The 115,343-nt window shown below is 56.3% G+C and carries 99 protein-coding genes and 1 tRNA gene (2 of these 100 cut by a window edge); 59 read left to right on the top strand and 41 right to left on the bottom strand.

The window, feature by feature from the left end:
- On the top strand, positions 1–127 hold the final stretch of the coding sequence (gene yfcD, locus G6Q29_RS12755; protein WP_006811396.1) for an NUDIX hydrolase YfcD. Its footprint begins 440 nt before the window's first position; 127 of the gene's 567 nt are visible here — the last part of the coding sequence; its start codon lies beyond the left edge, outside the window; the stop codon is at positions 125–127.
- 3 nt (positions 128–130) lie between these two features.
- Here the strand turns inward: yfcD and G6Q29_RS12750 are convergent, their stop codons facing one another.
- Positions 131–1,150 carry a LacI family DNA-binding transcriptional regulator gene (locus tag G6Q29_RS12750; RefSeq protein WP_165465877.1) on the bottom strand — a complete coding sequence of 340 codons (1,020 nt, stop codon included), beginning with the start codon at positions 1,148–1,150 and terminating at the stop codon, positions 131–133.
- Positions 1,151–1,386: 236 nt separating this feature from the next.
- On the opposite strand from G6Q29_RS12750, the gene G6Q29_RS12745 reads away from it, so the two are divergent.
- The 5 genes from G6Q29_RS12745 (at position 1,387) to G6Q29_RS12725 (ending at position 5,368) form a co-directional block, all read left to right on the top strand.
- Entirely contained in the window at positions 1,387–1,830 is a 444-nt protein-coding gene (locus G6Q29_RS12745) for a PTS sugar transporter subunit IIA (protein ID WP_165465876.1), read from the top strand.
- 79 nt (positions 1,831–1,909) lie between these two features.
- On the top strand, positions 1,910–2,182 hold the full coding sequence (locus G6Q29_RS12740; RefSeq protein WP_003861447.1) for a PTS sugar transporter subunit IIB: 273 nt from the start codon (positions 1,910–1,912) through the stop codon (positions 2,180–2,182).
- A 21-nt stretch (positions 2,183–2,203) separates the two neighbouring features.
- The gene (locus tag G6Q29_RS12735; protein WP_165465875.1) at positions 2,204–3,595 is read left to right on the top strand and encodes a PTS ascorbate transporter subunit IIC; all 1,392 of its coding nucleotides are present in this window, start codon (positions 2,204–2,206) and stop codon (positions 3,593–3,595) included.
- Positions 3,592–4,422, top strand: a complete 831-nt coding sequence (locus G6Q29_RS12730) for a transketolase (protein ID WP_165465873.1) — start codon at positions 3,592–3,594, stop codon at positions 4,420–4,422. Before G6Q29_RS12735 ends, G6Q29_RS12730 begins: the two co-directional genes overlap by 4 nt.
- Positions 4,415–5,368 (top strand): transketolase family protein, encoded by a 954-nt coding sequence (locus G6Q29_RS12725; protein WP_165465872.1) that lies wholly within the window; start codon positions 4,415–4,417, stop codon positions 5,366–5,368. The genes G6Q29_RS12730 and G6Q29_RS12725 overlap by 8 nt, the downstream gene beginning before the upstream one ends.
- Positions 5,369–5,476: 108 nt before the next feature.
- Here the strand turns inward: G6Q29_RS12725 and pta are convergent, their stop codons facing one another.
- Complete coding sequence (gene pta, locus G6Q29_RS12720) at positions 5,477–7,618, bottom strand: phosphate acetyltransferase (protein WP_165465870.1); 2,142 nt, start codon at positions 7,616–7,618, stop codon at positions 5,477–5,479.
- Positions 7,619–7,694: 76 nt separating this feature from the next.
- Entirely contained in the window at positions 7,695–8,897 is a 1,203-nt protein-coding gene (gene ackA, locus G6Q29_RS12715; protein ID WP_165465869.1) for an acetate kinase, read from the bottom strand.
- Positions 8,898–9,233: 336 nt separating this feature from the next.
- Between ackA and yfbV the strand changes: the two genes are divergently transcribed.
- From yfbV to G6Q29_RS12695, 4 genes are all read left to right on the top strand, one after another.
- Entirely contained in the window at positions 9,234–9,689 is a 456-nt protein-coding gene (yfbV, locus tag G6Q29_RS12710) for a terminus macrodomain insulation protein YfbV (protein ID WP_006811387.1), read from the top strand.
- 92 nt (positions 9,690–9,781) lie between these two features.
- Positions 9,782–10,276, top strand: coding sequence for a YfbU family protein (locus G6Q29_RS12705; protein ID WP_008502874.1), 495 nt, complete (start codon positions 9,782–9,784; stop codon positions 10,274–10,276).
- Positions 10,277–10,287: 11 nt separating this feature from the next.
- On the top strand, positions 10,288–10,947 hold the full coding sequence (locus G6Q29_RS12700; protein WP_165465868.1) for a sugar phosphatase: 660 nt from the start codon (positions 10,288–10,290) through the stop codon (positions 10,945–10,947).
- 75 nt (positions 10,948–11,022) lie between these two features.
- Entirely contained in the window at positions 11,023–12,855 is a 1,833-nt protein-coding gene (locus tag G6Q29_RS12695; RefSeq protein ID WP_165465866.1) for an SLC13 family permease, read from the top strand.
- Between the two features lie 88 nt (positions 12,856–12,943).
- On the opposite strand, the gene yfbR is transcribed toward G6Q29_RS12695, so the two are convergent.
- Both yfbR and alaA read right to left on the bottom strand, forming a co-directional pair.
- The gene (gene yfbR / locus G6Q29_RS12690) at positions 12,944–13,543 is read right to left on the bottom strand and encodes a 5'-deoxynucleotidase (protein WP_165465864.1); all 600 of its coding nucleotides are present in this window, start codon (positions 13,541–13,543) and stop codon (positions 12,944–12,946) included.
- 117 nt (positions 13,544–13,660) lie between these two features.
- On the bottom strand, positions 13,661–14,875 hold the full coding sequence (alaA, locus tag G6Q29_RS12685) for an alanine transaminase AlaA (protein ID WP_003861471.1): 1,215 nt from the start codon (positions 14,873–14,875) through the stop codon (positions 13,661–13,663).
- A gap of 937 nt (positions 14,876–15,812) precedes the next feature.
- Here alaA and lrhA point away from each other — a divergent pair.
- The 14 genes from lrhA to nuoN all read left to right on the top strand — a co-directional run bounded on the left by lrhA (position 15,813) and on the right by nuoN (position 32,324).
- Complete coding sequence (lrhA, locus tag G6Q29_RS12680) at positions 15,813–16,751, top strand: transcriptional regulator LrhA (RefSeq protein ID WP_165465863.1); 939 nt, start codon at positions 15,813–15,815, stop codon at positions 16,749–16,751.
- 631 nt (positions 16,752–17,382) lie between these two features.
- Positions 17,383–17,823 (top strand): NADH-quinone oxidoreductase subunit NuoA, encoded by a 441-nt coding sequence (gene nuoA, locus G6Q29_RS12675; RefSeq protein WP_003861475.1) that lies wholly within the window; start codon positions 17,383–17,385, stop codon positions 17,821–17,823.
- Between the two features lie 15 nt (positions 17,824–17,838).
- The gene (gene nuoB / locus G6Q29_RS12670; RefSeq protein WP_003861482.1) at positions 17,839–18,513 is read left to right on the top strand and encodes an NADH-quinone oxidoreductase subunit NuoB; all 675 of its coding nucleotides are present in this window, start codon (positions 17,839–17,841) and stop codon (positions 18,511–18,513) included.
- Positions 18,514–18,603: 90 nt separating this feature from the next.
- A complete protein-coding gene (gene nuoC, locus G6Q29_RS12665) occupies positions 18,604–20,406 on the top strand; it encodes an NADH-quinone oxidoreductase subunit C/D (protein ID WP_003861484.1) in 1,803 nt (600 codons plus the stop codon).
- A gap of 2 nt (positions 20,407–20,408) precedes the next feature.
- On the top strand, positions 20,409–20,909 hold the full coding sequence (gene nuoE / locus G6Q29_RS12660; protein ID WP_003861486.1) for an NADH-quinone oxidoreductase subunit NuoE: 501 nt from the start codon (positions 20,409–20,411) through the stop codon (positions 20,907–20,909).
- Positions 20,906–22,243: an NADH-quinone oxidoreductase subunit NuoF gene (nuoF, locus tag G6Q29_RS12655; RefSeq protein ID WP_003861487.1), complete on the top strand. Its 1,338-nt coding sequence runs from the start codon at positions 20,906–20,908 to the stop codon at positions 22,241–22,243. The genes nuoE and nuoF overlap by 4 nt, the downstream gene beginning before the upstream one ends.
- Positions 22,244–22,297: 54 nt before the next feature.
- The gene (gene nuoG, locus G6Q29_RS12650) at positions 22,298–25,021 is read left to right on the top strand and encodes an NADH-quinone oxidoreductase subunit NuoG (RefSeq protein WP_165465862.1); all 2,724 of its coding nucleotides are present in this window, start codon (positions 22,298–22,300) and stop codon (positions 25,019–25,021) included.
- Positions 25,018–25,995, top strand: a complete 978-nt coding sequence (gene nuoH / locus G6Q29_RS12645; protein WP_003861490.1) for an NADH-quinone oxidoreductase subunit NuoH — start codon at positions 25,018–25,020, stop codon at positions 25,993–25,995. The genes nuoG and nuoH overlap by 4 nt, the downstream gene beginning before the upstream one ends.
- 14 nt (positions 25,996–26,009) lie before the next feature.
- Positions 26,010–26,552 carry an NADH-quinone oxidoreductase subunit NuoI gene (gene nuoI, locus G6Q29_RS12640; RefSeq protein ID WP_003861491.1) on the top strand — a complete coding sequence of 181 codons (543 nt, stop codon included), beginning with the start codon at positions 26,010–26,012 and terminating at the stop codon, positions 26,550–26,552.
- Positions 26,553–26,562: 10 nt separating this feature from the next.
- A complete protein-coding gene (nuoJ, locus tag G6Q29_RS12635; protein WP_165465861.1) occupies positions 26,563–27,117 on the top strand; it encodes an NADH-quinone oxidoreductase subunit J in 555 nt (184 codons plus the stop codon).
- Positions 27,114–27,416, top strand: a complete 303-nt coding sequence (gene nuoK, locus G6Q29_RS12630; protein WP_003861496.1) for an NADH-quinone oxidoreductase subunit NuoK — start codon at positions 27,114–27,116, stop codon at positions 27,414–27,416. The genes nuoJ and nuoK overlap by 4 nt, the downstream gene beginning before the upstream one ends.
- Complete coding sequence (nuoL, locus tag G6Q29_RS12625) at positions 27,413–29,254, top strand: NADH-quinone oxidoreductase subunit L (RefSeq protein WP_003861497.1); 1,842 nt, start codon at positions 27,413–27,415, stop codon at positions 29,252–29,254. The genes nuoK and nuoL overlap by 4 nt, the downstream gene beginning before the upstream one ends.
- A gap of 76 nt (positions 29,255–29,330) precedes the next feature.
- A complete protein-coding gene (nuoM, locus tag G6Q29_RS12620; RefSeq protein ID WP_165465860.1) occupies positions 29,331–30,860 on the top strand; it encodes an NADH-quinone oxidoreductase subunit M in 1,530 nt (509 codons plus the stop codon).
- A gap of 6 nt (positions 30,861–30,866) precedes the next feature.
- The gene (gene nuoN, locus G6Q29_RS12615) at positions 30,867–32,324 is read left to right on the top strand and encodes an NADH-quinone oxidoreductase subunit NuoN (protein WP_165465859.1); all 1,458 of its coding nucleotides are present in this window, start codon (positions 30,867–30,869) and stop codon (positions 32,322–32,324) included.
- 170 nt (positions 32,325–32,494) lie between these two features.
- Here nuoN and G6Q29_RS12610 read toward each other — a convergent pair whose 3' ends face one another.
- On the bottom strand, positions 32,495–33,499 hold the full coding sequence (locus tag G6Q29_RS12610; RefSeq protein WP_165465858.1) for a chemotaxis protein: 1,005 nt from the start codon (positions 33,497–33,499) through the stop codon (positions 32,495–32,497).
- 64 nt (positions 33,500–33,563) lie between these two features.
- The gene (gene rbn, locus G6Q29_RS12605; RefSeq protein ID WP_165465857.1) at positions 33,564–34,481 is read right to left on the bottom strand and encodes a ribonuclease BN; all 918 of its coding nucleotides are present in this window, start codon (positions 34,479–34,481) and stop codon (positions 33,564–33,566) included.
- Between the two features lie 71 nt (positions 34,482–34,552).
- On the opposite strand from rbn, the gene G6Q29_RS12600 reads away from it, so the two are divergent.
- The 8 genes from G6Q29_RS12600 (at position 34,553) to menE (ending at position 42,464) form a co-directional block, all read left to right on the top strand.
- On the top strand, positions 34,553–35,017 hold the full coding sequence (locus tag G6Q29_RS12600; RefSeq protein WP_165465856.1) for a GNAT family N-acetyltransferase: 465 nt from the start codon (positions 34,553–34,555) through the stop codon (positions 35,015–35,017).
- A 50-nt stretch (positions 35,018–35,067) separates the two neighbouring features.
- Positions 35,068–35,373 carry a stress response protein ElaB gene (gene elaB / locus G6Q29_RS12595; RefSeq protein ID WP_017693006.1) on the top strand — a complete coding sequence of 102 codons (306 nt, stop codon included), beginning with the start codon at positions 35,068–35,070 and terminating at the stop codon, positions 35,371–35,373.
- Positions 35,374–35,459: 86 nt separating this feature from the next.
- The gene (gene menF / locus G6Q29_RS12590) at positions 35,460–36,755 is read left to right on the top strand and encodes an isochorismate synthase MenF (protein ID WP_165465855.1); all 1,296 of its coding nucleotides are present in this window, start codon (positions 35,460–35,462) and stop codon (positions 36,753–36,755) included.
- A gap of 88 nt (positions 36,756–36,843) precedes the next feature.
- A complete protein-coding gene (menD, locus tag G6Q29_RS12585; RefSeq protein ID WP_165465854.1) occupies positions 36,844–38,514 on the top strand; it encodes a 2-succinyl-5-enolpyruvyl-6-hydroxy-3-cyclohexene-1-carboxylic-acid synthase in 1,671 nt (556 codons plus the stop codon).
- The gene (gene menH / locus G6Q29_RS12580; RefSeq protein ID WP_165465853.1) at positions 38,511–39,287 is read left to right on the top strand and encodes a 2-succinyl-6-hydroxy-2,4-cyclohexadiene-1-carboxylate synthase; all 777 of its coding nucleotides are present in this window, start codon (positions 38,511–38,513) and stop codon (positions 39,285–39,287) included. The genes menD and menH overlap by 4 nt, the downstream gene beginning before the upstream one ends.
- Positions 39,284–40,141, top strand: coding sequence for a 1,4-dihydroxy-2-naphthoyl-CoA synthase (gene menB / locus G6Q29_RS12575; RefSeq protein ID WP_045614643.1), 858 nt, complete (start codon positions 39,284–39,286; stop codon positions 40,139–40,141). Before menH ends, menB begins: the two co-directional genes overlap by 4 nt.
- The gene (menC, locus tag G6Q29_RS12570; RefSeq protein ID WP_165465852.1) at positions 40,141–41,106 is read left to right on the top strand and encodes an o-succinylbenzoate synthase; all 966 of its coding nucleotides are present in this window, start codon (positions 40,141–40,143) and stop codon (positions 41,104–41,106) included. The genes menB and menC overlap by 1 nt, the downstream gene beginning before the upstream one ends.
- Positions 41,103–42,464: an o-succinylbenzoate--CoA ligase gene (menE, locus tag G6Q29_RS12565; protein WP_165465851.1), complete on the top strand. Its 1,362-nt coding sequence runs from the start codon at positions 41,103–41,105 to the stop codon at positions 42,462–42,464. Before menC ends, menE begins: the two co-directional genes overlap by 4 nt.
- Here menE and G6Q29_RS12560 read toward each other — a convergent pair whose 3' ends face one another.
- From G6Q29_RS12560 to G6Q29_RS12550, 3 genes are read right to left on the bottom strand one after another with little or no spacing between them, the layout of a single operon-like run.
- Positions 42,465–43,979, bottom strand: coding sequence for a tripartite tricarboxylate transporter permease (locus G6Q29_RS12560; protein WP_045141709.1), 1,515 nt, complete (start codon positions 43,977–43,979; stop codon positions 42,465–42,467).
- 11 nt (positions 43,980–43,990) lie between these two features.
- Positions 43,991–44,422 carry a tripartite tricarboxylate transporter TctB family protein gene (locus G6Q29_RS12555; protein ID WP_003859443.1) on the bottom strand — a complete coding sequence of 144 codons (432 nt, stop codon included), beginning with the start codon at positions 44,420–44,422 and terminating at the stop codon, positions 43,991–43,993.
- Between the two features lie 11 nt (positions 44,423–44,433).
- The gene (locus G6Q29_RS12550) at positions 44,434–45,414 is read right to left on the bottom strand and encodes a Bug family tripartite tricarboxylate transporter substrate binding protein (protein WP_165465850.1); all 981 of its coding nucleotides are present in this window, start codon (positions 45,412–45,414) and stop codon (positions 44,434–44,436) included.
- Positions 45,415–45,566: 152 nt separating this feature from the next.
- Here G6Q29_RS12550 and tctD point away from each other — a divergent pair, with 152 nt between their 5' ends.
- The 4 genes from tctD (at position 45,567) to G6Q29_RS12530 (ending at position 49,600) form a co-directional block, all read left to right on the top strand.
- Positions 45,567–46,241 (top strand): transcriptional regulator TctD, encoded by a 675-nt coding sequence (gene tctD, locus G6Q29_RS12545; protein ID WP_017693014.1) that lies wholly within the window; start codon positions 45,567–45,569, stop codon positions 46,239–46,241.
- On the top strand, positions 46,228–47,637 hold the full coding sequence (locus tag G6Q29_RS12540) for a sensor histidine kinase (RefSeq protein ID WP_165465849.1): 1,410 nt from the start codon (positions 46,228–46,230) through the stop codon (positions 47,635–47,637). The genes tctD and G6Q29_RS12540 overlap by 14 nt, the downstream gene beginning before the upstream one ends.
- Before the next feature lie 129 nt (positions 47,638–47,766).
- A complete protein-coding gene (locus tag G6Q29_RS12535) occupies positions 47,767–48,306 on the top strand; it encodes a YfaZ family outer membrane protein (RefSeq protein ID WP_165465848.1) in 540 nt (179 codons plus the stop codon).
- 94 nt (positions 48,307–48,400) lie between these two features.
- Complete coding sequence (locus tag G6Q29_RS12530) at positions 48,401–49,600, top strand: nicotinamide mononucleotide deamidase-related protein YfaY (protein ID WP_165465847.1); 1,200 nt, start codon at positions 48,401–48,403, stop codon at positions 49,598–49,600.
- Between the two features lie 31 nt (positions 49,601–49,631).
- Here G6Q29_RS12530 and glpC read toward each other — a convergent pair whose 3' ends face one another.
- From glpC to glpA, 3 genes are read right to left on the bottom strand one after another with little or no spacing between them, the layout of a single operon-like run.
- Positions 49,632–50,822, bottom strand: coding sequence for an anaerobic glycerol-3-phosphate dehydrogenase subunit GlpC (gene glpC / locus G6Q29_RS12525; RefSeq protein ID WP_165465846.1), 1,191 nt, complete (start codon positions 50,820–50,822; stop codon positions 49,632–49,634).
- Complete coding sequence (glpB, locus tag G6Q29_RS12520; protein WP_165465845.1) at positions 50,819–52,036, bottom strand: glycerol-3-phosphate dehydrogenase subunit GlpB; 1,218 nt, start codon at positions 52,034–52,036, stop codon at positions 50,819–50,821. Before glpB ends, glpC begins: the two co-directional genes overlap by 4 nt.
- Positions 52,026–53,654 carry an anaerobic glycerol-3-phosphate dehydrogenase subunit A gene (gene glpA, locus G6Q29_RS12515; protein WP_165465844.1) on the bottom strand — a complete coding sequence of 543 codons (1,629 nt, stop codon included), beginning with the start codon at positions 53,652–53,654 and terminating at the stop codon, positions 52,026–52,028. The genes glpB and glpA overlap by 11 nt, the downstream gene beginning before the upstream one ends.
- Positions 53,655–53,904: 250 nt before the next feature.
- On the opposite strand from glpA, the gene glpT reads away from it, so the two are divergent.
- Together glpT and glpQ are read left to right on the top strand one after the other, a co-directional pair.
- A complete protein-coding gene (gene glpT / locus G6Q29_RS12510; RefSeq protein WP_165465843.1) occupies positions 53,905–55,257 on the top strand; it encodes a glycerol-3-phosphate transporter in 1,353 nt (450 codons plus the stop codon).
- A gap of 11 nt (positions 55,258–55,268) precedes the next feature.
- Positions 55,269–56,327, top strand: coding sequence for a glycerophosphodiester phosphodiesterase (glpQ, locus tag G6Q29_RS12505; protein WP_165465842.1), 1,059 nt, complete (start codon positions 55,269–55,271; stop codon positions 56,325–56,327).
- A gap of 103 nt (positions 56,328–56,430) precedes the next feature.
- Here glpQ and yfaE read toward each other — a convergent pair whose 3' ends face one another.
- From yfaE to ubiG, 4 genes are all read right to left on the bottom strand, one after another.
- The gene (gene yfaE / locus G6Q29_RS12500) at positions 56,431–56,685 is read right to left on the bottom strand and encodes a class I ribonucleotide reductase maintenance protein YfaE (protein ID WP_003859419.1); all 255 of its coding nucleotides are present in this window, start codon (positions 56,683–56,685) and stop codon (positions 56,431–56,433) included.
- The gene (nrdB, locus tag G6Q29_RS12495; RefSeq protein WP_006811347.1) at positions 56,685–57,815 is read right to left on the bottom strand and encodes a class Ia ribonucleoside-diphosphate reductase subunit beta; all 1,131 of its coding nucleotides are present in this window, start codon (positions 57,813–57,815) and stop codon (positions 56,685–56,687) included. Before nrdB ends, yfaE begins: the two co-directional genes overlap by 1 nt.
- A gap of 108 nt (positions 57,816–57,923) precedes the next feature.
- Positions 57,924–60,209, bottom strand: coding sequence for a class 1a ribonucleoside-diphosphate reductase subunit alpha (gene nrdA, locus G6Q29_RS12490; protein ID WP_165465841.1), 2,286 nt, complete (start codon positions 60,207–60,209; stop codon positions 57,924–57,926).
- A 350-nt stretch (positions 60,210–60,559) separates the two neighbouring features.
- Positions 60,560–61,288, bottom strand: coding sequence for a bifunctional 2-polyprenyl-6-hydroxyphenol methylase/3-demethylubiquinol 3-O-methyltransferase UbiG (ubiG, locus tag G6Q29_RS12485; RefSeq protein ID WP_165465840.1), 729 nt, complete (start codon positions 61,286–61,288; stop codon positions 60,560–60,562).
- A gap of 146 nt (positions 61,289–61,434) precedes the next feature.
- On the opposite strand from ubiG, the gene gyrA reads away from it, so the two are divergent.
- Positions 61,435–64,071, top strand: a complete 2,637-nt coding sequence (gene gyrA, locus G6Q29_RS12480) for a DNA topoisomerase (ATP-hydrolyzing) subunit A (protein WP_126514584.1) — start codon at positions 61,435–61,437, stop codon at positions 64,069–64,071.
- Between the two features lie 134 nt (positions 64,072–64,205).
- Positions 64,206–67,052: a two-component system sensor histidine kinase RcsC gene (rcsC, locus tag G6Q29_RS12475; RefSeq protein ID WP_165465839.1), complete on the top strand. Its 2,847-nt coding sequence runs from the start codon at positions 64,206–64,208 to the stop codon at positions 67,050–67,052.
- Positions 67,053–67,163: 111 nt separating this feature from the next.
- Here rcsC and rcsB read toward each other — a convergent pair whose 3' ends face one another.
- Positions 67,164–67,814 carry a response regulator transcription factor RcsB gene (rcsB, locus tag G6Q29_RS12470; protein WP_003859405.1) on the bottom strand — a complete coding sequence of 217 codons (651 nt, stop codon included), beginning with the start codon at positions 67,812–67,814 and terminating at the stop codon, positions 67,164–67,166.
- A gap of 16 nt (positions 67,815–67,830) precedes the next feature.
- Positions 67,831–70,503, bottom strand: coding sequence for a phosphotransferase RcsD (gene rcsD, locus G6Q29_RS12465; protein WP_165465838.1), 2,673 nt, complete (start codon positions 70,501–70,503; stop codon positions 67,831–67,833).
- Between the two features lie 743 nt (positions 70,504–71,246).
- On the opposite strand from rcsD, the gene G6Q29_RS12460 reads away from it, so the two are divergent.
- From G6Q29_RS12460 to mgtE, 6 genes are all read left to right on the top strand, one after another.
- The gene (locus G6Q29_RS12460) at positions 71,247–72,341 is read left to right on the top strand and encodes a porin OmpC (RefSeq protein WP_165465837.1); all 1,095 of its coding nucleotides are present in this window, start codon (positions 71,247–71,249) and stop codon (positions 72,339–72,341) included.
- A gap of 114 nt (positions 72,342–72,455) precedes the next feature.
- Positions 72,456–73,511 carry an FAD:protein FMN transferase ApbE gene (apbE, locus tag G6Q29_RS12455; RefSeq protein WP_165465836.1) on the top strand — a complete coding sequence of 352 codons (1,056 nt, stop codon included), beginning with the start codon at positions 72,456–72,458 and terminating at the stop codon, positions 73,509–73,511.
- A gap of 72 nt (positions 73,512–73,583) precedes the next feature.
- Positions 73,584–74,642: a bifunctional DNA-binding transcriptional regulator/O6-methylguanine-DNA methyltransferase Ada gene (ada, locus tag G6Q29_RS12450; RefSeq protein ID WP_165466044.1), complete on the top strand. Its 1,059-nt coding sequence runs from the start codon at positions 73,584–73,586 to the stop codon at positions 74,640–74,642.
- The gene (gene alkB / locus G6Q29_RS12445; RefSeq protein WP_165465835.1) at positions 74,642–75,292 is read left to right on the top strand and encodes a DNA oxidative demethylase AlkB; all 651 of its coding nucleotides are present in this window, start codon (positions 74,642–74,644) and stop codon (positions 75,290–75,292) included. The genes ada and alkB overlap by 1 nt, the downstream gene beginning before the upstream one ends.
- Positions 75,293–75,368: 76 nt before the next feature.
- On the top strand, positions 75,369–77,012 hold the full coding sequence (locus G6Q29_RS12440) for a multidrug ABC transporter permease/ATP-binding protein (RefSeq protein ID WP_165465834.1): 1,644 nt from the start codon (positions 75,369–75,371) through the stop codon (positions 77,010–77,012).
- Positions 77,013–77,150: 138 nt separating this feature from the next.
- Positions 77,151–78,587 (top strand): magnesium transporter, encoded by a 1,437-nt coding sequence (gene mgtE / locus G6Q29_RS12435; RefSeq protein WP_165465833.1) that lies wholly within the window; start codon positions 77,151–77,153, stop codon positions 78,585–78,587.
- Here the strand turns inward: mgtE and G6Q29_RS12430 are convergent.
- A complete protein-coding gene (locus G6Q29_RS12430) occupies positions 78,550–79,791 on the bottom strand; it encodes a SulP family inorganic anion transporter (RefSeq protein ID WP_165465832.1) in 1,242 nt (413 codons plus the stop codon). The two genes, mgtE and G6Q29_RS12430, sit on opposite strands and share 38 nt — an antisense overlap.
- A 241-nt stretch (positions 79,792–80,032) precedes the next feature.
- Here G6Q29_RS12430 and mqo point away from each other — a divergent pair, with 241 nt between their 5' ends.
- Positions 80,033–81,676 (top strand): malate dehydrogenase (quinone), encoded by a 1,644-nt coding sequence (mqo, locus tag G6Q29_RS12425; RefSeq protein WP_165465831.1) that lies wholly within the window; start codon positions 80,033–80,035, stop codon positions 81,674–81,676.
- Between the two features lie 136 nt (positions 81,677–81,812).
- Here the strand turns inward: mqo and eco are convergent, their stop codons facing one another.
- Entirely contained in the window at positions 81,813–82,322 is a 510-nt protein-coding gene (eco, locus tag G6Q29_RS12420) for a serine protease inhibitor ecotin (protein ID WP_032609713.1), read from the bottom strand.
- Positions 82,323–82,524: 202 nt separating this feature from the next.
- Here eco and G6Q29_RS12415 point away from each other — a divergent pair, with 202 nt between their 5' ends.
- Positions 82,525–82,785, top strand: a complete 261-nt coding sequence (locus G6Q29_RS12415) for a DUF2534 family protein (protein WP_006811332.1) — start codon at positions 82,525–82,527, stop codon at positions 82,783–82,785.
- 66 nt (positions 82,786–82,851) lie between these two features.
- On the opposite strand, the gene G6Q29_RS12410 is transcribed toward G6Q29_RS12415, so the two are convergent.
- The 3 genes from G6Q29_RS12410 to G6Q29_RS12400 all read right to left on the bottom strand — a co-directional run bounded on the left by G6Q29_RS12410 (position 82,852) and on the right by G6Q29_RS12400 (position 85,009).
- A tRNA-Pro gene (locus tag G6Q29_RS12410) sits at positions 82,852–82,928 on the bottom strand.
- A 73-nt stretch (positions 82,929–83,001) separates the two neighbouring features.
- On the bottom strand, positions 83,002–84,762 hold the full coding sequence (yejM, locus tag G6Q29_RS12405) for an LPS biosynthesis-modulating metalloenzyme YejM (RefSeq protein ID WP_165465830.1): 1,761 nt from the start codon (positions 84,760–84,762) through the stop codon (positions 83,002–83,004).
- 19 nt (positions 84,763–84,781) lie between these two features.
- Positions 84,782–85,009, bottom strand: coding sequence for a YejL family protein (locus tag G6Q29_RS12400; RefSeq protein WP_001135586.1), 228 nt, complete (start codon positions 85,007–85,009; stop codon positions 84,782–84,784).
- 134 nt (positions 85,010–85,143) lie between these two features.
- Between G6Q29_RS12400 and yejK the strand changes: the two genes are divergently transcribed.
- Positions 85,144–86,151, top strand: a complete 1,008-nt coding sequence (gene yejK, locus G6Q29_RS12395; RefSeq protein ID WP_165465829.1) for a nucleoid-associated protein YejK — start codon at positions 85,144–85,146, stop codon at positions 86,149–86,151.
- Positions 86,152–86,202: 51 nt separating this feature from the next.
- On the opposite strand, the gene rplY is transcribed toward yejK, so the two are convergent.
- On the bottom strand, positions 86,203–86,487 hold the full coding sequence (gene rplY, locus G6Q29_RS12390) for a 50S ribosomal protein L25 (RefSeq protein ID WP_003859376.1): 285 nt from the start codon (positions 86,485–86,487) through the stop codon (positions 86,203–86,205).
- Positions 86,488–86,612: 125 nt separating this feature from the next.
- Positions 86,613–88,373 carry a DEAD/DEAH box helicase gene (locus G6Q29_RS12385; protein ID WP_165465828.1) on the bottom strand — a complete coding sequence of 587 codons (1,761 nt, stop codon included), beginning with the start codon at positions 88,371–88,373 and terminating at the stop codon, positions 86,613–86,615.
- A gap of 151 nt (positions 88,374–88,524) precedes the next feature.
- Between G6Q29_RS12385 and rsuA the strand changes: the two genes are divergently transcribed.
- The 3 genes from rsuA to G6Q29_RS12370 all read left to right on the top strand — a co-directional run bounded on the left by rsuA (position 88,525) and on the right by G6Q29_RS12370 (position 91,068).
- The gene (gene rsuA, locus G6Q29_RS12380) at positions 88,525–89,232 is read left to right on the top strand and encodes a 16S rRNA pseudouridine(516) synthase RsuA (RefSeq protein ID WP_165465827.1); all 708 of its coding nucleotides are present in this window, start codon (positions 88,525–88,527) and stop codon (positions 89,230–89,232) included.
- A 15-nt stretch (positions 89,233–89,247) separates the two neighbouring features.
- Positions 89,248–90,447: a Bcr/CflA family multidrug efflux MFS transporter gene (locus tag G6Q29_RS12375; protein WP_165465826.1), complete on the top strand. Its 1,200-nt coding sequence runs from the start codon at positions 89,248–89,250 to the stop codon at positions 90,445–90,447.
- A gap of 276 nt (positions 90,448–90,723) precedes the next feature.
- Complete coding sequence (locus G6Q29_RS12370) at positions 90,724–91,068, top strand: YejG family protein (RefSeq protein WP_003859372.1); 345 nt, start codon at positions 90,724–90,726, stop codon at positions 91,066–91,068.
- A 3-nt stretch (positions 91,069–91,071) separates the two neighbouring features.
- On the opposite strand, the gene yejF is transcribed toward G6Q29_RS12370, so the two are convergent.
- From yejF to G6Q29_RS12325, 9 genes are all read right to left on the bottom strand, one after another.
- Positions 91,072–92,661 (bottom strand): microcin C ABC transporter ATP-binding protein YejF, encoded by a 1,590-nt coding sequence (gene yejF, locus G6Q29_RS12365; RefSeq protein WP_165465825.1) that lies wholly within the window; start codon positions 92,659–92,661, stop codon positions 91,072–91,074.
- A gap of 1 nt (position 92,662) precedes the next feature.
- On the bottom strand, positions 92,663–93,688 hold the full coding sequence (locus G6Q29_RS12360; RefSeq protein ID WP_165466043.1) for an ABC transporter permease: 1,026 nt from the start codon (positions 93,686–93,688) through the stop codon (positions 92,663–92,665).
- 2 nt (positions 93,689–93,690) lie between these two features.
- Complete coding sequence (locus G6Q29_RS12355) at positions 93,691–94,785, bottom strand: microcin C ABC transporter permease YejB (protein ID WP_165465824.1); 1,095 nt, start codon at positions 94,783–94,785, stop codon at positions 93,691–93,693.
- 9 nt (positions 94,786–94,794) lie between these two features.
- Complete coding sequence (locus tag G6Q29_RS12350) at positions 94,795–96,600, bottom strand: extracellular solute-binding protein (RefSeq protein WP_165465823.1); 1,806 nt, start codon at positions 96,598–96,600, stop codon at positions 94,795–94,797.
- 75 nt (positions 96,601–96,675) lie between these two features.
- Complete coding sequence (locus G6Q29_RS12345) at positions 96,676–98,229, bottom strand: cyclic di-GMP phosphodiesterase (RefSeq protein ID WP_165465822.1); 1,554 nt, start codon at positions 98,227–98,229, stop codon at positions 96,676–96,678.
- A gap of 127 nt (positions 98,230–98,356) precedes the next feature.
- Positions 98,357–98,926: a bifunctional murein DD-endopeptidase/murein LD-carboxypeptidase gene (gene mepS / locus G6Q29_RS12340; RefSeq protein ID WP_003859364.1), complete on the bottom strand. Its 570-nt coding sequence runs from the start codon at positions 98,924–98,926 to the stop codon at positions 98,357–98,359.
- 415 nt (positions 98,927–99,341) lie between these two features.
- Positions 99,342–100,055 carry a phosphatase PAP2 family protein gene (locus G6Q29_RS12335; RefSeq protein WP_165465821.1) on the bottom strand — a complete coding sequence of 238 codons (714 nt, stop codon included), beginning with the start codon at positions 100,053–100,055 and terminating at the stop codon, positions 99,342–99,344.
- Positions 100,056–100,088: 33 nt separating this feature from the next.
- Positions 100,089–101,075 carry a CobW family GTP-binding protein gene (locus G6Q29_RS12330; protein WP_165465820.1) on the bottom strand — a complete coding sequence of 329 codons (987 nt, stop codon included), beginning with the start codon at positions 101,073–101,075 and terminating at the stop codon, positions 100,089–100,091.
- Positions 101,076–101,198: 123 nt separating this feature from the next.
- Positions 101,199–102,665: a mannitol dehydrogenase family protein gene (locus G6Q29_RS12325; protein ID WP_165465819.1), complete on the bottom strand. Its 1,467-nt coding sequence runs from the start codon at positions 102,663–102,665 to the stop codon at positions 101,199–101,201.
- Between the two features lie 205 nt (positions 102,666–102,870).
- On the opposite strand from G6Q29_RS12325, the gene uxuA reads away from it, so the two are divergent.
- Positions 102,871–104,061 carry a mannonate dehydratase gene (uxuA, locus tag G6Q29_RS12320; protein ID WP_165465818.1) on the top strand — a complete coding sequence of 397 codons (1,191 nt, stop codon included), beginning with the start codon at positions 102,871–102,873 and terminating at the stop codon, positions 104,059–104,061.
- A 116-nt stretch (positions 104,062–104,177) separates the two neighbouring features.
- On the opposite strand, the gene yeiP is transcribed toward uxuA, so the two are convergent.
- Positions 104,178–104,750, bottom strand: coding sequence for an elongation factor P-like protein YeiP (gene yeiP, locus G6Q29_RS12315; RefSeq protein WP_003859355.1), 573 nt, complete (start codon positions 104,748–104,750; stop codon positions 104,178–104,180).
- A gap of 160 nt (positions 104,751–104,910) precedes the next feature.
- On the opposite strand from yeiP, the gene G6Q29_RS12310 reads away from it, so the two are divergent.
- Complete coding sequence (locus G6Q29_RS12310; protein ID WP_165465817.1) at positions 104,911–105,165, top strand: YkgJ family cysteine cluster protein; 255 nt, start codon at positions 104,911–104,913, stop codon at positions 105,163–105,165.
- Here G6Q29_RS12310 and setB read toward each other — a convergent pair.
- Together setB and G6Q29_RS12300 are read right to left on the bottom strand one after the other, a co-directional pair.
- Positions 105,162–106,343, bottom strand: coding sequence for a sugar efflux transporter SetB (setB, locus tag G6Q29_RS12305; RefSeq protein ID WP_015572310.1), 1,182 nt, complete (start codon positions 106,341–106,343; stop codon positions 105,162–105,164). The two genes, G6Q29_RS12310 and setB, sit on opposite strands and share 4 nt — an antisense overlap.
- A gap of 103 nt (positions 106,344–106,446) precedes the next feature.
- The gene (locus G6Q29_RS12300; RefSeq protein ID WP_165465816.1) at positions 106,447–106,626 is read right to left on the bottom strand and encodes a hypothetical protein; all 180 of its coding nucleotides are present in this window, start codon (positions 106,624–106,626) and stop codon (positions 106,447–106,449) included.
- Between the two features lie 75 nt (positions 106,627–106,701).
- On the opposite strand from G6Q29_RS12300, the gene fruB reads away from it, so the two are divergent.
- From fruB to fruA, 3 genes are read left to right on the top strand one after another with little or no spacing between them, the layout of a single operon-like run.
- Positions 106,702–107,832 (top strand): fused PTS fructose transporter subunit IIA/HPr protein, encoded by a 1,131-nt coding sequence (gene fruB, locus G6Q29_RS12295; protein WP_165465815.1) that lies wholly within the window; start codon positions 106,702–106,704, stop codon positions 107,830–107,832.
- Positions 107,832–108,770, top strand: a complete 939-nt coding sequence (gene fruK / locus G6Q29_RS12290; protein WP_006811313.1) for a 1-phosphofructokinase — start codon at positions 107,832–107,834, stop codon at positions 108,768–108,770. Before fruB ends, fruK begins: the two co-directional genes overlap by 1 nt.
- Positions 108,771–108,786: 16 nt before the next feature.
- Positions 108,787–110,466 carry a PTS fructose transporter subunit IIBC gene (gene fruA, locus G6Q29_RS12285; protein ID WP_165465814.1) on the top strand — a complete coding sequence of 560 codons (1,680 nt, stop codon included), beginning with the start codon at positions 108,787–108,789 and terminating at the stop codon, positions 110,464–110,466.
- Between the two features lie 76 nt (positions 110,467–110,542).
- On the opposite strand, the gene nfo is transcribed toward fruA, so the two are convergent.
- Complete coding sequence (nfo, locus tag G6Q29_RS12280; RefSeq protein WP_165465813.1) at positions 110,543–111,400, bottom strand: deoxyribonuclease IV; 858 nt, start codon at positions 111,398–111,400, stop codon at positions 110,543–110,545.
- Positions 111,401–111,464: 64 nt separating this feature from the next.
- The gene (locus tag G6Q29_RS12275; RefSeq protein WP_165465812.1) at positions 111,465–112,511 is read right to left on the bottom strand and encodes a YeiH family protein; all 1,047 of its coding nucleotides are present in this window, start codon (positions 112,509–112,511) and stop codon (positions 111,465–111,467) included.
- A gap of 97 nt (positions 112,512–112,608) precedes the next feature.
- Here G6Q29_RS12275 and yieE point away from each other — a divergent pair, with 97 nt between their 5' ends.
- Both yieE and G6Q29_RS12265 read left to right on the top strand, forming a co-directional pair.
- Complete coding sequence (gene yieE / locus G6Q29_RS12270) at positions 112,609–113,475, top strand: DNA-binding transcriptional regulator YeiE (RefSeq protein WP_017383387.1); 867 nt, start codon at positions 112,609–112,611, stop codon at positions 113,473–113,475.
- Positions 113,476–113,655: 180 nt separating this feature from the next.
- Complete coding sequence (locus G6Q29_RS12265) at positions 113,656–115,125, top strand: amino acid permease (RefSeq protein WP_165465811.1); 1,470 nt, start codon at positions 113,656–113,658, stop codon at positions 115,123–115,125.
- Between the two features lie 54 nt (positions 115,126–115,179).
- On the opposite strand, the gene G6Q29_RS12260 is transcribed toward G6Q29_RS12265, so the two are convergent.
- A protein-coding gene (locus tag G6Q29_RS12260; protein WP_165465810.1) for a ligand-gated channel protein crosses the window boundary here: on the bottom strand, positions 115,180–115,343 show its 3' portion. 1,822 nt of this gene lie beyond the right edge of the window; 164 of the gene's 1,986 nt are visible here — the last part of the coding sequence; the start codon falls outside the window, past its right edge — the gene reads right to left on this strand; its stop codon occupies positions 115,180–115,182.

Genomic DNA, 115,343 nt, shown 5'->3' with positions numbered 1-115,343 from the left:
CACCGCGCGTTGCGACGAGTTTACGCCGGATTCCCTTAAAGCACTGGCGCTGTGGATGACCCGCAACGCCAAAAACGAATCCGCTAAACCGGAAAATAAAGCCGAAAAAGAGGAAGAAGCTGAGTAAGCTTTAACAGCTTTCCCGCAGGCACAGGCTGGACGCGATGGGTGTATGGTCGCGCCAGCCCCCGTCATTCAGACGTTCCAGTAACGCTTTCCCGGCTTCAATGCCAATCTTGCGATGCGGCACCGCCATCGTCGTCAGCGGCGGCTGACAGACGCGGCTGACGTCGCTGTCGCCAAAGCCCACTACTGCTAAATCGTCCGGCACTTTGATGCGCCGACGCTGGCACTCATACAGCGCGCCGCAGGCCAGCTCATCTGAAACACACACCAGCGCGTCCAGCTCTGGCCACGCCAGCAGAAACTCAGGCAGCTGTGCCGCGCCCGTCGAAAAGCTCGGCGGCATGGCCGCGTTGATCACCCGGTTCGGCGACAGATGGTGGCGCAGCATCGCTTTGTACCAGCCCTGCAAATGCTGCTGGAAAATCCACTGCTCCTGGTTAGCGCACAGCAGGCCGATATTCTGATAGCCGCGCTGAATCACCATTTCGGTGAGTTCATACATGGCGGCGACGTTATCAATCCCGATATTCATATCAATCGGGTCGGCGCGCATGGCACCCATTTCCATCACCGGGATCGAGGCATTTTTTAACCAGTGGCGAACGGTATCAGTGTGCTCGACGCTGAGTAAAATCGCCGCGGCGATATTCGATGCCAGCAGCGTTTCGAGCAGTTTCTCTTCCTGTTCAAGTCGATGCTGTGATTCCGCCAACATGATCTGATATCCCGCTGGCTGGAGCACCTGCTGTAGCCCGGCGAACATCTCGGAACAGCCAGCTTCAGAAAGATTGGGAACTACCATGGCAATCGTCCATGACGACGCCGATGCCAGCGCGCTGGCGGCAAGATTGGGCATATAACCCAGCTCCTGCACCGCGGCTTCAATTTTTTCACGCAGTTTATCGGAAACCTGTTCGGGCGTGCGGAGGGCACGGGAAACAGTCATCGTGCCTACGCCGGCAAGCTGTGCGACATCCGCGAGCGTTACTTTTCCGGTACTGCGCCGTTTTCGGGTTAAAGACATACATCTTCCTGCTGACAGGACGCGATTCAGTTTCATCCTTCATTTTACGTGACAGGCAGTATACGCCTTAAATCCCTTTTTTTGCTGTGATTTCGCACCATGATAGCAATTTGATAGCGCTATCACAGTTCTGCATGTTAGTCGTTGGTAGCGCTATCTTTGTGATCCCGATCGCAGTCATTGATTGATGGGTTGAATAGAGTTTGCCCATGTGTGGTCGTTAGCGGGAGTGAAAAGTGCTCAATAAGTGGATATATGATACAACCATCATCCTCCGGGATAGCGTTGAAAACTGGCCCCAGGCGCTGGAACTGTGCGCGAAACCGCTGCTGGATTTGCAGGTCATTACGCCGGAATATGTCACGGCGATTATCCACCAGCACCACACGTTAGGTCCCTACTATGTGTTGGCTCCCGGGCTGGCAATGCCGCATGCGCGACCGGAAGAAGGGGCGAAAGGACTTGGCCTGTCATTATTAAAACTGAAACAGGGCGTCTCATTTGGTGCCGGTGAGTTTGACCCCGTCGATGTGATTGTGATGCTGGCGGCGCCGGACAAGCATAGCCATATCGAAATGATCTCAGCCCTGGCGGAATTATTTTCCAGCGACGAAGATATGGCTGATTTACATCGGGCGAATACGCTGGAGGAGATAAAAACCATCATCGATCGCTTCTGATTTAATTATTTAATCCGATTCATCTCAACATTACGCGTCAGCGTGATGGGGCGTACTCTACTCAAAAAAGGGGATAACAATGAAAATCATGGCTATTTGCGGCTCCGGCCTGGGCAGCAGTTTTATGGTCGAAATGAATATTAAAAAGGTGCTTAAAAAACTGGAGATCGAGGCCGAGGTAGAACACTCCGATCTCTCCTCGGCCACGCCGGGCGCGGCGGACCTGTTTGTAATGGCGAAAGACATTGCCGCCAGCGCCAGCGTGCCGGAAAGCCAGCTGGTGGTAATTAACAATATCATCGATATCAACGAACTCGAAGCGCAATTGCGCGCCTGGTTCGAAAGACAATAATCCTGATTAGGCGAGGTGGATATGTTTATCCTTGAAACGCTGAATTTCGTTGTTGATATTTTAAAAGTCCCTTCAGTCCTGGTCGGGTTAATTGCCCTGATTGGTCTGGTGGCGCAGAAAAAAGCTTTTTCTGATGTGGTAAAAGGCACGATTAAAACCATTCTTGGCTTTATTGTTCTGGGCGGTGGCGCCACCGTACTGGTAGGCTCTTTAAATCCTCTGGGCGGTATGTTTGAGCACGCTTTTAATATTCAGGGAATTATTCCCAATAATGAAGCTATTGTATCCATTGCCCTGGAAAAATACGGTGCCTCTACCGCACTGATTATGGCCTTCGGTATGGTGGCGAATATTATCGTCGCACGCTTTACCCGCCTGAAGTACATCTTTCTGACCGGGCACCACACTTTCTACATGGCGTGCATGATTGGCGTGATCCTGACGGTCGCAGGCTTCGAGGGAGTAGGGCTGGTCTTTACCGGTTCATTGATCCTCGGCCTGATTATGGCCTTCTTCCCGGCGATTGCGCAGCGCTATATGAAGCGTATTACCGGTAACGATGAGATCGCCTTCGGTCATTTCGGCACGCTGGGCTACGTGCTGTCCGGCTGGATCGGCAGCAAAGTCGGCAGAGGCTCGCGCTCCACCGAAGAGATGAACCTGCCGAAGAACCTGAGCTTCCTGCGCGACAGTTCAATCTCCATCTCGCTGACCATGATGATTATTTACCTGATCATGGCGGTGAGCGCCGGACGTGATTACGTGGAGGCCACCTTCAGCGGCGGCCAGAACTACCTGGTGTACGCCATCATTATGGCCATCACCTTCGCGGCAGGCGTGTTCATCATCTTGCAGGGCGTGCGCCTGATTCTTGCGGAAATCGTCCCGGCCTTTACCGGCTTCTCGGAAAAACTGGTGCCCAATGCGCGGCCTGCGCTGGACTGTCCGGTGGTCTACCCGTATGCGCCAAACGCGGTGCTGATTGGCTTCCTGTTCAGCTTCCTCGGCGGGATTGTGGGCTTGTTCATCTGCGGCCAGTTCAGCTGGGTGCTGATCCTCCCGGGCGTAGTGCCGCATTTCTTCACTGGTGCCACGGCGGGCGTATTTGGTAACGCCACCGGCGGACGTCGCGGGGCGATGATTGGCGCGTTTGCTAACGGCCTGCTGATCACCTTCCTGCCGGTCCTGCTGCTGCCAGTGCTGGGCGCGATTGGCTTTGCAAATACGACCTTCTCGGACGCTGACTTCGGTGCGGTCGGGATTGTGCTCGGCAATCTGGCGCGCTTCCTGTCACCGCTTGCCATTACCGGACTGGTTGTCGTGTTGTTTGCGCTGCTGGTGGCCTACAACGTCTTCGCTAAAAACAAACCTGCGGGCGGTAACGCGCAGGAAAACCCCGGAGCCAAATCATGAATGAGAATGAGATAACCGAACTGGCGCGTCAGATCCGCCTTGAGACCCTTAAGTCCCTGACGCAGCTGGGCTTTGGCCACTACGGCGGCAGCATGTCAGTCGTTGAAACGCTGGCGGTGCTGTACGGCGCGGTGATGAAAATTGACCCGGCCGATCCGGACTGGCCAGAGCGCGACTATTTTGTCCTGTCAAAGGGCCATGCGGGACCGGCGTTATACAGCACGCTGGCGATTAAGGGCTACTTCCCGGTTGAAGAGCTGAGCACGCTGAACCAGAACGGAACGCGTCTGCCCAGCCACCCGGATCGCCTGAAAACCCGCGGCGTAGATGCCACCACCGGTTCGCTGGGGCAGGGGATCTCCATCGCTGGCGGCATGGCGCTGTCGCACAAGCTGGCAGGAAGGCCAAACCGGGTGTTCTGCATCGTCGGTGACGGGGAACTGAACGAAGGCCAGTGCTGGGAAGCTTTCCAGTTTATCGCTCACCATCGTCTGAACAACCTGACCGTGTTCGTGGACTGGAACAAACAGCAGCTCGACGGCGAGCTGGACGAAATCATCAGCGCCTTCGACCTGGAAGGCAAATTCCGCGCCTTTGGCTTTGACGTGGTGACGGTCAAAGGGGACGACATTCCGGCACTGCTGGAGGTGACCGCGCCGATCCCTGCGGCCGATGCGCGTCCGCGGGTGGTGATCCTCGACAGCATCAAAGGGCAGGGGGTGCCATACCTGGAACAGCTCAGCAACTCGCATCACCTGCGATTAACCGAGGAGAGCAAAGCGGCGCTCAACGAGACGATTCGCCAACTGGAGGCTTCACATGATTAAGCTTGCACCGGCAGGACAAAAAGATACCGTTGAGATGCGTAAGGTCTACGCGGGTTTTGTGGCAAAACAGATTGAGGCCGGGAGCGAGATTATTGCGCTCGAAGCGGATCTGATGAGTTCGATGGCGATGGACGGCGTAGCGCGTGATTATCCACAGCACGTCATCAACTGCGGCATTATGGAGGCCAACGTGATTGGGACGGCCGCCGGGCTGTCGCTCACCGGACGGAAGCCGTTCGTCCATACCTTTACCGCCTTTGCCAGCCGTCGCTGCTTCGACCAGCTGTTTATGTCCCTGGACTACCAGCGCAATAACGTGAAGGTGATTGCCTCGGATGCGGGCGTGACGGCCTGCCACAACGGCGGGACGCATATGTCGTTTGAAGATATGGGCATCGTGCGCGGTCTGGCGCATTCGGTCGTGCTGGAGGTGACCGATGCGGTGATGTTCGAAGATGTGCTGCGTCAGCTTATCGACCTGGAAGGCTTTTACTGGGTGCGCACCATCCGTAAGCAGGCGCCGAGCGTGTATGCGCCAGGCTCAACCTTCGCTATCGGCAAGGGCAACGTGCTGCGCGAGGGAACCGATATTACCCTGATTGCTAACGGCATTATGGTGGCGGAAGCGCTGGAGGCGGCGCGCCAGCTTGAACAGGAGGGGGTAAGCGCAGCGGTCATCGACATGTTTACTCTGAAGCCCATCGACCGGATGCTGGTGAAAAACTATGCCGAGAAAACCGGGCGCATCGTGACCTGTGAAAACCACAGCATTCACAACGGGCTGGGGTCGGCGGTAGCGGAAGTGCTCGTGGAAACCTGTCCGGTGCCGATGCGTCGGGTAGGGGTCAAGGAGCGTTACGGCCAGGTGGGGACGCAGGACTTCCTGCAGAAGGAGTATGGCCTGACGGCACATGACATTGTGTCGGCGGCGCGAGAGTTGCTGTAATAAGAAAGGCGACCCTTTGTGGTCGCCTTTTTGTTGCCCGGTGGCGCTAGCGCTTACCGGGCCTGCGGTCCTGTAGGCCGGATAAGCGAAGCGCCATCCGGCAAAGCATTATTGCTGCTGCGAAGACTGGATCGCCGTCAGCGCGATGGTGTAGACGATATCGTCAACCAGCGCACCACGGGACAGGTCGTTCACAGGTTTGCGCATGCCTTGTAGCATTGGCCCGATGGAGATCAGGTCTGCTGAACGCTGTACCGCTTTATAGGTGGTGTTACCGGTGTTCAGATCCGGGAAGATGAACACGGTAGCGCGACCTGCAACCGGCGAGTTCGGCGCTTTGGATTTCGCCACGTCAGCCATGACGGCGGCATCGTACTGGAGCGGGCCGTCGATCATCAGGTCAGGACGTTTTTCCTGGGCAATACGGGTCGCTTCACGCACTTTCTCAACGTCGCTGCCAGCACCAGAGGTACCGGTGGAGTAGGAGAGCATCGCTACGCGCGGCTCGATGCCGAAGGCAGTCGCGGAGTCTGCGGACTGGATTGCGATTTCTGCCAGCTGCTCTGCGGTTGGATCCGGGTTGATCGCGCAGTCGCCGTAAACGTAAACCTGTTCAGGCAGCAGCATGAAGAACACGGAGGAGACCAGAGAGCTGCCCGGTGCGGTTTTGATCAGCTGCAACGGTGGACGGATGGTGTTCGCGGTGGTGTGAACCGCACCGGAAACCAGACCGTCTACTTCGTCCTGCTCCAGCATCAGCGTGCCCAGCACCACGTTGTCTTCCAGCTGCTCGCGCGCAACGGCTTCGGTCATGCCTTTGTTCTTACGCAGCTCAACCAGACGGGCAACGTAGCTTTCGCGAACGACTTCTGGGTCAACGATTTCGATGCCAGCGCCCAGCTCAACGCCCTGCGACGCCGCAACGCGGTTGATTTCATCCGGGTTACCCAGCAGCACACAGGTCGCGATACCGCGCTCTGCACAGATGGCCGCCGCTTTAACGGTACGTGGTTCGTCGCCTTCTGGCAGAACCACGCGTTTGCCCGCTTTACGCGCCAGCTCGGTCAGCTGGTAGCGGAAGGCCGGAGGAGACAGACGACGGCTGCGCTCGGAGGTCGCGGTCAGGGATTCGATCCAGTCTGCGTTGATGTAGCCCGCAACGTATTCCTGAACTTTCTCGATACGCTCGTGGTCATCAACCGGCACTTCGAGGTTGAAGCTTTGCAGGCTCAGGGAGGTCTGCCAGGTGTTGGTGTTCACCATGAAGACTGGCAGGCCAGTGGCGAACGCACGTTCGCACAGCTTGCTGATACGCGCGTCCATTTCGTAGCCGCCGGTAAGCAGAATCGCACCGATCTCCACGCCGTTCATCGCCGCCAGGCAGGCAGCAACCAGCACGTCCGGACGGTCTGCGGAGGTCACCAGCAGGGAACCTGCGCGGAAGTGCTCCAGCATGTGCGGAATGCTGCGCGCACAGAAGGTAACGGACTTCACGCGGCGGGTGTTGATATCGCCTTCGTTGATCACGGTGGCGTTCAGGTGACGCGCCATATCGATTGCACGGGTGGCGATCAGATCGAAGCTCCATGGCACCGCGCCCAGAACAGGCAGCGGGCTGGAATCCTGCAACTTCGCCGGGTCAACTTTGATGATTTTCGCTTTGGACGAGTCGTCAAAAATTTCGGACAGGTCTGGACGCGTACGGCCCTGCTCATCTACTGGCGCGTTCAGTTTGTTAACAATCACGCCAGTGATGCTGGTGTTTTTCGCACCGCCGAAGCTGCTGCGCGTCAGTTCGATACGCTCTTTCAGCTGCTCTGGGGTATCTGTGCCCTGAGACATCACAAAAACAATCTCTGCGTTCAGGGTTTTCGCGATTTCAAAGTTCAGAGACTGGGCAAACTGGTGTTTACGGGTCGGGACCAGGCCTTCAACCAGCACCACTTCCGCGTCCTGCGCGTTAGCGTGATAGTTGGCGATGATCTCTTCCATCAGCACGTCTTTCTGGTTGCTGGAGAGCAGAGACTCAACGTGGCTCATCTTCAGCGGTTCAGCCGCTGGCAGATTGGAATTTTTACGGACGATAGTGGTGGTCTGGTCTGGCGCATCGCCACCGGCACGTGGCTGGGCGATAGGCTTAAAGACGCTCAGACGAACGCCTTTGCGTTCCATAGCGCGGATCACGCCGAGGCTGACGCTGGTCAGGCCGACGCTGGTTCCGGTAGGGATCAGCATAATAGTACGGGACACGGTTTATCCTCTTTCGTTACCGCCGCGATTGGGCGGGTTACAAAACAGCACCGCCAGCATTGCTGGCGGTGTGGAATCAGGCAGTCAGGCGGTGCGCGTCTTGCGCGATGACCAGCTCTTCGTTGGTTGGGATAACGATAGCAGGGCGGGTGCCTTCTTTGTTGATGAAGCCAGACTTGCCGAAGCGGGCAGCCAGGTTACGCTCGTGATCAACGTCGAAGCCCAGAACGCCCAGTTTACCCAGGGACAGTTCACGCACCATTGCCGCGTTTTCACCGATACCACCGGTGAAGATAACCGCGTCCAGACGACCGTCCATCAGTGCAGTGTAAGAACCGATGTACTTCGCCAGACGGTGGCAGTAAACGTCCATTGCACGTTTAGCGTCTTCTTTCGCGTCGTAGTTGTCTTCAACGTAACGGCAGTCGCTGGTGACTTCGGTCAGACCCAGCAGGCCAGACTCTTTGGTCAGCATTTTGTTGATTTGATCAACGCTCATGCCCAGGTTGTCGTGCAGGAAGAAGATGATCGCCGGGTCGATGTCACCGGTACGGGTACCCATCACCAGACCTTCCAGCGGGGTCAGACCCATAGAGGTATCAACACATTCACCGTTGCGGATAGCCGAAACGGAACCACCGTTACCCAGGTGGCAGGTGATGATGTTCAGCTCTTCAACCGGCTTGTTCAGGACTTTCGCGGCTTCCTGCGTCACATAGTAGTGGCTGGTACCGTGGAAGCCGTAGCGACGTACGCCGTGCTCTTTATACAGGTTGTACGGCAGGGCGTAGAGGTAAGACTCTTCCGGCATGGTCTGATGGAACGCGGTGTCGAACACGGCAACGTTTTTGTCTTTCAGATTCGGGAAGGATTTCAGCGCTTCAGTGATACCGATCAGGTGAGCAGGGTTGTGCAGTGGCGCAAACGGCGCAGCATCTTTGATACCCTGGATCACGGTGTCGTCAATGATCACGGATTTGGTGTATTTTTCGCCGCCGTGGACGATACGGTGACCAATCGCGGTCAGCTGAGCAGACAGTTCTGGTTTTTGTGCCAGAATAGTGTTAACGATAAAGTTCAGCGCTTCACTGTGAGCGGCGCCTGCACCTAAAGCCGCTTCTTGTTTGCTGCCGTCCATCTTCCACTTGATACGTGCTTCAGGCAGATGGAAACATTCGGCCAAACCAGAGAGGTACTCGTCACCGTTGAGCGCATCGAGGATGGCAAATTTCAGTGAGGAGCTACCGCAGTTCAGAACCAGTACTAACTTACTCGACATGGAAGTACCTATTATTGATACGTGGCTAAAAAAACGTCAGTGAGTCTAAAAGCGTAACGCATGCTGACCCAGACATTTATGATTAACATCATGCCAAACGAACATTCTGGCAGGATGGAAGAAATACCTATGATTTTAAGCCATTTTGAACATTTTTCAGACAATGGCATAATATGCGATAATTTGACGAGTTTACACTTATCGTCTACGGCCTATCAGGCTGGCACAGGATACCCGATACGGGGTAGCGATGACAAAATATTTTGAACGTTGTCATAGCCTGTTGTGGTTTTGCACGAAAATTTTAATTTTTATATGTGAAGTTGAGGTACAGCCATGTCAACACCCGAAATCCCGTCCGTGAACTTCTTCAGTCTGTTTCGCCGGGGGCAGCATTACTCAAAGACGTGGCCAATGGAAAAGCGCCTCGCGCCGATGTTTATTGAAAATCGCACCATCCGTGCCACGCGCTACGCGATTCGCTTTATGCCCCCGATTGCCGTTTTTACCCTATGCTGGCAAATAGCGTTAGGTGGACAACTGGGGCCTGCCGTCGCGACGGCGCTCTTTGCGTTAAGCCTGCCGATGCAGGGGTTATGGTGGTTAGGTAAACGTTCCGTCACGCCACTTCCTCCCTCTATTTTACACTGGTTTTATGAAGTGCGTGGAAAACTGGAAGAGGCCGGCCAGGCGCTTGCCCCAGTGGAAGGCAAGCCGGATTACCAGGCGCTCGCGGACACCCTCAAGCGCGCGTTTAAACAGCTTGATAAAACATTCCTCGATGACTTGTGATTGATCATCGAAACGACGACCAAAAGAAGGCACAGTAACAATCAGTTACCGTGTCTTTTTTTTACAGTGCAATGCGCTACAGGAGTCGAAAGATGGAAATGACCCATGCTCAACGTCTGATTTTGTCTAACCAGTACAAGATGATGACTATGCTTGATCCCGATAACGCTGCGCGCTACAGCCGCCTGCAAACCATTGTTGAACGTGGCTTTGGCTTGCAAATGCGCGAACTGGATCGCGAATTTGGCGAACTGAAAGAGGAAACCTGCCGTATCGTTATCGACATCATGGAGATGTACCATGCGCTTCATGTGTCCTGGACCAATCTGAAGGACCAGCAGTCCATTGACGAGCGCCGCGTGACGTTCCTGGGCTTTGATGCCGCGACGGAAGCGCGCTATCTGAGCTATGTGCGCTTTATGGTGAATACCGAAGGGCGCTACACCCATTTTGATGCAGGTACGCACGGCTTCAACGCCCAGACCCCGATGTGGGATAAATATCAACGTATGCTGAGCGCGTGGCACGCCTGTCCGCGTCAGTACCATTTAAGCAGCAACGAAATTCAACAAATCATTAATGCCTGACGGAGGTGCGTGTGCAGTGTAAAGGTTTTCTGTTTGATCTGGACGGTACGCTGGTGGATTCGCTGCCGGTAGTGGAGCGCTCATGGTGCCACTGGGCCGACCGGCACGGCATCGACCATCAGGACGTACTGAATTTCATCCATGGCAAACAGGCCATTACCTCATTGCGGCATTTCCTTGCGGGACGTTCTGAGGACGAGATTCAGGCGGAGTTCCGCTATCTTGAGCAGGTTGAAGCTACCGATACCGAGGGCATCACCGCGCTGCCCGGTGCGCGTGAACTGCTTGAGCACCTGAATGAAGCGCAGATCCCGTGGGCTATCGTCACTTCCGGCTCGGTTCCCGTCGCGCATGCCCGTCATAAAGCGGCAGATTTACCGACGCCGGACGTTTTCATTACCGCTGAGCGCGTGACGCGCGGCAAGCCTGAGCCGGATGCCTTTCTGCTCGGCGCTGAACTGCTTGGCCTTGCGCCAGCGGAGTGCGTCGTGGTGGAAGACGCGGCGGCAGGCGTTCTGGCTGGGCTGAAGGCGGGATGCCACGTCATCGCAGTCAACGTCCCGGCGGAGTCCCCCCGGCTGGAGGAGGCGGATTATGTGCTAAACACGCTGAACGCCCTCGACGTCTCGAAAGCGTCTGACGGCATTGTAACTGTCTCGCTAAAAATGTAATCCCATGATATAGCCCCGCATTACCGGGGCTTTTTTATGGCAAAATTGCTTCTCCTCCACTGACAAGGACATGTTGTGAACGGTGAACTGATTTGGGTCCTGAGCCTGCTGTTAATCGCCATCCTTCTTTTTGCAACGGGCAAGGTGCGCATGGATGCCGTCGCCCTGTTTGTGATTGTCGCTTTCGTTCTGAGCGGTACGCTTTCCCTGCCGGAGGCTTTTTCCGGCTTTAGCGATCCCAACGTTATTTTGATTGCCGCCCTGTTTATTATTGGCGACGGGCTGGTACGCACCGGCGTGGCGACGATGATGGGGGCGTGGCTGGTTGAGGTGGCGGGCAGCAGTGAAACCAAAATGCTGATTTATTTGATGCTGACGGTCGCCGGGCTGGGCGCGTTTATGAGCTCTACGGGGGTCGTGGCCATCTTTATTCCGGTCGTGTTAAGCGTCTGCATGAGAATGCAGATTTCCCCGTCGCGGCTGATGATGCCGTTGAGCTTTGCCGGGCTTATCAGCGGCATGATGACGCTGGTCGCGACGCCGCCGAACCTCGTCGTGAACAGCGAGCTGATCCGTGAAGGGTTTGAGGGGTTTAGCTTTTTTAGCGTTACGCCGATCGGGCTGGTAGTACTGGTGATGGGCATTATCTATATGCTATTGACCCGTTTCGCGCTGAAAGGGGAGAAGCAGGACAAAACCAAAGAGGGCTGGAAGCGGCGCACTTTCCGCGATCTGATTAAAGAGTACCGTCTGACCGGGCGTGCCCGACGTCTGGCTATCCGCCCGGGGTCGCCTATGGTGGGGCAGCGGCTGGATGACCTTAAGCTACGCGAACGCTATGGCGCGAACGTCATCGGGGTTGAGCGCTGGCGTCGTTTTCGTCGGGTGATCGTTAACGTGAACGGGGTGTCCGAGTTTCGCGCGCGTGACGTCCTGCTGATTGATATGTCCACCGCGGACGTGGATCTGCGGGAGTTTTGTAGCGAGCAGCTGCTGGAGCCGATGGTGCTGCGCGGCGAGTATTTCTCCGACCAGGCGCTGGATGTGGGAATGGCCGAGGTGTCGCTGATCCCCGAATCAGAATTATTGGGCAAAACCGTGCGTGAAATCGGCTTTCGTACCCGCTATGGCCTCAACGTGGTGGGCCTGAAGCGCGATGGCGTAGCCCTTGAAGGGGCGGTGGTGGATGAGCCGATCCTGCTGGGGGATATCTTCCTCGTGGTCGGCAACTGGAAACTGATTAGCCAGCTCGGGCAGAAAGGCCGCGATTTTGTGGTGCTGAATATGCCGATTGAAGAGAGCGATGCATCACCGGCGCACAGCCAGGCGCCCCATGCGATTTTTTGCCTGGTATTGATGGTTGCCCTGATGCTGACGGACGAGATCCCTAACCCGGTGGCGGCGATAATCGCCTGTCTGTTAATGGGCAAATTCCGCTGTATCGACGCCGAAAGCGCCTACAAAGCGATTCACTGGCCGAGCATCATTCTTATTGTCGGGATGATGCCTTTTGCCCTGGCGCTACAGAAAACCGGCGGGGTGGATTTGATCGTGAAAGGCTTAATGGACGCGGGCGGGGGATATGGTCCGTACCTGATGATGGTTTGCCTGTTCGTCATGTGCGCCACCATTGGTTTATTCATCTCCAATACCGCCACGGCGGTGTTGATGGCACCCATTGCGCTGGCGATGGCGAAATCGATGGGCGTTTCACCGTATCCATTTGCGATGATGGTTGCGATGGCGGCATCCGCAGCATTTATAACGCCGGTCTCTTCCCCGGTCAATACGCTGGTGCTGGGGCCAGGGAACTATAAGTTTAGCGATTTCGTGAAGATTGGCGTGCCGTTCACCGTGCTGGTGATGCTGGTGTGCGTGGTGTTAATTCCGGTTCTGTTCCCGTTTTGAGATCATCGCCGGGTGGCGGACGCGCCTTAGCCTTACCCGGCCAACTCGACTTGTTGGCCCTGCAAGCGCAGCGCCGCAGGGCGAACCGTTAAAGCGGCGAATCCTGGCTGATCTCATCCAGCGACAAATGGAAGCTCGGCACAAACACCGCCATAAAGTAGTCCATCTCCTCGCTACGGCGAGAGTCGAGCGTTTTCTCCAGGCGTGATTTCGCCAGCAAAAACTCGTTATTCCCGGCGGACAGCTCTTCCAGACATTTCAGGTAGGCGCACAGCGCATCGGCCTGCTTAACCAGGGATTTCTCCTCTTCCGTATACTGATGCTCGTCGAGCAGCGGCTCAAAGATATCGCGCAGCTCTTCAGGCACCATGTCGATCAGCTTCTGCTGGGCAATCTTCTCAATGGCCTTATATTCCTGCGCAATCTGCGAGTTGAAATATTTCACCGGCGTCGGCAGATCCCCGGTCAGCACTTCCGATGCATCGTGGTACATCGCCAGCAGGGCGATACGTTCGGCATTCACCTGCCCGTTGAATTTGCGGTTTTTAATCGCGGCCAGCGCGTGCGCGACCATGGCAACCTGTAAACTGTGCTCAGACACATTTTCAGTACGCACGTTGCGCATCAGCGGCCAGCGGTTGATGAGTTTCAGGCGGGAGAGGTGGGCAAAGAAATGACTCTGACTCATAGGTTACCTTATGTCTTCACTGCGACAGACTTCATTGTGCGGGGAGGGGAGGGAAGATGCAAATTTGCGGATGTTGCAGGCCGGGTAAGCGCACGGCTACCCGGCGGAAAGTCAGCGTTACTGATGGTATCCGGAGAGGAAGCGCCCGAAGCGGCTGATGGCCATTTCGAGATCGTCTTCGCGCGGCAGGGTGACGATACGCACATGATCCGGCCACGGCCAGTTAAACGCCGTACCCTGAACCAGCAGCACTTTTTCCTGCAACAGGAAGTCGAGCACCATTTTCTGGTCGTCGTGAATATTGAAGCGCTTCGCGTCGATTTTCGGGAACATGTACAGCGCGCCGTTAGGCTTCACGCAGGAGACGCCCGGAATATCGTTAATCAATTCCCATGCGCGGTTGCGCTGTTCATACAGGCGGCCGCCTGGGACGATAAACTCACTGATGCTTTGATAGCCCCCGAGCGCGGTCTGGATCGCATGTTGCGCCGGTACGTTGGCGCACAGACGCATGGATGCCAGCATCTCCAGCCCTTCAATATAGCCTTTCGCATGTTTTTTTGGACCGTTCAGTACCATCCAGCCCTGACGGAAGCCGGCCACGCGGTAAGTTTTAGACAGTCCGTTAAAGGTGACCGTTAGCAGATCGGGCGCCAGCGCGGCGATAGAGTGGTGCTGCGCCGCGTCATACAGGATCTTGTCGTAAATTTCATCGGCAAAGATGATCAGGTTGTGCTGGCGGGCGATCTCGACGATCTCCATCAGCAGCTCTTTTGAGTAAACCGCGCCCGTCGGGTTATTCGGGTTAATAATCACGATACCACGGGTGCGTGGGGTTATTTTGGCGCGAATATCATCCAGATCCGGGAACCAGTCAGACGATTCGTCGCACAGGTAGTGCACCGCTTTACCGCTGGATAAGGACACCGCAGCCGTCCACAGGGGATAGTCCGGGGCGGGAACCAGCATTTCGTCGCCGCTGTTGAGCAGCGCCTGCATCGCCTGAACGATCAGTTCCGAGACACCGTTGCCAATGTAGATATCTTCAACGGTGACGTCGCGCATGCCGCGAGCTTGATAATGCTGCATGATGGCTTTACGGGCGGAGTAGAGCCCTTTTGAATCGCAGTAGCCTTGTGCAGTGGGCAGGTTACGGATCACATCCACCAGGATCTCATCCGGCGCTTCAAAACCAAAAGGCGCGGGGTTGCCGATGTTGAGTTTCAGAACCTTATTGCCTTCCTCTTCAAGGCGTTTTGCCTCTTTGAGAACCGGGCCACGGATGTCGTAACAGACGTTGTCGAGCTTGCTGGATTTTTCGATAGGGGACATGAACCTTTAACCTTTTCGCTATTATTGCAACTTCCTGCCGTGGAAGTGTGCACGGAACAATGTACTCCCACCACGCTTCGTTTTGAAGGGTACACAGAAGAAGATTTTGTACAACCGGCAAGTGCCGCTGCGATCGCTTACTCTAACGAGGGAGTGATTTTGCGCCTGAATTTACCACGATAAGGTCGATTTGCAGGTATTTTATGCTGATATTTCAATTTAAATATGAATATTGTTCTGTAGTAAATAAAAAACCGATCCGGGCTGAGGCATAAGTCCCTATGAGTAATCATTCGTAAAACCTGAATGCTGAGATACCGATTGCCATATTAGCAAAGCCAGGTTAAAAGTTACTCATGTGAAATTAATGTTAAGGGTTATTAATGAATGGCCTGAATCTAAATTAAACTTTATTTATTATTAACGACGAAAATGCAACTTTCGTTAATTTTAATAAAAAGAGTGTAGTTGCTTATCATTGGCGGTAAATCCTTTATATTGCAATAAGACTTATAAATATAGTGGATTTGGGTTAAGATGTGTTTCGGGATTGCAGTATAGCGATAGGCCTGTTACGTATATCGCCGTCTGCTTCCCTTTATTAATCGATTGTTATTGTTAAAGTTATCTCTGGCTGATTGGGTAAGTCACTTCTTGCTACGTTGGCAATGCTGCGATATAGATGGCAGAAAACATGTCTTACTCTTAATGGTATTTACATCGACCTGCAAACAACGAAATATCCTGAATGCAAGAGCATAAAAATAACGTCATGAAACGTGATTTCTGACTGTTGATATACCACAGTACAATAACTATCTGTCAGGCAGTCTGCCGGGCCGGGATGCGAGGGAAACTCTTCAGAAGGAATTGCTTAACTGTTACACACAGCTTCAACCCGGGCAGCTCCGCACGAGCAACCTGAAAGTGAAAAGATATGATAAATGCAAATCGTCCGATAATGAATCTCGACCTCGATCTGCTGAGAACGTTTGTTGCGGTCGCCGATCTCAACACTTTTGCAGCAGCTGCTGCCGCCGTTTGCCGTACCCAGTCCGCCGTGAGTCAGCAAATGCAGCGGCTGGAACAACTGGTGGGTAAAGAGCTTTTTGCGCGTCATGGACGTAATAAGCTTTTAACAGAACATGGTATTCAGCTTCTGGGTTATGCCAGAAAGATACTGCGCTTTAATGATGAAGCCTGTATGTCATTAATGTTTAGCAACCTTCAGGGGGTGTTAACATTAGGGGCGTCAGATGAATCAGCAGATACCATTCTGCCCTTCCTTCTCAATCGGATTAGCTCGGTTTATCCGAAGCTTGCCCTGGACGTTAGCGTTAAACGCAATGCCTTCATGGTTGAGATGTTGAACGAAAACGAGGTTGACCTGGTGGTCACCACGCATCGACCCGGCCAGTTTGACTGCCTGACGCTGCGTACCTCCCCTACGCACTGGTATTGTGCCGCGGAGTATGTATTGCAAAAAGGTGAGCCAATACCCCTGGTCTTGCTGGACGATCCCAGTCCGTTCCGCGATATGGTGCTGGCTGCGCTCAACGAAGCCAGTATCCCATGGCGTCTGGCGTATGTGGCATCAACATTGCCTGCTGTACGCGCGGCAGTGAAGGCCGGGCTTGGCGTAACGGCCCGTCCGGTGGAGATGATGAGCCCCGACCTGCGTGTGCTGGGTCACTCAGAGGGACTTCCGTCGTTGCCGGATACTGAGTACATGTTGTGCCATAACTCCGCCAGCAACAACGAGCTGGCGAAAGTGGTATTCGAGGCAATGGAAAACTACCACAATCCATGGCAGTACGCGGCTGTTACTCCAGAAGGAGGGGATGATTCCCTGATCGTGGAAGGGGATTTTGAATGAACGTTCCATCAAAATTCTCGTAACAAAATGTAAGTGTAAAAAAGAGCCATTCGCATGATTTTTTCCTGCGAGTGGTTTTTTTTGCTTTTGATAACCATGTACGGAAGAGGGGGAAAGCAAATATCGCTTATATATCAATGAGGATAATGCTTTTGGTGAAGATATAAACAATACCTGTACTAACTTGCCTCATACCCCGCCGATGTTAAAAAAAGAGGAAATATGTTGCTGTTTTTTTGATTGAATTAACAAAAGCGTGTCTCAGATCAAGAAAATACTCCTATTTGGGGGGAGGAATCGTTGGCAAATCCTGTCAAAATAGGAGGGTTATTTTTTTTACTTCCAAAACGGACACGATTCAACAAGATGCATTTGACGGAAAGTCATGTACCCACCAGGGTTAAAGGGCACCAAATGTTAATGAGAATCGCACGTTGTAATTTAATGTGAAGAAACCTTTGTTAAAGTTGACAAAAGGTTATAGAAAGGAGTAAAAAACCCCATCATTTTGCTGTCTATGTCTCATTTCTGACAGTTAGTGTAAGGTTTTTTTGTTCCTCCCCATGAATCGATGTGATGCCCATCTGCCAGCAAGAGCAGTGTCGTCGGTATCACTTTTGATGAGTAAGCAATGAGTATGTCAACATCCACAGAAGTCATCGCTCATCACTGGGCATTCGCAATCTTTCTTATTGTAGCCATTGGCCTGTGCTGCCTGATGCTAGTCGGCGGCTGGTTCCTGGGCGGTCGCGCCCGCGCAAGGCACAAAAACACACCTTTTGAATCAGGTATTGATTCAGTAGGTACCGCTCGCTTACGCCTGTCTGCCAAGTTCTACCTGGTGGCCATGTTCTTCGTCATTTTTGACGTGGAAGCGCTTTACCTCTTCGCGTGGTCTACCTCCATTCGCGAAAGTGGTTGGGTGGGCTTTGTCGAGGCCGCAATTTTCATTTTAGTGTTACTGGCCGGTCTGGTTTATCTGGTGCGTATTGGCGCGCTGGACTGGACACCTGTGCGTTCACGCCGTGAACACATCAATCCGGAAAACAGTATCTCTAATCGTCAGCAGTAACAGCGAGGCAATAAGATGGATTATACGCTCACCCGCATAGATCCTAACGGTGAGAATGACCGTTACCCCCTGCAAAAACAGGAGATCGTAACCGACCCCCTGGAGCAAGAAGTCAACAAAAGCGTGTACATGGGCAAGCTCGAACATGCCATGCACGATATGGTCAACTGGGGTCGTAAGAACTCCATCTGGCCATACAACTTTGGCCTTTCTTGCTGCTACGTTGAAATGGTGACGTCATTCACTGCGGTGCATGACGTTGCGCGTTTTGGGGCCGAGGTACTGCGTGCTTCTCCACGTCAGGCTGACCTGATGGTGGTGGCCGGGACCTGCTTTACCAAAATGGCACCGGTTATTCAGCGTCTTTATGACCAGATGCTGGAGCCAAAATGGGTTATTTCCATGGGCGCATGTGCAAACTCGGGCGGTATGTACGACATTTACTCCGTTGTGCAGGGCGTTGATAAGTTCATTCCGGTGGATGTCTACATCCCGGGGTGCCCGCCGCGTCCAGAGGCCTATATGCAGGCGCTGATGCTGCTACAGGAGTCAATCGGTAAAGAACGCCGCCCACTCTCATGGGTTGTTGGCGATCAGGGTGTCTATCGCGCGAACATGCAGTCCGAGCGCGAGCGTAAACGTGGTGAACGTATTGCCGTCACCAACCTGCGTACGCCTGACGAAATTTAATTTTGCGCCTGTAGGCCTGGAGAACACCTTCGCATATCACTACTCAAATAGCGCGAAGCCAGGCTCAACAGTCACCACGGACCATTTGCAATGGTGAACAATATGACCGACTTAACCGCGCAAGAAGCCGCCTGGCAGACCCGGGATCATCTCGATGACCCCGTCATTGGCGAACTGCGCAACCGTTTTGGGCCGGATGCCTTTACCGTTCAGGCCACCCGCACCGGGGTACCCGTTGTTTGGGTGAAGCGTGAGCAATTACTGGAAGTTGTCGATTTCCTCAAGAAATTGCCAAAACCTTACGTCATGCTGTTTGACTTACACGGCATGGATGAGCGTCTGCGTACTCACCGCCAGGGTCTTCCTGCTGCGGATTTTTCCGTTTTCTACCACCTGATCTCAATAGACCGCAACACGGATATCATGCTCAAGGTGGCATTGTCTGAAAACGACATGCATCTGCCGACGATCACCAAACTTTTCCCGAACGCGAACTGGTACGAGCGTGAAACGTGGGAAATGTTCGGCATGACCTTCGACGGCCACCCGCATCTGACGCGCATCATGATGCCTCAGACCTGGACCGGCCACCCGCTGCGTAAAGACTACCCGGCACGTGCGACCGAATTCGATCCGTTTGAGCTGACCAAAGCCAAGCAGGATCTGGAGATGGAAGCGCTGACCTTCAAGCCGGAAGACTGGGGCATGAAGCGCGGTACCGAAAACGAGGACTTCATGTTCCTCAACCTTGGTCCAAACCACCCGTCTGCGCACGGTGCGTTCCGCATTATTCTCCAGCTTGATGGCGAAGAGATTGTCGACTGCGTACCTGACATCGGCTATCACCACCGTGGTGCTGAGAAGATGGGCGAGCGTCAGTCCTGGCACAGCTACATTCCGTATACCGACCGTATCGAATACCTCGGCGGCTGCGTCAACGAAATGCCATACGTGCTGGCCGTTGAGAAACTGGCAGGTATCACTGTCCCGGATCGCGTCAACGTGATTCGCGTCATGCTGTCAGAGCTTTTCCGTATCAACAGCCACCTGCTGTACATCTCCACGTTCATTCAGGACGTCGGCGCGATGACCCCGGTCTTCTTCGCCTTTACCGACCGTCAGAAAATCTACGATCTGGTAGAGGCTATTACCGGTTTCCGTATGCACCCTGCCTGGTTCCGCATCGGTGGCGTGGCGCACGACCTGCCGCGCGGTTGGGATCGCCTGCTGCGTGAATTCCTCGACTGGATGCCGAAACGTCTGGCGTCCTATGAGAAAGCCGCGCTGCGCAACTCCATCCTGAAAGGCCGTTCCCAGGGCGTTGCAGCCTACGGCGCGAAAGAAGCGCTGGAGTGGGGAACCACAGGTGCTGGCCTGCGTGCGACCGGGATTGATTTCGACGTGCGTAAAGCTCGTCCTTACTCTGGTTATGAGAACTTCGACTTTGAAGTCCCGGTTGGCGGCGGCGTTTCCGACTGCTACACCCGCGTGATGCTGAAAGTAGAAGAACTGCGCCAGAGCTTGCGCATCCTTGAGCAGTGCCTCAACAACATGCCGGAAGGGCCGTTCAAGGCGGATCACCCGCTGACGACGCCGCCGCCGAAAGAGCGCACGCTGCAACATATCGAAACCCTGATCACCCACTTCCTGCAAGTTTCTTGGGGTCCGGTCATGCCGGCACAAGAATCCTTCCAGATGATTGAAGCGACCAAGGGTATTAACAGCTACTACCTCACCAGCGACGGCAGCACCATGAGCTACCGCACCCGCGTGCGTACGCCAAGCTTCGCGCACTTACAGCAGATCCCGGCCGCCATTCGCGGCAGTCTGGTCTCCGACCTGATTGTGTATCTGGGTAGTATCGATTTTGTTATGTCAGATGTGGACCGCTAATTATGCACGAGAATCAACAACCACAAACCGAGGCTTTTGAGCTGAGTGAAGCAGAGCGTGCCGCCATTGAGCACGAGATGCACCACTACGAAGACCCGCGTGCGGCGTCCATTGAAGCGCTGAAAATCGTACAGAAACAGCGTGGTTGGGTGCCGGATGGGGCGATCTATGCGATCGCAGAAGTGCTGGGCATTCCGGCAAGTGACGTCGAAGGCGTAGCCACGTTCTACAGCCAAATCTTCCGTCAGCCGGTAGGCCGCCATGTGATCCGCTACTGTGACAGCGTAGTCTGCCACATCACCGGCTATCAGGGCATTCAGGCTGCGATTGAGAAGAAGCTCAATATTAAGCCGGGCCAGACTACGTTCGATGGACGCTTTACTCTGCTGCCAACCTGCTGCCTGGGTAACTGCGACAAGGGGCCGACCATGATGATTGATGAGGACACTCACAGCCATCTGACGCCGGAAGCGATTCCTGACCTGCTGGAGCAGTACAAATGAAAACTGTAATTCGTACTGCTGAGACGCATCCGCTGACCTGGCGTCTGCGCGATGACAAACAGCCGGTTTGGCTCGACGAATACCAGAGCAAAAACGGCTATGCCGGGGCGCGTAAAGCCCTCGGCGGCATGGCGCCGGACGACATCGTTAACGCGGTGAAAGAGTCTGGCCTGAAAGGCCGCGGCGGCGCGGGCTTCTCCACCGGTCTGAAGTGGAGCCTGATGCCGAAAGATGAATCCATGAACATCCGTTACCTGCTGTGTAACGCCGATGAAATGGAGCCGGGTACCTATAAAGACCGCCTGCTGATGGAACAGCTGCCGCACCTGCTGGTGGAAGGCATGCTGATCTCCGCGTTCGCGCTGAAAGCGTACCGTGGCTACATCTTTCTGCGCGGTGAATACATCGAAGCGGCTGAAAACCTGCGTCGCGCGATTGCCGAAGCCACCGAAGCCGGTCTGCTGGGTAAAAACATCCTGGGCACCGGGTTTGATTTCGAACTGTTCGTGCACACCGGTGCCGGGCGTTACATTTGCGGCGAAGAAACCGCGCTGATTAACTCCCTGGAAGGCCGCCGCGCGAACCCGCGTTCCAAGCCACCGTTCCCGGCCAGTTCCGGCGTGTGGGGTAAACCGACCTGCGTCAACAACGTCGAAACCCTGTGTAACGTTCCGGCGATCCTCGCGAACGGCGTGGAGTGGTATCAGGGTATCTCCTCAAGCAAAGATGCCGGTACCAAGCTGATGGGCTTTTCCGGCCGCGTGAAGAATCCTGGCGTCTGGGAACTGCCGTTCGGCACCACCGCACGTGAAATTCTTGAAGACTACGCCGGCGGCATGCGCGATGGCCTGAAATTCAAAGCCTGGCAGCCGGGTGGGGCAGGAACAGACTTCCTGACCGAAGCCCACCTTGACCTGCCGATGGAATTCGAAAGCATTGGTAAAGCAGGCAGCCGTCTGGGTACGGCGCTGGCGATGGCCGTCGACCACGAGATCGGCATGGTATCGCTGGTGCGTAACCTGGAAGAGTTCTTCGCCCGTGAGTCCTGCGGCTGGTGTACCCCGTGCCGTGACGGTCTGCCGTGGAGCGTGAAGATCCTGCGAGCTATCGAGCGTGGCGAAGGCCAGCCTGGCGATATCGAGACACTTGAGCAACTGTGTCGATTCTTAGGGCCAGGTAAAACCTTCTGTGCCCACGCGCCGGGCGCCGTCGAGCCGCTGCAAAGCGCGATTAAATATTTCCGCGACGAATTCGAAGCAGGCATCAAGCAGCCATTCAGCAATACCCATTCAATCAATGGTATTCAGCCGAACCTGCTGAAAGCGCGCTGGTAAAAACAGAATTTTGATTAACGCTCGAAGCAATTCGAGCCAACTGGAAGCATGCTAATGGCTACGATTCATGTAGACGGCAAAGAATACGAAGTCAACGGGGCGGACAACCTGCTGGAAGCTTGTCTGTCTCTCGGCCTCGATATTCCGTACTTTTGCTGGCATCCGGCGCTGGGCAGCGTCGGTGCTTGCCGCCAGTGTGCGGTGAAGCAATATCAAAACGCGGAAGACACGCGTGGTCGCCTGGTGATGTCCTGTATGACGCCAGCCGCCGAAGGCACCTTTATTTCGATTGATGACGAAGAAGCCAAACAGTTCCGTGAAAGCGTGGTGGAGTGGTTGATGACTAACCACCCGCACGACTGTCCGGTTTGTGAAGAGGGCGGTAACTGCCACCTTCAGGATATGACCGTCATGACCGGTCACAGCTTCCGTCGCTATCGCTTTACCAAGCGTACCCACCGTAACCAGGATCTGGGGCCGTTCATCTCGCACGAAATGAACCGCTGCATCGCCTGCTACCGCTGCGTGCGTTATTACAAAGACTACGCAGACGGTCAGGATCTGGGCGTGTATGGCGCGCACGACAACGTCTACTTCGGTCGTCCGGAAGACGGTACGCTTGAGAGCGAATTCTCCGGTAACCTGGTAGAAATCTGTCCGACCGGCGTATTCACGGATAAAACCCACTCCGAGCGCTACAACCGTAAATGGGACATGCAGTTTGCACCAAGCATCTGCCAGCAGTGTTCCCTCGGCTGTAACACCAGCCCGGGCGAGCGTTACGGCGAGCTGCGTCGTATCGAAAACCGTTACAACGGTACCGTTAACCACTACTTCCTCTGCGACCGCGGTCGTTTCGGCTATGGCTACGTGAACCTGAAAGACCGTCCGCGTCAGCCGGTTCAGCGCCGTGGCGACGACGTCATCACCCTCAACGCCGAGCAGGCGATGCAGGGCGCGGCAGATATTCTGCGTCAGTCGAAGAAAGTGATCGGCATAGGCTCCCCGCGCGCCAGCATCGAAAGCAACTTCGCCCTGCGTGAGCTGGTTGGGGCGGAAAACTTCTATACCGGTATCGCCCAGGGCGAGCAAGAACGTCTCCAGCTGGTACTGAAGGTGCTGCGTGAAGGCGGTGTCCACACGCCTGCGCTGCGCGAAATCGAATCTTATGATGCGGTTCTGGTGCTGGGTGAAGACCTGACGCAGACCGGCGCACGCGCAGCTCTGGCGGTTCGCCAGGCGGTGAAAGGTAAAGCACGTGAAATGGCAGCGGCGCAGAAAGTGGCTGACTGGCAGATTGCCGCAATCCTCAATATCGGTCAGCGCGCGAAGCATCCTCTGTTTGTGACCAACGTCGACAACACCCGTCTGGACGATATCGCCGCGTGGACCTACTGTGCGCCGGTTGAAGATCAGGCGCGTCTTGGCTTTGCTATCGCCCACGCGCTGGACAACAACTCTCCAGCCGTTGAGCTGGATCGCGACCTGCAAAACAAGGTCGACGTGATTGTTCAGGCCCTGGCGGGTGCGAAGAAACCGCTGATCATTTCCGGTACCAACGCCGGAAGCGCTGAAATCATTCAGGCCGCAGCGAACGTTGCCAAAGCCCTGAAAGGCCGCGGTGCCGACGTCGGTGTGACCATGATTGCCCGTGCGGTGAACAGCATCGGTCTGGGCATGATCGGCGGCGGCTCGCTGGAAGACGCGTTAAGCGAACTGGAATCCGGTTCTGCTGACGCCGTTGTGGTGTTGGAAAACGACCTGCATCGCCATGCTTCTGCCGCTCGCGTTGACGCTGCGCTCTCTAAAGCCCCGCTGGTGATGGTGATTGACCATCAGCGCACCGCGATCATGGACAAAGCGCACCTGGTGCTCTCTGCGGCAAGCTTCGCAGAAAGCGACGGTACCGTTATCAACAACGAAGGCCGCGCACAGCGTTTCTTCCAGGTTTATGACCCGGCCTACTACGACAGCAGCACCGTGATGCTGGAAAGCTGGCGCTGGCTGCACTCTCTGCACAGCACCGTGCAAAGCCGTGAAGTGGACTGGACGCAGCTCGACCACGTTATCGACGCGGTTGTTGAGAAACTGCCTCAGCTGGCGGGCATTAAAGACGCCGCGCCTGACGCCAGCTTCCGCATTCGCGGCCAGAAACTGGCGCGTGAACCGCACCGCTACAGCGGCCGTACCGCAATGCGCGCCAACATCAGCGTGCACGAACCACGTCAGCCGCAGGATAAAGACACCATGTTTGCCTTCTCTATGGAAGGGAACAACCAGCCGTCTGCGCCGCGTTCGCAAATCCCGTTTGCATGGGCACCGGGCTGGAACTCCCCGCAGGCATGGAACAAGTTCCAGGCTGAAGTGGGTGGTCACCTGCGCCATGGCGATCCGGGCGTGCGTCTGATTGAAGCCTCCGAAACCGGTCTGGACTTCTTCACCACCGTTCCGGCGAGATTCCAGGCGCAGGAAGGTCAGTGGCGTATTGCACCGTACTACCATCTGTTCGGTAGCGACGAGCTGTCCCAGCGTTCTCCGGTCTTCCAGACCCGTATGCCGCAGCCGTACATCAAGCTCAATCCGGCGGATGCCGTGAAGCTTGGCGTTAACGCGGGTGCGAACATTGCCTTTAGCTACGACGGCCAGACCATCAGCCTGCCGCTGATTATCTCTGAACGCCTGTCAGCAGGGCAGGTGGGGCTGCCAATGGGGATGCCTGGCATCGCGCCGGTCCTGGCGGGTGCGCATCTTGATAACCTTCAGGAGGCAAAAGCATGAGTTGGTTAACGCCGGATCTTATCGACATCCTGCTGAGCATTCTGAAAGCGGTTGTGATTCTGCTGGTGGTTGTCACCTGCGGCGCCTTCATGAGCTTTGGTGAACGTCGTCTGCTCGGTCTGTTCCAGAACCGTTATGGACCGAACCGCGTGGGCTGGGGTGGTTCACTCCAGCTGGTCGCGGACATGATTAAGATGTTCTTTAAAGAGGACTGGGTTCCGCGCTTCTCGGACCGCGTAATCTTTACGCTGGCGCCGATGATCGCCTTCACCTCGCTGCTGCTGGCGTTTGCTATCGTTCCGGTCAGCCCGACCTGGGTGGTCGCTGACCTGAACATCGGCATTCTGTTCTTCCTGATGATGGCAGGCCTCGCGGTTTACGCGGTGCTGTTCGCAGGCTGGTCCAGTAACAACAAATACTCGCTGTTGGGTGCGATGCGTGCTTCCGCGCAGACGCTGAGCTACGAAGTGTTCCTGGGTCTCTCCCTGATGGGCGTGGTGGCGCAGGCCGGTTCATTTAACATGACCGACATCGTCAACAACCAGGCCGACATCTGGAACGTGATCCCGCAGTTCTTTGGGTTTATTACCTTTGCTATCGCGGGCGTGGCGGTATGTCACCGTCACCCGTTTGACCAGCCAGAAGCCGAACAGGAACTGGCCGACGGTTACCACATTGAATATTCCGGTATGAAGTTCGGTCTGTTCTTCGTGGGCGAGTACATCGGTATCGTCACCATTTCTGCGTTGATGGTCACGCTGTTCTTTGGTGGCTGGCATGGCCCGTTCTTACCGCCGTTCATCTGGTTCGCGCTGAAAACCGCGTTCTTCATGATGATGTTCATTTTGATTCGCGCAGCGTTACCGCGTCCGCGTTATGACCAGGTAATGTCCTTCGGCTGGAAAGTGTGCCTGCCGCTGACGCTCGTCAACTTGTTGGTAACGGCGGCTGTCATTCTCTGGCAGCAGCCATAAGGGGCTTTGAGATCATGACCTTAAAAGAATTATTGGTAGGTTTCGGTACCCAGGTACGCAGTATCTGGATGATCGGCCTGCATGCGTTTGCCAAACGCGAAACCCGGATGTACCCGGAAGAGCCGGTATATCTGCCGCCGCGCTACCGTGGCCGTATCGTGCTGACGCGCGACCCGGACGGCTCCGAGCGCTGCGTTGCCTGTAACTTGTGTGCGGTAGCGTGTCCGGTGGGCTGTATCTCTCTGCAAAAAGCAGAGACGGTAGACGGCCGCTGGTACCCGGAGTTCTTCCGCATCAACTTCTCACGCTGCATCTTCTGCGGTCTGTGCGAAGAAGCGTGCCCAACCACGGCGATTCAGCTGACTCCAGACTTCGAGCTGGGTGAGTATAAGCGTCAGGATCTGGTGTACGAGAAAGAGGATCTGCTGATTTCCGGTCCGGGCAAATACCCGGAATATAACTTCTACCGGATGGCGGGTATGGCAATCGACGGCAAAGATAAGGGCGAAGCAGAGAACGAAGCTAAGCCTATCGACGTCAAGAGCCTGTTACCGTAAGGAGAGGGCAATGGAATTCGCTTTTTATATCTGTGGCCTTATCGCCATCCTGGCTACGCTGCGAGTGATTACGCACACCAACCCGGTGCATGCACTGCTGTATTTAATCATTTCGCTGCTGGCCATTTCCGGGGTGTTCTTTGCGCTGGGCGCGCACTTCGCCGGTGCGCTTGAAATCATCGTTTACGCCGGGGCCATTATGGTGCTGTTCGTCTTCGTGGTGATGATGCTGAACCTGGGCGGCTCTGAAATTGAGCAGGAACGTCAGTGGCTGAAACCGCAGGTGTGGATTGGTCCGGCAATTCTGTCGGCCATCATGCTGGCGGTGATTGTTTACGCCATTCTGGGCGTCAACGACCAGGGTATCGACGGGACGCCAATCAGCGCGAAAGCCGTGGGTATCACCCTGTTTGGTCCGTACGTTCTGGCGGTTGAGCTGGCCTCAATGCTGCTGCTGGCGGGGCTGGTTGTGGCCTTCCACGTTGGCCGCGAAGAGCGTGCTGGCGAGGTGCTGAGCAACCGCACTGACGACCGCATGAAAAGAAAAACGGAGGAGCGCGCATGATCCCCTTAACACATGGACTGATCCTCGCTGCGATTTTATTCGTTCTGGGTCTGACCGGTCTGGTTATCCGCCGCAATCTGCTGTTTATGCTGATCGGACTGGAAATCATGATTAACGCTTCTGCGCTGGCCTTCGTGGTCGCCGGTAGCTACTGGGGCCAGACCGATGGTCAGGTGATGTACATTCTCGCCATCAGCCTCGCGGCTGCTGAAGCGAGTATTGGCCTGGCGCTGTTGCTACAGCTCCACCGTCGCCGCCAGAACCTGAACATCGATTCAGTAAGTGAGTTGCGTGGATGAACATGCTTGCCTTAACCATTATTTTTCCGCTGATTGGCTTCGTGCTGCTGGCGTTTTCTCGTGGCCGCTGGTCTGAGAATCTGTCTGCAACCGTGGGCATTGGCTCTATCGGCCTGGCTGCGCTGGTCACAGCGTATGCGGGTATCGACTTCTTTAACAACGGACGTCAGGCCTACAGCGTACCGCTGTGGAACTGGATGTCGGTCGGTAACTTCAACATCGGCTTCAACCTGGTGCTGGATGGTCTGTCGCTGACCATGCTCTCCGTGGTGACCGGCGTCGGTTTCCTGATCCACATGTTCGCCTCCTGGTATATGCGCGGTGAAGAGGGTTACTCTCGCTTCTTCGCTTATACCAACCTGTTTATTGCCAGCATGGTCGTTCTGGTGCTGGCCGATAACCTGCTGCTGATGTATCTGGGCTGGGAAGGCGTGGGTCTGTGCTCTTATCTGCTGATCGGTTTTTACTACACCGATCCGAAGAATGGCGCAGCGGCCATGAAAGCGTTCGTCGTGACCCGTGTGGGTGACGTCTTCCTCGCCTTCGCGCTGTTCATTCTTTACAACGAACTGGGCACGCTGAACTTCCGCGAAATGGTGGAACTGGCGCCAGCGCACTTCGAAGCAGGCAACAATATGCTGTGGTGGGCAACGCTGATGCTGCTGGGTGGCGCTGTGGGTAAATCCGCACAGCTGCCGTTGCAGACATGGCTGGCCGACGCGATGGCGGGTCCAACCCCTGTCTCCGCGCTGATCCACGCCGCGACCATGGTTACCGCTGGCGTTTACCTGATTGCGCGTACCCACGGTCTGTTCCTGATGACCCCGGAAATCCTGCACCTGGTGGGTATCGTCGGTGCGGTGACGCTGGTGCTGGCAGGCTTTGCCGCGCTGGTGCAAACCGACATCAAACGCGTTCTCGCGTACTCCACCATGAGCCAGATTGGCTACATGTTCCTGGCGCTGGGCGTACAGGCGTGGGATGCGGCGATTTTCCATCTGATGACGCACGCGTTCTTTAAAGCGCTGCTGTTCCTCTCGTCCGGTTCGGTGATCCTTGCCTGCCACCACGAGCAGAACATTTTCAAGATGGGCGGTCTGCGCAAATCCATTCCACTGGTTTACGTCTGCTTCCTGGTGGGCGGCGCGGCGCTGGCGGCACTGCCGCTGATTACCGCGGGCTTCTTCAGTAAGGACGAAATCCTGGCGGGCGCCATGGCGAATGGTCATATCAATCTGATGGTTGCGGGTCTGGTCGGTGCGTTCATGACCTCCCTGTACACCTTCCGTATGATTTTCATCGTCTTCCACGGTAAAGAACAAATTCACGCTCATGCAGGGAAGGGAATTACCCACCACCTGCCGCTGATTGTGCTGCTGGTCCTCTCCACCTTCGTTGGCGCGATGATTGTGCCACCGTTGCAGGGCGTACTGCCGGCGACAACCGAGCTTGAGCACGGTCGCGTTCTGACGCTTGAAATCACCTCCGGCGTTGTGGCTATCGCGGGCATCCTGATTGCTGCATGGCTGTGGCTGGGCAAACGCACGCTGGTGACTGCCGTCGCCAACAGTGCGCCGGGCCGTCTGCTGGGGACCTGGTGGTACAACGCATGGGGCTTCGACTGGCTGTACGACATGATCTTCGTCAAGCCGTTCCTGGGCATAGCGTGGCTGTTGAAGCGCGACCCACTGAATAGCCTGATGAACATCCCGGCGATCCTCTCTCGTTTTGCAGGTAAAGGCCTGCTGTTCAGCGAGAACGGTTATCTGCGCTGGTATGTGGCGTCCATGAGCATCGGTGCGGTTGTCGTACTGGCGCTACTGATGGTGTTGCGTTGATCGTTACGTGAATTTTATTCGAATTCGTTGAAAATCAGGCCCCTGCCGGGGGCCTTAAAAAGGAATGTAAATCGCCATGTTACTACCCTGGCTAATATTAATTCCCTTCATCGGCGGCTTCCTGTGCTGGCAGACCGAACGCTTCGGCGTGAAGATGCCGCGCTGGATCGCGCTGATCACCATGGGATTGACGCTCGCGCTTGGCCTGCAACTGTGGTTGCAGGGTGGCTACTCACTGACCCAGTCTGCGGGCTTTCCGCAGTGGCAGTCTGAGTTTATCCTGCCGTGGATCCCGCGTTTTGGTATTACGATCCACCTGGCGATTGACGGTCTGTCGCTGCTGATGGTCGTGCTGACCGGTCTGCTCGGCGTTCTGGCGGTACTCTGTTCCTGGCGAGAAATCGAAAAATACCAGGGATTCTTCCACCTGAACCTGATGTGGATCCTGGGCGGCGTGATCGGCGTGTTCCTTGCCATCGATATGTTCCTGTTCTTCTTCTTCTGGGAGATGATGCTGGTGCCGATGTACTTCCTGATCGCGCTGTGGGGCCACAAGGCATCCGACGGTAAAACGCGTATCACGGCGGCTACCAAGTTCTTCATCTACACCCAGGCGAGTGGTCTGGTGATGTTGATTGCTATCCTGGCGCTGGTGTTTGTGCATTACAACGCCACCGGCGTCTGGACTTTCAACTATGAAGAACTGCTGAAAACCCCGATGTCCCACGGCGTGGAATACCTGCTGATGCTGGGCTTCTTCATCGCCTTCGCGGTGAAAATGCCGGTCGTACCGCTGCACGGCTGGCTGCCAGACGCGCACTCTCAGGCGCCAACGGCGGGTTCCGTTGACCTGGCGGGTATCTTGCTCAAAACGGCGGCCTACGGTCTGCTGCGTTTCTCCCTGCCGCTGTTCCCGAACGCCTCCGCAGAGTTCGCGCCGATTGCCATGTGGCTGGGTGTGATCGGCATCTTCTACGGTGCGTGGATGGCCTTCACGCAGTACGACATCAAACGTCTGATTGCTTACACTTCCGTTTCCCATATGGGCTTCGTGCTGATTGCCATCTACACCGGCAGCCAGCTGGCGTACCAGGGGGCGGTGATCCAGATGATTGCGCACGGTCTGTCCGCAGCCGGGCTCTTTATCCTGTGTGGTCAGCTGTATGAACGTCTGCACACCCGCGATATGCGTATGATGGGCGGTCTGTGGGGCAAAATGAAATGGCTGCCAGCGCTGTCCATGTTCTTCGCGGTGGCGACCCTGGGTATGCCGGGTACCGGTAACTTCGTCGGCGAGTTTATGATCCTGTTCGGCAGCTTCAACGTGGTACCGACGATCACCGTTATCTCCACCTTTGGTCTGGTGTTCGCTTCCGTCTACTCACTGGCGATGCTGCACCGCGCTTACTTCGGGAAAGCGAAGAGCGAAATTGCTGCACAAGAACTGCCGGGGATGTCGCTGCGCGAGCTGTTCATCATCCTGCTGCTGGTCGTACTGCTGGTGCTGTTGGGCTTCTATCCGCAGCCGATTCTGGATACCTCGCACTCCGCGATGGGTAACATCCAGCAGTGGTTTGTTAATTCTGCTTCTACTACAAGGCCGTAATTCGCCATGACAATAACTCCACAACAACTGATCGCGCTGCTACCGCTGCTGATCGTCGGATTGACGGTGGTGGTTGTGATGCTCTCCATTGCGTGGCGACGCAATCACTTCCTGAATGCGACCCTGTCCGTTCTGGGTCTGAACGCTGCGTTAGTCTCCCTCTGGTTTGTTGGCCAGGCGGGAGCGATGGACGTCACGCCGCTGATGCGCGTTGACGGTTACGCCATGCTCTACACCGGTCTGGTGCTGCTGGCGAGCCTGGCAACCTGTACCTTTGCGTATCCGTGGCTCGAAGGGTACAACGACAACAGAGAAGAGTTTTACCTGCTGGTACTGATTGCCGCACTGGGCGGCATTCTGCTGGCGAATGCGAACCACCTGGCCGCGCTGTTCCTCGGTATCGAGCTGATCTCACTGCCGCTGTTCGGCCTTATTGGTTACGCCTTCCGTCAGAAACGCTCTCTGGAAGCGAGTATCAAGTACACGATCCTGTCTGCGGCCGCGTCGTCGTTCCTGCTGTTCGGTATCGCGCTGCTATACGCACAGACGGGGAACCTCTCGTTCATGGCGCTCGGCAAGAGCCTCGGCGACGGCATGATGCATGAGCCGCTGCTGCTGGCGGGTCTGGGCATGATGATTGTTGGCCTTGGCTTTAAACTCTCTCTGGTGCCGTTCCACCTGTGGACGCCTGACGTATACCAGGGTGCGCCTGCACCGGTCTCTACCTTCCTGGCGACGGCGAGCAAAATCGCTATCTTCGGCGTGGTGATGCGTCTGTTCCTGTACGCACCGGTGGGTGACAGCGAAGCGGTCCGCGTGGTGCTGGGCATTATCGCGTTCGTCTCCATCATCTTCGGTAACCTGATGGCGCTGAGCCAGACCAATATCAAGCGTCTGCTGGGCTACTCCTCTATCTCCCATCTGGGCTACCTGCTGGTGGCGCTGATTGCGCTGCAAAGCGGTGAGATGTCGATGGAAACCGTGGGTGTGTATCTTGCTGGTTACCTGTTCAGCAGCCTCGGCGCGTTCGGCGTGGTGAGCCTGATGTCCAGCCCGTACCGTGGCCCGGATGCAGATTCCCTGTTCTCCTACCGTGGTCTGTTCTGGCACCGCCCGATCCTCTCTGCGGTAATGACCGTGATGATGCTCTCGCTGGCGGGTATCCCGATGACGCTGGGCTTTATCGGTAAGTTCTACGTGCTGGCCGTCGGTGTGCAGGCGGGTCTGTGGTGGCTGACTGCTGGTGTCGTTATCGGCTCCGCGATTGGTCTCTACTACTATCTGCGCGTTGCGGTGAGCCTGTACCTGAGCGCACCTCAGCAGCTTAATCGTGATGCACCTACCAACTGGCAGTACAGCGCCGGCGGTATCGTTGTGCTGATCTCCGCGCTGCTGGTGCTGATCTTCGGTATCTATCCGCAGCCGCTGATTGATATCGTGCAGCGAGCGATGCCATTGATGTAAGGTAAAAGCAAAAAACCCGCCTCGGCGGGTTTTTTTATGGTCTTCTCCCTCTCCCTGTGGGAGAGGGCCGGTGTGAGGGCACCAGCCCGCACAGAGTAAAACATGCCCAGCGGCGCTACGCTTGCAAGGCCTACGGGTTTTGCAGGTCGGGTAAGCGTAGTGCCACCCGACTAAGCCAGCTGCTTGCGGCTAATCAACGGCCCTTCAATCTTCTTCATCGACCGATCCAGCACTTCCTCAATCACCGACGACAGCTCGTTCAGCTCAAACTTCGCCACGTAGCCGTCAGCTTTCACTTTGCGAATATGATCTTCATTCGCATTGCCGGAAAGAGACGAGTGGATCACCACCGGAATATCTTTCAGTACCGGGTCGGTTTTGATTTTGCGCGTCAGCGTAAAGCCATCCATCTCCGGCATTTCGAGGTCGGTTAATACCAGGGCGATCTTATCGGTAACGGGAACGCCTTCAGCCTGAGCCTGCGCGGCCAGCAGAGTGATTTTCTCCCACGCGTCTTTGCCGGTGATATGCAGCTGGGCCGGGATCTGCATCGCCTGCAATCCCTTCTCCAGCATTGAGCGCGCTACTTTCGAATCTTCTGCAACAATCGCGACAGAGCCGGGCTTGATGTTGAATTTAGTGGTTTCCAGATGGGTAGCGTGCAGATCGTGGTTCGCCGGGGTGATGTCATACAGGATCTGCTCCACGTCCAGCACCATCGCCAGATCGTTAGTATCGGTCTTCTCATCCAGGCAGGCAATGCTGGTGATGTAGCGACCGCTGACGGCGGTTTCCGCGGCGTGCACCTGCTTCCAGTCCAGACGCATGATGTTTTCCACCGATTCCACGGCGAACGCCTGCACGCTGCGGGCATATTCGGTGATGAGCAGGATGTTCAGCCCGGTGGCTGGCTTGCAGCCAGCGACAGCGGCCAGATCGATCACCGGGATTACCTGGTCGCGAATGTTCACCATCCCCATCAGAGGAGACTTCATCCCCGCCGGTTTGGTGAAGGCCGGCATCGGCACAATTTCGCGCAGTTTGAACACGTTGATGCCGAACAGCTCGGATTTATTTTCGTTCAGAGAGGTGCCGAGACGGAACAGCAACAGTTCAAAACGGTTGGACAGGGTCAGGTTCGCCCTGTCATCAATATCTTTCTGGAAATTATCCATTCTACCCTCAAGAGAAATGCTGGCCTTTTAATCGTTATCGGCACTCTGAGGGAAAAATGAAGGACTAAACGCTGACCTGAGCAAAATCTTCCGCCAGCTCGCATGCCGGGAACACCTCCTGGCACTCTGCCAGCAGGCTTTCACAGCCGCGGACGTCATAGCGTGAGCTGACGTGAGTGACAATCAGTTTCCGGACGCCAGCCTCACGCGCCAGCTGTGCCGCCTGACGCGTTGAACTGTGTCCCCGGCTGTTGGCCTTTTCTTCCATCGCCGCTTCCAGCGTTGCCTCATGCACCATTACATCCACGCCCTCAGCTAGCCTGAGCGCTGAAGGGCAGGGAGCGGTATCGCCAAAAATAGCCAGTTTTTTGCCCGGCTGCGGCGGCGCGAGATAATCCTGACCGTTGATGACGCGCCCGTCTTCCAGCGTAACGGTCTCGCCGTGCTTCAGACGCTGGAACAGCGGGCCAGGTTTCACCCCATCGGCCTGTAACGCAGCGGCGTTCAGCGCGCCGGGCTTGTCATGCTCCTCAACGCGATAGCCGTAGCATTCCACCGGATGGTTAAGCGGGTAAGCGTGCACCCGATAATCTCCGTCGTCGAAGACTTGGCCTTCGCCGATCTCAACCACCTCCAGCGGATAGTCGGTCCACGAGCCGCTCAGGCGCAGCGTGGTTTCAACAAATTCCTGAATGCCCGCAGGGCCATAAATGGTCAGAGGGTTAGCGTTACCGGCCATCGAACGGCTACACAGCAGGCCCGGCAGGCCAAACAGGTGGTCGCCGTGCAGATGGGTGATAAATATTTTGTCCAGCTTGCCGGGGTGATACGCGGTATGCAGCAGCTGATGCTGTGTGCCCTCACCGCAGTCAAACAGCCACAGTCCACCGCGGGTAGGATGCTTAAGATCCAGCAGAATCGCCGTCACGTTTCGTGAGCGGGTTGGCACCCCGGCGGACGTACCCAGAAAAATCAGTTCCATAACGCAATCAGCCCTTTGCCGAATGGGAAGGGGTTTAGTATAACGTGATGAACCCCAGGAAGGAGAAACACATGATCCAGTGGCAAGATCTACACCACAGCGAACTGACCGTGCAATCACTCTACGCCCTGCTCAAGCTGCGCTGCGAAGTCTTTGTGGTTGAACAAACCTGCCCCTATCAGGATATCGACGGCGATGACCTGGTCGGCGAGAACCGGCACATCCTCGGCTGGCGCGATAACGAGCTGGTGGCGTATGCGAGGATTCTGAAAAGCGAAGAGGATTTTGATCCTGTCGTCATTGGCCGCGTCATTATCAGCGGCCGCGCGCGCGGTGAAAAGCTGGGCTATCAGCTGATGGAAAAAACGCTGGACGCATGCCAGAAACAGTGGCCGGGCAAGGCGTTATACCTGGGCGCGCAGGCGCATTTGCAATCATTCTATGGCCATTTTGGTTTTACCCCCGTCACGGACATTTACGACGAAGACGGCATCCCACACATTGGCATGGCGCGCGAAGCGAAACAGGCGCAATAGCGAGAGGTTGTCTATAGTTATCGGACTGGTGTACTAACATGGAGAAAAATATGTCATTTCAATCCTGGGATACCCGAGTCGACGACGACCTGACGCTGCTAAGCGAAACGCTGGAAGAAGTGCTGCGCTCTTCAGGCGATCCTGCCGATCAGAAGTACATTGAGCTCAAAGCCCGCGCCGAGCAGGCGCTGCATGACGTGAAAAACCGCGTCAGTAACGCCTCCGACAATTACTACTACCGCGCCAAACAGGCGGTTTATCGTGCCGACGATTATGTGCATGAAAAACCGTGGCAGGGCATTGGGGTTGGGGCGGCCGTAGGGCTGGTGCTGGGTCTGCTGTTAGCCCGTCGTTAAGCCGGTAAACCACTCCCTACACGTGGGTACTGCTATTTATCGTCAGTACCCCGTATAATATAAGGCTTTAACAGGGAGAGGTTCGCGTGCACTCGATTTTCCTCGCGCTGCAAAGCCTGCGCACTCAGCTTGCGCAAGCATTGCCTGCTACACCTGGTTTACGCCATTTCGATGTCTCTTTCCCGTTAAACGACGCCTTCGATCCGCTGGCCTGGCTGGGTGTGCAGAGATGCTATCCTCAGTTTTACTGGCAACAGCGCAACGGCGATGAAGAACTTGCCGCGCTCGGAAGCCTCGCCCAGTTTGATTCTCTGGCCTCGGCCTCGCGATTTTTGCACACCCATGACGTAGCCAGTGACACCCGTATCTGCGGCCTGAACGCCTTCAACCCCGCGCAGGGCAAGCTATTTTTACCGCGTCTTCTCTGGCAACGGTCTGGTGGGGTCGCCACGCTGCGTCTGCAACTGTGGAGTGAAACGTCGCTGCGGGAAGATGCCCGTGAAGCGCTAAATTTTGTCAATAATCTGCGCGACGCCGCGCCGATCCGCCCGTTGTCTGTTCATGTTGTGCAGGAAACCCATCATCCTGAAAAACCGGAATGGCTGGCGTTGATCCGTCAGGCAACGGATACCATTGCTCGAGGCGATTTTGAGAAAGTGGTGCTCGCACGTGCTACCGATGTTGAATGCCAGCAGCCCGTGAACGCCATCGCGCTGATGGCCGCCAGCCGCGCGCTAAACCTCAACTGCTATCATTTTTGCATGGTCTTCGACGCCGGCAACGCGTTTCTTGGCTCGACCCCCGAGCGCCTGTGGCGGCGACGCGGCACGCTGCTGCGCACCGAAGCGCTGGCAGGCACCGTCGCCAGCCATTCTGACGATAAGCAGGCCCAGCGTCTGGGCGACTGGCTGATGAACGACGATAAAAATCAGCGGGAAAATATGCTGGTGGTGGAAGATATCTGCCAGCGTCTTCAGCACCATACGCGGACGCTGGAGATCCTCCCTGCGCAGGTGCTGCGTCTGCGTAAGGTGCAGCATTTACGCCGCTGTATCTGGACCGACCTGAAACAGCCTGATGACGAGCAGTGTTTGCATATTCTGCAACCAACCGCGGCGGTGGCCGGGCTGCCGCGTCAGGCGGCGCGAGAGTTTATCGCGAACGTGGAGCCGTTTGACCGGGAGTGGTACGCCGGATCGGCTGGGTATTTATCGCGCGATCAAAGCGAATTCTGCGTGGCATTACGATCCGCCCGCGTTCAGGACGCCGCGCTGCGTCTTTATGCGGGGGCGGGCATCGTCAGCGGCTCCGATCCTGAGCAGGAGTGGCAGGAGATCGAAAACAAGGCCGCCGGGCTGCGTTCCCTCCTCCTGAGGGATTAATACTGATTCGTGCAATCCCGATTCATATCAAAATTCTGACTTTTTCTATTATTTATACTGTGTCGCATTCTTGATACTGGACAATCTCATGTCAGTAAGTTCTTTTAACCGACGCTGGGCGACGGTGATCCTTGAAGCCCTGACCCGTCATGGTGTCAGGCACGTGTGTATTGCCCCGGGCTCTCGCTCCACGCCGCTCACCCTTGCTGCGGCGGAAAACCGGGCTTTCATTCATCACACCCATTTTGACGAGCGTGGTCTCGGCCATCTGGCGCTCGGGCTGGCGAAAGTCAGCAAAGCGCCCGTGGCGGTGATAGTCACCTCCGGCACGGCGGTGGCGAACCTCTATCCGGCGCTGATTGAAGCGGGATTAACCGGCGAAAAGCTGATTTTACTCACCGCCGACCGTCCCCCGGAACTTATTGACTGCGGTGCTAACCAGGCGATTCGTCAGCCTGGCATTTTTGCCTCGCATCCTTCACAGACGGTCTCGTTGCCGCGCCCCACTCAGGACATTCCCGCCAGCTGGCTGGTCTCAACCCTTGACCACGCCATGAACGCACTGCGCAGCGGCGGGCTGCACATTAACTGCCCCTTTGCCGAGCCGCTGTACGGCGAAATGAACGATACTGGCCTCGCCTGGCAACAAACGCTGGGAGACTGGTGGGAAAGCGAAAAACCCTGGCTGCGCGAGCAGACGCATCTGGAAAGCGAGAAACAGCGCGACTGGTTCTTCTGGCGCCAGAAGCGCGGCGTGGTCATTGCCGGGCGGATGAGCGCGGCGGAAGGGAGGCTGGCGGCGGAGTGGGCACACACGCTTGGCTGGCCGCTGATTGGCGACGTGCTTTCCCAGACGGGCCAGCCGCTGCCCTGCGCGGATCTCTGGCTGGGAAACGCGAAGGCGGTCACCGAGCTTGCGCAGGCACAAATTGTCGTCCAGCTGGGATCGAGCCTGACGGGCAAGCGTCTGCTCCAGTGGCAGGCCACCTGTACGCCGGAAGAGTACTGGCTGGTGGATCCGCTCGAAGGACGCCTTGACCCGGCCCACCATCGCGGTCGCAGGCTGGTCAGCGACGTTGAGCGGTGGCTGGAATTGCATCCGGCGGAAAAACGCAAACCCTGGGCGGTTGAGATCCCCGAGCTTTCGCGTCAGGCGTGGGAGCTTACCAAAGCGCAGTGCGAGGCGTTCAGTGAAGCCGGTCTGGCGCACCGTATCCGCAAATACCTTCCCGAGCAGGGGCAACTTTTTGTCGGTAACAGCCTGGTGGTACGCCTGATTGACGCCTTTTCGCAGCTGCCCGCAGGTTACCCGGTGTACAGCAACCGGGGCGCGAGCGGCATTGACGGCCTGATCTCCACCGCCGCTGGCGTACAGAGGGCCAGCGCGAAATCCACGCTGGCGATTGTGGGGGATCTCTCAGCCCTCTACGATCTCAACGCGCTGGCGCTCCTGCGTCAGGCGTCGGCCCCGTTCGTGCTAATTGTCGTTAACAACAACGGCGGGCAGATTTTCTCCCTGCTGCCGACGCCGCAAAGCGAACGTGAGCGCTTCTATCTGATGCCGCAAAACGTGCAGTTCAAACACGCCGCCGCCATGTTCAGCCTTAAGTACCATCGCCCGGAAAGCTGGGACGCGCTGGAAACGGTGCTGAACGCCGCCTGGCGACAGCCTGGCGCAACGCTGATTGAGCTGGTGGTTAACGATTCGGACGGCGCGCAGAAGCTGCAACATCTGCTGGCGCAGGTGAGCCACCTGTGATCCTCGCAGGCGTCACTCGGCCCGGAAAACCAGGCTCCCCCTGGCTGGTTTTCCTGCACGGCTTTTCCGGCGACTCTCGCGAGTGGCAGGCCGTTGGGGCGTCGCTGGATGACTATCCCCGGCTCTACCTTGACCTGCCCGGACACGGTGGTTCAGCAGAGACGGGCGTGGCGGGATTTGCAGAGATGAGCGAGTTGCTCACGCACACTCTTTTTAGTTACAACATACTAAAATACTGGCTGATAGGGTACTCCCTCGGCGGCCGCATTGCGATGTTTCATGCCTGCCAGCACCCTGCGGGGCTAGACGGGGTGATTGTGGAGGGTGGACACCCGGGCCTGCAAGATACCGATGCGCGCCAGGCGCGGCAGATCGCTGACCGACGCTGGGCGTCACGTTTTCGCAGTGAGCCGCTGGAAGCCGTCTTTGCCGACTGGTATCAACAGCCGGTCTTTGCCTCCCTTACGGAAGTACAGCGCCACGCGCTGATCGCGCTGCGCAGCCGGAACAACGGCCCGAGGCTGGCAGAGATGCTGGAAGCCACCTCGCTTGCCGTTCAGCCTGATTTACGTCCCGCGCTCACCGCGCGTGATTTTTCTTTTGACTATCTCTATGGCGAACGTGACGGGAAGTTTGCAGCTATCGCCGCTGAACTTAACGCCACGCGCCATGCTATCCCCCATGCCGGACACAACGCCCACCGGGACAACCCGGATGCGGTTGCCGCGAGTCTGGCTCAGATACTGCGTCATCGAACAAAGGACACGCTATGATTTATCCTGATGAACACATGCTTTACGCGCCGGTTGAATGGCAGGACTGTTCCGAAGGCTATACCGACATTCGTTACCACAAATCCGCCGATGGTATCGCCAAAATCACTATCAACCGTCCGCAGGTGCGCAACGCGTTTCGTCCGCTGACCGTAAAAGAGATGATTCAGGCGCTGGCGGATGCCCGCTACGACGACAATATCGGCGTCATCATCCTCACCGGGGAAGGGGAGAAGGCCTTCTGCTCCGGCGGCGATCAGAAAGTGCGCGGTGACTACGGCGGATACCAGGATGATGCGGGCACGCACCACCTGAACGTGCTGGATTTCCAGCGCCAGATCCGTACCTGTCCAAAACCGGTGGTCGCGATGGTGGCAGGGTATTCCATCGGCGGCGGCCACGTGCTGCACATGATGTGTGACCTGACCATTGCCGCCGAGAACGCTATCTTCGGCCAGACCGGTCCGAAAGTGGGCTCTTTCGACGGCGGCTGGGGCGCATCCTACATGGCGCGCATTGTCGGCCAGAAAAAAGCCCGCGAAATCTGGTTCCTTTGCCGTCAGTATAACGCCCAGGAAGCGCTGGACATGGGTCTGGTAAATACCGTGGTGCCGATCGCCGATCTGGAAAAAGAGACCGTGCGCTGGTGTCGCGAAATGCTGCAAAACAGCCCAATGGCGCTGCGCTGCCTGAAAGCGGCCCTCAACGCCGACTGTGACGGTCAGGCGGGCCTTCAGGAGCTGGCGGGTAACGCCACCATGCTGTTCTATATGACCGAAGAAGGCCAGGAAGGGCGCAACGCGTTCAACGAAAAACGCCAGCCAGACTTCAGCAAATACAAACGGAACCCGTAATGCGTCGCGCGCAGGTTTACCGCTGGCAGATACCGATGGACGCGGGCGTGGTGCTGCGTGAACGGCGGTTAAAAACCCGTGACGGCTTTTTCGTGCATCTCCGGCAGGGCGAGCGGGAAGGGTGGGGCGAAATCGCCCCGCTTCCGGGCTTTAGCCTGGAAACGCCGGACGAGGCGCAGGCTGCGCTGATGGCCTGGACGCACGAATGGCGTGATGGAGCAGATCCGGCGCTGCCGGACGTTCCTTCCGCCGCGTTCGGTATCAGCTGCGCGCTGGCAGAGCTGGACGGCAGTTTACCGGACGCGGCGAACTATCGTGCGGCACCGCTCTGTACCGGCGATCCGGATGAACTTTTCGCGCTGCTCTCCGGGATGCCGGGCGAGAAAGTGGCGAAAATTAAGGTCGGCCTGTACGAAGCGGTGCGCGACGGCATGGTCGCCAACCTGCTGCTGGAAGCGATACCTGACCTTCATCTCCGTCTGGACGCTAACCGTGCCTGGACGCCGCTTAAGGCGCAGCAGTTCGCGAAATACGTTAATCCGGCGTACCGCAGCCGCATCGCGTTTCTTGAAGAGCCGTGCAAAACCCGCGACGATTCGCGCGCGTTTGCCCGCGAAACGGGTATTGCGATCGCCTGGGATGAAAGCCTGCGCGAAGACGATTTTGAATTTATTGCCGAGCCGGGCGTCAGCGCGGTGGTGATTAAACCGACGTTAACCGGCAGCCTGGCGAAAGTCCGTGAGCAGGTTGCCGCGGCGCATGCGCTGGGGCTGACGGCGGTGATCAGCTCGTCGATTGAGTCCAGCCTTGGGCTGACCCAGCTGGCACGTATTGCCGCCTGGTTAACGCCTGACACCGTCCCCGGCCTCGATACGCTAAACCTGATGCAGGCCCAGCTGATTCGCCAGTGGCCGGACAGCACCTTGCCGTGCCTCGACGTCGGGGCGCTGGAGCCACTGCGATGAGTTTTAACGACTGGCCGTGGCGGCACTGGCGCACCCGGCGTGCCGATGAACCCGCGCTGCGTTTAGACGATGTAACGCTCAGCTGGTCTCAGCTGGGCGAGCGTATCGATCGTCTCGCAGCCGGTTTTCAGTCTCAGGGAGTTGCTGACGGTGACGGCGTCATGCTGCTCGCCCACAACCATCCGCAGACCCTGCTGGCCTGGCTGGCGCTGCTTCAGTGCGGCGCCCGCATTTTGCCGGTGAACCCTCAGCTTCCCCGTCCGCTGCTGGACGTCCTCCTGCCGCAGATGACCCTGCGTTTTGCGCTGGTGCTTAACGGCGAGTATGACGGTCTGCCCGGGCTGGCGTTAAGAGAGGGCGAGGGGCAGGGCGGCGTGACGTGGCGGGCAGAACGGCTGGCCTCAATGACGCTCACCTCTGGCTCCACCGGCTTGCCGAAAGCGGCGGTGCACACCTGTGCCGCCCACCTTGCCAGCGCAAAAGGCGTGCTGACGCTGATGCCTTACGGCGAAGGCGACGACTGGCTGCTCTCGCTGCCGCTGTTTCACGTCTCCGGTCAGGGGATTATGTGGCGCTGGTTGCAGGGCGGAGGCCGTCTCACCGTGCGTAAAAAACAGCCTCTGGAGCAGGCGTTAGAGGGCTGTACCCACGCCTCGCTGGTGCCGACGCAGCTGTGGCGACTGCTTAATTCACACCATCCCGTCGCGCTGAAAGCCGTGCTGCTCGGCGGGGCGGAAATCCCCGTTGCGCTGACCGAACAGGCGCGCGAGCAGGGGATCCGCACGTTCTGCGGCTACGGTCTGACCGAGTTCGCCTCCACCGTCTGCGCCAAAGAGGCCGACGGCGCGCCGGACGTGGGCAGCGCGCTGCCGGGCAGAGACGTTCAGGTGGTAAACGGTGAAGTCTGGATCCGGGCGGAAAGCATGGCGGCGGGCTACTGGCGAGACGGCGCCTTACTGCCGCTGGTCAATGCGCTGGGCTGGTTCGCCACCCGCGATCGCGGCGAGTGGCATGACGGACGCCTGACCATTCTGGGCCGAATGGACAATCTCTTTTTCAGCGGCGGAGAAGGGATCCAGCCCGAAGCGCTGGAGCGCGTTATCGCCACGCATCCGCAGGTAAGCCAGGCGTTTGTCGTTCCGCTGGAGGATGCCGAGTACGGGCAACGCCCGGTGGCGGTAGTGGAATGCGAGCCGGGCACGGATATCACGCTGTTGCCGGAGTGGGTTCAGGGCAGGCTGGCGCGCTTTGAGCAGCCGGTACACTGGCTGGTGCTGCCGTCAGAACTGAAAAATGGCGGGATTAAAATTTCCCGCCAGGCGTTAAAGCAGTGGGTCAATGCCCTGTTGAGGGGCTAATCAGCCAATATCCGGCTGCGGTTTGTGCTGGCGTCGGCGGATCCAGCGCAGCACCGGCGGCACGACAATCACCATAATCGCCATTGCCAGCAGGATCTTCGTCACGCTGCTCTCCCACAGGATCCCCATGTTGCCGTTGCTGATGGAGAGGGCGCGGCGCAGGTTCTGTTCCAGCATTTCCCCCAGCACAAACCCTAAAATCAGCGGCGACATCGGGAAGTGCATCTTGCGCAAAATGTAGCCCAGCACCCCAAGCAGCACCATTAAGACCAGGTCAAAGGTGGTGCTGTGCACCGCGTACACCCCAACCGCAGAGACGGCGGCAATCGCCGGGACCAGGAACCACAGGGGAATGGTCAGCATGCGGGTGAACAGGCCGATCAGCGGGATGTTCATCACCAGCAGCATCACGTTGGCGATCAGCAGGGCGGCAATCAAACCCCAGACGATATCGGGCTGCTCGGTAAACATCGCCGGACCCGGGGTGATGTTATAGAGCGTCAGCGCGCCCATCATTACCGCCGTGGTGCCGGAACCCGGCACGCCGAGGGTCAGCATCGGGATAAACGAGCCGCAGGCCGAGGCGTTATTCGCCGCCTCCGGCGCCGCCACGCCGCGGATATCGCCTTTGCCGAAGCTGTCGCTGTTACCGCTCAGCTTTTTCTCGGTCATGTAGGTGATGGCGCTGGCGATAGTTGCCCCCGCGCCGGGCAGAATGCCGACGAAGAAACCGATCACCGACGAACGCAGGGTGGCACCAATACACTGCGCCCCCTCTTTGGCGTTAAAGAGCATACGTCCGGTTTTACGCACCAGCGTCTGCCCGCTGCTGGTATGCTCCAGCATCAGTAAGATTTCTGAGACAGAGAACAGACCAATCACCACGACGATAAACTGCACGCCGTCGGAGAGGTGAACGCTGTCGAAGGTAAAACGATAAACCCCGGTGTTGGCATCCACGCCGACGGTGGCCAGACTGAGGCCAATCAACGCAGACAAAAACGACTTCAGCGGATTCTGCGCCATCATGCTGCCGAGGCAGGCGATGGCGAACACCATCAGGGCAAAATACTCGGCCGGACCAAACGCCAGCGACCACTGGGCCAGCGCCGGGGCGAAGAGGATGATGCCGCCAATGGCAATCAGCGAGCCAAAGAATGAACTGACCGCTGAAATGGAGAGCGCCACGCCGCCGCGTCCCTGCTGCGCCATCGGGTAGCCGTCAAGTGCGGTCATAATCGCGGCGGCATCGCCGGGCACGTTAAGCAGAATCGAGGAAATACGCCCCCCGTATTCGCAGCCGATATAAACCGTCGCCAGCAGGATCAGCGCCGATTCCGCAGGCAGGTGCAGCGCAAAGGCCAGCGGCAGTAAAATCGCCACGCCGTTGATAGGCCCGAGGCCCGGCAGCAGGCCGACGATGGTCCCGACGAAACAGCCGATCAGGGCGATCACCAGGTTTTCCGGGGTCATCGCTACCGCGAACCCCTGAGAGAGATAGATCCAGGTATCCATAGCGTGCTCCGTTAGTTAAACCATGCGCCGAGGGGCAGGGTCACGTCCAGCAGGCGGTCGAAGGCGTACCAGAGTAAAATGCCCAGTACGACCCCGGAGATCCCCGCCGCAGGCAGCGAGGCGTTAAACAGTATGCCAATCACCATCGTCAGCAGGGCGGTGGCGATCGGGAAGCCGAGCCACTCAAAGCCCCACGCGTACATCAACAGCACAATCACCATCACCAGCAAACGTTGCAGCGTACGGCGTGGCGGCCACTCCACGGTATCCGGATGGCGCAGCAGTAGCGCCACCGAACAGAGCAGCATCAGGCCGACAATGCCGACGGGGAAGGGGCGTGGCCCCACGGGTTCATAGCTGTATTCGCTGTGGATCTGCCAGGCGACGAACATGCCGCCGATGCAGAGCAGCAGCCATATCCCGGCAAAAATGCGATCGCTCATAGCGCCTCCGGTTATTTCGCCAGACCAAAGGCTTTCGCCTGTTCGCGGTAGTCATTCACCTGTTTTTTGACATACTCGTCCAGCTGCCTGCCGTTCAGGTTGAACTCAAATAGCCCGCGCAGATCGCGCTGTTTTTTGAACTCCTCGGTTTGCTGAAGTTTTGCGAAGGTATCCACCCACCACTGGTATTCGGCGTCGGTCACTTTTGGCCCGACGAAGAAGCCGCGGATGATCGGCCAGACCAGGTTATAACCCTGCTCTTTGGCGGTTGGGACGTCTGCCAGCTGGCCCGGCAGACGGTTTTCCGAGAAGACTGCCAGCACGCGGATCTTATCCCCGCTCAGGTAGGGCACCATTTCGCTGAGATCGCCCGAGACGGCCTGGACGTGATTGCCCATCAGCGCCGTCACCGGCTCACCGCCGCCTTCAAAGGCCACGTAGCGCATTTTGTGCGGATCCACTTTGGCCTGCTGCGCCAGCAGCGCGGCCTTCATCCAGTCCTGGCTGCCGATAGAGGCGCCCGCGCCAATGACCACGCTGTTCGGATCTTTTTCCATGGCGGTCAGCAGATCTTTCAGGGATTTCCACGGCGAGTCGGCGCGCACGGCGATCATGCCGTAATCGGTACCCACGGTGGCGAGCCAGCGCACGTCATTTACGTCATAACGACCAAATTTCCCCTGCGACAGGTTCAGCAGCGAGCCGCCGGAAAAGGCCACCACGGTGCCTGCTTCGGCAGGACGCTGGGCGACAATGGCGTTATAGGCTACCGCGCCCACGCCGCCGGGCATGTAGGTAACGCGCATCGGTTTCTCGATGGCCTTAGTCTCCAGCAGGCTGACCTGAATCAGCTTACAGGTCAGGTCGAAGCCGCCGCCGGGCTTGGCCGGGGCGATACATTCGGTGCGGGACGGCGCATCCTGCGCCTGGACGACAGAGGCACTCAGCAGCAACACGCTTACAGCAAGGGTAGAAAGTAATTGTTTTTTCATCATTTATCCTCACGCCGGAGAACCGGGAATACGGGTACGGGTGTCTTTTTTCTGATAATGTGAACCACCTTGTAGCGGTTCCGTTGCGTGATTGTTAAAACAATAACCTTTCATTTCCCTTTCACTGCGACACCAACTTTACAGGATGTGATATGCGTCTCTTACTCGCGGAAGATAATCGTGAGCTGGCTCACTGGCTGGAAAAAGCGCTGGTACAAAACGGATTTGCCGTGGATTGCGTCAACGATGGACGGGCGGCCGATCATCTTTTGCAGGGGGAAAACTATGCCGTCGCGATCCTTGATATCGGCATGCCCGGCTTCGACGGGCTGGAGGTAGTGCATCGCCTGAGAAAGCGCGGGCAGACGCTGCCGGTGCTGTTTCTTACCGCCCGCAGCAACGTGGCAGACAGGGTGAAGGGGCTGAATGCCGGGGCGGATGACTACCTGCCGAAACCGTTCGAGCTGGAGGAGCTTGATGCCCGCCTGCGCGCGCTGCTGCGCCGCAGCGAAGGACGAACCCAGGAGCGCCAGCGGCTGGGAGAGCTGGAGTACGATGATGAAGGTTTTTTTCTGCTGCGCGATGAACCCCTTTCCCTCACGCCGCGCGAACTCTCTTTGCTGAAGGTGCTGATGCACCGCCGGACCCGTCCCGTCTCCCGGCAGCAGCTTTTCGACCAGGTGTTCAGCCTGAACGACGACGTCAGCCCCGAGAGCATCGATCTCTACATTCACCGCCTGCGTAAGAAGCTGACCGGCAGCGGCGTACGGATCACTACCTTGCGTGGGCTGGGCTACGTGCTGGAATGCGGCGATGAAGTGGGTTAAGCCGCAGTCGCTTTACCTGCAACTTTTGCTTTTTCTGGGTTTGCCGCTGCTGCTGTTATGGGGACTGTCAGCCTTTAACAGCTACGTAAGTGCGCTACAGGCGGCGACGCAGGCCTATGACCGCACGTTGTTATCCTCGGCGCGCACGGTGTCAGAGCGGCTGGTGGTGCACAACGGCAGGCTCCAGGTTAACGTGCCCTGGGTGGTGCTGGACAGCTTCGAGCTGAACATGAACGATCGTCTTTATTACAAGGTCGTTGACCCGGTCGGACGTGTCATCTCCGGCTATGACGATCTGCCGAATATGCCCCCCTCCACGTCGCGCACCACCCACTATCCGGCGCTGGCGTGGTTTTATCATACCGAGTATCGCGGGCAGGCGATCCGCGTGGCGAAGCTGCTCCAGCCGGTTAACGAAGACAATGTGTCCGGCATGGCGGAGATCTACGTCGCCGAAACGTTGCAGTCGCGGCGCTATCTGGCCACTCAACTGCTGTTTTCCTCGCTCGTGTCGCAGGGGCTGCTGGTCCTTCTGACGCTGGTTTTAACCGCCTGGCTGCTGCGCCGCGTTCTGCGCCCGATGCGACAGCTCTCGTCCCTGATGGTGCGACGCGAGCCGGGGCTGCTGGCTCCGCTGCCGGAGCTGCTGCCCTGGTCGGAAACGCGGCTGCTGATTGTGGCATTTAACCGCTATATCGACAGGCTACGCGGCGTACTTTCGCGGCAGGAGCGCTTTAATGCTGACGCCTCACACCAGCTCAAAACGCCGCTGGCGGTGCTGAAAACCCAGGTGTCTGTTGCCCTGACGCGAAACGATCCGCTACTGTGGCAGGAGAGTTTACGGGCAATGAACATCACGCTGGATAACACCATCGTGCTGACCGAAAGGCTGTTACAGCTTTCGGCGGTGAAGCGGAAAGAGCAGGGGGAGCGACAGTTTGCCCCTGTCGATCTGGTACAGGTGGTGCAAAACTGCTGCTTTTCCCGGCTTACGCAGGCGCGCAGCAAAGGTATCGATCTCGGTTATGACGGCGTACAGCAGCCGGTTATGATTGAGGGGGATGACGTGCTGCTGGGTGAACTCTGCGCCAACCTGCTGGAGAACGCGATCAAATACACGCCGGAGAAGGGGATCGTGACGGTGTACTTGCGCACGGATAACGATGCCGTTGAGCTGAGCGTGGAGGACAGCGGCCCGGGCATTGCTCAAGAGCACATCTCCCAGGCCATGCTGCCGTTTCATCGGCTGGATAACGTAGGCGACGCGGCCGGGTCCGGCATTGGCCTTGCGCTGGCCAACGATATCGCCCGCCTGCACCGCAGCCATCTTCTGCTGATGCCCAGTGAAAATCTGGGTGGGCTGAGCGTGAAAATGCGCTTCCTTATGTTGATATAATTGCCGATATTATCAAATCGTTACAAACTAATTGCCTGCCGCACGCGGAGCCCATTGATCCCACAGACAGTCAGGTTAAAATCTCGCGGTTTTTGGACATCTCTGAATAAATTGTGCGGGATCACGACAATGAAAAAAGTGGCATTAATGGGCTTAGGCCTGATGTTTGTATCGGCAGCAGCCAACGCTATTTCCTTCAACGGCTCGGCGGGCGAAGATTACACTCACCTGGGTTTTGGTCTTGGCACGGATAGCGCAGGCCTGGCGATGACCGGCGGCTGGACGCATAACGACGACGATGGGGATGCGGCAAGCCTGGGCCTCGGCTTCAACGTGCCGTTGGGGCCTTTCCTGGCGACAGTCGGCGGTAAAGGCATTTACACCAACCCGAACGACGGCGACGAAGGCTACGCGGCGGCAGTGGGCGGCGGCTTGCAGTGGAAAATTGGCGACAGCTTTGGCCTGTTCGGTGAGTACTACTACTCACCGGATTCCCTCTCCAGCGGTATCGACAGCTATCAGGAAGCTAACGCTGGCGCGCGCTGGACCATTATGCGTCCGATCACCATCGAAGCGGGCTATCGCTATCTGAACCTGGCCGGTAAAGACGGCAACCGCGACAACGCCCTGGCAGACGGCCCGTACGTTGGCGTTAGCGCCGGCTTCTAATCCTCCCGGCGCGGCGTTCAGTCGCGCCAGTTTCTCTCTTCCCCCGGTGTTCGATTGCGCTATAGTGTTTTGACCATTGAAATGGGAGAACACAATGATAAACGTGGAAATGTTATCCACTGGCGACGAAGTGCTGCATGGGCAAATCATTGATACTAATGCCGCCTGGCTCGCCGATCTCTTCTTTGAGCAAGGATTACCGTTAACGCGCCGCAACACCGTCGGTGACAATCTTGAGTCGCTGGTCAACGTTCTGCGCGAGCGCAGCGAACGCTGCGACGTGCTGATTGTGAACGGCGGACTCGGCCCCACCAGCGACGATCTCAGCGCGCTGGCCGCCGCGACAGCGAAAGGCGAAGGGCTGGTGATGCATGAAGAGTGGCTGGCGCAGATGGAGCGCTTTTTCTCCGATCGTGGCCGCGTCATGGCCCCGAGCAACCGCAAGCAGGCAGAGATCCCCGCCAGTGCCGAACTGGTTGATAACCCGGTTGGCACCGCCTGCGGGTTTGCCGTTCAGCTGAACCGCTGCCTGATGTTCTTCACCCCGGGCGTGCCGTCGGAATTTAAGGTGATGGTTGAGCAGCAGATCCTGCCGCGCCTGCGCGCGCGCTTCACGCTGCCTGAACCGCCGCTGTGCCTGCGTCTGACCACCTTTGGTCGCTCGGAAAGCGATCTGGCCCAGAGCCTTGATCACCTGCAACTGCCTCCCGGCGTGTCGATGGGCTATCGCTCCTCCATGCCGATTATTGAACTGAAGCTGACCGGACCGGCATCAGAGAAAGCCGCCATGCTGGCGCTGTGGCCGGAAGTGCAGCGCGTTGCCGGGGAAAGTCTGATTTACGAAGGCACGGAAGGACTGCCGGCGCAGATCGCAGCGCATTTGCAGTCCCGCCAGCTGAGCGTGACCTTAAGCGAGCAGTTTACCGGTGGGCTTCTGGCGCTTCAGCTTACCCGGGCGGGTGCGCCGCTGCTGGCCAGTGAAGTGGTGCCGTTCCAGCAGGAGTCGCTGGCGCAGACGGCGCGCTGGGCGTCCGAGCGCAGAGTGAAGCATTTCGCGGGGCTGGCGCTGTTTGTGGGCGGACTGGATGAGGAGCACCTTAATTTCGCCCTGGCAACGCCGGAAGGGACGCATGCCCTGCGGGTGAAGATGAGTATTACCCGCCACAGCCTGGCCGTGCGTCAGGAGGTATGCGCGATGATGGCGCTAAACATGCTGCGCCGCTGGCTGAACGGGAAAGAGGTCGCCAGCGAGCACGGCTGGATCAACGTTGTGGAGTCGTTGTTCGTGGAGTAAGACCGTGCCGGGGCATTGACCCCGGCAACGGCTATGCCAGCGCTTTTGCCAGCAAGGTAATGGGATGTTCGCAGCGTTTGCTGGTGGACATCTCGATCTGCCATTTACAGGTTTCGCAGTCCGTCACCACAATATCCGCATCGCTCTCTTCAATCTGCCGGAACAGCGGCGCGCCAATGGCCTGTGATGTCGGATAATTTTCACGCTTAAAGCCGTAGGTGCCTGCGATGCCGCAGCAGCGAGAGTCCAGCACCGTCAGCTCCAGCCCCGGGATCAGCCGCAGCAGCTCAAGCGTATAAAGCGACCAGCCCATCTTCTCCATATGGCATGGGGTGTGATACACCACCTTCAGCGGCAATTTGCCCAGCGGTAACGTCTGCCCGCTGTCCAGTTTGCGCCAGAGAAAACGGGTCGCCAGCTCAATGTGTTCGCGTAAACCGGTGTTATCCACATCCAGCAAATGTGGATATTCATCGCGCAGCGTGAAGGTACAGGTTGACGATGTCGCCAGTACCGGTATGCCTTTGTCAACGATCGCCTCGCGTAAAGAGGTGACGTTGCTTCTCGCCTGCCTGCGTGCTTTGTCGGTGAAACCGTTGGCAATCAGCGGAACGCCGCAGCACTTCTCTTTGCTCAGAAGCTGAACGCCCGTTCCCATAGCGTTCAGCACTTTCAGCAGGTCTTTTCCCAACTGCGGGTGGTTGTAGTTCACGTAGCAGCCGTGGAAGAAAGCGACCTGATCAGCAAAGCGTGTCTGTTCTGCCGCCGCGGATTTATACCAGCGGCGGAAGGTGCCGTGAGAATATTTCGGCAGACTGCGGTGGTGGTCGATTTTGAGCGTCGCATCCAGCAGCCTGCGTACCGGCTTCAGGGCGGTGGCGGCATTGACGACCGGTGCGAAAGGCGTCGAGAGGCTGCCCATCAGATCGGTGTGGCTCAGTATCGCGTCACGCAGCGTCGGTTTTTGCGTGCTGTAGCGGGCGCGGGCGCGCTGGATGATATCGCCTATTTTCACGTCCGACGGACAGGCAACTTCGCAGCGTTTGCAGTTGATGCAGTATTTCAGCGCCTCGTCGTAGAGCGCGCCGTCCTTCAGGCGCAGACGCTCCCCGTCGGGACCGGCCTGTTTCGGGCCGGGATAACGCGGATCGACGCCGCTGACCGGGCAAACCGTGGTGCAGACCGTGCATTTGATACAGCTTTCAAATCGGGTGTCGTTCATTGTGCTCCCTCCCGGCGCTGGATAATCTGCTCCGCGACATACAGCGCGGTGACGGCGCAGACGCCGCCACCGCAGCCCTGCGCCACGGGATCGTACCCGCCCAGAACCGAGCCGATGGCGTAAAGATTTTCAACCGGATCTCCGCCCAGCTGCGGGCGCAGCTGGCTGTCGACGATCGCGCCGAACTGCTGCCAGGGCTGCGGGGTGAAGAAATCGCTCTGATACCAGTCCGCGCGGGAGGCGCTTTGCCGGACGTCCAGCCCGAGGATCGCCTCACGCACGCCATCCCGACTGCTCAGCAGACCGTTACTGAAGAAGCTGCCGCTTGCCAGCACCGTATAGCGTGCGCGAAGCGGGATGTCGCCGTGGTTGCGGGTCCAGATTTCGCTTACCGCGCCTTCTGCCAGGGTGATTTTTTTCACCTCGTCACCTGCCATCCAGACGCCACCCTGGGCGACAAACTGGCGCTGAAGCTGGGTATGCAGACGAATGCCGGGTACGGAAGGGGGAAGCGTCGGCAGTAAACCGAGCGTACAGGGCAGGCGCGCCGAGAGCCAGCGCCAGAGCCGGTTGTCCGTTAAGCCAAAACAGGCGGGCATAAACAGGGCGTCGCAGGTCTCGCTGAGTGGCCGAAGCGCCGCGTACAGCTGCGGCCAGTAGCGTTCATTATCCAGCAGGCGGGCAATGTTCACCGCCCGAAACTCGCTGGGGTTCTCGCGCAGTACGTCGAGTTCGGGGAGATCAATTTCCGCTGTATCCACCTGAATCCCTTGCTGTCTGAGAGACGCTGCGGCCAGATGTGGCTGGAAATCGAGAAAACCGCTGATCCCTACTACCCGCACATGCTCCGCAGCGATGGGGGCAACAGGCACCTCTTCCGGGCTAAGCCAGGCGGCACGCAGGGTGCCGAGCGGCGTGACGCGCTGATGATTTTGCTCGGCGTCACCCTGCATACGTGCGCCACAGGCAGTGAGCAGGTATTCAGTTTCACAGGCAAAGCGGGCCATATTCTCTGCGCCCGTCAGGCGGTAGGGATGTTCAGGCGGCAGGTCGGCGAAGGATAGCGCGCCCAGTAAATCCAGCGAGCCGGAGGAGAAGTGCAGGGCACTCTGCCCACGGGTCACAATGGCGCAGCGGAGACCCCGCTGCGTCAGTTTGAGGCCGCACAGCAGGCCCGCCAGCCCCCCGCCGACAATCACGGTATCAAATTTCATGGTTGTGCTCCTTCTCCAGACCGCAAAGCCCCTGATAGACCCAGCGGGTAAACTCGCTTTCGCGCAGGGCATCGCCCCAGGCGACGGGCTGAATGCCTTTCCAGCGCTCGTTTAAAAAATCGCTGAGCTGGGCAAGCGACTGGGTTGAGGAGGTGGCGTGAAAACGTTGCAGCAGCCCGGCGGCACGGCAGGCGCACAGCTCCCCCTGGCAGGTGCCCATCCCGACGCGCGTGCGGCGGCGTAAATCGAGCAGGGTGTTCACCGTCAGGTTTTCCACGGCATACTGCACCTCGCCTGCGGTCACGGCTTCACATTCACACACCAGGCTGCGGCTGAGTCGCCCATCACCGAGCCAGGTCGGGGTGCGGTCGCCGTGGCGGTAAATCGCCGAACCGCGAAGCGGGGCAGGGAGTGAAATGATTTTGTGCAGCGTTTTTTCTGTCGATTGCTGCGAGCCGGGCAGAGCCTGTTCCGCCGTGACGCACGGCGTGGTGTTGCCAAGCTTACGGCAGACGGCATCGGTGGCCCACTGGGCCATCAGCCGGTAGGTCATCAGCTTGCCGCCGGTAATGGTGATAAACCCGTCCATGCCGTCGCGTTCGGCGTGATCGAGCAGCACGATGCCGCGGCTGACGTTACGCCCGCTCGGATCGTTATCGCTGGCGACGAGGGGACGCACGCCCGCGTAGGCACGCAGAATACGCGTCTGCGCCATCACCGGGGCCAGCTTTTCCCCTTCGCGCAGCAGGATATCCACCTCTTCAGCGGTGACGCGGTTGTAATCAATTTCGCTGTAGTCCACATGCATTGAGGTCGTGCCGATTAACGAAATGGTGTCCCCCGGCACGAGGATATCGGCGTCCGACGGTTTACGGCAGCGGTTGATGACATGGTTATTGATGCGGTGGTCGAGGATCAGCAGCGAGCCTTTTGCCGGGAACATGCGCACCGACAGGTCCGCGTATTCCGCGATGCGCTGGCCCCAGATCCCCGCCGCATTGACCACGACGGCGGCATACAGCTCGCGGTGTTCGTTGTACTGCGCATCAAACACGCGCACGCCGCGCACCGTATTACCTTCACGAATAAGCCCGGTGACGTGATGCCCGGTCAGGATCCGGGCGCCATGTTCCCGCGCGTCGAGCATATTGGCGGCGGTCAGGCGGAAGGGATCTACGGTTCCATCCGGCACTTTCACCGCGCCCAGTAACGCCGGGTTTACCGAGGGTTCAAGACGGCGCGCCTGCGCAGGATCGATCGCCTCCGCCTGAATGCCTGCTGCGTTGCAGGCGGTGATAAAGGTTTCCTGAAAGGCGAGGTCATCTTCGGGAAGGGTGATAAACAGGCCGTGGGTGGGTTCAACGCAGTGGCGGGCAATGCGTCTGAGGATCTGGTTTTCAGCGATACACTCGCGCGCGGATTCCGCATCAGTAACCGCATAGCGCGCGCCGCTGTGCAGCAGGCCGTGATTACGCCCCGTCGCGCCGGTGGCGATATCGTGGCGCTCCAGAAGCGTGACGCTCAAACCCCGCAGGGCGCAGTCGCGTGCGATGCCGGCACCCGTCGCGCCACCGCCAATGATAATCACATCGCTGAAGCGTGGATCGTGAATTGTCATTGCCTTTCCTCTATGTTCGTTTTTTAGCATTTAGCCACATTGATCGTGTGGTTTGTTTGATTTCGAACATAAACGCGCGAAATTCGAAAGTGAAACGTGATTTCATGCGCTTTTTTGCGCATTCTGTCATATTTCTGTAACAATCTGTGCGTTGATTCACAGTAACATTCACCGTGATTTCTTAACATCGCCGCCTCTGTAGCCGGGCGCGACATGCCCGGTCATTTTTTGAAAGGCCACGGAGGCTGTTATGCTCAGTATCTTTAAACCTGCGCCACATCGGGCGCGACTGCCAGAGGCAGAGATCGATCCTCTCTACCGCCGTCTGCGTTGGCAAATCTTCCTTGGGATCTTCTTCGGATATGCGGCGTACTATCTGGTACGTAAAAACTTTGCGCTCGCCATGCCGTATCTGGTGGAGCAGGGCTTCTCTCGCGGCGATCTGGGATTCGCGCTGTCGGGGATCTCTATCGCGTACGGTTTTTCCAAGTTCATTATGGGGTCGGTATCGGATCGTTCGAATCCGCGCGTATTCTTGCCCGCCGGTCTGATCCTCGCGGCAGCGGTAATGCTGTTCATGGGCTTTGTGCCATGGGCGACCTCCAGCATTGCCATTATGTTCGTGCTGCTGTTCCTTTGTGGCTGGTTCCAGGGGATGGGATGGCCGCCATGCGGACGCACCATGGTCCACTGGTGGTCACAGAAAGAGCGTGGGGGAATTGTATCGGTCTGGAACTGCGCGCATAACGTCGGTGGCGGGCTGCCGCCGCTGCTGTTCCTGCTGGGCATGGCCTGGTTCAACGACTGGCATGCTGCGCTCTACATGCCAGCCTTTGGCGCCATTCTGGTGGCGATTATCGCCTTCGCACTGATGCGCGACACCCCGCAGTCCTGCGGCCTGCCGCCGATTGAAGAATATAAAAACGACTACCCGGATGATTACAGCGAAAAGCACGAAGAAGAGCTGACGGCAAAGCAGATATTCATGAAGTACGTGCTGCCAAACAAACTCCTGTGGTACATCGCGGTGGCGAACGTCTTCGTTTACCTGCTGCGCTACGGCATCCTCGACTGGTCGCCAACCTACCTGAAAGAAGTGAAGCACTTCGCGCTGGATAAATCCTCCTGGGCCTATTTCCTGTACGAATACGCGGGCATTCCCGGCACGCTGATCTGCGGCTGGATGTCGGACAAAGTGTTTAAAGGTAACCGTGGGGCGACGGGCGTGTTCTTTATGACCCTGGTGACCATCGCGACGGTCGTTTACTGGCTTAACCCGCCGGGCAACCCATCAGTAGACATGGCCTGTATGATCGTCATTGGCTTCCTGATTTATGGTCCGGTTATGCTGATTGGCCTGCATGCGCTGGAGCTGGCGCCGAAGAAAGCGGCTGGTACGGCGGCGGGCTTTACCGGTCTGTTTGGCTACCTTGGCGGTTCAGTGGCGGCAAGTGCCATCGTGGGCTATACCGTGGACTTCTTCGGCTGGGACGGCGGCTTTATGGTAATGATTGGCGGCAGCGTGCTGGCGGTTCTGCTGCTGGTTGTTGTGATGATTGGTGAAAAACGTCACCACGCCGACGTGCTGGCGCGTCGTCAATAAGGAGCATTGCGATGAAATTAACTCAGTTAGCGACAGGCCTGCTGCTGGCGGGCCTGATGACAGGCTCCGCGCTGGCGGCGGATAAAATCGTGATTGCCCACCGTGGTGCCAGCGGCTATCTGCCGGAGCATACGCTGCCGGCAAAAGCGATGGCCTATGCCCAGGGGGCGGATTATCTGGAGCAGGATCTGGTGATGACGAAGGATGACCGGCTGGTCGTCCTGCATGACCACTATCTTGATCGCGTAACGGACGTGGCGGAACGCTTCCCGGATCGCGCCCGTAAAGATGGCCGCTATTACGCCATCGACTTCACGCTGGCGGAGATCCGCTCGCTGAAGTTTACCGAGGGCTTCGAGATTGAAAACGGTAAGAAGGTGCAGGTCTACCCGGGACGTTTCCCGATGGGCAAATCTGACTTCCGTATTCACACCTTCGAAGAGGAGATCGAGTTTGTTCAGGGGCTGAACCACTCGACCGGGAAAAATATCGGTATTTATCCGGAAATAAAAGCGCCGTGGTTCCACCATCAGGAAGGGAAGGACATTGCCGCGAAGACGCTGGAGGTACTGAAAAAGTACGGCTACACCAGCAAGCAGGATAAGGTTTTCCTGCAATGTTTCGATGCGGCGGAGCTGAAGCGCATCAAAACCGAGCTGGAGCCGAAAATGGGGATGGATCTCAATCTGGTGCAGCTGATTGCGTATACCGACTGGAATGAAACCCAGGAAAAACAGCCGGACGGGAAGTGGGTGAACTACAGCTACGACTGGATGTTTAAGCCGGGCGCGATGAAGCAGATTGCACAGTACGCCGACGGCATAGGGCCGGATTACCACATGCTGGTTGCGGAGGGCTCAACGCCGGGCCACGTGAAGCTGACGGCGATGGTGAAAGAGGCGCATGACAGCAAGATGCAGGTACATCCGTATACCGTACGTGCAGACCAGCTGCCGGAGTATGCGACGGACGTGAATCAGCTTTACGACATGCTGTATAACCAGGCGGATGTGGACGGGTTGTTTACGGATTTCCCGGATAAAGCGGTCGAATTCATTCACCGGAAGTAGGTTTGGTAGGTCGGGTAAGGCGAAGCCGCCACCCGACAATCAGGCTCTGCGGCCTGATGCTCTCACCCTAACCCTCTCCCACGGGGAGAGGGAACAAGGGCACTTACATCTCGATCTCAATATCGCCTTTTGCCCGGCAGCAGCAGGGCAAAATTTCCCCTTCACTGATAAAGGCCAGCGGTTCGGTCAGCCAGTCCACCTGGCCTGCGACCAGACGGCAGCGGCAGGAGCCGCAATAGCCTTCACGACACTGGTACTCTACCTCAACCTGATGCGCTTCAAGCGCCACCAGCAGAGAAGGGTGCTCTTCCTGGCACAGCACCTCTGTACCAGAAAGGCTCAGCGTTACGCGGCTCATCAGAGCTGGAAATCGCTCAGATCGTCGGTGTTGACTTCAGAGTCAATTTGACCGACCAGATAAGAACTTACTTCCACTTCCTGCGGCGCAACCTGCACGTTGTCGGACACCAGCCAGGTGTTGATCCACGGGATTGGGTTAGAGCGCGTCTGGAACGGCAGATCGAGACCGACAGCCTGCATGCGGATGTTGGTGATGTACTCAACGTACTGGCACAGGATATCTTTGTTAAGACCAATCATGGAGCCGTCGCGGAACAGGTAGTCTGCCCACTCTTTCTCCTGCTGGGCGGCCTGCACGAACAGGTCGTAGCACTCCTGTTTGCACTCTTCAGCGATTTCCGCCATTTCCGGATCGTCCGTACCGCTGCGCAGCAGGTTCAGCATATGCTGAGTCCCGGTCAGGTGCAGGGCTTCATCACGGGCGATCAGGCGGATGATTTTAGCGTTGCCTTCCATCAATTTGCGCTCGGCAAAGGCGAAGGAGCAGGCGAAACTCACGTAGAAGCGGATTGCTTCCAGCGCGTTAACGCTCATCAGGCACAGGTACAGCTGCTTTTTCAGGGTCCGCAGGTTTACGGTAACGGTTTTGCCGTTCACGTTGTGTGTGCCTTCTCCCAGCAGATGCCAGTAGCTGGTCATCTCGATCAGCTCGTCGTAGTAGTGAGCAATGCCTTCGGCGCGCTTCTGAATCTGTTCGTTGGTAACGATATCGTCAAACACCACCGCCGGATCGTTGACGATGTTGCGGATGATGTGAGTGTATGAACGGGAGTGGATCGTCTCGGAGAACGCCCAGGTTTCTACCCAGGTTTCCAGCTCCGGGATCGAGATCAGCGGCAGCAGCGCCACGTTTGGACTACGACCCTGGATGGAGTCCAGCAGCGTCTGGTACTTCAGGTTGCTGAGGAAGATGTGCTTTTCGTGTTCCGGCAGCGCCTGGAAGTCGATACGGTCGCGGGAAACGTCAACTTCTTCCGGACGCCAGAAGAAGGAGAGTTGCTTTTCAATCAGCTTTTCGAAGATGTCATATTTTTGCTGATCGTAGCGTGCCACGTTGACCGGCTGGCCGAAGAACATCGGCTCTTTGAGCTGGTCGTTTTTCGTCTGTGAAAAGGTGGTATATGCCATTGCGGTGAGTCCTGTGGTGTTATTTCCCTTCACCCCGGCCCTCTCCCACAGGGAGAGGGGGAAAGAGTTCCCTCTCCCTGTGGGAGAGGGTTAGGGTGAGGGAATTTATTAGATCTTACATGCGCCGCTTTCGCAGCCATCGTCCTGAATTGACGGCGCCAGGTCGTCCTGGGCGTCTTCCGCACCATCACGGGTGTTGTGATAGTACAGCGTTTTCACGCCAAATTTGTAGGCGGTGAGCAGGTCTTTCAGCAGCTGCTGCATTGGAACCTTGCCTGACGGGAAGCGCGTCGGGTCGTAGTTGGTGTTGGCAGAGATCGACTGGTCGATAAACTTCTGCATGATACCCACCAGTTGCAGATAGCCGTCGTTGTTAGGCATTTCCCACAGCAGCTCGTAGTTGTCGCCCAGCGTCTCGTAATCCGGTACTACCTGACGCAGCACGCCGTCTTTCGACGCTTTGATGCTGACGTGGCCGCGCGGTGGCTCAATACCGTTGGTGGCGTTGGAGATCTGCGAAGAGGTCTCGGACGGCATCAGGGCAGAGAGCGTGGAGTTACGCAGACCGTGAGTTTTAATGGACTCGCGCAGGCCTTCCCAGTCGAGGTGCAGCGGCTCGCTGACGATCGCATCCAGGTCTTTTTTGTAGGTGTCGATCGGCAGAATACCTTTCGCGTAAGTGGTTTCGTTGAACCACGGGCACGCGCCTTGCTCTTTCGCCAGCTCGTTGGAGGCTTTCATCAGGTAGTACTGAATCGCTTCGAACGTCTGGTGCGTCAGGTTGTTGGCGCTGCCGTCGGAGTAACGCTTGCCGTTTTTCGCCAGCCAGTAGGCGAAGTTGATCACGCCGATACCCAGGGTACGACGGCCCATCGCACCACGTTTAGCGGCCGGGATTGGGTAATCCTGATAGTCCAGCAGGGCGTCGAGTGCACGAACCGCCAGCACCGCCAGCTCTTCCAGTTCGTCCAGGCTCTTAATCGCACCCAGGTTGAACGCAGAGAGCGTACACAGCGCGATTTCACCGTTTTCGTCGTTCACATCGTCCAGAGGTTTGGTCGGCAGGGCGATCTCCAGGCACAGGTTAGACTGGCGCACTGGCGCAACCACCGGGTCGAACGGGCTGTGGGTGTTGCAGTGGTCAACGTTCTGGATGTAGATACGGCCGGTAGAGGCACGTTCTTGCATCATCAGGGAGAACAGATCGACCGCTTTCACGCGCTGCTTGCGGATGCTGTCGTCTTTTTCATATTTGGTGTACAGACGCTCGAACTCGTCCTGATCGGCGAAGAACGCATCGTACAGACCCGGGACGTCGGACGGGCTGAACAGGGTGATGTCTTCACCTTTCAGCAGGCGGGTGTACATCAGCTTGTTGATTTGCACGCCATAGTCCATGTGACGCACGCGGTTGCCTTCCACGCCGCGGTTGTTCTTCAGAACCAGCAGACTTTCCACTTCCAGGTGCCACATTGGATAGAACAGGGTCGCAGCACCGCCGCGCACGCCGCCCTGAGAGCAGGATTTTACCGCCGTCTGGAAGTGCTTGTAGAACGGAATACAGCCAGTGTGGAACGCTTCACCCCCGCGGATCGGGCTGCCCAGCGCACGAATACGGCCGGCGTTGATACCGATACCGGCACGCTGGGAGACGTATTTCACGATGGCGCTGGAGGTCGCGTTGATGGAATCCAGGCTGTCGCCACATTCGATCAGTACGCAGGAGCTGAACTGACGGGTAGGGGTGCGCACGCCAGACATGATTGGCGTTGGCAGAGAAATTTTGAACGTGGATACCGCATCGTAGAAACGCTTCACGTAGTCGAGACGGGTATCACGCGGATAATTCGAGAACAGGCAAGCCGCCACCAGAATATAGAGGAACTGGGCGCTTTCGTAGATCTCACCGGTTACACGGTTCTGAACCAGGTATTTGCCTTCGAGCTGCTTCACCGCCGCGTAGGAGAAGTTCATGTCGCGCCAGTGATCGATAAACCCGTTCATCTGCTCGAACTCTTCTTCCGTATAGTCTTCCAGCAGATGCGTGTCGTATTTGCCCAGCTCGACCATTTTCACCACGTGATCGTAAAGCTTCGGCGGCTCAAACCGGCCGTAAGCTTTCTTACGCAGGTGGAAGATCGCCAGACGCGCAGCGAGGTACTGATAATCCGGTGCGTCGCGGGAGATGAGATCTGCCGCTGCTTTGATAATGGTTTCGTGGATATCAGACGTTTTGATGCCATCGTAGAACTGAATGTGAGAACGCAGTTCAACCTGGGAGATAGATACGTTATTCAGCCCTTCTGCTGCCCAGTCGAGAACTCGATGGATTTTGTCCAGATTGATACGCTCGGTGGTGCCGTCGCGCTTTGTCACCAGCAGACTCTGATTCATGTGGGTTTTTACCTGTCCGTGAAATAAAAAAATATCCCCCCGCTTATCCACAGCGCCGTCTTGTGACTAACTCTGTGGATAAATACTACATATAGGGGGTTTGCGATAAGAATAACGCTATATGGTGAGTATTCTAGTAAGGATTCTTTTCAGTACAAGGGTTGATTTTGACGTTAAATTGAGGTTGTGAAAGGGTAAAAAAGGCTAAGTCCTCGTGCCGTAAGGCCTGGAACAGATGTCAATAATTAAGAAAAAAAATTCAAAATTTGATCGAGTGCTGATTTCTTCAACGGGAGGTCAGAATTGCGCAACATGATGTCGCGCAATCATTAGAAGAATAACGGATGACGTTAGTCGTTTTTGGCGGTTGTATGCAACATATAGTTAACATCCACACCCGGAGCAAGTTTAAATTTATCGGTCAGCGGGTTGTAGTGCAGACCCGTCATGTGCTGCTCCTTAAGCCATGTCTGGTCAACCCAACCCAGCAGTTCGGCAGGCTTGATGAACTTCTTCACGTCGTGCGTCCCTTTCGGCACCATGCGCAGCACATATTCCGCGCCTACCACAGCCATCAGCCAGGCTTTGCCGTTGCGATTGATGGTCGAGAAGAAGACCTGTCCACCTGGTTTCACCAGTTTTGCACAGGCGCTGACGACCGACTGCGGATCGGGAACGTGCTCCAGCATTTCCATGCAGGTCACCACGTCATACTGGTGGGCGTGTTTTGCCGCGTGCTCTTCCACGGTTTCCTGGACGTAATCTACCTGCACGCCGGACTCCAGCGCATGAAGACGGGCAACCTGTAGAGGTTCAAAGCCCATGTCCAGACCGGTAACCGTCGCGCCTTCGCGCGCCATGCTTTCTGCCAGGATGCCGCCGCCGCAGCCAACATCGAGCACTTTCTTACCGAACAGACCGCCGGAACGCTCCGCGATATAGCCCAGACGCAGCGGGTTAATACGATGCAGAGGTTTGAACTCACCTTCGAGATCCCACCAGCGGGACGCCACCGCTTCAAATTTGGCGATCTCTTCGTGGTCAACGTTGTGAGCCACCGGGGATTTTTCGGCATTCATGGGCGCTTTTACTCCTTATTTAGCAAGACAAATGAGTATATCAGGCAATCCCTGTGAATAAAGCGTATAGGTTTACCTGTATCACCGCGGCTGTGTTATAATTTGCGACCTTTGAATCCGGGATACAGTAGAGGGATAGCGGTTAGATGAGCGACCTTGCGAGAGAAATTACACCGGTTAACATCGAGGAAGAGCTGAAAAGCTCCTATCTGGACTATGCGATGTCGGTCATTGTTGGCCGTGCGCTGCCGGACGTCCGCGATGGCCTGAAGCCGGTACACCGTCGCGTACTATACGCCATGAACGTATTGGGCAATGACTGGAATAAAGCCTACAAAAAATCTGCCCGTGTCGTTGGTGACGTAATCGGTAAATACCATCCCCATGGTGATTCCGCGGTGTACGACACCATTGTCCGTATGGCGCAGCCCTTCTCGCTGCGCTACATGCTGGTAGATGGTCAGGGTAACTTTGGTTCTATCGACGGCGACTCCGCCGCGGCAATGCGTTACACGGAAATCCGTCTGGCGAAGATTGCCCATGAGCTGATGGCTGACCTGGAAAAAGAGACGGTTGATTTCGTTGATAACTACGACGGCACGGAAAAAATTCCTGACGTTATGCCAACGAAGATCCCAAACCTGCTGGTGAACGGTTCGTCCGGTATCGCCGTGGGTATGGCAACCAACATTCCGCCGCACAATATCACGGAAGTGATCAACGGCTGCCTGGCCTACATCGACGATGAAGACATCAGCATTGAAGGGCTGATGGAACACATCCCTGGCCCGGACTTCCCGACGGCGGCAATCATCAATGGCCGTCGCGGTATTGAAGAAGCGTACCGTACCGGTCGCGGCAAGATTTACATCCGCGCCCGCGCCGAAGTGGAAGCGGACGCTAAAACCGGCCGTGAAACCATTATTGTTCACGAGATCCCGTATCAGGTGAACAAAGCGCGACTGATTGAAAAAATCGCCGAGCTGGTAAAAGAAAAACGTGTTGAAGGCATCAGCGCGCTGCGTGACGAGTCTGATAAAGACGGTATGCGCATCGTGATTGAAATCAAGCGCGACGCGGTGGGTGAGGTTGTGCTGAACAATCTGTACTCCCAGACTCAGCTTCAGGTCTCCTTCGGTATCAACATGGTTGCGCTGCACCATGGCCAGCCGAAGATCATGAACCTGAAAGAGATCCTGAGCGCGTTCGTGCGTCACCGCCGTGAAGTGGTGACTCGCCGTACCATCTTCGAACTGCGCAAAGCGCGCGACCGTGCCCATATCCTTGAAGCACTGGCCGTTGCGCTGGCCAACATCGACCCGATCATTGAACTGATCCGTCGTGCGCCGACGCCGGCAGAAGCGAAGGCGTCGCTGGTTGCGCGCCCGTGGGATCTCGGCAACGTGGCGGCGATGCTGGAGCGTGCGGGTGATGACGCGGCGCGTCCTGAGTGGCTGGAACCGGAATTCGGCGTGCGTGACGGTCAGTACTACCTGACTGAACAGCAGGCCCAGGCGATTCTGGATCTGCGTTTGCAGAAACTGACCGGCCTTGAGCATGAAAAACTGCTCGACGAGTATAAAGAGCTGCTGGAGCAGATTGCCGAGCTGCTGCATATCCTCGGTAGCGCAGAGCGCCTGATGGAAGTGATCCGTGAAGAGCTGGAGCTGGTTCGCGACCAGTTCGGCGACGAGCGCCGCACCGAAATCACGGCCAACAGCTCTGATATCAACATTGAAGATCTGATTAACCGCGAAGACGTGGTCGTGACGCTGTCTCACCAGGGTTACGTGAAGTATCAGCCGTTGACCGACTACGAAGCACAGCGTCGTGGCGGTAAAGGCAAATCTGCGGCACGTATTAAAGAAGAAGACTTCATTGACCGTCTGCTTGTGGCCAACACCCACGACACGATCCTCTGCTTCTCCAGCCGGGGCCGTCTGTACTGGATGAAAGTCTATCAGCTGCCGGAAGCGAGCCGTGGCGCGCGTGGTCGTCCTATCGTTAACCTGCTGCCGCTGGAAGCGAACGAACGTATCACCGCCATCCTGCCGGTACGCGAATACGAAGAGGGCGTGAACGTCTTTATGGCGACCGCGAGCGGTACCGTGAAGAAAACCGCGCTGACCGAGTTCAGCCGTCCACGTTCTGCCGGGATCATCGCGGTGAACCTGAACGAAGGCGACGAGCTGATCGGTGTGGATCTGACCTCCGGTTCTGATGAAGTCATGCTGTTCTCTGCCGCCGGTAAAGTGGTGCGCTTTAAAGAGAACGCCGTGCGCGCAATGGGTCGTACGGCGACCGGCGTGCGTGGCATCAAGCTGGCGGGTGAAGACACCGTGGTTTCCCTGATCGTTCCGCGCGGCGAAGGTGCAATCCTGACCGTCACCCAGAACGGTTATGGTAAACGTACGGCGGAAAGCGAATACCCGACCAAATCACGCGGTACGCAGGGCGTTATCTCCATCAAGGTCACCGAGCGCAACGGTTCCGTTGTGGGCGCGGTGCAGGTGGACGACGCGGACCAGATCATGATGATCACCGATGCCGGTACGCTGGTGCGTACCCGCGTGTCTGAGATCAGCGTGGTGGGGCGTAACACCCAGGGCGTGATCCTCATCCGTACTGCGGAAGATGAAAACGTCGTCGGTCTGCAACGCGTTGCTGAGCCGGTGGATGACGAAGAGCTCGACTCAATCGACGGCAGCGTCGCGGAAGGGGATGATGAAATCGCCCCGGAAACGGACACCGATGATGAAGCAGCGGATGACGCTGACGAGTAACGTCTCCTGACGCATAAAGGGCCGGTTTCCGGCCCTTTTGTTTTGCGCAAGCAGACAAGTGAACGTTGCGACAAGCCGCGTTTACCGCTACCTTAACCACATTCTTTTTTCCCCGATGGCGGAGCCTCGCCCCTTTGAAATACCTCGTCTCCTTTCGTACCACGTTAAAAGTCTCTCGCTATCTGTTTCGGGCGCTTGCGCTACTGCTATGGTTGCTGGTGGCACTGCTCTCGGTGTTTTACATCGTTAACGTGTTACACCAGAAAGAAGCGGAGATCCGCCAGGAGTTTAACTTAAGCTCGGATCAGGCCCAGCGCTATATTCAGCGCACGTCTGACGTGATGAAAGAGCTGAAGTATATAGCCGAGAATCGGCTGACGGCGGAGAACGGCATTCTTGCCATCCGTAGTCGGGATGAAAAAACTGAAGTACCTGATTTCGAACCGCTCTTTCCGGACTCCGATTGTTCAGCCATGAGCAAAGCCTGGCGTGGCTCGCTGGAGTCCCTGTCATGGTTTATGCGCTACTGGCGTGATAATTTCTCGGCCGCCTACGATCTGAACCGCGTCTACCTGATTGGCAACGAAAATCTCTGCATGGCGGATTTCGGCCTGCGGGATATGCCCGTCGAACGCGAAGACGCGCTGAAAAGCTTGCATGAACGCATAGTGAAATACCGCAGTGCGCCAAAGGAAGAGCGCGGAAACAATATCTTCTGGATAAGTCAGGGGCCGCGCATGGGCGTCGGCTATTTTTATGCCCTGACGCCGGTTTACCTCGGGAATCGCCTGCAAGCGCTGCTGGGGATTGAACAAACCATCCGAATGGAAAACTTCTTCACGCCGGGCAGCCTGCCGATGGGCGTGACCATTCTGGATGAAAACGGCCATCCGCTCATCTCCCTGACCGGGCCTGAAAACCGCCTGAAAGTGGAACCCAGCTGGTTGCAGGAGCGGTCATGGTTTGGCTATACCTCCGGGTTCCGTGAGCTGGTATTGAAGAAAAGTTTGCCGCCTTCGTCGCTGAGCATTGTCTACTCGCTGCCGGTGGACAAGGTGCTGGAGCGCATTCGCATCCTGATCCTTAACGCTATTTTGCTGAACATCGCGGTAGGCGTCGCGCTGTTTATGCTGGCGAGAATGTATGAGCGGCGGATCTTTATTCCGGCGGAAGCGGACGCTCAGCGTCTGGAGGAGCACGAGCAGTTTAACCGTAAGATTGTCGCCTCGGCGCCGGTGGGGATCTGTATCCTGCGTACCCAGGACGGGACGAATATCCTCAGTAACGAGCTTGCCCATAACTACCTGAACATGCTCACGCATGAAGACCGCCAGCGGTTAACGCAGATCATCTGTGGGCAACAGGTCAACTTTGTAGATGTGCTGACCAGCACCCACACCAACCTGCAAATCAGCTTCGTCCATTCGCGCTACCGCAATGAAAACGTGGCGATTTGCGTGCTGGTGGACGTCTCTGCGCGCGTGAAAATGGAAGAGTCGTTGCAGGATATGGCGCAGGCGGCGGAGCAGGCCAGTCAGTCGAAATCGATGTTCCTCGCGACCGTCAGCCATGAGCTGCGTACGCCGCTGTACGGTATTATCGGTAATCTCGATCTGCTCCAGACCAAAGAGCTGCCGAAAGGGGTCGATCGGTTGGTGACGGCCATGAATAACTCCTCCAGCCTGCTGCTGAAAATCATCAGCGATATTCTCGACTTCTCTAAAATTGAATCCGAGCAGTTGAAAATAGAACCGCGCGAGTTCTCACCGCGCGAGGTGATGAACCATATCTGCGCTAACTACCTGCCGCTGGTGGTGCGTAAACAGCTTGGGCTGTACTGCTTTATCGAGCCGGATGTGCCGCTGACGCTGCATGGCGATCCGATGCGTCTGCAACAGGTCATCTCAAACCTACTGAGCAACGCAATCAAATTCACCGATATCGGCTGTATTGTGCTGCACGTCTGTCGTGCAGGGGAGTACCTGACCATTCGTGTGCGCGACACGGGGGTTGGCATTCCGGCGAAAGAGGTCGTTCGCCTGTTCGATCCGTTCTTCCAGGTGGGAACCGGCGTCCAGCGTAATTTCCAGGGGACCGGGCTAGGTCTGGCGATTTGCGAGAAGCTTATCAGCATGATGGACGGGGATATCTCCGTCGATACTGAGCCAGGCATGGGCAGCCAGTTCACCATTCGTATTCCGCTCTATTCGGCGCACTATCCGGCGAAAACCACGGTCGACGGGCTGAGAGATAAGCACTGCTGGCTTGCGGTGCACAACGCCTCATTACATGATTTCCTGACCTCAATGCTGACCAGCAGCGGTGTGCGGGTCTCGCGCTATGAAGGCCAGACGCCGGATGCGGATGACATGCTGATCGCCGACGTTGAGCCGGAACAGGCATGGGCTGGGCGCGGCGTGGTGGTGTTCTGCCGCCGTCATATCGGTATTTCGATTGAGCGTACGCCTGGGGTATGGGTACACAGCGTGGCAACACCGCACGAGCTATTGGGCTTGCTGGCGCGTATTTACAGCGTGCAGCTTGAGGAAAGCGATGGCGCGACCGTGCTGGCTTCACCTGATGAGCTGACGTCGGTGAACGACGATATGATGATTCTGGTCGTCGACGATCATCCGATTAACCGTCGTCTGCTCGCAGACCAGCTTGGCTCTCTGGGCTATCAGTGTAAAACGGCCAATGATGGCGTGGATGCCCTGAATGTCTTAAGTAAGAATCATATTGATATTGTGCTCAGCGATGTGAACATGCCTAACATGGACGGCTACCGGCTGACGCAGCGTATTCGACAGCTGGGGCTGACGCTACCAGTCGTGGGGGTGACAGCCAACGCGCTGGCGGAGGAGAAGCAGCGCTGTCTGGAGTCGGGAATGGACAGTTGCCTGTCGAAACCGGTCACGCTGGATGTACTGAAACAGACGCTGTCCGTGTATGCGGAGCGGGTACGAAAAGCGAGACAATAAAAAAGGCCCGAAAGGGCCTTTTTTATTTGCCCGGCGGCGCTGCGCTTGCGCGGGCCTACGGGGCCTGTACGACGGGTAAGCGCGAGCGCCACCCGGCGTAGGCAGCGAAGATCAATCCTTATCCGTAGCGCTCAGCGTCACGGAAGAGAGATAGTTCAGCAGGGCGATATCGTTATCCACACCCAGCTTCATCATCGCGGATTTTTTCTGGCTACTGATGGTTTTAATGCTGCGGTTCAGCTTCTTGGCGATTTCAGTCACCAGGAAACCTTCAGCGAACAAACGCAGAACTTCACTCTCTTTTGGCGAAAGACGCTTGTCGCCATAGCCACCTGCACTGATTTTTTCGAGCAGGCGTGAGACGCTCTCAGGCGTAAATTTCTTCCCTTTCTGTAGTGCCGCCAGCGCTTTTGGCAGGTCGGTAGGTGCGCCTTGTTTCAGCACAATCCCTTCAATATCGAGATCCAGAACGGCACTCAGGATCGCCGGGTTATTGTTCATGGTCAGAACAATAATCGAAATGTCCGGGAAGTGGCGTTTAATGTATTTGATGAGCGTGATCCCATCACCGTATTTATCTCCAGGCATGGAGAGATCGGTAATCAGCACGTGCGCATCAAGTTTAGGGAGGTTGTTAATGAGGGCTGTGGAATCTTCAAATTCACCGACTACATTCACCCACTCGATCTGTTCAAGTGATTTGCGAATACCGAACAGTACAATCGGATGGTCATCGGCAATAATTACGTTCATATTGTTCATGTATAAGGCTACCTTGCTACAGCAAGCTCTTGACGTAAGCGTCAATGTCGCTGATGTATTTTTCAATGCCAGAGGCATCTTTCTCACGAATTAGATGTTCCAGCGTTTCACATAACTGCTTGCCGGGAACCAGATTAAGCATGGCAAACACCCCTTTAAGCCGGTGTGCTGTCTGTGCCAGCGCTGCAAAATCCTGCGCAGCGGACTCAGTATACAACCGCTTAACATCATCTGGTACTGTATCAACGAAGAGCGAATAATATCCGCTGGCATGGAGTTCGGCATTTTCATCGCCGCCTAACGGTGACTCCAGAATCTCTTCCTGCGCCAGATTCTCTTCGATCAGTTGTAATACAGCTTCCTGCATTGCATTGCTCATATTAAAGTTGACGCGCAACTGCCCAGGGCCGATTTTCCGCACGCCTGGCTCATCATCGCTTAAAAGCAAGCCTGAGGCAGTAAGATTAGACGGATTATCAGTTAAAAATAGATCAAATTCTTGACTCGCGAGCCTTTCGTCCGGGGTAATGCAGGACGCCCCCCAGTTTTCTAACTGACGAACGACAATATTACGGATCTCACTTGAGGTCACATCCACCATCACCACCACATCATCCAGCAGACGCTCTTCATCTTCTTCCTGCGGATTCGCCGCCATTTTAACGTGCAAGGAGTAGCGAGTGCCGAGGGACTCGCGGGCCTTAATGTTCAGATGGCCACCCAACTTACGCGCCAGCTGATCGCAGAGCCAGAAGGTGAGGGCATTGGCCTTACCGTAGTGGTCGCGCTGGGTATCGTTCAGGAACGGGAAGTGCAGATTATCAATTTCGCTCACGGTGACACCTTCGCCCGTATCCAGAATACGGAACGTCAGGCGATCGTCGGTGGATTCATCGGTGCTGACTTCAAGGGTGATCTTGCCGATCTGCGTCGTGGTGACGGCATACTGAATCAGCATCACCAGGATGCGACGCAGGGCATCGCGATCGCCGTGACGTTCGTCGTTGGCCGGTAAATGGTTGTTGATCAGCAGCTGGAGCCCTTTGCGCTTGATCACCGGCAGCACTTCCGGCACCACTTCATCAATCAAATCCTGGATAGAGAAGAGCGTAGGGGTGCCCTTCCAGATGTCATTCTCCAGCATGTTCGCAAGCTGGATTTCATCTACCAGACGAACCAGGGAGTCGGCCTGGCTGCTCAGCTGTCGGCTTTCCGGCGTGCTCAAATCAGCAATCTGCGTGGCGAGTGACTTCAACGGTTGTTTGAAGGCATCGCCGATATTTTGCATAAACGCGGCGCGGCCATGCTGGTTTTTCTCGTACAGCCTTTGCGCCTGCTTGAGCTTTTTATTCACCAGCACTTCGCGGTCCTGATCGCGGATGATGAAGATTTGCGTGCGCGAGGCGACCTGACTGCGGAACTGACGGATCTCATACAGTTCATTATTTATGGTGGCCTGAATGACGCCCTGGTGCTGGTCAGCCATGGCCGTAATATTTTGCAGGTTAAGGTGCGGCAGAAGGTGGTCGGCAATTTTATTGCTCATGACCGTGCGGTTTGCCTCCTGATCGTGAACGAGCACCCCCAGCGGCAGCACGGAAATAATCTCTTCGTTTAAGGCACGCAGGACGCGCAACTCGTTGCTGGTCCCGGCTGATACCGATGTCGAGTCGATCTGGCGGCCCGACTGGAAACGAAAAGTGCTGTAACCGAACAGCGCCAGTGCCAGCAGGCCGATATTCAGCAGCAGCGGCAGCAGAATGTTTTGCAGGGTATCAAGCATCAGGGTGCCAAAAGGTACCTGCCACACCAAACGCATGCCGGTTGAATTGAGCGATGAGGCAATTTCAATCTTTGAGCCATTAAAGGAGATGGCTACGCTGTCTGCGCCTTCCTTGTCCGGCGGTGTGCGCATGTTTTGGGTGCTGTTGTCTGGCTCCAGACGGAAACTGTCCAGCGGCATATCCGGAGGAATGAGATCGTTAATCGGCAGGTCGAAGGCAACCACGGTCGCCAGATGGCCCGGCTGGTTAAAGGTGGTTCGCAGCGTAAAGTAGTGGCCATTCTGCCAGGCAAGGCGGCGTAATGACGAGAAACTTTCGCGCTCATCCAGCGCGTTGGCCTGTTGCAACATTTCTGCCCGACGGGAATCCACAATACTGCCAACGGTGGTCTCCTTAAAGCCGGACGAGAGATCTTTAAGCGGCAGGGTCGAGATCAGGATCATGCTGTTATCCTGACCGTTCAGGTAATACATAGACCACGGTACGGTCTCGGCGCCCCACAGGGTGTCCAGATAGGATGAGATCCGCTGCGTCATCTCAAGCGTTGCGCTGTCGTGCGAGCCGAAAATCAAGGCTTCAGTCTTGCGCTGCGGTTTTTCAAGGTAATACACATCCTGCTTAAGGCGTGTTTCCTGCAATCCTTCGCCTGACGAAGTGGCAGGCGCGGCAGCAATATTGTCGTAGATTTGCCAGGTCGCATAGCGCCACGTATCAATGCGCTTGTGCACCGCATGGGTGATATCGACGATTTGATAACTTTTATCTTTCAGCCAGGTATTAACGGCGCTCTGAACCATCACCCCCATTGTGACTAACAGCACAACGATCAACAGAAGAAAGAAACGGGTGATGCTGCCCGGTAGAAGGGAGAATTTGCTCGGGGCGGAAGTTTCAGTCTGACTCATTGATATGTTTAACCCGTAATGGCCGCGCGGTAATGGGATAGGGCAGTATAAAGGGTAATAACTGAATTTCCAGCGTCGTTATCGGTATGGCCTTGACTTTTTCTCCGTGCAACAGGCTTCAACGTCGCCTGGTAAAAGGTGTACAAAACCCCGTGAAATGTATAAATATGCTGCCGTATCAGTCGGGAAATAGCACGAATAAACAAGAAATTAAATTCAACAGTGAGAAGGGAATTCAATGACAGCCGGAAGCCGGATTTAGTTAATAGTCGTTATCATTACTGAGGGGTAGCATATTAAATGTCGATTGACGTAAAGAAAGGTAAAAAAAAACCGAATGCGAAGCATCCGGTTCAATTAGGGATAAACAGACATTCAAAACTGAATGACGGTAATAAATAAAGTTAATGATGATAGCGAGGATTATTTTAGTGATGTTGAAGAGAATTTTTTTGTCATTCAGTGCTGTACCGTTCTTCCATTCAATATATTGAATTTGCTGGAATATATTTTTGTTTTGATTATCTGTGCTATATTTTTGAACTATTAATGCTCTGTAAAAGTTCCTTGAAATTTACAAATTGAAACATGTTGATGGTAAAGTGAAACATCTTCAAAGTTTTCGTATCATATTCCTGTTGGATTATTCTGCATTTTTGAGGAGAATGAACTTGCCGACTGGTTAAGAGGGTTGACCAGTAAGCAGTGGTAAATAATAAGGCATATAACAGAGGGTTAATAAAATGAAAGTTAAAGTACTGTCCCTCCTGGTACCAGCTCTGCTGGTGGCAGGCGCAGCAAATGCGGCTGAAATTTATAACAAAGACGGCAACAAATTAGATCTGTACGGTAAAGTGGATGGTCTGCACTATTTCTCTGATGACGACAGTGCAGACGGCGACCAGACATACATGCGTCTGGGCTTCAAAGGCGAAACTCAGGTTAACGATCAGCTGACCGGTTACGGTCAGTGGGAATACCAGATTCAGGGTAACTCGGGCGAGAACGAAAACAACTCATGGACGCGTGTCGCGTTCGCAGGTCTGAAATTCGCTGATGCGGGTTCATTCGACTACGGCCGTAACTACGGTGTTGTTTACGATGTGACGTCCTGGACTGACGTTCTGCCAGAATTCGGCGGCGATACCTACGGTTCTGACAACTTCATGCAGCAGCGCGGTAACGGCTTCGCGACCTACCGTAACCAGGACTTCTTCGGTCTGGTTGATGGTCTGAACTTCGCGTTGCAGTACCAGGGTAAAAACGGCAGCCCAAGCGGCGAAGGCCAGACCAATAACGGTCGTGACGCGCTGCGTCAGAACGGTGATGGCTACGGCGGCTCTCTGACCTACGATCTGGGCGAAGGCTTCGCTATCGGTACGGCCGTCACCAGCTCTAAACGTACTGCTGACCAGAACGCTGCGCGCTACTACGGTGAAGGCGATCGCGCAGAGACCTACACCGGTGGTCTGAAATACGACGCGAACAACATCTACCTGGCTGCACAGTATACTCAGACTTACAACGCGACCCGTGCGGGCGACCTGGGCTGGGCTAACAAAGCGCAGAACTTCGAAGTGGTTGCTCAGTATCAGTTCGACTTCGGTCTGCGTCCATCCGTGGCGTACCTGCAATCTAAAGGTAAGGACCTGGAAAACGGCTACGGCGACCAGGATCTGCTGAAATATGTTGATGTTGGCGCGACTTACTACTTCAACAAAAACATGTCTACCTACGTTGATTACAAAATCAACCTGGTTGATGAAAACGACTTCACTCGCGCAGCAGGTATCGGTACTGACGATATCGTCGCGCTGGGTCTGGTTTACCAGTTCTAATAGCTCATACAGCGACAAAGGGGCCAACAGGCCCCTTTTTTCATGCTTTTTTAGGGTCTTACAACTACGCTGTTTTAGTGTACTCTTGCCGCCCTGGCATGAGGATAATAACCAATGGATATGACTTTTTTACGCGCCAGCGTTCTGGCGACTTTTTTACTCCTGACCGCGTGTGACTCTTCCACACAGCCCGCAAAAATCGAGGCGCCAGCCGCGACGGTGCTGGAAGGGAAAACCATGGGGACCTTCTGGCGCGTCAGCGTGATGGATATTGATCAAGCCCGCGCTGAAGAACTACGCGGTAAAATTCAGGCGCAGCTGGATGCCGACGATCAGCTACTCTCAACCTATAAAAATGATTCAGCGCTGATGCGTTTCAATCGCTCCAGCAGCACCTCGCTGTGGCCGGTGAGCGAAGCGATGGCCGATATCGTCACGGAATCCATGCGCGTGGGCTACAAAACCAACGGCGCAATGGATGTGACCGTGGGGCCGCTGGTGAACCTGTGGGGATTTGGCCCCAACAAACAGCCGCTGACCACACCCGATCAAGCCGCCATCGACGACGCCCGCGCGCGTACAGGGTTACAGCATCTGGCGGTGATCTCCCAGTACGGTCAGCAATACCTGCAAAAAGATATTCCCGACCTGTTTGTCGATCTCTCCACGGTAGGCGAGGGGTATGCTGCGGATCATCTCGCGGCCCTGATGGCGCAGGAAGGCATTCCCCGTTATCTGGTTTCCGTCGGGGGCGCGCTCGTCAGCCGGGGCATGAACGCCAGCGGCAGGCCGTGGCGAGTGGCTATCCAAAAACCAACCGATCAGCAGAACGCGGTGCAGGCGATTGTCGACATCAACGGGCACGGGATCAGCACCTCCGGAAGCTACCGTAACTATTACGAGCTGGACGGCAAACGTATCTCGCACGTGATTGATCCGCAAACCGGACGCCCGATTACCCACAACCTGGTGTCCGTGACGGTGATAGCGCCAACCGCGCTGGAAGCGGACGCATGGGATACCGGGTTAATGGTGCTCGGCACGGAGAAAGCTAAAGAGGTGGTGCGTCAGGAAGGGCTTGCCGTCTATATGATCACCAAAGAGGCTGACGGGTTTAAAACCTGGAGTTCGCCGCAGTTCAACAGCTTTCTGGTGAGCGAAAAAAATTAAAAAGCAAGGTTGCGGGTTTTTGTTCGGTGGCGTTCAGGCAAGCTGAGCGTATGCTTGTAAGAGGAGCCGATGATGAAAAACACAACCTATCTTACCGATGAGGATCGCTGGCAGGCTGTTCTGGCCCGCGATCCGCGTGCGGATAACCAGTTTGTTTTTGCCGTGCAGACGACCGGCATTTTTTGTCGTCCGTCCTGCCGCGCCCGCCATGCGCTGCGTAAAAATGTCTGCTTTTATCCTGATGCTCACCATGCCGCGCAGGCGGGCTTCCGCCCCTGTAAGCGCTGTATGCCGGACCAGGGCGACCCTATGGCGCAGAAAAAGGCCAACATTGCGCTGGCCTGCCGACTGCTTGAACAGGATGCCGCGCTGACCCTTGAGGCACTGGCGCAGCAGGTTGCCATGAGTCCGTTCCATTTTCACCGTCTGTTTAAATCCGTCACCGGCATGACGCCGAAAGCCTGGCAGCAGGCCGCGCGCGAACAACGCCTGCGCAGCCTGCTTGCACAGGGCGGTAAAATCACCGATGCCGTGCTGGCCGCTGGCTTCCCGGACGGCAGCAGCTACTACCGTAAAGCCGACGGCGCGCTGGGCATGACGGCGAAACAGTACCGCAACGGAGAGGCTGCGGTCCGCTATGCTATCAGCGACTGCTCACTGGGCCGCTGTCTGGTGGCGGAGAGCGAGCGCGGGATCTGCGCGATCCTGCTGGGAGATGATGACACCACGCTGATGGCTGAGCTGATGTCACTGTTTCCGCTTGCCGTCTGTGAACCGATAGAAGGCGCATTTGCCGGGCGTGTTCGTCAGGTGATTGCCTCCGTCGACAGCCGTGCGACGCCGCTGATGCTGCCGCTGGATATCCGTGGTACCGCCTTCCAGCAGCAGGTCTGGCAGGCGCTGCGGGCTATTCCCTGCGGTGAAACGGCGAGCTATCAGCAGGTGGCGAAGGCCATTGGTAAACCCAATGCCGTACGTGCCGTGGCGGGAGCCTGCGGAGCCAATAAGCTTGCGATAATCATCCCCTGTCATCGCGTGGTGCGAAACGACGGCGGGCTGTCGGGTTATCGATGGGGTACCGCGCGCAAGGTGCTATTGTTGAAACGTGAGGCGAATAACCCGGAGGGATAATGCTCGATCTCTTTGCAGATGCTGAACCCTGGCAGGAGCCGCTCGCGCCGGGGGCGACGATCCTCAGACGCTTCGCGCTTTCCCGCGCGGCGGCGCTTTTCGACGGTATTGATGCCGTCACCGCCCGTTCGCCGTTTCGCCATATGGTGACGCCGGGCGGGTATACCATGTCCGTGGCGATGACCAACTGCGGCGAACTGGGATGGGCCACAAATGAGCGGGGCTATGTTTATGCCCCGAACGATCCGCTGACGGATCGGCCGTGGCCGCCAATGCCTGAGGCGTTTCAGGCGCTGTGTCATGATGCCGCCGTGGCGGCCGGCTATCCTGATTTTCGACCCGATGCCTGTCTTATTAACCGCTATGCCGTTGGGGCAAAGCTTTCCCTGCATCAGGATAAGGACGAGCCGGATCTGCGTGCGCCGATTGTCTCGGTATCCCTTGGGTTGCCCGCTGTCTTTCAGTTTGGCGGCCTGCGGCGCAACGACCCGCTCAAACGGCTGATGCTGGAGCATGGTGATGTGGTGGTCTGGGGCGGTGAATCACGGCTCTTTTACCACGGTATTCAGCCGCTTAAACCTGGCGATCACCCGGTGGCGGGCGCGTTTCGCTACAACCTCACGTTCCGACAGGCAGCGTACAGAGAATAAAAATAAGAATTATTCTTGATGTGTGTGAAAGGCAGTTTACACTGCTGGCTGATTTTTCTTGTCCGGATTGCTCTGCATGCAACTACTTCTTCTTGTCTGGCGGCAGTATCGCTGGCCTTTTATCGCGGTGATGGCGTTAAGCCTCGCCAGCGCGGCGCTGGGAATCGGTCTGATTGCCTTCATTAACGTGCGTTTGATCGAAATGGTCGACACGTCACTTTCCGTCCTGCCGGAGTTTTTGGGTTTACTGCTGCTGCTGATGGCGGTCACGCTCGGGTCACAGCTGGCGCTGACCGCACTCGGCCACCATTTCGTTTTCCGTCTGCGCAGTGAGTTCATCAAACGTATTCTTGATACGCAGGTGGAACGCATCGAGCAGCTGGGAAGTGCCTCTCTGCTGGCGGGGCTGACCAGCGATGTGCGCGCCATTACCATCGCCTTTGTGCGCCTGCCGGAGCTGGTGCAGGGGATCATCCTGACCTTTGGCTCGGCAGCCTATCTCGCCTGGCTCTCCAGCAAAATGCTGGCGGTAACGGCGCTGTGGATTGTTATTACCATCTGGGGCGGGTTCCTGCTGGTATCACGCGTCTATAAGCACATGGCGGTGCTGCGCGAAACGGAAGACAAGCTCTATAACGATTATCAGACGGTGCTGGAAGGGCGCAAAGAGCTGACGCTGAACCGCGAGCGCGCCGAGCATATCTTCAACCATCTCTATATCCCGGATGCGCACGAATATCGTCATCACATTATCCGCGCCGATACGTTCCACCTGAGCGCCGTGAACTGGTCCAACATTATGATGCTGGGCGCCATTGGCCTGGTGTTCTGGATGGCCAACAGCCTGGGATGGGCGGATACCAACGTGGCGGCAACCTACTCCCTGACGCTGCTGTTTTTACGCACGCCGCTGCTGTCGGCCGTTGGCGCACTGCCGACGCTGCTGAGCGCTCAGGTGGCCTTCAACAAGCTGAAGAAATTTGACCTTGCGCCGTTTAAGGCGGAGTTCCCGCGCCCGCAGGCCTTCCCGAACTGGCAAACGCTGGAGCTGCGTAACGTTACCTTCCGCTATCAGGATAACGCCTTCTCCGTAGGGCCGATAAACCTGACCATTCACCGCGGCGAACTGCTGTTCCTGATCGGCGGCAACGGCAGCGGCAAATCCACGCTGGCGATGCTGCTGACGGGCCTCTACCAGCCGCAGTCTGGCGAAATCCTGCTGGACGGCAAGGCGCTGAGCGCGGAGAAACCGGAAGATTACCGCAAGCTCTTCTCGGCGGTATTTACCGACGTCTGGCTGTTTGACCGGCTGCTGGGGCCGGAAGGGCAGCAGGCGGATCCGGCACTGGTGCAGAAGTGGCTTGTGCACCTGCAAATGTCGCACAAGCTTGAGCTACAGGATGGCAAAATCCTGAATCTTAAACTGTCGAAAGGGCAGAAGAAACGCGTGGCGCTGCTGCTGGCGCTGGCCGAGGAGCGTGACATCATCCTGCTGGATGAATGGGCCGCCGATCAGGACCCGCACTTCCGCCGTGAGTTTTATCAGGTACTGCTGCCGCTGATGCAGGCGATGGGAAAAACCATTTTTGCCATCAGCCATGACGATCACTACTTCATTCACGCCGATCGTCTGCTGGAGATGCGTGACGGCAAGCTGAGCGAGCTGACCGGCGATGAGCGCGATGCAGCGTCACGGGACGCGGTGGCGCGTACGGCCTGATTGCAATTGTGCCGGGGGCGCCCGGCACAGCAATTTTCAGATATGCCGTTTTTTTCTCCATCCCGACCCGCCGTTTATTCTTATTTACATATCCCCGCGCTATGCTTAACGCCAACTCATTTAATGGATTTATGATTGATGTCGGTATTAAAGAAAAACAGCGCCAGGCAGCGTGACCAGGAGCGCGCGCGGCTTATCTGGCTCCTGACGACGGATAAAGCGGTTACGTCAACGTTATTGGGTAAGCTGACCCTGGCTGAGCAATATGATGTCGGCACGCTGGCCGACGATATTGCTGAGGTAGGTGCGCTGGTTGCACATCTACCGCCTCCGGATCTGGCGGATACTCTGGAGGCACTGCCTTCGGAGGAGCGCCACGCACTGTGGCGGCTGGTGCAGGATCACGAGCGCGGTCAGGTATTGCTTGAAGCCTCGGAAAACGTCTGGGATGACCTTATCGATGAGATGAGCGATCGGGATATCCTCGACGCCCTGCAAACGCTGGATATCGATGAGCAGATTTACCTCGTTCAGCATCTTCCGCGCAACCTGACCGGACGCCTGCTGGCTTCCCTGCCTGCCGAAGAGCGGGCACGCGTGCGTCAGGTGATGCACTACGAGAAGAATAGCGTCGGCGCGATCATGGAATTTGGCGTCATCACCGTCCGACCGGACGTCACTCTGGGTACGGTGCAGCGCTATCTTCGTCGTCTGGGCAGTATGCCGGACAACACCGACAAACTGTTCGTCACCTCGCGGGATAAAACCCTGCTCGGGGAGCTGGAGCTGAAAACGATCCTGCTGAACAGCACCCAGCAGCGGGTGAGTGAGGTTATGGAAACCGAACCGATGGTCTTCTCGCCGGAAGACGATGCCGAAAAAGCGGCACGTACCTTCGAACGTGATGATCTGGTGAGCGCGGCGGTGGTGGATTCGGTGGGCAAGCTGATGGGGCGTCTGACCATCGATGAGATTGTTGACGTGGTCTATGAAGAGACCGATAACGACCTGCGTGCCCTGGGGGGGATCAGTGCCGAAGATGACGTTCACGCTTCCGTTGGCAAAGCGGTCAAAACGCGCTGGGCGTGGCTCGCCATCAATCTCTGCACCGCGTTCGTGGCGTCCCGCGTCATCGACGGCTTCGAACATACCATTTCCCAGCTGGTGGCCCTGGCGTCGCTGATGCCTATTGTCGCGGGGATCGGCGGGAACACCGGTAACCAGACTATCACCATGATCGTTCGCGCCCTGGCGCTGGAAAACATTCAGCCGGGTAATTTTTCGTGGCTGATTTTCAGGGAGATGGGCGTCGCGCTGATTAACGGCCTCGTCTGGGGCGGCATCATGGGCGGCGTCACCTGGTGGTTGTACGACGATATGGCACTGGGCGGGGTCATGATGCTGGCGATGGTGCTGAACCTGCTGGTGGCGGCGATGATGGGCGTGATTATCCCATTGACGATGACCCGGTTGGGGCGCGACCCCGCAGTGGGGTCGAGCGTAATGATCACCGCCATTACCGATACCGGTGGCTTCTTTATTTTTCTTGGGCTGGCGACGATTTTTCTGCTGTAGCCAGCGCCTTTTGCTTAAGACGGGCAGGGAGAATAAACATCATCACGATCCCGCCCAGCACGCCTATCGCCAGGTTACCGGTTGAAACCGTTGCCACCACCGTCACCAGCATCACGACGGTTTCAGCCACCGGCGCGTTTTTCAGCGTTTCGGGCTGAACGCTATGCCAGCTAAAGGTTTTGATGGCCACAATTGCCATAATACCCGCCAGTACCGCCATCGGGATTTTGGCCATCACCTCGCTGAGTGCCGTGACCAGCACCAGCAGCACAATGCCCGCCACGAGGGTGGAGATACGGCTTCTGCCTTTCCCCATCTCCACGTTAACGATGGTCTGTCCAATCATCGCGCAGCCCGCAATGCCCCCATAGAACCCGGCCATGATATTCCCCACGCCCAGCCCGATGCTCTCGCGACGCTTACTGGAGGGGGTAACGGTCAGTTCGTCTACCAGCTTTGCCGTCAACAACGATTCCAGCAGGCCAACAAACGCGATACTCAGTGCGCACGGCCAGATGATACTCAGGGTTTCGAGATTGAGCGGCACCAGCAGCTGCGTAAATCCAGGCAAACCGCCGCTCATGGAGCCTTCATCCCCTACCGTCGGCAGGATTTGCCCGCTGGTGACGGTGAACAGCGTCAGCAGCACAATGGCAATCAGCGGGGAGGGCACGCTTTTGATATAGCGTGGCACCCACAGCACAATCAGCAGCGTCAGTACAAACAGGCCCACAATCAGCGGGCTTCGGCTCCAGAAATGGGGCACCTGGGCAAAGAAAATCAAAATGCCGAGAGCGTTAACAAACCCGGTCATCACCGACTGAGGGATAAAACGCATCAGCCGTGCCATACCCAGCGCGCCGAACAGGATCTGAATCACGCCGGCCATCACCACCGCGGGCAGAATGTACTGCACGCCGTGCTGATGAACCATCGGGCCGATAACCAGCGCGACGGAACCTGCCGCCGCCGTTACCATCGCCGGACGACCGCCGAGCAGGGAAAGGGCAAAACAGAGCACCACCGAGGCGATAAGACTCACTTTTGGATCTACGCCCGCGACCACGGAGAAAGAAATGACTTCCGGGATCAGCGCCAGCGCGGTAATCACGCCGGCCAGCGTTTCGCGTATAAGACGTTGAGGCGAACGTAAAACGGTGGAGACATGGCCTTCAAGGGGTACAGACGAGTGGGGTAATGACATAACAATTCGCTAGTAGGGGCAAGCTTCCGTGCGCGCGATCACAAAGTGCAGCATCATAGCCCGGAAAATCGCCGGTTGCCAGCCTGTATCCCAAAACCCTACAAACAATCCATCATTAAATTTCACAATTACAATAATTTCTTAACCTTTAAACAATATTTAAAAATTGTTACCGTGCCCCCGCAGCGTGTTTCACCTGTAATTTCCACGCATCAAGCACTATTCAACTAAGGCATAAATGATGAAAAAAATGACTGCCGTGCTCTTTTCTCTGGCCGTGGGGCTGAATGCCGTCTCGCTGGCGGCGAAAGCTGACGCACCAAAAGAGCAGGAAACGGATGTCCTTTTAATTGGTGGCGGCATCATGAGCGCCACGCTGGGAACGTATCTTCAGGAATTAGAGCCGAACTGGTCCATGACCATGGTCGAGCGCCTTGATGGCGTGGCACAGGAAAGCTCTAACGGCTGGAATAACGCCGGGACGGGGCACTCGGCACTCATGGAACTGAACTATACGCCTCAGAAAAAGGACGGTTCCATTAGTATCGAGAAGGCGGTAGAGATCAACGAAGCGTTCCAGATCTCACGTCAATTCTGGTCTCACCAGGTGAACAGCGGTGTGTTGCACAATCCGCACTCCTTCATCAACACCGTACCGCACATGAGCTTTGTGTGGGGCGATCAAAACGTCAATTTCCTGCGCGCGCGTTACGCTGCCCTGCAACAGAGCACGCTGTTCCGCGGAATGAAATACTCTGAAGATCACGCTCAAATCAAAGAGTGGGCACCGCTGGTCATGGAAGGTCGCGATCCGAACCAGAAAGTGGCGGCGACCCGTACTGAAATTGGTACTGACGTTAACTACGGTGAAATCACCCGTCAGCTGGTGTCCTCTCTAAAGAAAAAAGAGAACTTTAACCTGCAACTCAGCTCCGAAGTGCGTGGTTTCAAGCGCAACGCGGATAACAGCTGGAGCGTGACCGTTGCCGATCTGAAAAACAACGAAGCCGAGCATGTGATTAAGGCGAAGTTCGTGTTTATCGGTGCGGGCGGCGCGGCGCTGAAACTGTTGCAGGAGTCCGGCATTCCGGAAGCGGACGACTACGCGGGCTTCCCGGTTGGCGGCCAGTTCCTGGTGTCGGAAAACCCGGAAGTGGTTAACCGTCATCTGGCTAAAGTGTACGGTCAGGCCTCTGTGGGTGCACCACCGATGTCCGTTCCGCATATCGACACCCGCATGCTGGACGGTAAGCGCGTAGTGCTGTTTGGGCCGTTCGCCACATTCTCCACCAAGTTCCTGAAAAACGGTTCTCTGTGGGATCTGCTGAGCGCGACCACGACGTCGAACGTCAAACCAATGATGGACGTGGGGCTGGATAACTTCGATCTGGTAAAATACCTGATTAGCCAGGTGATGCTCTCTGATGAAGAACGCTTCGAGGCGCTGAAAGAGTACTATCCGCAGGCGAAGAAAGAGGATTGGCGTCTGTGGCAGGCGGGTCAGCGCGTGCAGATTATCAAACGCGATCCAAAAGAGGGCGGCGTGCTGCGTCTGGGTACCGAAGTGGTAAGCGATAAGGATGGCACTATTGCCGCGCTGCTGGGGGCATCTCCGGGTGCGTCTACCGCTGCGCCAATCATGCTGCACCTGATGGAAAAAGTGTTTAAGGACAAAGTATCCAGCCCGGAATGGCAGGCGAAGCTGAAAGCCATTATTCCATCCTACGGTACGAAGCTGAACGGTAACGTTGAGGCCACGGAACAAGAGCTGGAATACACCAGCCGCGTTCTGCAACTGCAATACGTCAAACCGCAGGCTGCGGATGCTGCGCCGGAGCTGAAGCCTCAGGCGGAAAACAAGCCGGTAGCGGATATCGCGCTGTAAGGTAAAACGCAAAACGGTAACATACGTTACCGTTTTTAGTGTTTTCCCCCTCTCCCTCCGGGAGAGGGCTGGGGTGAGGGCACCAGAACACACCCTTTCCAGGTCGGGTAAGACGAAGCCGTCACCCGGCTTATTTTTAACGAACTACCGCTTGTCCTACCGTCTCATCCGCCTTCCATACGCGATATTTCACATCCACGTTTTCCGGCGTATATACGACGATCGGCAGCTTGCTGTTATAACGCAGCAGACTGTTATCACCCAGATACGCGGTGATAAATTTCTTCTCTTTCTTGCCGTCCGGGCATGCCATCATGGTGGAGACTGGCGAGGTGACTTTGTCGAAGACATAGTAGTCATAGCCCCAACCTTCCAGCGTTTTGCTCTCCAGCTGACCGCCCAGACGATGCTGGTTGCAGTCCACTTCCAGCGTCTGGCCAATTAACAGCTCAACTTTGAAATTCGCTTCATCCTGCTGAGCCGGGAGCTGAATAACCTGGCGCTTCATCCCTTTGTCCGCTTGCGGATACGGAGCAACTTTTTCCAGCGGCTGCTCCTTTTGGGTTTCGCTGGCAAAAGCACTGCTGCTGGCGCACGCAGCGGCGATGAGGGCAATGGCAAATTTAGGTGCGTTTTTCACTGTCATTCCTTTTTGTTAAAACGATCCTGGAAAGACTAACATAATGTGCGTGAATGGTTGGCGTAATTTACTCATATTTTCATTTTAAACGGAGTAATGCACTGCTTTTGTGTTCTTTTATTGGTGTTTAATGCTGTGGTGGAGTCAGTGCGGCGATCGTGTTATTTTACGCGTTAATTATTGTTATTCATCTGTAAAGGGAGGAGAGATGGTACGGGAAAAACTGAAGACACCTGAAGGCCGCAAGTTCCTGCTGGCGTTACTGGTTGTGTTTATGATTGCTGCCGCATGCGTGGGGCGAGCAACCATTGTCGGCGTGATTGAGCAGTACAACATCCCGCTCTCTGCGTGGACAACCAGCATGTTTGTCCTGCAATCGGCGATGATCTTTGTTTACAGCCTGGTGTTCACCGTCCTGCTGGCGATTCCGCTGGGGATATTCTTTCTCGGTGGGCGTGAAAAGCACTGACCCTTCTGCATGCGGGTACAGGCAATAAAAAACCAGCCATAAGCGGCTGGTTTTTTTGTGTCGTTTTGGTCGGCACGAGAGGATTTGAACCTCCGACCCCCGACACCCCATGACGGTGCGCTACCAGGCTGCGCTACGTGCCGACGCATAAAAGGAATACTACTCGATTCCATTTTGAATGCAAGGGGCAAGCAACGCTAACTGATTCATAAATAATCAGTTAGCGATAAAGCGTTTCTCGTCTGTCAGCACCTGCAACAGCAAGCTGAGCTGCGGTTTCTGGTCTTTCAGCTTCTCGCCTTCGAGGTTATACGTCTGGTAATTGCCGTTGCTGTTCAGCACCAGGGACAACGTCGGTGTGGTCACCACCAGCGTGTTTCCGCCGGCAGCCGTGACCCAGTTATGACGCCGCGTGGCGCTAAAGAGGTCCTGTCCCTGTGAGTATTCATTTGCCGGTGTGCTGACGTGCAGCAGCCGTTGCATTAACGTGGTCATGACGTCTTTATGGTCGGTCAGCATATTGATGCGCTGGGCGGGCGTCCCCGGCCAGTGGATTACCAGAGGAACATGCAGGTTCGGACGCGACCAGTCCATACGCTTTGTCTCATCTCCCAGCGGCACGCCGTGCCCTGCCGTGATAATGACGACCGTATTCTCCAGCTTGCCTGCGTCGCGCAGGGCGGTCAGCACGCGGTCGATCTGCGCATCGACATCACCCGCCGCACGGCTATAGCGGCGCGCGAAGCCTTTCTGACTGCTGTCATCAAGCGTTGTGCCGTTAAACGCAACCCAGGAGAACCAGCGGTTATCTTCCTGCGCATAGCGCTTCAGCCAGTCTATCCACTGGTCAGCGGTCCGATCGTCAGACTGGCTCTGCGCGGCTGGCAGTGAGAAATCAGACAGCAGCGCCTGGCGGTACAGCGAGCTGTTGAAACCATCAGAGGCAAACAGCCCCAGCTGGTAGCCCTGCTGATTAAGCCCGGTAATCAATGCCGCCGGAATACGGGCCGACAGCACACCGTCCATATAGCCTGGTGAAATGCCGTAGAACAGGCCGAAAATACCTGCGTCGGTCGAATTACCGGAACTCATATGCTGAGTGAATACGATATTTTTTTCAGCGAATTCCGCCAGCGCAGGCATCTGCTTCTCATAGCGGGAATAGTTCAGGCCATCGACGGTAATCAGCAGCACGTTCTGACCGCGACCCATGTCGCGATATTTCAGATCGCTCAGGGGATACTGCACGCTGACCGCTTCCGGATTACCCTGTTCGACCAGACGACGCTGATACTCCTGCGCATCCAGCAGGCCATGTTTCTCAAGGAAACGACGCGCCGTCATTGGATAGGAGAGCGGCAGGTTCGCGCGCTGCATGGTAATCGGGCGATAGAAGTTCGCATCTGCCCAGATATACATCAGGTGCGAACCGATAAAAGAGGCGAAAAAGAGCGCCGCGACGGGCTTCGCGTAATGGCGGCGTCGGGTCAGGCTGCGGAGCTTTTGCCAGCTCCACGTGGCGAACAACATTTCGGTCAGCAGGATGATCGGTACGCTGATAAACATCAGCTGCCAGTCGCGCGCGGTCTCGTTTTGATCCGGGTTAATCACCAGCTCCCAGACAATAGGATTCAGGTGCAGGTGGAAACGGGTAAAGACTTCGCTGTCGATAAGCAACAGCGTCATGCCCGCCGTCGCAAGGATAGCGGACAGGAAGCGCATTAGCCGCTGCGACATGACGATAAACGTCAGTGGGAACAGGATCAGCAGATAGGTGGCGAAGACCAGAAAGCTAAAGTGACCAACAAGGCTCATCCACGAGTAGATGCGCCCGGTTAACGTGGTTGGCCAGTCCGCCACAAACAGATAACGGCAGCCGAGCACCATCGCCAACAAAATGTTGAACAGGGCAAACCAGTGCCCCCAGCTGACCATCTGGGAGACTTTTTCACGGTAGCGCTGACGATTCGTCACCATAAACTGTTGTTCGTTTCCCTTAGTGTGCCTGGTCGTCGCTAACGGAGGACTGCAAAGCCTGGGCGAAAGATTTGGCGATCGCCTGACGCTGAGCCGGAGCAACGCTGGTATTGATCAGGTTGGTAACCATATTTCCCAAAACCATCAGGGAGAGATCGGTTGGCGTTTTATGTTTTTCCAGTACGTTGACCAGCTCACTGAGCAGTTGTTCAACGTGTTCGTCACTGTAGCGGGAATGTTGTGGCATAAATCAAAATCAGTTTGTTGAGAGAAGGGCGACATATTACCGTAGCAACAGCTTTTTTTCCCCTTTTTTATCTTCTGTTGCACACATGCGTTGGTGGTGGTTGAATACCGCCCGGTCTAAAAGGAGAGTTTATCATGAGTCTGGAAATCAACCAGATTGCCTTGCACCAGCTTATCAAGCGTGATGAGCAAACCCTTGAAGTGGTGCTGCGCGATTCGTTACTGGAACCAACGCCTACCGTTGTCGAGATGATGGCGGAGCTGCATCGCGTCTACAGCGCGAAAAATAAAGCCTATGGCTTGTTCAGCGAAGAGAGCGAACTGGCGGATAGCCTGCGTCTGCAACGTCAGGGCGAAGAGGATTTCCTGGCATTCAGCCGCGCTGCTACGGGCCGTTTGCGTGACGAACTGGCGAAATATCCCTTCGCCGATGGCGGTATCGTCCTGTTCTGCCACTACCGCTATCTGGCGGTAGAGTATCTGCTGGTCACCGTGCTGAATAACTTAAGCAGCATGCGCGTGAACGAGCAGCTGGACATCAGCTCTACCCACTATCTGGATATCAACCATGCGGATATTGTGGCACGTATCGATTTAACCGAATGGGAAACCAACCCGGAATCGACCCGCTATTTGACCTTCCTCAAAGGCCGCGTGGGCCGCAAAGTGGCGGATTTCTTTATGGATTTCCTCGGCGCCAGCGAAGGGCTGAACGCCAAAGCGCAGAACAAAGGTCTCCTCCAGGCGGTGGATGACTTTACGGCTGAGGCGCAGCTTGATAAATCTGAGCGTCAGACCGTGCGTCAGCAGGTTTACAGTTACTGCAACGAGCAGTTACAGGCCGGGGAAGAGATTGAGCTGGAGTCGCTGTCCAAAGAGCTGGCAGGCGTGAGCGAACTCAGCTTCCAGGAATTTACTGCGGAAAAAGGCTATGAGCTGGAAGAGAGCTTCCCGGCGGATCGCAGTACGCTGCGTCAGTTGACGAAATTTGCCGGTAGCGGCGGTGGGTTAACCATAAACTTTGATGCCATGCTGCTCGGGGAACGTATCTTCTGGGATCCGGCAACCGACACGCTGACCATTAAAGGCACGCCGCCGAATCTGCGCGATCAGCTCCAGCGTCGCACTTCAGGCGGTAAATAACCGCCATAAAAAAACCCCGCATAAGCGGGGTTTTTCTCGACAGGTTTGCGATTACGCGCGAACGAAGTCGATGTGAGTCAGTTTTGGCTTGAACGCGTGACGCTGAACAGCCTGAACTTTCACTTTTTCTTCTTTACCGCCAACAACGATGGTCAGAACTTCGCTGTAGAATTCAGCTTTGGTCTGCATGTTCCATACTTTGTCGTGATCCAGTTCAATAGCAACTGGAGCAGCTTCGCCACCGTAAACGATAGCCGGGAACTTGTTTGCGGTACGCAGGCGGCGGCTCGCACCCTTACCCTGCACGTTACGTACTTCTGCTTCGATAGTGAACATTGATTTCTCTCTGTATTTAAAACCCTACTACAGGCGACCCAGCAGCAGGTGAGTGTTCTGCCTCACGGATGTGAAGCGGGCGGCATTTTATACTCAAATGGCTCGCGCATCAATGAAAAGTCCTGTTAACCGCGCAATTCGTTTGCCCGGCGAAAGCGCCCTTCATAGTCAAAGACCTTCTCACGCACCTGCCAGAACTGGCCTTTTTTGCGGGCGACAACAAAATCAGGATGGCGCAGCAATGCCTGCTGGCGCACGATATCGGCAACGGTTATCCAGCGCAGCGGCACGCCAGGCGTGCGGGTATGCGGGCGGATAAAGAGCTGCTCAAACGCGGTGCGCTGGGCGGGCGTCTGGACCCGGAACCGCTCGCTGACGTCTGCGCCATCCTCGTCGTAATAGGTAATTTTTAGCCATTCCCCTTTTTCATCCGCGCCGGGCTGTAACGTCATGCCAGAACAGCGCAGCACCAGCGCATCCTTCAGCTTCAGCGCCGCTTTCAGCATGTCGTCCGGATCGACCAGAACCGTGTCGCACGCCCGGCAGCGGCGGGCGGCAATGTCGTTCTCGGCGTTGCACTGTGGGCAGTTTTTGAAGCGGAAGCGAAAGTCACACTGTTCGCGATGGCCTTCATCGTCTTCAAACCAACCCTGACAACGGCGGCCAAAGTGCTCAATAAGCGTGCCGTCGGGGGTGGTTTTCCCCCAGAAGGTGTTGGCAAATCCGCAGGCAGGACAAAAAACCTGGACGGGCACGTTGTCGCTCTTGCCTTTTGGCGTGCCCACTTCCGGCGAATAAAGATCGTGCGGATTACCAGCATAATCAAGGATCAGACAGTCAGTTTTACCCGGTGCCAGGCGCAAGCCGCGCCCGACAATCTGCTGATACAGGCTGACGGATTCCGTTGGGCGAAGAATTGCAATCAGGTCGACGTGCGGGGCGTCAAACCCGGTGGTTAATACCGAGACATTCACCAGGTATCGGAACTGCTGAGCTTTGAAGGCCTCAATCAGGCTGTCGCGCTCCGGCCCGGGGGTTGCACCGGTGATTAACGCCACGTCGGCGGCGGGCAGCAGCCCGGTGATTTCGCGCGCGTGTTCGACGGTGGCAGCAAAAATCATCACCCCTTTGCGCGTTTGCGCGAACTCTTCAATCTGGCTGATGATATGCGGCGTGATCCGCTTTTGTTTTTTCAGCTCATGGTTGAGATCCGCTTCGCTGAATAACCCGTTGCTCTGCGCCTGCAAGCGGCTGAAATCGTACTGCACGACCGGCATATCCAGCCGCTCGGGCGGAGTCAGGTAGCCGTGCTTGATCATGTAGCGCAGCGGAAGCTCATAGATGCAGTCGCTGAACAGGGCCTTTTCATCGCCACGCACCATGCCGTGATAATGAAACCGATAAATCCAGCCCTTGCCCAGACGAAACGGTGTGGCGGTGAGGCCAAGCAGGCGGAGGTGAGGATTCACTTCTTTCAGGTGAGTAAGGATTTGCTGATACTGGCTGTCGTCGTCGTCGCTGATGCGGTGACACTCATCGACAATTAGCAGGGAAAACTCGCTGCGAAACAGTTCCAGATTGCGCGCAACCGACTGTACGCTGCCAAAGACCACTTTACCGTGGCTCTCTTTACGCTTTAGCCCGGCGGCGAAAATATCGGCCTCCAGCCCCAGCGCGCAATACTTGGCGTGGTTCTGCGCGACCAGCTCTTTGACGTGTGCAAGTACCAGCACGCGCCCGCGCGCCAGACGGGCCAGCTCGGCAATGACCAGGCTTTTGCCGGCGCCAGTCGGGAGGACTATCGCCGCCGGTTCCCGATGCTTGCGAAACCAGGCGAGGGTGGCATCAACGGCTTCCTGCTGATAGGGGCGTAATGTGAACGTCATGGCTTCTCTATTCCGTTAACTCGCATATAGTATGCCACGAAACTTTTTCCCTTGAGTGGCGCAACCAGACCATTATACTGAACTGTTTCTGACTGCTTCTTTTTCGGACGCGTAGTCCGACTTCCAGCACCATTAAGGCTAAAAAGATTTCATGCGACTTGATAAGTTTATCGCTCAGCAACTCGGCGTAAGCCGCGCTATTGCCGGGCGTGAAATTCGCGCCAGCCGCGTAACCGTGGACGGCGACATTGTGAAAGACAGCGCTTTTAAACTCCAGCCCGACCACCAGGTGGAGTATGACGGCAACCCGCTTACCCAGCAGAATGGCCCGCGCTACTTCATGCTCAACAAACCGGAAGGTTACGTCTGTTCAACGGACGATCCGGATCACCCGACGGTGCTCTACTTCCTCGATGAACCTGTGGCGCACAAGCTGCATGCGGCAGGGCGGCTGGATATTGATACCACCGGCCTGGTGCTGATGACCGATGACGGCCAGTGGTCGCACCGCATCACTTCCCCGCGCCATCACTGTGAGAAAACCTATCGGGTGACGCTTGAGTCTCCGGTCTCGGACGACACGGCAGAGCAATTCGCGAAAGGCGTTCAGCTGCATAATGAGAAAGATCTGACAAAACCGGCGGTGCTGGACATCCTCACCCCCACGGACGTCCGTCTGACCATCAGTGAAGGCCGCTACCATCAGGTGAAACGGATGTTTGCCGCCGTAGGTAACCACGTTGTCGGGCTGCATCGTGAACGTATCGGCGCGATTGAACTCGATCCAGACCTGGCGCCCGGGGAATATCGCCCGCTGACGGAAGAAGAGATTGCCAGCGTCGGGCTGCCTTCACGCTAAATTCAGGAGAACCCTGTGACCACCAGGCCACACTCGTCGTTTAAAATTGTATTCATCCTTGGCCTGCTGGCCATGCTGATGCCGCTGTCTATCGATATGTACCTGCCCGCGCTGCCGGTGATTTCCGCGCAGTTTGGCGTACCGGCAGGCAGCGCACAGATGACGCTCAGCACCTACATTCTTGGCTTCGCGCTCGGTCAGCTCTTTTATGGCCCCATGGCCGACAGCCTGGGGCGTAAACCGGTCATTCTGGGCGGCACATTGATATTTTCCGCGGCGGCGGTGGCCTGCGCGCTGGCGCAGAGTATCGATCAGCTGATTGTGATGCGTTTCTTCCATGGCCTGGCGGCGGCTGCGGCAAGCGTGGTGATTAACGCGCTGATGCGCGACGTCTACCCGAAGGAAGAGTTCTCACGCATGATGTCGTTCGTCATGCTGGTCACGACAATTGCGCCGCTGGTCGCCCCCATGGTGGGCGGGGCGGTCCTGGTGTGGTTCAGCTGGCATGCGATTTTCTGGATCCTGGCGATTGCCGCCCTGCTGGCATCGGTGATGATCTTCGTCTTTATTGATGAAACGCTGCCCGTTGAGCGACGTCAGAAGTTTCACGTTCGCACCACGCTTGGCAACTTTGCCTCGCTGTTTCGCCATAAACGTGTGCTGAGCTATATGCTGGCCAGCGGCTTCAGCTTTGCCGGAATGTTCTCGTTTCTGAGTGCGGGACCGTTTGTGTACATTGAACTGAACCATGTGTCACCCCAGCACTTTGGTTACTACTTCGCGCTGAATATTGTGTTCCTGTTTGTCATGACCATTATCAACAGCCGCTTTGTCCGGCGGGTCGGGGCGCTGAACATGTTCCGTGCAGGGCTGTGGATCCAGTTCGTGATGGCTATCTGGCTGGTATTAAGCGCGTTGCTGGGGGTCGGTTTCTGGGCGCTGGTGGTGGGCGTGGCGGCGTTTGTCGGCTGCGTGTCGATGGTCTCGTCCAATGCGATGGCGGTGATCCTCGACGAATTCCCGCATATGGCGGGTACCGCCTCGTCGCTGGCAGGAACGTTCCGTTTCGGGATTGGCGCGATAGTCGGGGCGCTGCTCTCAATGGCGACGTTTAATACCGCCTGGCCGATGCTGTGGGCGATTGCCCTCTGCGCGACCTGCTCCATTCTTTTTTATCTTTACGCCAGCCGGCCGCGAAGGACGGCGCATAAATGAACACTTAAGGCCCGATACGGGCCTTTTTGTTGACCCATATCAACCAACCCTCCGTTCGTTTACCCTGTGTTTGTTTCTTTTATGTAAAATCTATTTATGTAAAAAGTCACATCATTGTATTTAAAAAGGTTGAGTTAGATCGCAGAAACGGGTACATATAGCGCCGACGCGAGCCTGCAACGCCTATAAAATCCGCTAAACAGTGCAGGTTGGCAATGATGTGTTACTATAAATGTAAATAAATTGTGAAGTAAATTTGCTTCCGGGGATCTGAACGTGAATACATTACAACTCTCCATTGTCCATCGCTTGCCCCAGAGCTATCGCTGGTCGACGGGCTTTGCAGGTTCGAAAGTTGAACCGATTCCGCAAAGCGTTGCCGGGGAGGATAATTGTCTGGTGGCGCTTAAGCTGCTGAGCCCGAGCGATGAAAACGCGTGGCCGGTCATGGAACGTCTCAGCCAGGCGTTGACGGACATCGAAGTGGACAGCTCCGTGCTGGAATGCGAAGGAGAGCCGTGCCTGTTTGTTAACAGCCAGGATGAGTTTGCCGCCACCTGTCGTCTGAAAAACTTTGGCGTGGCCATTGCCGAGCCATTCTCCGGTCAATACCCTTTCTGAGTGCTAGTCAGCGGATAATAGCTGGCGCGTGTAATCCTGCGTCGGCGCGGTGAATACGCGCTGGCACTCTCCCTGCTCAACGACCTCTCCCTGCCGCAATATCACCACCTGATGGCAAAGCGCACGCACTACCTGTAAATCGTGGCTGATAAAGATATAGGCCAGCCGATGCTTTTCCTGTAACCCCTTCAGCAGTGCCAGAATTTGCGCCTGCACGGTGCGGTCCAGCGAGGACGTAGGTTCGTCCAGCACGATCAGCTCTGGTTTCAGGATCAGCGCGCGGGCAATCGCGATACGCTGGCGCTGTCCGCCGGAAAACTCAGCCGGATACCGGTGTCGGGTTTCAGGATCTAAACCCACTTCCGCCATCACCCGCTTCACCTCGGTTTCACGCTGTTGCGCCGTTATGGTCGGCTGGTGGACGCGCAAGCCCTCTTCGATAATCTGCAATACGCTCAGCCGCGGGTTAAGCGAAGAGTTCGGATCCTGAAAAACCACCTGCATCCGCGGACGCACGGAAAGCATCATCCGGCGATTCAGGTTTTGCAGGGGCATGCCGTCAAAAACAATGACGCCCTGCGAGCCGATCAGGCGCAGCAGCGCAAGGCCGGTGGTGCTTTTGCCCGAGCCGGATTCGCCCACAAGCCCAAGCGACTCGCCCGGACGCAGAGAGAAGCTCATGTCTTTCAGAACATGATTGTGATCGACCACGCGACGCAAAATGCCTTTGCGGATCGGGAATGATACCGACAGCCCCTCAACCCTCAGCAACGGCGCGCTGTCAGCATTGAGCGGAACCGGGTTGCCAGAGGGTTCGCTATCAAGCAGGCGCTGAGTATAGGGGTGTTGAGGCGCGCTCAGCAGGGAGGATGCTCTGTTTTGTTCCACACAGCGGCCGTTTTGCATCACGGCCACCGTGTCAGCGAGCTTTCTCACGATGCTCAGGTTGTGCGTAATGAACAGCAGGCTCATGTTCAGCTCGTCGCGCAGTTCGCGAAGCAGTTGCAGAATTTGCGCCTGTACCGTAACGTCCAGCGCGGTAGTCGGTTCATCGGCAATCAGCAGCTCGGGGCGCGTCAGCAGGGCCATCGCGATCATCACGCGCTGACGCTCGCCGCCGGAAAGCTGGTGCGGGAAATCGTTCAGCCGTTTTGCGGCATTACGAATACCTGTGCGTTCAAGGCAGTCGAGAATTTCACCCCGCGCTGCCTCTTTACGCATTCCCCGATGAAGGGACAGCACTTCATAGAGCTGTTTTTCCAGGGTATGCAGTGGGTTGAGCGACACCATCGGCTCCTGGAAAATCATGGCGATTTTATTGCCGCGAATGCCGCGCAGGGTTTGCTCGTCTGCGCGCAGCAGCGATTGGCCATGGAACAGAATATCCCCCTGCGGATAGCTGACTGGCGGGGAAGGGAGCAGGCGCAGCACTGAAAGCGCCGAAACGCTCTTACCGGAGCCGGATTCCCCGACCAGCGCCAGCGTCTCGCCGCGCAGGACCTGTAACGATAAATCCGTCACCACCGTACGTGCTTCTCCCTGCGTTGAAAACGCAATCGACAGATTTTCAATACTCAGAAGAGGCCCGGTCATGTCATACCGCCTTATTGGGGTCGAAGGCATCGCGCACGGCTTCGCCAATAAAAATCAGCAGGGAAAGCAGCACCGCCACGGAAAGAAATGCGGCGATGCCCAGCCAGGGGGCCTGAAGGTTATTTTTGCCCTGCAACAGCAGTTCGCCGAGGGACGGTGAACCCAACGGCAACCCAAAGCCGAGAAAATCGAGCGAGGTGAGGGTAGTGATGGAGCTGCACAAAATAAACGGCAGGAAGGTAAGGGTCGCCACCACCGCATTGGGAAGCATATGGCGGAAGATGATTGCGCGGTCGCTCACGCCTAACGCTTGCGCGGCGCGAATATAGTCGTAATTCCGCGTACGCAGAAACTCCGCCCGCACGACGCCGACCAGCGCCATCCAGCCGAACAGAACGGTGATACCGAGCAGCCACCAGAAGCCAGGCTGTACAACGCTGGACAGCAGGATAATCAAAAACAGCGTCGGCATGCCGGACCAGACTTCAATCACGCGCTGTCCCCATAAATCTATTTTACCGCCGTAATAGCCCTGCACGGCACCCGCCACGACGCCCATCACGCTGCTAAAGAGCGTCAGCATCAGCCCAAAGAGGAGCGAGATGCGGGTGCCATAGAGAATGCGCGCCAGCACATCGCCGCCGTTGGCGTCCGTTCCCAGCCAGTTTTGCGCGGATGGTGGGGAAGGGAAGGGGGTGGAGGTGGCGAAGTTAATACTGTTCGCGCCAAAACGAATCGGTGCCCAGACAGCCCAGCCGTGCTGCGCTATCTGCTCACGTAGCCAGGGATCCTGGTACTCGGCTGGCGTTGCAAACGGGCCGCCAAAATCGCTTTCGCTGTAGGTGGTCAGCACCGGCACATACCAGCGGTCTTTGAAATGCACCAGCAGGGGTTTATCGTTGGCAATCAGTTCTGAACACAGACTTAAGGCAAACAGGACGGCGAAGATCCACAGCGACCAGTAGCCGCGACGGTTGTGGCGAAAGCGCGCCCAGCGGGCCTGATTGACGGGGCTTAAACGCAACATCATCAGCGTCCCTCAAAATCGATACGGGGATCGACCAGCGTATAGCTGATATCGCTGATGATATTCAGCAGCAGGCCTATCAGGGTAAAAATGTAGAGTGTGCCAAACATCACCGGATAATCACGAGAGACGGTGGCCTCATAGCCCAGCAGCCCTAATCCGTTGAGAGAGAACATGACTTCTATTAGCAGCGAGCCGGTAAAAAACATACTGATGAACGTGGCAGGAAAACCGGCAATCACCAGCAGCATGGCGTTACGAAACACGTGCTTCCACATAATCTGCTTTTCACCGACGCCTTTGGCTCGCGCGGTGACGACATACTGTTTGCGGATCTCATCAAGAAAGGCGTTTTTGGTCAGCATCGTAAGCGCCGCAAAGCCGCCAACGACCGTTGCCAGCACCGGCAGCGTAATGTGCCAGAAGTAGTCGGTGATTTTCTGATACCACGGCAGCGTGCTGAAATCCGCCGAAACCAGCCCACGTAGCGGGAAGAGGTCGAAATAACTGCCGCCGGCGAAAAAGACAATCAGCAGCACGGCAAACAGAAACGCCGGGATAGCGTAGCCGATAATAATGAATGTGCTGCTCCAGATATCGAAACGGCTACCGTTATAGACCGCTTTACGGATCCCCAGCGGAATGGAGACCAGATAAATAATCAGCGTTCCCCACAGCCCGAGCGTGATAGAAACCGGCAGGCTTTGTTTGATCAGGGTTAACACCGAGGCGCTGCGAAAGAGGCTGTCGCCAAAATCGAAACGAACATAATCCCAGAGCATGCTGAAATAACGCTCATGCAGCGGCTTGTCAAAACCATAGCGATGGGTGATCTCGGCGATCACCTCCGGATCCAGCCCCCGACCGCCCCGGTAATGGCTTTCGCTAATGTTGCCTACGCCCGTCCGGGCATGGCTGGCTCCCTTTCCTTCACCGCCGCCGCCCGGCATGCCGCCGGCGTGACCAAATTCTATTGCCGCAATCGCCTGGTCCACCGGTCCGCCGGGGGCAATCTGGACGATAAAAAAGTTGATGGTAATGATGGCCCACAGCGTTGGGATCACTAACAGCAGGCGGCGGATAAGATAAGCGCCCATCGTCACTCCTTAACGCCGCTCTGCGGGCAGTTTTGCGGCTTTATTCACGTCATACCACCAGGTGTCAAAGCCGAGCGTGTAAACAGGGCGAACGGCAGGGAGTGAGAATTTATCCCAGCGTGCCAGGCGATCTTCGCCCATATACCACATCGGCAGCATGTAATAATTCCAGGTTAAGACCCGATCGAGCGCGCGACCAAGCGGCAGAAGCTTTTTCTTATCGCCCTGAGCGGCAACAATTTTTGCAATCAGCGTATCAATCACCGGGCTCTTTACGCCCGGGGCGTTGTAGGAGGAGTCGATATACCCCGATGCCCAGGAGATTTGCAGGTCTGAACTCGGCCAGGGCTGCGCAGCCCACAGGGTCTGCATCATGTCGTAATCGCGGCTGCGCTTGCGGTTGGTCAACTGGGCCAGATCGACCTGGCGGATATTCATGGTGACGCCAAGCCGGGCAAGGTGCTTCTGAAACGGCAGCACCCACTGATCGTTTGCGCCGGAGGCGATCAGCAGTTCGAAGGTCAGCGGTTTACCGGTTTGCGCGTTAACACGTCGCTGATTTTTCAGCACCCAGCCCGCCTCATCCAGCAGCTTGCTGGCTTTCAGCAGGTTTTCCCGGTCGAACCCGTTTCCGTCGGATTTGGGCGGTTCAAATACCCGGGTAAAGACTTCCGGAGGCACCTCCGCTTTCAGCGGGGCCAGCAAAACCAGCTCATCTGCGTGAGGATAATCACGGGCGGCATATTCAGTATTCTGGAAGTAGCTGTTTGTCCGGCTATAAGCCCCGTAAAACAGCGCTTTGTTCATCCATTCAAAATCAAACGCAAGGGTAATAGCTTCACGCACCCGACGATCGGAAAATACCGGGCGCTGAATATTAAACGCCAGCCAGCGCGTGTCCTGCGCGGATTCGTTTTTATGTTCGTCTTTAACGATATAGCCTTTCGCGAAGTTTTTTCCGATATATCGGGTGGCCCAGTTTTTGGCGCTGCTCTCGATACGTAAATCAAACGCGCCTGCCTTAAACGCCTCGAAGGCCACGTTGTCATCGAGGTAGTAATCGTAGCGGATTACGTCGAAGTTCCAGCGGCCCCGGTTTACCGGCAGTGCGGCGGCCCAGTAATCTTTTACGCGGGAATAGATCACGTACTGGCCCATGCGCCAGTCGGTAATGCGATAAGGCCCTCCGGCCAGCGGCGGGGTAGAGAGGGGATCGCTCAGCTTATGGTTTTTCCAGAAGGATTCGGGCATGACGGGTAAGGAGAACAGGCTCAGCATGTTCTCTTTGTTGGGCTCAGGGAGTTCGATTCGCACGGTCAGCGGGGCGATGGCTTTTACCGTGGTGCCCTTATACACCAGACGAAACTGCGGCACGCCCTCGGTCATAAATTTTTGAAAAGTGAACGCCACGTCGCGGGCGCTAACCGGCGTACCGTCGTGAAAACGCGCCCGCGGATTAATCGCGATGTCTGCCCAGCTGAAATCATCGGCGTAACGCACGTTTTCGGCAACCAGAGGATAATAACTGCCGGGCTCGTCGTCGGAGGTGACGAACAGCGTGTCATAGAGGGATTCGGTCCGCGCTGCCGCCACGCCGCGCAGGGCAAAGCGGTTAAAGTTATCAAATGTTCCGGTGGCGGAAAGTGTTACGTTTCCGCCTTTCGGGGCGGCGGGGTTTACGTAATCGTAGTGGTTAAAGTTAACCGCGTATTTCGGCTCGCCAATGACGGCAAAGGCCGTGCTCTCTTTTATGGTCTGCGCCTGGCTCGACAGGCTCACCAGCGTCAACAGCGTCAACACAACGCGCATAATCATAGTGCGGCGGATCCCTTTGTTCACAGGCAGGCTCGGTTGAGGAGAATAATAAGGGACAGCGCCGTGATTGTGAAATTATTCCCCGAGCGTGATGTCAGGTTGCCACGTCCTGAACTGCTCCAGCGGCATCGGGCGGCCGATCCAGTAGCCCTGAAGATAGTTCACGCCATGCTCGCGCAGCCACGCCGCCTGCTCAGGGGTTTCGACGCCCTCGGCAACGGTTAACATGTCCAGACGTTCTGCCAGCGTCAGCACCGCGTCAAGTACTGGCGAGGTGACGGTTTCAGTCCCGATGGCATTCACGAAGCCACGGTCAATTTTCAGATAATCCATCGTGAAGCGTTCCAGATAGATCAGTGCGCTATGGCCGGTACCAAAATCATCGATGGCGATTTCAAACCCTTCATCGTGAAGCCATTCGAACAGCTGATTAGCCTCGCGGTGATTAATCATGTCGCGCTCGGTTATCTCCAGCACAATCTGGAAGTGATCGGGCGGAAGGGCGGCGGCAAACGCGCGCATATCCTGTTTAAAACTTTCCGCATGCAGATGACCTGGGGCGATGTTGATTCCAAACTTGGCTCCAGGCGGAAGCAGGGTTTGAAGGACAGGGGCATCGCGAATAATCAGGTCAAAAAGATGCAGCGTCAGCGGGACAATCAGCTTCTGCGCTTCGGCGAAATTAATAAAGGCATCCGGCGGTATTTCGCCCATCACCGGGTGCTTCCAGCGCATCAGGACTTCCAGTCCGGTCATTTTGAGCGACTGCGCACCGACGACGGGCTGATAGACCACGTAAAACTGGTCGCGCTTGATGGCCGTGAGGATCTCTTTCCCGGGATTCAAACGGATTGTAAGAATATAGAAATTCAGCAGGCCCGCTGCGATACCGCAGACCAGACCGAAAAACAGGGCGAACATCACTTCATCTGTCGTCCAGGCATCCGCATAGACGTGTATGGTCAGAGGGACATTTTTCAGCGTAGCGGTTCGGGCAGGGTTACCGGATAAACCACGTGCCTGTACCAGCGTTCCGGACTGAGTGGATAGCGCGATATCGCCGATGATGATGGAGATACCGGTAAACTCATCCTGTCGTAACGTATAGAGAAGATAAGGCGTCAGGTTGATGTTAATGGAGGTAAACACGCCGCCGTCTTTCACCAGCGGGTTGCGATACCAGATGGCAATGGCGGGCTTATCCGGCAACATCGGCGTACCCGGCAGGAGCGCCATATCAATCGGTTTGCTGATGTGCAGCTCAGGGATAAGCGCTTCCATGGGGACATTCATCGGACCCGTGGCGGAAGAGCAGTAGGCGTTTTTATCCCTGACCAGCAAAAAGGCGCGCACGTTTATGCTAAAAGCCGCACGAGAGGTCAGGGCGTCACGCACTTCCTCGCAGCTGTTCAGCGTGAGTGGCTGGAGCGTATCTATCGACATTTTGAGCTCATCGAAATAGCTCTCCATGTAGACGCTTAAATCGGTAATGAGGGTATCGAATCTGACGTCTCGCTTGTGATAGCTCCAGTAAAACTGTAATGATCCCAGAAGCAGGGCAGTGAATAACCCTGTAAGGAAACTGAGAAACAGTATCTTTCGGTTGCTGGAGAAGTAGCGGGTAAACATAGATGGCGTGATTCCTGAAATGCCGCTGGATAACTATCAGTGTAACGGGCAAAAAAAAACACTGCCGGAGCAGTGCTTTTTTTATCGTATCGCCAGCCAAGGGATAACCCGCGATACGACAGCAATGTTAACTACGGCTCAGAACGCGGCGAGCTTCGTTGTAGCGCTTCTTCCAGTAAGGTTCGTTCATGCTGGAAATCGTCACACCACTGCTGGTGGATGCATGAACAAACTGATCGTTACCAATATAGATGCCAACGTGTCGACCGGTTGAACCCGCTCTGAACAGGACTAAATCGCCCGTGCGCAGCTTAGTGCGCGAAATGGATTTGCCCATTTCCTGCTGTTCATAGGTAGAACGCGGAAGGTCTAACCCAAACTGCTCACGGAACGTGCGCTGTACGAACGCGGAGCAATCAATGCCTTTCTTGGTGCTGCCGCCCAGACGGTAACGCACGCCTTTCCAGTCAGCATACTGATCCATAATACGCGACTTAACGTCGAGATTACGTACCATATTTTCAAATTCATCCTGAGAGGCTTGCAGTGAAGAGGAATCTTCCATTCCCACAACACGCGTCTCAGGATGCATATTCTTCGCGGTATTCGTTGTACTACATGCCGAAAGCAGTACCGCCACTGCAATCGCCGGGATCCCCCGCAAGATATATCTCAAAATTGGTTGAGATTTGACCATTTTGTTTGTTTTCCCTTGAAGTCCTTAACGAAAATATCGTTATAAAAATGCCAACCGTGACGAGACTAATTATCTGTTCACAATGAGACAATTCTTTATGGTGAAAACTGTGGCTCAACGCACAAAATTATTCACCATGATAATAATTATCTCAATGGGGCAAAACGAGTTCGAGGTTAACCGATTGCACCGGGTATTGCGAGCAAAAAAGTCCGATTTTTTATAAGAAAATGTGATACACAAAGTTCCACCGCAGGATTGCTCAAAATGCCATCATTTATACCGGTAATCCCCGCAATTGATTCATTTTTATCACGAATAGTATGACGGGATGATGACGGCGTTGAACGACGCCGGAAAGAAGTGAGTCAGGGATCGAAAACGATCCCTGATGAATGGTGTTAATTTGCGCTATTTATTTGTTTCTGACTTGTTTAAATTTGCCGGGAAGATAGCGATCAAAAATAGTGATTAAACGATCGCTCAAAGGGGTCATTAGTACCCATGGTAAACCAATCAACACCGCCGTGAGTGAGCCTACTGCGATATCAGTCAGCCAGTGAGCGCCAATCATCACCCGCGGGAATGCAAATACCACCACAATAACCAGGGCGATAGCGAAGGCTTTTTTACCGAAATAGCGCAGCATGAAGCCAGCGAAAATCAGCAGCATCATACCGTGGTCGCCCGGGAAACTGTCCTTCGAGGCATCTTTAGTTGGAATATGCAGCAGTTCGCTGACGCGGTTAATATTCGGGAAAGAGAGCGAAGGGCTGGCGCGTTTAACCGGCATCAGATGCTGCGCCAGCTGGTTGATAATCACTGCCGTCAGCAGCATCACCAGGCCGATAATCAGAATACGGCGACGACCCGTTTTGTCTTCCTTCAGCCAGAAGGAGAGCATCAGACAGCCCATTGCCAGCAGCGAACAGCCGTCAAACGCGCGGTTGTTGGTGATCGCCACCAGCCACAGGAAGGCTTCACTCTTCGCCAGCGCCTGGTTAAAGAAGTGGAACAGCCCGGAATCCAGCGGGAACCAGAAACCGTGATCCGCCGGGATATACCAGGAGAAAAAGAGCGCCAGACCGGCAGCATTGAGCAATAAAATAGCAGGAAGTCGAGTCGTCATAGTCTTCAGCAATGTGTGAAATCAGGGGCAACGTTAGCCGCCTAAACTTAAACGAAGCTTCAACAGGCTTGACTGGAGGGCATTCCAGTCGGTATTAACCGCACTTATTAACTCTACACGGCTGTCGGGGGGCGCGACGTTCTGCGTTTCTATAAAGAAATCCTCGCCCTGACGATTTATGCGCACCAGGCCATCCGGAGTACGCATAATTCCTTTCACCCGCTCGACGGGCGCCAGCCTCGCCCACTCCAGTATACCAATAGTGTCGAATACCGTATCGGCATCGAAGATCCATCCGCATGCCTGATGCCCCTGACCGCTGTTCAGGTTACGACGCCAGCGCTGATGCGCCGGCAGGCTAAGTGCAGCCAGACCCTGCTTCGCGCCGTGGCTATGCGAATGTTCTGCGCTGGCAGGCAGTGGCGTCTGATTGAGGCGGGGAAGGTCGAGCAGGGCGCCATCAATGTTCCCCTGGGTCGTCTGCACATACTGGCGTCCACCGCCAGCCTTCTGCCACCAGGACTCGAACGCGGCCTGACTCTCAGCCGTCGCGCGATCGGATTTATTCGCCACGATAATATCTGCCGAGGCGAGCTGGTCGCGGAAATTGTCGTTATCGATCGCTTTTTCATCCAGCAGCTGGCGGGGGTCGAGCAGGCAAAGCGTCGCGCGCAGCTCAAGCCACGGCTCGTATACCGGGGCGGTGAGTAAATCAAGAATTTGCTTCGGATGACCCAGCCCGGTAGGCTCGATTAGCAACCGGTCCGGCTTGCCCTGACGCAGCAGCGTATTCAGCCCGACCTGCATCGGCAGACCATTCACGCAGCACATACACCCGCCCGGGATCTCTTTCACCATCGCGCCGCTGTCGGCGAGCAGCGCGCCGTCGATCCCCACTTCGCCAAATTCGTTGACCAGCACGGCCCACTTTTCCGCCGGATCTTTATTGGCCAGCAAATGCAAAATGGACGTAGTTTTACCGCTGCCGAGAAAACCGGTGATCAGGTTGGTTTTGGTCACGTGCGCTCCGATAAATAATTGTGATGTAGTAACAACTATCTATCATCCTGACGAAAAAAACGGGCATTGAGAAGAGGGAGGGCGAACGGAGCGCAAAACCGTTCGCCTTAAACGCAATAATCGCTAAATTTTTAACGTTTCAATAACAGCCTGACGCGCGCCGAGTCGGACGAGGCGCTGGTACGCCCCGCTAATCGCCTCGACAAAGGCTGGGTTTTGCGGCAGGTCGTCGCCAAAGATCTCATTTAGCGTCAGCAGAGCGCTAACGCGTTCTGCGTCGCCGCTGGTAGCGACAATGGCCTGAAACTTTTCACTCAGCGGATCGCGTACGTCAATGGCGTTGCCCTGTTCGTCCGTACCGCTGGCATAGCGCATCCAGCCCGCTACCCCCAGCGCCAGTAATGGCCAGTCGGTGTTACGCTCAAGATGCACGCGGATCCCATCCAGCATGCGTTGAGGCAGCTTCTGGCTGCCGTCCATAGCGATTTGCCATGTACGATGCTGTAGCGCCGGATTAGCAAAGCGGTCAAGCAGGCTGTCAGCATAGGCTGTCAGATCAACGTTGGTGATGCGCAGCGTAGGGGCCTGCTCATTCAGCATCAGCCTGCGGGCGGCTTCGCGGAAGCTGTCGTCCTGCATGCATTCATTAATGTGCGCGTAGCCTGCAAGGTAACCCAGATAAGCGAGGAAGGAGTGGCTGCCGTTCAGCATCCGCAGCTTCATCTGCTCCCAGGGCAGGACGTCCTCAACCATCTGTACGCCTGCAACCTCCCACTCCGGGCGTCCGGCGACAAAGTTATCTTCCACCACCCACTGAATGAACGGCTCACAGCTGATGGCGCAGGGATCTTCAACGCCAAGTTCCTGGGTGATTTCCGCAAGTGAAGCGTCAGTGGCGGCGGGCACGATTCGGTCGACCATGGTGCCAGGAAAGCTCACGTGCGTCTCGATCCATCCGGCCAGCTCTACGGAACGCTTTCCGGCCATGCCGAGAACGGCATTTTTCACCACGTGGCCGTTGTCGGGAATATTGTCGCAGGAGAGCACGGTAAACGCCGGCAGGCCCCGCTCGCGGCGACGATGAAGCGCTTCAACCAGAATACCCGGCGCGGAGTGCGGCTCAGACGGGTGCTCAAGATCGTGCAGGATACGGCTGTTCTGCATATCCAGTTTTCCCGTCGCCGGATCGATGCAGTAGCCTTTTTCGGTAATGGTGAGGGAGACAATTGCCACCTGCGGTTCGCAGAACTTTTCAATAATGGCAGTCAGCGAGTCGAGTTTGGCGTTCAGGCACTCTTTTACCGCACCGATAATAATGGGCTGATTGCCGTCGGCACCTTTCTCCAGCACGGTAAACAGATGATCCTGCGCCCGGAGCTGGCTCATGAGGACATCGCCGCTAAAGAGGCTAATCTCACAAATTCCCCAGTCGCCTCCTTTGGCATTCAGTACCCGGTTTGTTAACAACGCCTGATGCGCCCGGTGAAACGCGCCAAAGCCGAAATGGACGATGCGGGAGCGTAACTGCTCGCGAGCGTAGCGGGGCTGCTGGACATGAGCAGGAAGCGCGGTGGAGGCAATAGTCTTCATGTAGTACACACCTGATTAACCATTAATTAACAACGTCAGTGTAAAGTTATATGACAACAAATTAAATTGGTAAGCCGTAAATATCCCGGTTATGTGAGTTTGATCAATCAATATCGTGCGCTGTATTGACCACTCCAATTAAACATGTATGGTAGTCGTCATTAACGTAACACGTATTGGTATAACAACTTGAGAGGGTGGGGCAATGGAACAAACCTGGCGTTGGTACGGGCCGAACGATCCGGTTTCTCTTGATGATGTGCGTCAGGCTGGCGCAACGGGTGTGGTCACGGCGCTGCATCATATTCCTAACGGTCAGGTGTGGCCGGTGGAGGAAATCCAAAAGCGTCAGGCTCAGCTGGCAGAGAAGGGGTTAACCTGGTCTGTTGTGGAAAGTATTCCGGTTCATGAGGATATCAAAACCCACTCCGGTGAGTGTGATACCTGGATTGCGAATTATCAGCAGAGCATTCGTAACCTGGCAGCCTGCGGTATTGATACCGTCTGCTACAACTTTATGCCAATTCTGGACTGGACGCGTACCGACCTGGAATATGAAATGGCCGATGGTTCGAAGGCGCTGCGTTTCGATCAAATCGCCTTTGCGGCTTTCGAACTGCACATTCTGAAGCGTCCGGGGGCGGAAGCGGACTACACCGCCGAAGAGCAGCAGCAGGCGCTGGCATGGTTCAATGCCGCCAGTGAAGCGGACATTGAGAAGCTGGTTCGCAATATCATCGCGGGCCTGCCGGGGGCGGAAGAGGGCTATACCCTCGATCGGTTCCGCGCGCGCCTGGCGGAATATGGCGATATCGATAAAAACCAGCTGCGTGAAAACATGGCGTACTTCCTGCGCGCTATCGTGCCGGTGGCAGAAGAGGCTGGCGTGCGGCTGGCGGTCCACCCGGACGATCCACCGCGGCCTATCCTTGGCCTGCCGCGTATCGTTTCGACCATTGAAGATATGCAGTGGCTGAAAGAGACGGTAGATAGCATCTACAATGGATTTACCATGTGTACCGGCTCTTACGGCGTGCGTGCGGATAACGATTTGGTGCGGATGATCGAAACCTTCGGCGATCGCATTCATTTCACCCACCTGCGTGCAACCTGCCGTGAAGAGAATCCGAAAACCTTCCACGAAGCAGCCCATCTTGGTGGCGACGTGAACATGGTTGCGGTGGTGGATGCCATTCTGGCTGAAGAGGTACGTCGTAAGCAGGCGGGGGATGAGCGTCCTATACCCTTCCGTCCGGATCACGGGCACCAGATGCTGGACGATCTGCGCAAGAAAACGAATCCAGGGTATTCGGCGATTGGCCGTCTGAAAGGGATGGCAGAAGTGCGTGGTATCGAGCTGGCGCTGAAAATGACGAAATATCCGGAACTTCTTTAAGCCTCATTGCCCGGTGGCGCTACGCTTACCGGGCCTACGAAAAACCGGCTCTGATGCCGGTTTTTGTGTTTTTGTAGGCCGGGTAAGACGCAGCCGCCACCCGGCAAACGCCGCAATCAGTCAGCACGACCCATATAGCGTTTTTCTTCGATATGGATACGGATTTTCTCGCCCGCCGACAGGTACTCTGGCACCTGTACGACCAGACCGGTAGTCAGGGTAGCCGGTTTGTTACGCGCACTTGCAGACGCGCCTTTGATGCCCGGCGCCGTTTCAACAATTTCCAGATCAACGGTCTGCGGCAGCTCCAGCGCCAGCAGCACACCATCCCAGGTCAGCACCTGCATGTCCGGCATTCCGCCTTCAGGAATAAACAGAAGCTCTTCTTCGATCTGATCTTTGGTGAAGATATACGGAGTGTAATCTTCTTTATCCATGAACACGTATTCGTTGCCGTCGATGTAGGAGAAATCAACGTAGCGACGGGTCAGGGTCACGGTATCGACGATATCGTCGCCTTTAAAACGTTCTTCCACTTTCAGGCCGGTGCGGACATCGGAGAAACGCATTTTGTACAGCGTTGCTGCGCCACGGGCGCTGGGTGCCTGAATGTCGATATCTTTCACAATCAGCAGTTTGCCGTTGTAATTCAGTACCATACCTTTCTTAATTTCGTTCGCTCTTGGCATTGCAGTAATCCTGTTTACGGGAGGTAAAAAATATCGCGCCAAATTACTCGCGCGCGGCCTTTCAGGCAAGCGGAATTCGTGGGTTTTGCTATCAATACATAAAAGGTGTTACTGTGCGCCGATGCCCGACTGCACGGGCTTCGTCACTGAGAGAGCATGTATGGATTGTCGTCCAGATTGCGGCGCGTGCTGTACCGCTCCGTCCATTTCAAGCCCCATACCGGGAATGCCTGAGGGCAAGCCCGCCAATACCCGCTGTGTTCAGCTCTCTGAATCTAACCTGTGCATGATCTTTGGCTCGCCCCAGCGCCCGAAGGTGTGCTCAGGGCTACAGCCAACCGCCGAAATGTGCGGCAGTACGCGCCAGCAGGCCATCACCTGGTTGCTTGAGCTGGAAGCGCTCACCGCGCCTTAAACGTCTTTGATTCGCGTCAGGCAGCTCAGCGTCAGGACGCACATCACCAGCGCAATCCAGAACACCGTATGATAGTTCCAGATTTCAGCCACAACGCCCGCCAGTGAGCCTGCAATAATCCAGCCCACGCGGGTGGTATTAGTATAAAGGGTGGTGGCAGAGCCTGCCTGACCCGGCATCAGATCCTGGAAATAGAGCATACCGATACCGGCCAGAATACCGATGTAAATGGCGTTCAGCAGCTGTAAAGCAAGAAGCAGGGCTGGCGTATGTACCGTCAGCATACCGACGTAAAACAGCAGCCCGGCTACGGCGGCGACGCGCATCAAAAAGCGCTTGCCGAAGCGCTTCGCGTAATAGCCCGCAATCAGCATGGTGGGGATCTCAAGCCCCGCGGCGGTTCCCATCATGATCCCGGCCAGCTTCTCCGGCAGATGCAGTTCATCAATAATAAACAGCGGCATATTAATGATATAGAGGCTGTTGGTTCCCCACATCAGCGTGCAGATAATGAATAACAGCAGCGCGTCGCGGCGGTTGCGTCGCGGAGCTTCCAGCGTACCGGTCGCCACTTTCGGCTCTTTGCGCATGGAGGGCAGAAAGAACCAGACCATTGCGCCGCACACCACGAAGGCCACGGCTGCGCTGAGGTACATCACCGTAAAGCCAAAACCCATCGCCAGCGCGTAGGCGAGCGGGGGGCCAATTACCCAGGCCAGCGACACCTGCGCGCGCAGTATCGAGCTGAACATCACCGCTTCCCGCCCGGTACGGTCGGCATGCTCTCGGGCAAGGGCGAACATTTGCGGGTTGGCGGTCGAGCCGAAACTGCTCAGGAAGACGCCCACAAACAGCAGAATGAAGTAGTTACGGTTCCAGGCAAACAGCAGGCAGGCAAACACCCCGAGCAGGCAGCAAAAAACGATCAGGCTTTTGCGATCGCCTTTGCGGTCTGAGCGGCCGGCAAGAAACTGGCTGACGAAAATGCCGATGATGGCGCTCCCGGTGAAGAAGAAGCCGACCATCGCAGGACGCGCGTGGACTTCGTTGGTCAGAAACAGGCTCAGCGTAGGCGTTTGTAACGCACCGGCAATACCGGTGAGAAAAGCAACGATCAAAAACGCCGTTGACGTCAAATCAAAAGGCTTTGGTGAGGCGGCAGCGGGGGTGTTATGCATGTTCAGTCTTTGCGAGTAACAGAGAGAGCCGGAGTTTACGCCGCCTGTCATTAAATAAACAGAGGGCAAAATCAAGATTGCCACAATAAATCAAAATAGCATTTCAGTTTATCGCCGTATCGCTGAAGCGTGCTGAACCTGTTTGCTGAACATCAGCAAAAACCTCCCGACTGAAGAAGAAATGTGCTGCACTTCTAAATTCTGCAACAAGAAATGTAACTTTTCTTGCAACCTTTTGTAGAAAAGACAAGACTTCTTGAAACGTTTCAGCGCTATCTTGCATGTCCTGAAGAAGCAGGTTAGCGCCTATTTTCTCAGTTAAGCTGAAACGATTCAATTTCAGCAGGAGAGGAGAATCATGTTCCAGTTATCTGTTCAGGATATTCACCCGGGCGAACAGGCCGGGGATAAAGAAGAGGCTATTCGCCAGGTCGCCGCTGCGCTCGTGCAGGCTGGCAACGTGGCTGACGGCTACGTCAACGGCATGCTGGCGCGTGAACAGCAGACCTCCACCTTCCTCGGTAACGGTATTGCAATTCCGCACGGCACCACGGACACCCGCGATCAGGTGCTGAAAACCGGTGTGCAGGTTTTCCAGTTCCCGCAGGGCGTGCTGTGGGGCGAGGGTCAGGTGGCTTATGTGGCGATCGGCATCGCGGCCAGCGGTGACGAACACCTGGGCCTGCTGCGTCAGCTGACGCACGTGCTGAGCGATGATGCCGTCGCGGAACAGCTTAAATCCGCCACCACTGCTGAAGAGCTGCGTGCCCTGCTAATGGGCGAAAAGCAGCGCGAAGCGCTGAAGCTGGATAATGAAACCCTGACGCTGGACGTCGTTGCGTCCGATCTGGTCACCCTCCAGGCGCTGAACGCGGCTCGCCTGAAAGAGGTGGGCGCGGCAGATGCCGTTTTCGTCTCGCACACCATCAATGATAAGCCATTGAATCTGGGTCAGGGCATCTGGCTAAACGACAGTGCTGAAGGCAACTTGCGTAGCGCTATCGCGGTCAGCCGTGCTGCGGTTGCCTTTGAGACAGACGGCGAACGCGCCGCGATGCTGATAACGGTTGCGATGGCTGACGATCGGCCGGTTTCCGTACTGAAGCGTCTGGGCGATCTGCTGCTGAACAACAAAGCTGAAAAATTGCTGAACGCCGATGCGGCGACCGTGCTGGCTCTGCTGACCAGTGACGATGCGCTGACGGATGACCTGCTAAGTGCAGAGTACGTGGTGCGTAACGAACACGGCCTGCATGCCCGTCCGGGCACCATGCTGGTGAATACCATTAAACAATTTGAAAGTGAGATCACCGTGACCAATCTGGACGGTTCGGGTAAACCAGCCAACGGGCGCAGCCTGATGAAAGTGGTCGCGCTGGGCGTGAAGAAAGGCCATCGTCTGCGCTTCACCGCGCAGGGTGCGGATGCTGAACAGGCGCTGAAAGCGATTGGCGACGCCATCGCGGCCGGTCTGGGGGAGGGCGCATAATGAGCAGACGTGTTGCGACCATTACGCTGAACCCGGCTTACGATCTGGTGGGTTTCTGCCCGGAAATTGAACGTGGCGAAGTTAACCTGGTGCGGACGACCGGCCTGCATGCCGCAGGGAAAGGGATTAATGTGGCGAAAGTGCTGAAAGATCTCGGCATCGACGTCACCGTAGGCGGCTTCCTCGGTAAAGACAACCAGGACGGTTTTCAGCAGTTGTTCAGTGAACTGGGCATCGCCAACCGTTTTCAGGTTGTACAGGGCCGTACCCGCATCAACGTTAAGCTGACCGAGAAAGACGGTGAAGTAACCGATCTGAACTTCTCCGGCTTTGAAGTCACCCCGGCGGACTGGGAGCGCTTTGTTGCCGATTCCCTGAGCTGGCTGGGCCAGTTTGATATGGTGTGCGTCAGCGGCAGTCTGCCGTCCGGCGTCAGCCCGGAAGCGTTCACCGACTGGATGACGCGCCTGCGCAGCCAGTGCCCGTGCATTATTTTCGACAGCAGCCGCGACGCGCTGGTCGCCGGTCTGAAAGCCTCGCCATGGCTGGTTAAGCCTAACCGCCGCGAACTGGAGATCTGGGCGGGCCGTAAGTTGCCAGAATTAAAGGATGTGATTGACGCTGCCCATGCGCTGCGCGAGCAGGGTATCGCTCACGTGGTGATTTCTCTGGGTGCAGAAGGTGCCCTGTGGGTTAACGCCTCCGGGGAATGGATTGCCAAACCGCCGTCAATGGAAGTGGTGAGCACCGTTGGCGCAGGGGATTCGATGGTTGGCGGCCTGATTTACGGCCTGCTGATGCGCGAATCCAGTGAACATACCTTACGTCTTGCTACCGCCGTTGCGGCCCTGGCCGTGAGCCAGAGCAATGTCGGTATTACCGATCGTACCCAGTTAGCCGCGATGATGGCGCGCGTTGACTTAAAACCTTTTAACTAACAGCAGGAGAGGAATAATGAAAACGCTGCTGATCATTGACTCCGGTCTCGGACAGGCTCGTGCCTATATGGCGAAGACCCTGCTGGGCGCGGCGGCACAAAAAGCGCATCTGGAAATCATTGATAATCCGGGTGATGCTGAAATGGCGATTGTTCTGGGCGACAAAATCCCTGCGGACAGCGCCCTGAACGGCAAAAAAGTGTGGCTGGGCGATATTAATCGCGCGGTGGCACACCCTGAACTGTTTCTGAGCGAAGCAAAAGGCCATGCGACGGTTTACAGCGCACCCGTTGAGGCGGCGCCGGTTGCCGCCGCTGGGCCGAAACGCATTGTTGCGGTAACGGCCTGCCCGACAGGTGTAGCTCACACCTTTATGGCGGCTGAAGCCATTGAAACCGAAGCGAAAAAACGAGGCTGGTGGGTGAAGGTTGAAACCCGCGGCTCTGTTGGCGCGGGCAACGCCATCACGCCGGAAGAGGTGGCGGAAGCCGATCTGGTGATTGTGGCGGCCGATATCGAAGTGGATCTGGCGAAGTTTGCCGGGAAGCCGATGTACCGCACTTCTACAGGCCTGGCGCTAAAGAAAACTGCGCAGGAGTTTGATAAGGCGCTGGCAGAAGCCAAACCGTATCAGGCAACCGGTGCGGCTAAAACTGCGACTGAAGGGAAAAAAGAGTCTGCGGGTGCGTATCGCCACCTGCTGACCGGCGTATCCTACATGCTGCCGATGGTGGTGGCGGGCGGCCTGTGTATTGCGCTCTCCTTCGCCTTTGGTATCGAGGCGTTTAAAGAGCCGGGCACGCTGGCGGCAGCCTTGATGCAGATTGGCGGTGGCTCCGCGTTTGCGCTGATGGTGCCGGTGCTGGCGGGCTTTATCGCCTTCTCCATTGCTGACCGTCCGGGTCTGACGCCGGGTCTTATCGGCGGTATGCTGGCCGTGAGCACCGGTTCTGGCTTTATCGGCGGTATCATCGCCGGTTTCCTTGCCGGTTATGTGGCGAAGCTGATTAGCTCGAAACTGAAGCTGCCGCAGAGCATGGAGGCGCTGAAACCTATCCTTATCATTCCGCTGATCTCCAGCCTGGTGGTCGGTCTGGCGATGATTTACCTGATTGGTAAACCGGTCGCGGGCATTCTGGAAGGTCTGACCCACTGGCTGCAAACCATGGGGACGGCGAACGCGGTGCTGTTGGGCGCAATCCTCGGCGGTATGATGTGTACCGACATGGGGGGTCCTGTAAACAAAGCGGCATATGCGTTTGGCGTTGGCCTGCTGAGTACCCAGACCTATGCGCCGATGGCGGCGATCATGGCGGCAGGTATGGTGCCACCGCTGGCGCTTGGCCTGGCGACAATCATTGCCCGTCGTAAGTTCGATAAAGCGCAGCAGGAAGGCGGTAAAGCGGCGCTGGTGCTGGGCCTGTGCTTTATCACTGAAGGCGCAATCCCGTTTGCGGCACGCGATCCAATGCGTGTTCTGCCATGCTGTATCGTGGGCGGCGCAGTCACTGGCGCTATCTCCATGGCGGTAGGTGCGAAACTGATGGCGCCGCACGGCGGTCTGTTCGTCCTGCTGATCCCTGGCGCCATCACGCCGGTGCTGGGTTATCTGCTGGCGATTGTTGTAGGTACGCTGGTGGCGGGCCTGTCTTACGCGGTGCTGAAGCGACCGGAAGCGGAAGCAAAAGCAGCCTAAAAGAGGTGTCGGGTGGCGGCTTCGCCTTACCCGACCTGCAAAAAAAAGCCGGGCCGCATTACGCACCCGGCTTTTTTTATGCCGCCTGTTCAGCGGTCTGCTGCGCCTTTAGCCAGGCAATTTCTTCTGCCCAGATATCCGGATTGATGGTTTCCAGCACCATTGGAATACCGTCGAAGCGGGCGTCCTGCATGATAAAGCGGAACGCATCGTGGCCGATGTTGCCTTCGCCCAGGCTGTGGTGACGGTCAACGCGGCTGCCGAACGCGCTTTTCGCATCGTTTAAGTGCATACCGCGAAGATACTGAAAGCCAACAATGCGCTCGAACTCCTCGAAGGTATTTTTCGTGGCCTCGGTTGTGCGCAGATCATAACCGGCGGCAAACGCGTGGCAGGTATCAATGCACACGCCCACGCGGGATTTGTCTTCCACGCCGTCGATGATCGCCGCCAGATGCTCAAACTTAAAGCCGAGGTTGCTGCCCTGACCGGCGGTATTTTCAATCACCGCCGTCACGCCCCGGGTTTTATCCAGCGTCATGTTAATAGACTCGGCGATGCGCGCCAGACAGGCGTCTTCGTCGATTTGCATCAGATGGCTGCCGGGATGGAAGTTCAGCAGCGTCAGCCCCAGTTGTTCACAGCGCTGAACCTCATCCAGGAACGCTTCGCGGGATTTTTCCAGCGCCTCAGCAACCGGGTGGCCGAGGTTAATCAGATAGCTGTCGTGCGGAAGGATCTGGCCAGGCCCGTAGCCGTATTTCTCACAGGCGGCTTTGAAATCATCAATCACTTCAGCGGTGAGCGCTGCGGCGCGCCACTGGCGCTGGTTTTTGGTGAACAGGGCGAAAGCGGTCGCCTCGATTTCGGCGGCGCGAATGGCGGCATTCGCAAGGCCACCGGCAGCGCTGACGTGCGCGCCAACATATTTCATAAAAAGACTCCTGTTAACCCAAAATGCCTATGATAACGGGTTAACAGGAGAAGGACGAGAGGGTTTATGCCAACAGGCTGTGTACCGCAAGGTTAATCGCACCGCCGCCAACTATCAGCCAGATGAAGAGCACCAGCGCCATCAGCAGCGGCTTCGCACCGGCTTTTTTCAGCGCGCTGACGTGAGTGGTTACGCCCAGCGCCGCCATCGCCATCGCCAGCAGCACCGTATCGAGCGTCACCAGCATATCTACCACCGCTTTTGGCAGCAGGTGGAAGGAGTTAAAGATGGCGACCACGATGAACAGGATCGCAAACCACGGAATGGTGATTTTGCTTTTCTCGCTGCCGCCCGCCGGAGCCAGCTGCTTAACCCGCGCAGCCAGGAAAATCAGGAACGGGGCCAGCATCATCACGCGCAGCATTTTGGCGATGACCGCCGCGTTTTCCGCTTCCGGGTTAATGGCGTGACCTGCCGCCACCACCTGCGCCACTTCGTGCATGGTTGAGCCGATATAGATACCGTAAGTTTCCGGGCTAAACCAGTGCGCCACCAGCGGGTACATGGCCGGATACAGGAAGATCGCCAGCGTACCGAAGATAACTACCGTCGCGACGGCAACCGTGACTTTACTGGCTTCGGCTTTAACGACGGGTTCTGTTGCCAGTACCGCCGCTGCGCCGCAGATGCTGCTGCCCGCACCGATCAGCCAGCTGGTCTGTTTGTCCAGCCCAAAGATCTTCTGGCCGATAAAGCACGCCAGTAAAAAGGTGCTCGAAAGGGTCAGGACGTCAATGGCAATCCCGCTGACGCCCACATCCGCAATCTGCGAAAAGGTGAGGCGGAAGCCATACAGAATAATCCCGAGACGTAATAAATGCTGCTTGGCGAAAATCACGCCGCCGTCGCACGATTTCCAGATGTGCGGGTAAACGGTGTTCCCGACCACCATGCCGAGCAGAATGGCCAGCGTCAGGGCGCTGAACCCTGCACCGGCAACCGCCGGTATACTGCCGCCCCATAAGGCTACGCCGGTAACCACGGCGCTGAGCGCAAGACCCGGCACGAAGTGCCACACTGTACGATGATGTTGTAAGGTGAGTTCTGACATAACCTTCTCCTTTGTCTGGCTAAAGGATACGGCGCTCTGGCTTAAAAATAAAATTGATTATATATTTATAATTAATCTTTATAAGTGGTAAGCAACCATGCACATTACATTGCGTCAGCTGGAAGTTTTTGCCGAAGTGCTGAAAAGCGGTTCGACAACCCAGGCGTCACAAATGCTGGCGCTCTCGCAGTCCGCCGTCAGCGCGGCCTTGACCGATCTTGAAGGACAACTGGGCGTGCAGCTTTTCGACAGGGTAGGAAAACGGCTGGTGGTGAACGAACATGGCCGCCTGCTGTACCCGCGTGCCCTGGCCTTGCTGGAGCAGGCAACGGAGATCGAACAGCTGTTCCGCGAGGACAACGGCGCGATTCGCGTTTACGCCAGCAGCACTATCGGTAACTACATCCTGCCGGAAGTGATTGCCCGCTACCGCCGGGATTTTCCGACCCTGCCGCTGGAGATGAGCGTCGGCAACAGCCAGGACGTGATTAACGCGGTGATTGATTTCCGCGTGGACATTGGTCTTATCGAAGGGCCATGCCATAACGTCGATATCATTGCGGAGCCCTGGCTTGAGGATGAGCTGGTGGTGTTTGCCTCCCCGGCCTCTTCTTTACTACAGGGCGAGGTCACGCTGGAGCGGCTGGCGCAGGCGCAGTGGATCCTGCGAGAGCAGGGCTCCGGTACGCGTGAGATTGTCGATTATCTGCTGCTGTCCCATCTGCCGCAGTTCCAGTTAGGGATGGAGTTAGGTAACTCCGAAGCCATTAAGCATGCGGTACGTCATGGCCTGGGTATCAGCTGTCTTTCCCGGCGGGTGATCGCCGAACAGCTGGAAACCGGCTCTCTGGTTGAGATCCCCGTTCCGCTGCCGAAGCTGGTGCGCACGCTGTGGTGCATCCATCATCGTCAGAAACATCTTTCCAGCTCGCTCCAGCGTTTTCTGCGTTACTGCGCCATTTAGCGTTTCCCGGTGGCGCTTCGCTTACCGGGGCAACGCGCGCTTATCATCCTGTATTTTTATGCTTTACTTATAATCCTGGCCGAGTCATGAAGCTCTCTTATAACTGAGCATTTCTGCCGGAAGCAACGCAGATCGTCTGCTACAATCGCGCCTCATTTATTGAATGGACAGCATTTTCACATGGTTTCAGAAACTAAAACCACAGAAGCGCCCGCGCTACGTCGCGCACTTAAGGCGCGTCACCTGACGATGATCGCCATTGGCGGCTCCATCGGTACGGGTCTTTTCGTTGCCTCTGGCGCAACAATTTCGGCAGCCGGCCCGGGTGGGGCATTATTCTCTTATATCCTGATTGGCCTGATGGTCTACTTCCTGATGACCAGCCTGGGCGAACTGGCGGCATACATGCCGGTGTCTGGATCGTTTTCGACCTACGGACAAAAATACGTTGAGGAAGGCTTCGGCTTCGCGCTGGGCTGGAACTACTGGTACAACTGGGCGGTGACCATCGCCGTTGACCTCGTCGCCGCACAGCTGGTCATGACCTGGTGGTTCCCGGACACGCCAGGCTGGATCTGGAGCGCCCTGTTCCTGGCGGTTATCTTCCTGCTGAACTACATCTCTGTTCGCGGTTTCGGCGAAGCGGAATACTGGTTCTCTTTGATTAAAGTGGCAACCGTCATCATCTTTATCGTCGTCGGTGTGGCGATGATCGTTGGTATTTTCAAAGGGGCTGAACCGGCGGGCTGGAGTAACTGGACGATAGGCGATGCGCCGTTTGCCGGGGGCTTCTCCGCGATGATTGGCGTGGCGATGATTGTCGGCTTCTCTTTCCAGGGCACGGAGCTGATTGGTATTGCGGCCGGTGAATCCGAAAATCCGGAGAAGAACATTCCGCGCGCGGTGCGTCAGGTGTTCTGGCGTATCCTGCTGTTCTATGTGTTCGCTATCCTGATTATCAGCCTGATCATTCCGTATACCGACCCAAGCCTGCTGCGTAACGACGTAAAAGACATCAGCGTCAGCCCGTTCACCCTGGTCTTCCAGCATGCGGGTCTGCTCTCTGCGGCGGCGGTGATGAACGCGGTGATCCTGACGGCGGTACTGTCTGCGGGTAACTCCGGGATGTACGCCTCCACCCGCATGCTCTACACCCTGGCCTGCGACGGTAAAGCGCCACGTATTTTCTCGAAACTGTCTCGCGGTGGCGTGCCGCGCAACGCGCTGTATGCGACCACGGTGATTGCCGGTCTCTGTTTCCTGACCTCCATGTTCGGTAACCAGACGGTTTACCTGTGGCTGCTTAACACCTCTGGTATGACGGGCTTCATTGCCTGGCTGGGCATTGCCATCAGCCACTACCGTTTTCGTCGCGGGTACGTCAAGCAGGGACATGACCTGAATAATCTGCCGTACCGTTCAGGGTTCTTCCCGCTGGGGCCGATCTTCGCCTTCGTTCTGTGCCTGATCATTACCCTGGGCCAGAACTATGAGGCCTTCCTTGCGGACACCATTGACTGGGGCGCCGTTACGGCCACCTATATTGGCATTCCGCTGTTCCTGATCATCTGGTTTGGCTACAAACTGACGAAAGGAACACGCTTCGTTCGCTACAGTGAAATGGATTTCCCGGAACGATTTAAACGCTAACCGCACTTCCTCTCTTTTAGCCCGCTCTACCGAGCGGGCTTTTTTATGGGCAGGTCAGAAGCTGTAGGTCATGCCAACGGTATAGCGGCGGCCATCCAGCACGGTGTCATACGTATCGTAATCAATCTGCTTATCGAGCACGTTATACACTCCGGCAGTAACCAGCAGGTTTTTGTTGGCGTTGTAGCGCATACCGACATCAACCTGAGTGTAGGACG

The organism is Enterobacter cloacae, from assembly GCF_011078175.1.
GTDB classification, from domain to species: Bacteria; Pseudomonadota; Gammaproteobacteria; order Enterobacterales; family Enterobacteriaceae; genus Enterobacter; species Enterobacter cloacae_Q.
The sequence above is the reverse complement of the archived record's forward strand: the minus strand, read 5'-3'. Positions and strand labels throughout refer to the sequence as shown.

Excerpts from the sequence above, each read along its gene's own strand:
- G6Q29_RS12750 (WP_165465877.1), bottom strand. The coding sequence starts at position 1,150 with ATGTCTTTAACCCGAAAACGGCGCAGTACCGGAAAAGTAACGCTCGCG.
- G6Q29_RS12740 (WP_003861447.1), top strand. The coding sequence starts at position 1,910 with ATGAAAATCATGGCTATTTGCGGCTCCGGCCTGGGCAGCAGTTTTATG.
- G6Q29_RS12735 (WP_165465875.1), top strand. The coding sequence starts at position 2,204 with ATGTTTATCCTTGAAACGCTGAATTTCGTTGTTGATATTTTAAAAGTC.
- G6Q29_RS12730 (WP_165465873.1), top strand. The coding sequence starts at position 3,592 with ATGAATGAGAATGAGATAACCGAACTGGCGCGTCAGATCCGCCTTGAG.
- G6Q29_RS12725 (WP_165465872.1), top strand. The coding sequence starts at position 4,415 with ATGATTAAGCTTGCACCGGCAGGACAAAAAGATACCGTTGAGATGCGT.
- ackA (WP_165465869.1), bottom strand. The coding sequence starts at position 8,897 with ATGTCGAGTAAGTTAGTACTGGTTCTGAACTGCGGTAGCTCCTCACTG.
- yfbV (WP_006811387.1), top strand. The coding sequence starts at position 9,234 with ATGTCAACACCCGAAATCCCGTCCGTGAACTTCTTCAGTCTGTTTCGC.
- G6Q29_RS12705 (WP_008502874.1), top strand. The coding sequence starts at position 9,782 with ATGGAAATGACCCATGCTCAACGTCTGATTTTGTCTAACCAGTACAAG.
- yfbR (WP_165465864.1), bottom strand. The coding sequence starts at position 13,543 with ATGAGTCAGAGTCATTTCTTTGCCCACCTCTCCCGCCTGAAACTCATC.
- alaA (WP_003861471.1), bottom strand. The coding sequence starts at position 14,875 with ATGTCCCCTATCGAAAAATCCAGCAAGCTCGACAACGTCTGTTACGAC.
- lrhA (WP_165465863.1), top strand. The coding sequence starts at position 15,813 with ATGATAAATGCAAATCGTCCGATAATGAATCTCGACCTCGATCTGCTG.
- nuoA (WP_003861475.1), top strand. The coding sequence starts at position 17,383 with ATGAGTATGTCAACATCCACAGAAGTCATCGCTCATCACTGGGCATTC.
- nuoB (WP_003861482.1), top strand. The coding sequence starts at position 17,839 with ATGGATTATACGCTCACCCGCATAGATCCTAACGGTGAGAATGACCGT.
- nuoC (WP_003861484.1), top strand. The coding sequence starts at position 18,604 with ATGGTGAACAATATGACCGACTTAACCGCGCAAGAAGCCGCCTGGCAG.
- nuoE (WP_003861486.1), top strand. The coding sequence starts at position 20,409 with ATGCACGAGAATCAACAACCACAAACCGAGGCTTTTGAGCTGAGTGAA.
- nuoF (WP_003861487.1), top strand. The coding sequence starts at position 20,906 with ATGAAAACTGTAATTCGTACTGCTGAGACGCATCCGCTGACCTGGCGT.
- nuoG (WP_165465862.1), top strand. The coding sequence starts at position 22,298 with ATGGCTACGATTCATGTAGACGGCAAAGAATACGAAGTCAACGGGGCG.
- nuoH (WP_003861490.1), top strand. The coding sequence starts at position 25,018 with ATGAGTTGGTTAACGCCGGATCTTATCGACATCCTGCTGAGCATTCTG.
- nuoI (WP_003861491.1), top strand. The coding sequence starts at position 26,010 with ATGACCTTAAAAGAATTATTGGTAGGTTTCGGTACCCAGGTACGCAGT.
- nuoJ (WP_165465861.1), top strand. The coding sequence starts at position 26,563 with ATGGAATTCGCTTTTTATATCTGTGGCCTTATCGCCATCCTGGCTACG.
- nuoK (WP_003861496.1), top strand. The coding sequence starts at position 27,114 with ATGATCCCCTTAACACATGGACTGATCCTCGCTGCGATTTTATTCGTT.
- nuoL (WP_003861497.1), top strand. The coding sequence starts at position 27,413 with ATGAACATGCTTGCCTTAACCATTATTTTTCCGCTGATTGGCTTCGTG.
- nuoM (WP_165465860.1), top strand. The coding sequence starts at position 29,331 with ATGTTACTACCCTGGCTAATATTAATTCCCTTCATCGGCGGCTTCCTG.
- nuoN (WP_165465859.1), top strand. The coding sequence starts at position 30,867 with ATGACAATAACTCCACAACAACTGATCGCGCTGCTACCGCTGCTGATC.
- G6Q29_RS12610 (WP_165465858.1), bottom strand. The coding sequence starts at position 33,499 with ATGGATAATTTCCAGAAAGATATTGATGACAGGGCGAACCTGACCCTG.
- rbn (WP_165465857.1), bottom strand. The coding sequence starts at position 34,481 with ATGGAACTGATTTTTCTGGGTACGTCCGCCGGGGTGCCAACCCGCTCA.
- G6Q29_RS12600 (WP_165465856.1), top strand. The coding sequence starts at position 34,553 with ATGATCCAGTGGCAAGATCTACACCACAGCGAACTGACCGTGCAATCA.
- elaB (WP_017693006.1), top strand. The coding sequence starts at position 35,068 with ATGTCATTTCAATCCTGGGATACCCGAGTCGACGACGACCTGACGCTG.
- menD (WP_165465854.1), top strand. The coding sequence starts at position 36,844 with ATGTCAGTAAGTTCTTTTAACCGACGCTGGGCGACGGTGATCCTTGAA.
- menB (WP_045614643.1), top strand. The coding sequence starts at position 39,284 with ATGATTTATCCTGATGAACACATGCTTTACGCGCCGGTTGAATGGCAG.
- menC (WP_165465852.1), top strand. The coding sequence starts at position 40,141 with ATGCGTCGCGCGCAGGTTTACCGCTGGCAGATACCGATGGACGCGGGC.
- menE (WP_165465851.1), top strand. The coding sequence starts at position 41,103 with ATGAGTTTTAACGACTGGCCGTGGCGGCACTGGCGCACCCGGCGTGCC.
- G6Q29_RS12560 (WP_045141709.1), bottom strand. The coding sequence starts at position 43,979 with ATGGATACCTGGATCTATCTCTCTCAGGGGTTCGCGGTAGCGATGACC.
- G6Q29_RS12555 (WP_003859443.1), bottom strand. The coding sequence starts at position 44,422 with ATGAGCGATCGCATTTTTGCCGGGATATGGCTGCTGCTCTGCATCGGC.
- G6Q29_RS12550 (WP_165465850.1), bottom strand. The coding sequence starts at position 45,414 with ATGAAAAAACAATTACTTTCTACCCTTGCTGTAAGCGTGTTGCTGCTG.
- tctD (WP_017693014.1), top strand. The coding sequence starts at position 45,567 with ATGCGTCTCTTACTCGCGGAAGATAATCGTGAGCTGGCTCACTGGCTG.
- G6Q29_RS12540 (WP_165465849.1), top strand. The coding sequence starts at position 46,228 with ATGAAGTGGGTTAAGCCGCAGTCGCTTTACCTGCAACTTTTGCTTTTT.
- G6Q29_RS12535 (WP_165465848.1), top strand. The coding sequence starts at position 47,767 with ATGAAAAAAGTGGCATTAATGGGCTTAGGCCTGATGTTTGTATCGGCA.
- G6Q29_RS12530 (WP_165465847.1), top strand. The coding sequence starts at position 48,401 with ATGATAAACGTGGAAATGTTATCCACTGGCGACGAAGTGCTGCATGGG.
- glpC (WP_165465846.1), bottom strand. The coding sequence starts at position 50,822 with ATGAACGACACCCGATTTGAAAGCTGTATCAAATGCACGGTCTGCACC.
- glpB (WP_165465845.1), bottom strand. The coding sequence starts at position 52,036 with ATGAAATTTGATACCGTGATTGTCGGCGGGGGGCTGGCGGGCCTGCTG.
- glpA (WP_165465844.1), bottom strand. The coding sequence starts at position 53,654 with ATGACAATTCACGATCCACGCTTCAGCGATGTGATTATCATTGGCGGT.
- glpT (WP_165465843.1), top strand. The coding sequence starts at position 53,905 with ATGCTCAGTATCTTTAAACCTGCGCCACATCGGGCGCGACTGCCAGAG.
- glpQ (WP_165465842.1), top strand. The coding sequence starts at position 55,269 with ATGAAATTAACTCAGTTAGCGACAGGCCTGCTGCTGGCGGGCCTGATG.
- yfaE (WP_003859419.1), bottom strand. The coding sequence starts at position 56,685 with ATGAGCCGCGTAACGCTGAGCCTTTCTGGTACAGAGGTGCTGTGCCAG.
- nrdB (WP_006811347.1), bottom strand. The coding sequence starts at position 57,815 with ATGGCATATACCACCTTTTCACAGACGAAAAACGACCAGCTCAAAGAG.
- nrdA (WP_165465841.1), bottom strand. The coding sequence starts at position 60,209 with ATGAATCAGAGTCTGCTGGTGACAAAGCGCGACGGCACCACCGAGCGT.
- ubiG (WP_165465840.1), bottom strand. The coding sequence starts at position 61,288 with ATGAATGCCGAAAAATCCCCGGTGGCTCACAACGTTGACCACGAAGAG.
- gyrA (WP_126514584.1), top strand. The coding sequence starts at position 61,435 with ATGAGCGACCTTGCGAGAGAAATTACACCGGTTAACATCGAGGAAGAG.
- rcsB (WP_003859405.1), bottom strand. The coding sequence starts at position 67,814 with ATGAACAATATGAACGTAATTATTGCCGATGACCATCCGATTGTACTG.
- rcsD (WP_165465838.1), bottom strand. The coding sequence starts at position 70,503 with ATGAGTCAGACTGAAACTTCCGCCCCGAGCAAATTCTCCCTTCTACCG.
- G6Q29_RS12460 (WP_165465837.1), top strand. The coding sequence starts at position 71,247 with ATGAAAGTTAAAGTACTGTCCCTCCTGGTACCAGCTCTGCTGGTGGCA.
- apbE (WP_165465836.1), top strand. The coding sequence starts at position 72,456 with ATGGATATGACTTTTTTACGCGCCAGCGTTCTGGCGACTTTTTTACTC.
- ada (WP_165466044.1), top strand. The coding sequence starts at position 73,584 with ATGAAAAACACAACCTATCTTACCGATGAGGATCGCTGGCAGGCTGTT.
- alkB (WP_165465835.1), top strand. The coding sequence starts at position 74,642 with ATGCTCGATCTCTTTGCAGATGCTGAACCCTGGCAGGAGCCGCTCGCG.
- G6Q29_RS12440 (WP_165465834.1), top strand. The coding sequence starts at position 75,369 with ATGCAACTACTTCTTCTTGTCTGGCGGCAGTATCGCTGGCCTTTTATC.
- mgtE (WP_165465833.1), top strand. The coding sequence starts at position 77,151 with ATGTCGGTATTAAAGAAAAACAGCGCCAGGCAGCGTGACCAGGAGCGC.
- G6Q29_RS12430 (WP_165465832.1), bottom strand. The coding sequence starts at position 79,791 with ATGTCATTACCCCACTCGTCTGTACCCCTTGAAGGCCATGTCTCCACC.
- mqo (WP_165465831.1), top strand. The coding sequence starts at position 80,033 with ATGAAAAAAATGACTGCCGTGCTCTTTTCTCTGGCCGTGGGGCTGAAT.
- eco (WP_032609713.1), bottom strand. The coding sequence starts at position 82,322 with ATGACAGTGAAAAACGCACCTAAATTTGCCATTGCCCTCATCGCCGCT.
- G6Q29_RS12415 (WP_006811332.1), top strand. The coding sequence starts at position 82,525 with ATGGTACGGGAAAAACTGAAGACACCTGAAGGCCGCAAGTTCCTGCTG.
- yejM (WP_165465830.1), bottom strand. The coding sequence starts at position 84,762 with ATGGTGACGAATCGTCAGCGCTACCGTGAAAAAGTCTCCCAGATGGTC.
- G6Q29_RS12400 (WP_001135586.1), bottom strand. The coding sequence starts at position 85,009 with ATGCCACAACATTCCCGCTACAGTGACGAACACGTTGAACAACTGCTC.
- yejK (WP_165465829.1), top strand. The coding sequence starts at position 85,144 with ATGAGTCTGGAAATCAACCAGATTGCCTTGCACCAGCTTATCAAGCGT.
- rplY (WP_003859376.1), bottom strand. The coding sequence starts at position 86,487 with ATGTTCACTATCGAAGCAGAAGTACGTAACGTGCAGGGTAAGGGTGCG.
- G6Q29_RS12385 (WP_165465828.1), bottom strand. The coding sequence starts at position 88,373 with ATGACGTTCACATTACGCCCCTATCAGCAGGAAGCCGTTGATGCCACC.
- rsuA (WP_165465827.1), top strand. The coding sequence starts at position 88,525 with ATGCGACTTGATAAGTTTATCGCTCAGCAACTCGGCGTAAGCCGCGCT.
- yejF (WP_165465825.1), bottom strand. The coding sequence starts at position 92,661 with ATGACCGGGCCTCTTCTGAGTATTGAAAATCTGTCGATTGCGTTTTCA.
- G6Q29_RS12360 (WP_165466043.1), bottom strand. The coding sequence starts at position 93,688 with ATGTTGCGTTTAAGCCCCGTCAATCAGGCCCGCTGGGCGCGCTTTCGC.
- G6Q29_RS12355 (WP_165465824.1), bottom strand. The coding sequence starts at position 94,785 with ATGGGCGCTTATCTTATCCGCCGCCTGCTGTTAGTGATCCCAACGCTG.
- G6Q29_RS12350 (WP_165465823.1), bottom strand. The coding sequence starts at position 96,600 with ATGATTATGCGCGTTGTGTTGACGCTGTTGACGCTGGTGAGCCTGTCG.
- G6Q29_RS12345 (WP_165465822.1), bottom strand. The coding sequence starts at position 98,229 with ATGTTTACCCGCTACTTCTCCAGCAACCGAAAGATACTGTTTCTCAGT.
- mepS (WP_003859364.1), bottom strand. The coding sequence starts at position 98,926 with ATGGTCAAATCTCAACCAATTTTGAGATATATCTTGCGGGGGATCCCG.
- G6Q29_RS12335 (WP_165465821.1), bottom strand. The coding sequence starts at position 100,055 with ATGACGACTCGACTTCCTGCTATTTTATTGCTCAATGCTGCCGGTCTG.
- G6Q29_RS12325 (WP_165465819.1), bottom strand. The coding sequence starts at position 102,665 with ATGAAGACTATTGCCTCCACCGCGCTTCCTGCTCATGTCCAGCAGCCC.
- uxuA (WP_165465818.1), top strand. The coding sequence starts at position 102,871 with ATGGAACAAACCTGGCGTTGGTACGGGCCGAACGATCCGGTTTCTCTT.
- yeiP (WP_003859355.1), bottom strand. The coding sequence starts at position 104,750 with ATGCCAAGAGCGAACGAAATTAAGAAAGGTATGGTACTGAATTACAAC.
- G6Q29_RS12310 (WP_165465817.1), top strand. The coding sequence starts at position 104,911 with ATGGATTGTCGTCCAGATTGCGGCGCGTGCTGTACCGCTCCGTCCATT.
- setB (WP_015572310.1), bottom strand. The coding sequence starts at position 106,343 with ATGCATAACACCCCCGCTGCCGCCTCACCAAAGCCTTTTGATTTGACG.
- G6Q29_RS12300 (WP_165465816.1), bottom strand. The coding sequence starts at position 106,626 with ATGCAAGATAGCGCTGAAACGTTTCAAGAAGTCTTGTCTTTTCTACAA.
- fruB (WP_165465815.1), top strand. The coding sequence starts at position 106,702 with ATGTTCCAGTTATCTGTTCAGGATATTCACCCGGGCGAACAGGCCGGG.
- fruK (WP_006811313.1), top strand. The coding sequence starts at position 107,832 with ATGAGCAGACGTGTTGCGACCATTACGCTGAACCCGGCTTACGATCTG.
- fruA (WP_165465814.1), top strand. The coding sequence starts at position 108,787 with ATGAAAACGCTGCTGATCATTGACTCCGGTCTCGGACAGGCTCGTGCC.
- nfo (WP_165465813.1), bottom strand. The coding sequence starts at position 111,400 with ATGAAATATGTTGGCGCGCACGTCAGCGCTGCCGGTGGCCTTGCGAAT.
- G6Q29_RS12275 (WP_165465812.1), bottom strand. The coding sequence starts at position 112,511 with ATGTCAGAACTCACCTTACAACATCATCGTACAGTGTGGCACTTCGTG.
- yieE (WP_017383387.1), top strand. The coding sequence starts at position 112,609 with ATGCACATTACATTGCGTCAGCTGGAAGTTTTTGCCGAAGTGCTGAAA.
- G6Q29_RS12265 (WP_165465811.1), top strand. The coding sequence starts at position 113,656 with ATGGTTTCAGAAACTAAAACCACAGAAGCGCCCGCGCTACGTCGCGCA.